At 52.9% G+C, this 115343-nt stretch carries 108 protein-coding genes, 3 tRNA genes, 1 pseudogene and 1 other annotated feature (2 of these 113 running past the window's edge); of the genes and pseudogenes, 69 read left to right on the top strand and 43 right to left on the bottom strand.

What is annotated here, in order from left to right; translation table 11 throughout:
• Positions 1-244, top strand: the final stretch of a protein-coding gene (locus GFB57_RS01300) for an Rpn family recombination-promoting nuclease/putative transposase (protein WP_290366925.1). 719 nt of this gene lie to the left of the window's left edge; only the last 244 of its 963 coding nucleotides appear in the window; its start codon lies off the left edge, out of view; it ends in the stop codon at positions 242-244.
• Positions 245-295: 51 nt separating this feature from the next.
• Here GFB57_RS01300 and GFB57_RS01295 read toward each other — a convergent pair whose 3' ends face one another.
• Complete coding sequence (locus GFB57_RS01295) at positions 296-1708, bottom strand: PLP-dependent aminotransferase family protein (RefSeq protein ID WP_003019183.1); 1413 nt, start codon at positions 1706-1708, stop codon at positions 296-298.
• Positions 1709-1885: 177 nt separating this feature from the next.
• On the opposite strand from GFB57_RS01295, the gene GFB57_RS01290 reads away from it, so the two are divergent.
• The 6 genes from GFB57_RS01290 to GFB57_RS01265 all read left to right on the top strand — a co-directional run bounded on the left by GFB57_RS01290 (position 1886) and on the right by GFB57_RS01265 (position 5517).
• Positions 1886-2050, top strand: coding sequence for a DUF1127 domain-containing protein (locus GFB57_RS01290; RefSeq protein WP_003019180.1), 165 nt, complete (start codon positions 1886-1888; stop codon positions 2048-2050).
• A 145-nt stretch (positions 2051-2195) separates the two neighbouring features.
• Positions 2196-2660, top strand: coding sequence for a MarR family transcriptional regulator (locus GFB57_RS01285; RefSeq protein WP_003019178.1), 465 nt, complete (start codon positions 2196-2198; stop codon positions 2658-2660).
• A 6-nt stretch (positions 2661-2666) separates the two neighbouring features.
• Complete coding sequence (locus tag GFB57_RS01280; protein WP_003019175.1) at positions 2667-3734, top strand: HlyD family secretion protein; 1068 nt, start codon at positions 2667-2669, stop codon at positions 3732-3734.
• On the top strand, positions 3724-4788 hold the full coding sequence (locus GFB57_RS01275) for a DUF2955 domain-containing protein (RefSeq protein ID WP_003019172.1): 1065 nt from the start codon (positions 3724-3726) through the stop codon (positions 4786-4788). Before GFB57_RS01280 ends, GFB57_RS01275 begins: the two co-directional genes overlap by 11 nt.
• 152 nt (positions 4789-4940) lie before the next feature.
• Positions 4941-5228, top strand: a complete 288-nt coding sequence (locus GFB57_RS01270) for a BrnT family toxin (protein WP_003019170.1) — start codon at positions 4941-4943, stop codon at positions 5226-5228.
• A complete protein-coding gene (locus GFB57_RS01265; RefSeq protein WP_003019167.1) occupies positions 5215-5517 on the top strand; it encodes a BrnA antitoxin family protein in 303 nt (100 codons plus the stop codon). The genes GFB57_RS01270 and GFB57_RS01265 overlap by 14 nt, the downstream gene beginning before the upstream one ends.
• 63 nt (positions 5518-5580) lie before the next feature.
• Here GFB57_RS01265 and yjiA read toward each other — a convergent pair whose 3' ends face one another.
• The 3 genes from yjiA to btsT all read right to left on the bottom strand — a co-directional run bounded on the left by yjiA (position 5581) and on the right by btsT (position 9005).
• Positions 5581-6537 (bottom strand): GTPase, encoded by a 957-nt coding sequence (yjiA, locus tag GFB57_RS01260; protein WP_003019163.1) that lies wholly within the window; start codon positions 6535-6537, stop codon positions 5581-5583.
• 12 nt (positions 6538-6549) lie between these two features.
• Positions 6550-6744 carry a YbdD/YjiX family protein gene (locus GFB57_RS01255; RefSeq protein WP_003019160.1) on the bottom strand — a complete coding sequence of 65 codons (195 nt, stop codon included), beginning with the start codon at positions 6742-6744 and terminating at the stop codon, positions 6550-6552.
• A gap of 110 nt (positions 6745-6854) precedes the next feature.
• The gene (gene btsT, locus GFB57_RS01250; RefSeq protein WP_003019158.1) at positions 6855-9005 is read right to left on the bottom strand and encodes a pyruvate/proton symporter BtsT; all 2151 of its coding nucleotides are present in this window, start codon (positions 9003-9005) and stop codon (positions 6855-6857) included.
• A 365-nt stretch (positions 9006-9370) separates the two neighbouring features.
• On the opposite strand from btsT, the gene tsr reads away from it, so the two are divergent.
• Positions 9371-11032, top strand: coding sequence for a methyl-accepting chemotaxis protein (tsr, locus tag GFB57_RS01245; RefSeq protein WP_003019155.1), 1662 nt, complete (start codon positions 9371-9373; stop codon positions 11030-11032).
• Here tsr and GFB57_RS01240 read toward each other — a convergent pair.
• The 3 genes from GFB57_RS01240 to GFB57_RS01230 form a co-directional block, all read right to left on the bottom strand.
• Positions 11029-11544 carry a GNAT family N-acetyltransferase gene (locus tag GFB57_RS01240; protein ID WP_003019154.1) on the bottom strand — a complete coding sequence of 172 codons (516 nt, stop codon included), beginning with the start codon at positions 11542-11544 and terminating at the stop codon, positions 11029-11031. The two genes, tsr and GFB57_RS01240, sit on opposite strands and share 4 nt — an antisense overlap.
• A 52-nt stretch (positions 11545-11596) precedes the next feature.
• A complete protein-coding gene (locus GFB57_RS01235; RefSeq protein WP_003019150.1) occupies positions 11597-12958 on the bottom strand; it encodes an MFS transporter in 1362 nt (453 codons plus the stop codon).
• A 212-nt stretch (positions 12959-13170) separates the two neighbouring features.
• Positions 13171-14085, bottom strand: coding sequence for a GntR family transcriptional regulator (locus tag GFB57_RS01230; RefSeq protein WP_290366924.1), 915 nt, complete (start codon positions 14083-14085; stop codon positions 13171-13173).
• A gap of 136 nt (positions 14086-14221) precedes the next feature.
• Between GFB57_RS01230 and GFB57_RS01225 the strand changes: the two genes are divergently transcribed.
• Positions 14222-15244 carry a zinc-binding alcohol dehydrogenase family protein gene (locus tag GFB57_RS01225; protein ID WP_003019144.1) on the top strand — a complete coding sequence of 341 codons (1023 nt, stop codon included), beginning with the start codon at positions 14222-14224 and terminating at the stop codon, positions 15242-15244.
• A gap of 13 nt (positions 15245-15257) precedes the next feature.
• Positions 15258-16703, top strand: coding sequence for a tagaturonate reductase (locus GFB57_RS01220; protein WP_008322146.1), 1446 nt, complete (start codon positions 15258-15260; stop codon positions 16701-16703).
• 42 nt (positions 16704-16745) lie between these two features.
• On the opposite strand, the gene opgB is transcribed toward GFB57_RS01220, so the two are convergent.
• The 6 genes from opgB to GFB57_RS01190 all read right to left on the bottom strand — a co-directional run bounded on the left by opgB (position 16746) and on the right by GFB57_RS01190 (position 22474).
• Positions 16746-19037 carry a phosphatidylglycerol--membrane-oligosaccharide glycerophosphotransferase gene (gene opgB, locus GFB57_RS01215; protein ID WP_003019139.1) on the bottom strand — a complete coding sequence of 764 codons (2292 nt, stop codon included), beginning with the start codon at positions 19035-19037 and terminating at the stop codon, positions 16746-16748.
• A gap of 231 nt (positions 19038-19268) precedes the next feature.
• Complete coding sequence (locus GFB57_RS01210; RefSeq protein ID WP_003830016.1) at positions 19269-19760, bottom strand: DUF2501 domain-containing protein; 492 nt, start codon at positions 19758-19760, stop codon at positions 19269-19271.
• Between the two features lie 70 nt (positions 19761-19830).
• Positions 19831-20568, bottom strand: coding sequence for a DNA replication protein DnaC (gene dnaC, locus GFB57_RS01205; RefSeq protein ID WP_003019133.1), 738 nt, complete (start codon positions 20566-20568; stop codon positions 19831-19833).
• 2 nt (positions 20569-20570) lie between these two features.
• Positions 20571-21110 (bottom strand): primosomal protein DnaT, encoded by a 540-nt coding sequence (dnaT, locus tag GFB57_RS01200; protein ID WP_003019130.1) that lies wholly within the window; start codon positions 21108-21110, stop codon positions 20571-20573.
• A gap of 123 nt (positions 21111-21233) precedes the next feature.
• Positions 21234-21707: a threonine/serine exporter gene (locus tag GFB57_RS01195; RefSeq protein ID WP_003019127.1), complete on the bottom strand. Its 474-nt coding sequence runs from the start codon at positions 21705-21707 to the stop codon at positions 21234-21236.
• Positions 21698-22474 (bottom strand): threonine/serine exporter ThrE family protein, encoded by a 777-nt coding sequence (locus GFB57_RS01190; RefSeq protein ID WP_003019122.1) that lies wholly within the window; start codon positions 22472-22474, stop codon positions 21698-21700. Before GFB57_RS01190 ends, GFB57_RS01195 begins: the two co-directional genes overlap by 10 nt.
• A 462-nt stretch (positions 22475-22936) precedes the next feature.
• On the opposite strand from GFB57_RS01190, the gene GFB57_RS01185 reads away from it, so the two are divergent.
• Together GFB57_RS01185 and bglJ are read left to right on the top strand one after the other, a co-directional pair.
• Positions 22937-23662: a response regulator transcription factor gene (locus GFB57_RS01185; RefSeq protein WP_003019119.1), complete on the top strand. Its 726-nt coding sequence runs from the start codon at positions 22937-22939 to the stop codon at positions 23660-23662.
• Positions 23623-24300 carry a DNA-binding transcriptional activator BglJ gene (gene bglJ / locus GFB57_RS01180; RefSeq protein ID WP_008322137.1) on the top strand — a complete coding sequence of 226 codons (678 nt, stop codon included), beginning with the start codon at positions 23623-23625 and terminating at the stop codon, positions 24298-24300. Before GFB57_RS01185 ends, bglJ begins: the two co-directional genes overlap by 40 nt.
• Before the next feature lie 58 nt (positions 24301-24358).
• Here bglJ and GFB57_RS01175 read toward each other — a convergent pair whose 3' ends face one another.
• A complete protein-coding gene (locus GFB57_RS01175; RefSeq protein ID WP_003019114.1) occupies positions 24359-24817 on the bottom strand; it encodes a YbaK/EbsC family protein in 459 nt (152 codons plus the stop codon).
• Positions 24818-25183: 366 nt separating this feature from the next.
• Here GFB57_RS01175 and GFB57_RS01170 point away from each other — a divergent pair, with 366 nt between their 5' ends.
• Positions 25184-26527: a PTS cellobiose transporter subunit IIC gene (locus tag GFB57_RS01170; protein ID WP_003019111.1), complete on the top strand. Its 1344-nt coding sequence runs from the start codon at positions 25184-25186 to the stop codon at positions 26525-26527.
• Positions 26528-26556: 29 nt separating this feature from the next.
• Here GFB57_RS01170 and fhuF read toward each other — a convergent pair whose 3' ends face one another.
• Together fhuF and GFB57_RS01160 are read right to left on the bottom strand one after the other, a co-directional pair.
• Entirely contained in the window at positions 26557-27345 is a 789-nt protein-coding gene (gene fhuF, locus GFB57_RS01165) for a siderophore-iron reductase FhuF (protein WP_008322135.1), read from the bottom strand.
• 108 nt (positions 27346-27453) lie between these two features.
• Positions 27454-28530, bottom strand: a complete 1077-nt coding sequence (locus tag GFB57_RS01160; RefSeq protein ID WP_003019105.1) for a diguanylate cyclase — start codon at positions 28528-28530, stop codon at positions 27454-27456.
• Between the two features lie 255 nt (positions 28531-28785).
• Between GFB57_RS01160 and GFB57_RS01155 the strand changes: the two genes are divergently transcribed.
• Positions 28786-29022, top strand: coding sequence for a DUF1435 domain-containing protein (locus tag GFB57_RS01155; RefSeq protein ID WP_003019100.1), 237 nt, complete (start codon positions 28786-28788; stop codon positions 29020-29022).
• A 40-nt stretch (positions 29023-29062) separates the two neighbouring features.
• On the opposite strand, the gene GFB57_RS01150 is transcribed toward GFB57_RS01155, so the two are convergent.
• The 4 genes from GFB57_RS01150 to rsmC form a co-directional block, all read right to left on the bottom strand.
• Positions 29063-29148: transfer RNA gene (locus GFB57_RS01150), tRNA-Leu, on the bottom strand.
• Positions 29149-29180: 32 nt separating this feature from the next.
• Positions 29181-29266 (bottom strand) — tRNA-Leu (locus GFB57_RS01145).
• A gap of 28 nt (positions 29267-29294) precedes the next feature.
• Positions 29295-29381 (bottom strand) — tRNA-Leu (locus GFB57_RS01140).
• Positions 29382-29602: 221 nt separating this feature from the next.
• Positions 29603-30634, bottom strand: coding sequence for a 16S rRNA (guanine(1207)-N(2))-methyltransferase RsmC (rsmC, locus tag GFB57_RS01135; RefSeq protein ID WP_003019097.1), 1032 nt, complete (start codon positions 30632-30634; stop codon positions 29603-29605).
• 103 nt (positions 30635-30737) lie between these two features.
• On the opposite strand from rsmC, the gene holD reads away from it, so the two are divergent.
• The 8 genes from holD (at position 30738) to GFB57_RS01095 (ending at position 37126) form a co-directional block, all read left to right on the top strand.
• Positions 30738-31151 (top strand): DNA polymerase III subunit psi, encoded by a 414-nt coding sequence (holD, locus tag GFB57_RS01130; protein WP_003019094.1) that lies wholly within the window; start codon positions 30738-30740, stop codon positions 31149-31151.
• Positions 31120-31566 carry a ribosomal protein S18-alanine N-acetyltransferase gene (gene rimI, locus GFB57_RS01125; protein WP_003019092.1) on the top strand — a complete coding sequence of 149 codons (447 nt, stop codon included), beginning with the start codon at positions 31120-31122 and terminating at the stop codon, positions 31564-31566. The genes holD and rimI overlap by 32 nt, the downstream gene beginning before the upstream one ends.
• Before the next feature lie 14 nt (positions 31567-31580).
• Positions 31581-32261, top strand: coding sequence for a pyrimidine 5'-nucleotidase (yjjG, locus tag GFB57_RS01120; protein WP_003019088.1), 681 nt, complete (start codon positions 31581-31583; stop codon positions 32259-32261).
• A 92-nt stretch (positions 32262-32353) separates the two neighbouring features.
• Entirely contained in the window at positions 32354-33943 is a 1590-nt protein-coding gene (gene prfC, locus GFB57_RS01115; protein WP_003019086.1) for a peptide chain release factor 3, read from the top strand.
• Positions 33944-34251: 308 nt separating this feature from the next.
• On the top strand, positions 34252-34869 hold the full coding sequence (osmY, locus tag GFB57_RS01110) for a molecular chaperone OsmY (RefSeq protein ID WP_003019084.1): 618 nt from the start codon (positions 34252-34254) through the stop codon (positions 34867-34869).
• Between the two features lie 127 nt (positions 34870-34996).
• Positions 34997-35158 carry a DUF1328 family protein gene (locus GFB57_RS01105; protein WP_003019081.1) on the top strand — a complete coding sequence of 54 codons (162 nt, stop codon included), beginning with the start codon at positions 34997-34999 and terminating at the stop codon, positions 35156-35158.
• A 121-nt stretch (positions 35159-35279) separates the two neighbouring features.
• A complete protein-coding gene (locus GFB57_RS01100; RefSeq protein WP_003019052.1) occupies positions 35280-36353 on the top strand; it encodes a patatin family protein in 1074 nt (357 codons plus the stop codon).
• A complete protein-coding gene (locus tag GFB57_RS01095; RefSeq protein ID WP_003019050.1) occupies positions 36350-37126 on the top strand; it encodes a metal-dependent hydrolase in 777 nt (258 codons plus the stop codon). The genes GFB57_RS01100 and GFB57_RS01095 overlap by 4 nt, the downstream gene beginning before the upstream one ends.
• A gap of 36 nt (positions 37127-37162) precedes the next feature.
• On the opposite strand, the gene GFB57_RS01090 is transcribed toward GFB57_RS01095, so the two are convergent.
• Both GFB57_RS01090 and GFB57_RS01085 read right to left on the bottom strand, forming a co-directional pair.
• Positions 37163-38026, bottom strand: coding sequence for a YjjW family glycine radical enzyme activase (locus GFB57_RS01090; RefSeq protein WP_003019049.1), 864 nt, complete (start codon positions 38024-38026; stop codon positions 37163-37165).
• Positions 37998-39548 carry a YjjI family glycine radical enzyme gene (locus GFB57_RS01085; protein WP_003019044.1) on the bottom strand — a complete coding sequence of 517 codons (1551 nt, stop codon included), beginning with the start codon at positions 39546-39548 and terminating at the stop codon, positions 37998-38000. The genes GFB57_RS01090 and GFB57_RS01085 overlap by 29 nt, the downstream gene beginning before the upstream one ends.
• A gap of 261 nt (positions 39549-39809) precedes the next feature.
• On the opposite strand from GFB57_RS01085, the gene deoC reads away from it, so the two are divergent.
• The 4 genes from deoC (at position 39810) to deoD (ending at position 44122) form a co-directional block, all read left to right on the top strand.
• Positions 39810-40589, top strand: a complete 780-nt coding sequence (deoC, locus tag GFB57_RS01080; RefSeq protein ID WP_003019042.1) for a deoxyribose-phosphate aldolase — start codon at positions 39810-39812, stop codon at positions 40587-40589.
• 112 nt (positions 40590-40701) lie between these two features.
• On the top strand, positions 40702-42024 hold the full coding sequence (deoA, locus tag GFB57_RS01075) for a thymidine phosphorylase (protein ID WP_003019040.1): 1323 nt from the start codon (positions 40702-40704) through the stop codon (positions 42022-42024).
• Positions 42025-42075: 51 nt separating this feature from the next.
• Positions 42076-43299 (top strand): phosphopentomutase, encoded by a 1224-nt coding sequence (gene deoB / locus GFB57_RS01070; protein ID WP_003019037.1) that lies wholly within the window; start codon positions 42076-42078, stop codon positions 43297-43299.
• 103 nt (positions 43300-43402) lie between these two features.
• On the top strand, positions 43403-44122 hold the full coding sequence (gene deoD / locus GFB57_RS01065; protein ID WP_000224864.1) for a purine-nucleoside phosphorylase: 720 nt from the start codon (positions 43403-43405) through the stop codon (positions 44120-44122).
• A gap of 198 nt (positions 44123-44320) precedes the next feature.
• On the opposite strand, the gene lplA is transcribed toward deoD, so the two are convergent.
• Positions 44321-45337 carry a lipoate--protein ligase LplA gene (lplA, locus tag GFB57_RS01060; RefSeq protein WP_003019035.1) on the bottom strand — a complete coding sequence of 339 codons (1017 nt, stop codon included), beginning with the start codon at positions 45335-45337 and terminating at the stop codon, positions 44321-44323.
• Between the two features lie 37 nt (positions 45338-45374).
• Positions 45375-46016: a YtjB family periplasmic protein gene (locus tag GFB57_RS01055; protein ID WP_003019032.1), complete on the bottom strand. Its 642-nt coding sequence runs from the start codon at positions 46014-46016 to the stop codon at positions 45375-45377.
• 115 nt (positions 46017-46131) lie between these two features.
• Between GFB57_RS01055 and serB the strand changes: the two genes are divergently transcribed.
• The 3 genes from serB to nadR are packed head-to-tail and all read left to right on the top strand — an operon-like array spanning position 46132 to position 49812.
• A complete protein-coding gene (gene serB, locus GFB57_RS01050; RefSeq protein WP_003019027.1) occupies positions 46132-47100 on the top strand; it encodes a phosphoserine phosphatase in 969 nt (322 codons plus the stop codon).
• Between the two features lie 11 nt (positions 47101-47111).
• Positions 47112-48494 (top strand): DNA repair protein RadA, encoded by a 1383-nt coding sequence (gene radA / locus GFB57_RS01045; RefSeq protein ID WP_001728171.1) that lies wholly within the window; start codon positions 47112-47114, stop codon positions 48492-48494.
• Positions 48495-48528: 34 nt separating this feature from the next.
• The gene (nadR, locus tag GFB57_RS01040; protein ID WP_171847549.1) at positions 48529-49812 is read left to right on the top strand and encodes a multifunctional transcriptional regulator/nicotinamide-nucleotide adenylyltransferase/ribosylnicotinamide kinase NadR; all 1284 of its coding nucleotides are present in this window, start codon (positions 48529-48531) and stop codon (positions 49810-49812) included.
• A 99-nt stretch (positions 49813-49911) separates the two neighbouring features.
• Here nadR and ettA read toward each other — a convergent pair whose 3' ends face one another.
• Positions 49912-51579, bottom strand: a complete 1668-nt coding sequence (gene ettA / locus GFB57_RS01035; protein WP_003019019.1) for an energy-dependent translational throttle protein EttA — start codon at positions 51577-51579, stop codon at positions 49912-49914.
• Between the two features lie 331 nt (positions 51580-51910).
• Here ettA and sltY point away from each other — a divergent pair, with 331 nt between their 5' ends.
• A complete protein-coding gene (sltY, locus tag GFB57_RS01030) occupies positions 51911-53848 on the top strand; it encodes a murein transglycosylase (RefSeq protein ID WP_003019016.1) in 1938 nt (645 codons plus the stop codon).
• 89 nt (positions 53849-53937) lie between these two features.
• Positions 53938-54264, top strand: coding sequence for a trp operon repressor (gene trpR, locus GFB57_RS01025; protein WP_003019012.1), 327 nt, complete (start codon positions 53938-53940; stop codon positions 54262-54264).
• 55 nt (positions 54265-54319) lie between these two features.
• On the opposite strand, the gene yjjX is transcribed toward trpR, so the two are convergent.
• Complete coding sequence (gene yjjX / locus GFB57_RS01020; RefSeq protein WP_003019009.1) at positions 54320-54835, bottom strand: inosine/xanthosine triphosphatase; 516 nt, start codon at positions 54833-54835, stop codon at positions 54320-54322.
• A gap of 52 nt (positions 54836-54887) precedes the next feature.
• Here yjjX and gpmB point away from each other — a divergent pair, with 52 nt between their 5' ends.
• Positions 54888-55535 (top strand): 2,3-diphosphoglycerate-dependent phosphoglycerate mutase GpmB, encoded by a 648-nt coding sequence (gene gpmB, locus GFB57_RS01015; protein ID WP_003019006.1) that lies wholly within the window; start codon positions 54888-54890, stop codon positions 55533-55535.
• On the opposite strand, the gene robA is transcribed toward gpmB, so the two are convergent.
• Positions 55532-56401, bottom strand: coding sequence for an MDR efflux pump AcrAB transcriptional activator RobA (gene robA / locus GFB57_RS01010; protein ID WP_003019001.1), 870 nt, complete (start codon positions 56399-56401; stop codon positions 55532-55534). The two genes, gpmB and robA, sit on opposite strands and share 4 nt — an antisense overlap.
• Before the next feature lie 211 nt (positions 56402-56612).
• Here robA and creA point away from each other — a divergent pair, with 211 nt between their 5' ends.
• From creA to creD, 4 genes are read left to right on the top strand one after another with little or no spacing between them, the layout of a single operon-like run.
• The gene (gene creA / locus GFB57_RS01005) at positions 56613-57086 is read left to right on the top strand and encodes a protein CreA (RefSeq protein ID WP_003018998.1); all 474 of its coding nucleotides are present in this window, start codon (positions 56613-56615) and stop codon (positions 57084-57086) included.
• A gap of 12 nt (positions 57087-57098) precedes the next feature.
• Entirely contained in the window at positions 57099-57788 is a 690-nt protein-coding gene (gene creB, locus GFB57_RS01000) for a two-component system response regulator CreB (RefSeq protein WP_003018994.1), read from the top strand.
• Positions 57788-59212 carry a two-component system sensor histidine kinase CreC gene (creC, locus tag GFB57_RS00995; protein ID WP_003018993.1) on the top strand — a complete coding sequence of 475 codons (1425 nt, stop codon included), beginning with the start codon at positions 57788-57790 and terminating at the stop codon, positions 59210-59212. The genes creB and creC overlap by 1 nt, the downstream gene beginning before the upstream one ends.
• Before the next feature lie 57 nt (positions 59213-59269).
• Entirely contained in the window at positions 59270-60631 is a 1362-nt protein-coding gene (gene creD, locus GFB57_RS00990; protein WP_003018990.1) for a cell envelope integrity protein CreD, read from the top strand.
• 60 nt (positions 60632-60691) lie between these two features.
• On the opposite strand, the gene arcA is transcribed toward creD, so the two are convergent.
• Entirely contained in the window at positions 60692-61408 is a 717-nt protein-coding gene (gene arcA / locus GFB57_RS00985) for a two-component system response regulator ArcA (protein WP_001194359.1), read from the bottom strand.
• A 95-nt stretch (positions 61409-61503) separates the two neighbouring features.
• On the opposite strand from arcA, the gene yjjY reads away from it, so the two are divergent.
• The 6 genes from yjjY to thrC all read left to right on the top strand — a co-directional run bounded on the left by yjjY (position 61504) and on the right by thrC (position 67769).
• The gene (gene yjjY, locus GFB57_RS00980; protein ID WP_042998021.1) at positions 61504-61644 is read left to right on the top strand and encodes a protein YjjY; all 141 of its coding nucleotides are present in this window, start codon (positions 61504-61506) and stop codon (positions 61642-61644) included.
• Between the two features lie 398 nt (positions 61645-62042).
• Positions 62043-62729 carry a tRNA/rRNA methyltransferase gene (locus tag GFB57_RS00975; RefSeq protein ID WP_003018988.1) on the top strand — a complete coding sequence of 229 codons (687 nt, stop codon included), beginning with the start codon at positions 62043-62045 and terminating at the stop codon, positions 62727-62729.
• Positions 62730-62935: 206 nt separating this feature from the next.
• Positions 62936-63062 (top strand) — a sequence feature (Thr leader region).
• A complete protein-coding gene (gene thrL / locus GFB57_RS00970) occupies positions 62941-63006 on the top strand; it encodes a thr operon leader peptide (protein ID WP_032337689.1) in 66 nt (21 codons plus the stop codon). It overlaps the preceding feature by 66 nt.
• Before the next feature lie 23 nt (positions 63063-63085).
• A complete protein-coding gene (gene thrA / locus GFB57_RS00965; RefSeq protein WP_003018985.1) occupies positions 63086-65548 on the top strand; it encodes a bifunctional aspartate kinase/homoserine dehydrogenase I in 2463 nt (820 codons plus the stop codon).
• Between the two features lies 1 nt (position 65549).
• Positions 65550-66479 (top strand): homoserine kinase, encoded by a 930-nt coding sequence (gene thrB, locus GFB57_RS00960; RefSeq protein WP_003018982.1) that lies wholly within the window; start codon positions 65550-65552, stop codon positions 66477-66479.
• Between the two features lie 3 nt (positions 66480-66482).
• Positions 66483-67769 (top strand): threonine synthase, encoded by a 1287-nt coding sequence (gene thrC / locus GFB57_RS00955; RefSeq protein ID WP_003018980.1) that lies wholly within the window; start codon positions 66483-66485, stop codon positions 67767-67769.
• Between the two features lie 84 nt (positions 67770-67853).
• Here the strand turns inward: thrC and yaaA are convergent, their stop codons facing one another.
• Together yaaA and GFB57_RS00945 are read right to left on the bottom strand one after the other, a co-directional pair.
• The gene (gene yaaA, locus GFB57_RS00950) at positions 67854-68627 is read right to left on the bottom strand and encodes a peroxide stress protein YaaA (protein ID WP_003018978.1); all 774 of its coding nucleotides are present in this window, start codon (positions 68625-68627) and stop codon (positions 67854-67856) included.
• A gap of 77 nt (positions 68628-68704) precedes the next feature.
• A complete protein-coding gene (locus GFB57_RS00945) occupies positions 68705-70135 on the bottom strand; it encodes a sodium:alanine symporter family protein (RefSeq protein WP_003018976.1) in 1431 nt (476 codons plus the stop codon).
• A 274-nt stretch (positions 70136-70409) separates the two neighbouring features.
• On the opposite strand from GFB57_RS00945, the gene tal reads away from it, so the two are divergent.
• The 3 genes from tal to GFB57_RS00930 all read left to right on the top strand — a co-directional run bounded on the left by tal (position 70410) and on the right by GFB57_RS00930 (position 73493).
• Entirely contained in the window at positions 70410-71363 is a 954-nt protein-coding gene (tal, locus tag GFB57_RS00940) for a transaldolase (protein ID WP_003018974.1), read from the top strand.
• Between the two features lie 110 nt (positions 71364-71473).
• Positions 71474-72061, top strand: coding sequence for a molybdopterin adenylyltransferase (mog, locus tag GFB57_RS00935; protein ID WP_290366923.1), 588 nt, complete (start codon positions 71474-71476; stop codon positions 72059-72061).
• 124 nt (positions 72062-72185) lie between these two features.
• Positions 72186-73493, top strand: a complete 1308-nt coding sequence (locus tag GFB57_RS00930) for an MFS transporter (RefSeq protein ID WP_003018971.1) — start codon at positions 72186-72188, stop codon at positions 73491-73493.
• 34 nt (positions 73494-73527) lie between these two features.
• Here the strand turns inward: GFB57_RS00930 and satP are convergent, their stop codons facing one another.
• The 3 genes from satP to GFB57_RS00915 form a co-directional block, all read right to left on the bottom strand.
• Positions 73528-74094 (bottom strand): acetate uptake transporter, encoded by a 567-nt coding sequence (gene satP / locus GFB57_RS00925; RefSeq protein WP_003018969.1) that lies wholly within the window; start codon positions 74092-74094, stop codon positions 73528-73530.
• A gap of 148 nt (positions 74095-74242) precedes the next feature.
• Entirely contained in the window at positions 74243-74956 is a 714-nt protein-coding gene (gene msyB, locus GFB57_RS00920) for an acidic protein MsyB (protein WP_290366922.1), read from the bottom strand.
• 33 nt (positions 74957-74989) lie between these two features.
• Positions 74990-75394 (bottom strand): DUF2541 family protein, encoded by a 405-nt coding sequence (locus tag GFB57_RS00915; RefSeq protein WP_003018965.1) that lies wholly within the window; start codon positions 75392-75394, stop codon positions 74990-74992.
• Between the two features lie 383 nt (positions 75395-75777).
• Between GFB57_RS00915 and dnaK the strand changes: the two genes are divergently transcribed.
• The 4 genes from dnaK to nhaR all read left to right on the top strand — a co-directional run bounded on the left by dnaK (position 75778) and on the right by nhaR (position 81230).
• On the top strand, positions 75778-77700 hold the full coding sequence (dnaK, locus tag GFB57_RS00910; protein ID WP_003018959.1) for a molecular chaperone DnaK: 1923 nt from the start codon (positions 75778-75780) through the stop codon (positions 77698-77700).
• An 85-nt stretch (positions 77701-77785) separates the two neighbouring features.
• Positions 77786-78919 (top strand): molecular chaperone DnaJ, encoded by a 1134-nt coding sequence (gene dnaJ / locus GFB57_RS00905; protein ID WP_003018956.1) that lies wholly within the window; start codon positions 77786-77788, stop codon positions 78917-78919.
• 206 nt (positions 78920-79125) lie between these two features.
• Entirely contained in the window at positions 79126-80292 is a 1167-nt protein-coding gene (gene nhaA / locus GFB57_RS00900; RefSeq protein ID WP_003018952.1) for a Na+/H+ antiporter NhaA, read from the top strand.
• A gap of 38 nt (positions 80293-80330) precedes the next feature.
• The gene (nhaR, locus tag GFB57_RS00895) at positions 80331-81230 is read left to right on the top strand and encodes a transcriptional activator NhaR (RefSeq protein ID WP_003018949.1); all 900 of its coding nucleotides are present in this window, start codon (positions 80331-80333) and stop codon (positions 81228-81230) included.
• Positions 81231-81279: 49 nt separating this feature from the next.
• Here the strand turns inward: nhaR and GFB57_RS00890 are convergent, their stop codons facing one another.
• The 3 genes from GFB57_RS00890 to rpsT all read right to left on the bottom strand — a co-directional run bounded on the left by GFB57_RS00890 (position 81280) and on the right by rpsT (position 85460).
• Positions 81280-83319, bottom strand: a complete 2040-nt coding sequence (locus GFB57_RS00890) for a glycoside hydrolase family 31 protein (protein WP_003018947.1) — start codon at positions 83317-83319, stop codon at positions 81280-81282.
• Between the two features lie 40 nt (positions 83320-83359).
• On the bottom strand, positions 83360-84733 hold the full coding sequence (locus GFB57_RS00885) for an MFS transporter (RefSeq protein ID WP_290366921.1): 1374 nt from the start codon (positions 84731-84733) through the stop codon (positions 83360-83362).
• A 463-nt stretch (positions 84734-85196) separates the two neighbouring features.
• On the bottom strand, positions 85197-85460 hold the full coding sequence (rpsT, locus tag GFB57_RS00880; protein WP_003018940.1) for a 30S ribosomal protein S20: 264 nt from the start codon (positions 85458-85460) through the stop codon (positions 85197-85199).
• Between the two features lie 117 nt (positions 85461-85577).
• Here rpsT and GFB57_RS00875 point away from each other — a divergent pair.
• The 11 genes and pseudogenes from GFB57_RS00875 (at position 85578) to caiF (ending at position 99092) form a co-directional block, all read left to right on the top strand.
• Positions 85578-85781, top strand: a pseudogene (locus GFB57_RS00875) (DUF2575 domain-containing protein).
• 7 nt (positions 85782-85788) lie between these two features.
• Positions 85789-86727 carry a bifunctional riboflavin kinase/FAD synthetase gene (gene ribF / locus GFB57_RS00870; RefSeq protein ID WP_003018937.1) on the top strand — a complete coding sequence of 313 codons (939 nt, stop codon included), beginning with the start codon at positions 85789-85791 and terminating at the stop codon, positions 86725-86727.
• 37 nt (positions 86728-86764) lie between these two features.
• Positions 86765-89581 (top strand): isoleucine--tRNA ligase, encoded by a 2817-nt coding sequence (gene ileS, locus GFB57_RS00865; RefSeq protein WP_003018934.1) that lies wholly within the window; start codon positions 86765-86767, stop codon positions 89579-89581.
• Complete coding sequence (gene lspA, locus GFB57_RS00860) at positions 89581-90078, top strand: signal peptidase II (protein WP_003018932.1); 498 nt, start codon at positions 89581-89583, stop codon at positions 90076-90078. Before ileS ends, lspA begins: the two co-directional genes overlap by 1 nt.
• A gap of 117 nt (positions 90079-90195) precedes the next feature.
• Positions 90196-90645, top strand: a complete 450-nt coding sequence (gene fkpB, locus GFB57_RS00855) for an FKBP-type peptidyl-prolyl cis-trans isomerase (protein WP_003018929.1) — start codon at positions 90196-90198, stop codon at positions 90643-90645.
• 1 nt (position 90646) lies between these two features.
• Positions 90647-91597: a 4-hydroxy-3-methylbut-2-enyl diphosphate reductase gene (gene ispH, locus GFB57_RS00850; RefSeq protein ID WP_003018925.1), complete on the top strand. Its 951-nt coding sequence runs from the start codon at positions 90647-90649 to the stop codon at positions 91595-91597.
• A 66-nt stretch (positions 91598-91663) separates the two neighbouring features.
• Positions 91664-92578, top strand: coding sequence for a ribonucleoside hydrolase RihC (gene rihC / locus GFB57_RS00845; protein ID WP_003018923.1), 915 nt, complete (start codon positions 91664-91666; stop codon positions 92576-92578).
• A gap of 173 nt (positions 92579-92751) precedes the next feature.
• Entirely contained in the window at positions 92752-93573 is an 822-nt protein-coding gene (dapB, locus tag GFB57_RS00840; protein ID WP_003018920.1) for a 4-hydroxy-tetrahydrodipicolinate reductase, read from the top strand.
• Between the two features lie 456 nt (positions 93574-94029).
• Positions 94030-95178: a glutamine-hydrolyzing carbamoyl-phosphate synthase small subunit gene (carA, locus tag GFB57_RS00835; RefSeq protein WP_003018918.1), complete on the top strand. Its 1149-nt coding sequence runs from the start codon at positions 94030-94032 to the stop codon at positions 95176-95178.
• Positions 95179-95195: 17 nt separating this feature from the next.
• Positions 95196-98423, top strand: a complete 3228-nt coding sequence (gene carB, locus GFB57_RS00830) for a carbamoyl-phosphate synthase large subunit (protein ID WP_003018915.1) — start codon at positions 95196-95198, stop codon at positions 98421-98423.
• Positions 98424-98696: 273 nt separating this feature from the next.
• On the top strand, positions 98697-99092 hold the full coding sequence (gene caiF, locus GFB57_RS00825; protein WP_003018912.1) for a carnitine metabolism transcriptional regulator CaiF: 396 nt from the start codon (positions 98697-98699) through the stop codon (positions 99090-99092).
• A 75-nt stretch (positions 99093-99167) separates the two neighbouring features.
• Here caiF and caiE read toward each other — a convergent pair whose 3' ends face one another.
• The 6 genes from caiE to caiT all read right to left on the bottom strand — a co-directional run bounded on the left by caiE (position 99168) and on the right by caiT (position 106243).
• A complete protein-coding gene (gene caiE / locus GFB57_RS00820; RefSeq protein WP_003018909.1) occupies positions 99168-99764 on the bottom strand; it encodes a carnitine operon protein CaiE in 597 nt (198 codons plus the stop codon).
• Positions 99765-99770: 6 nt separating this feature from the next.
• On the bottom strand, positions 99771-100556 hold the full coding sequence (gene caiD / locus GFB57_RS00815; RefSeq protein WP_003018906.1) for a crotonobetainyl-CoA hydratase: 786 nt from the start codon (positions 100554-100556) through the stop codon (positions 99771-99773).
• Between the two features lie 54 nt (positions 100557-100610).
• The gene (gene caiC / locus GFB57_RS00810; protein ID WP_003018904.1) at positions 100611-102164 is read right to left on the bottom strand and encodes a crotonobetaine/carnitine-CoA ligase; all 1554 of its coding nucleotides are present in this window, start codon (positions 102162-102164) and stop codon (positions 100611-100613) included.
• Between the two features lie 61 nt (positions 102165-102225).
• A complete protein-coding gene (caiB, locus tag GFB57_RS00805; RefSeq protein ID WP_003018901.1) occupies positions 102226-103443 on the bottom strand; it encodes an L-carnitine CoA-transferase in 1218 nt (405 codons plus the stop codon).
• Between the two features lie 105 nt (positions 103444-103548).
• The gene (caiA, locus tag GFB57_RS00800) at positions 103549-104691 is read right to left on the bottom strand and encodes a crotonobetainyl-CoA dehydrogenase (RefSeq protein WP_003018898.1); all 1143 of its coding nucleotides are present in this window, start codon (positions 104689-104691) and stop codon (positions 103549-103551) included.
• A 34-nt stretch (positions 104692-104725) separates the two neighbouring features.
• The gene (gene caiT, locus GFB57_RS00795; protein ID WP_003018896.1) at positions 104726-106243 is read right to left on the bottom strand and encodes an L-carnitine/gamma-butyrobetaine antiporter; all 1518 of its coding nucleotides are present in this window, start codon (positions 106241-106243) and stop codon (positions 104726-104728) included.
• Between the two features lie 480 nt (positions 106244-106723).
• Here caiT and GFB57_RS00790 point away from each other — a divergent pair, with 480 nt between their 5' ends.
• The 9 genes from GFB57_RS00790 to folA all read left to right on the top strand — a co-directional run bounded on the left by GFB57_RS00790 (position 106724) and on the right by folA (position 115053).
• Complete coding sequence (locus tag GFB57_RS00790) at positions 106724-107494, top strand: electron transfer flavoprotein FixA (RefSeq protein WP_003018893.1); 771 nt, start codon at positions 106724-106726, stop codon at positions 107492-107494.
• Between the two features lie 15 nt (positions 107495-107509).
• The gene (locus GFB57_RS00785) at positions 107510-108451 is read left to right on the top strand and encodes an electron transfer flavoprotein subunit alpha/FixB family protein (protein ID WP_003018890.1); all 942 of its coding nucleotides are present in this window, start codon (positions 107510-107512) and stop codon (positions 108449-108451) included.
• A 48-nt stretch (positions 108452-108499) separates the two neighbouring features.
• Entirely contained in the window at positions 108500-109786 is a 1287-nt protein-coding gene (locus tag GFB57_RS00780) for an FAD-dependent oxidoreductase (RefSeq protein ID WP_003018887.1), read from the top strand.
• Entirely contained in the window at positions 109783-110070 is a 288-nt protein-coding gene (gene fixX, locus GFB57_RS00775) for a ferredoxin-like protein FixX (protein WP_000203736.1), read from the top strand. The genes GFB57_RS00780 and fixX overlap by 4 nt, the downstream gene beginning before the upstream one ends.
• Before the next feature lie 147 nt (positions 110071-110217).
• Entirely contained in the window at positions 110218-111561 is a 1344-nt protein-coding gene (locus tag GFB57_RS00770) for an MFS transporter (protein WP_003018882.1), read from the top strand.
• A gap of 91 nt (positions 111562-111652) precedes the next feature.
• Positions 111653-111886: a YgdI/YgdR family lipoprotein gene (locus GFB57_RS00765; RefSeq protein WP_003018880.1), complete on the top strand. Its 234-nt coding sequence runs from the start codon at positions 111653-111655 to the stop codon at positions 111884-111886.
• A 103-nt stretch (positions 111887-111989) separates the two neighbouring features.
• A complete protein-coding gene (kefF, locus tag GFB57_RS00760) occupies positions 111990-112520 on the top strand; it encodes a glutathione-regulated potassium-efflux system oxidoreductase KefF (RefSeq protein WP_003018878.1) in 531 nt (176 codons plus the stop codon).
• Positions 112513-114375 carry a glutathione-regulated potassium-efflux system protein KefC gene (gene kefC, locus GFB57_RS00755; RefSeq protein ID WP_003018875.1) on the top strand — a complete coding sequence of 621 codons (1863 nt, stop codon included), beginning with the start codon at positions 112513-112515 and terminating at the stop codon, positions 114373-114375. The genes kefF and kefC overlap by 8 nt, the downstream gene beginning before the upstream one ends.
• A gap of 198 nt (positions 114376-114573) precedes the next feature.
• Entirely contained in the window at positions 114574-115053 is a 480-nt protein-coding gene (folA, locus tag GFB57_RS00750) for a type 3 dihydrofolate reductase (RefSeq protein ID WP_003018873.1), read from the top strand.
• 96 nt (positions 115054-115149) lie between these two features.
• Here the strand turns inward: folA and apaH are convergent, their stop codons facing one another.
• A protein-coding gene (gene apaH, locus GFB57_RS00745) for a bis(5'-nucleosyl)-tetraphosphatase (symmetrical) ApaH (protein WP_003018869.1) crosses the window boundary here: on the bottom strand, positions 115150-115343 show its 3' end. It continues 655 nt past the right edge of the window; the window shows 194 of its 849 coding nt (coding positions 656-849); the start codon falls outside the window, past its right edge — the gene reads right to left on this strand; the stop codon is at positions 115150-115152.

The raw sequence follows: 115343 nt of genomic DNA, 5'->3' as shown, positions 1-115343 counted from the left end.
GGAGCATTTAATGACGATCGCAGACAGATTGCATGAGGCTGGATTTCAAAAAGGGTGGCTTGAGGGTCTGCAAGAGGGCCAGCAAAAAGGTAAGCAGGAAGGTAAACAAGAAGGTTTAATTGAGGGGCAACGCACCGAGGCGCTGCGTATTGCCCGCACCATGCTGGCCGACGGTACTGATCTCAGCACGGTGCAAAAAATTACCCGACTTTCCGTTGAAGATATTCAGGGCGTAAGCCATTAGAAATAACTTAATCCGTACAATCGCCAGCCCGGTAGCACCGGGTGGTCTGATTTACTCTATCGCCACCTTTACTGCTTCCCCGAGTTTTTGCATCACTTCCCGATGCTTCTCGTTTGGCGGCAACGCGCAGTTGATGCGTACGCAGTTGCGATACTTTCCTGATGCGGAGAACAGCGAACCCGGCGCAACCTGGATTTTGAGGCGACAGAGCTGCTTAGCGACACAGACCATATCGACCTGGTGCGGCAGCTCGACCCACAGCATAAAGCCGCCTTTCGGTCGGGTGACGCAGATCCCGCAGGGGAAGTATTCCCGTACCCAACAGGTGTAGATCTCCATATTCCGCTGGTAGATCTGACGCATACGGCGAACATGCCGATGATAATGCCCCTCGCGCACGAAAGCGGCGGCCGCCAGCTGCGTAGCAGGAACGTTAGTGCCGATGACGGCATATTTCATATGCAGAAATTTATCGTGATAACGACCGGGAATAACCCAACCGACGCGCAACCCCGGCGCCACGGATTTGGTAAATGAACTGCACAGTAGCACCCGACCATCGCTGTCCCAGGAGTGTATTGTGCGCGGACGGGGATATTCCGTGGCAAGCTCTCCGTACACATCATCTTCAAAAATAACAATATCGTGCTGCTGGGCGAGGGCGAGGACCGCCCGCTTACGTGCATCCGGCATAATAAATCCGAGGGGATTATTGCAGTTAGGAACCAGAATCACCCCTTTAATCGGCCACTGATCCAGCGCCAGTTCCAGCGCTTCAATGCTGATCCCTGTATCCGGATCGGTTGGGATCTCTATAACTTTGATCCCTAATCCGCGTAGCAGCTGCATCGTGCCGTAATAGGCTGGCGATTCTACGGCGACGATATCTCCTGGCTGGCAGACTGCCAGCAGCGCCAGTGACATCCCGCTCTGACTCCCGCTGGTGATCACAATATCATCCGCATTGATGACCGAACCTCCGTCCAGCATGAGCCGGGCAATCTGTTGACGCAATTCGCGACAGCCTGGTAATTCATCGTAGCCCAGAACCGCCTTGAGATTATGCTGCGCCACGCGACTTAGCTCGCGCCAGAGCGGCTTCAGGCTGGGTTGATTGATATCGGGCACGCCACTGCTAAAAGGGATTATCGATTTGTCTGCATGACCTGCAAGCATGTCCAGCACCTGATCCCACTGGGTGATCTCAACTGGACGCTGGACCGGGCGCGACATCAGCGGCACCGGCGGCTGTGCTTTTTGTGGTGCGACAAAATAACCGGAACGCGGCTGCGGCGTGATCAGCCGTAATTGTTCCAGCGTCTGATACGCCTGCTGGACGGTGCTGATGCTGACCCCGTGCTCCTGGCTCAGGCTGCGTACCGAAGGCAGTTTTTCGCCATGGCGATACAGACCTTGCTCAATGCGTTCGGCCAGCAGATTGGCCAGATGTTGGTAACGCGTCATGCTGTATCCCTCATGGGTACCATACAGATTAATAAACCAGTACAGATTGGCGTGAAAAAAGCGATGCAGAACTCTTTTTAACCAATCTGTATGTTAAATAAAAGTACTTTGTGAGTCTGTATTGTTTTGGGCCAAATCCGTGAAGATAAAGCCTCTGGCAAGGCGGGGAGGCAAGGTATGGAATTTCACGAGAATAAAGCAAAACAGCCGTTTATTGGGTTTGTACTGATCTGGCGGGCATACAAGGCGTGGCGGCTGCGAGCGCAAACGCGGCGCCTATTGCAACAGATGAGCGACGAGCGGCTGCGGGACGTCGGGCTGCGACGCGATCAGGTGGAGTGATTTTCTTTCATCGGCAGAGGCTGGGGTTATCTCCCGGCCTCTTTTGTATTCATGGTATTTATCAATTAATGCTTCTGAACGCTGCGTTTCTTGATACTTACCCTGATAAGTATTATTTTCTTCTCAGCGATGAGGGGAAGGAAACATGACTGAAGATGAACTGTTTGCCCGCCGCCCGATGGGGATGCGCATGGCAATGGTGGTGCGTCAGTGGCGGGCCATTATTGATGCAGCCATTACCGACACTGGTCTGACGCAGTCAAGCTGGACGGTACTGATGCAGCTGTATCAACTGGGAGACAACGTCTCGGTCAGTGAACTGGCGGAAGTGCAGGGTATTGAACTGCCGCCGCTGATGCGCACCCTCTCACAGCTGGAAAAGCACGGCTATCTGCTGCGTTCCACATCGCCTTATGACAAACGCATTCGCCTGCTCACGCTGACCGAGCAAGGCCGCGCAAGGCTGGAAGAACTAAACCGGGTGATTGAGAACTACCAACATCGCGTCACGTGTACCATCCCCGAAGCGGAGCTTGCCGCCTTCAGCTCGACCTTAAATCAACTCGCCTGCAATTTGCGGACAATCCGCGAAGAAGACAATCAACACTAAAAAACTATGATGACCCCAGAACAAAAATTTGCCCGTTGGGTAAGGGGGAGTATTGCCGCTTTCCTGGTTATATTCGCCTGGTTTATCGTTGCCGATATCTGGATCCCGCTAACACCGGACTCCACGGTGATGCGTGTGGTAACGCCTGTTTCCTCACGCGTATCCGGCTACGTCTCGCAGGTGCATGTACATAACAATAGCCAGGTGAAAAAGGGCGATTTGCTGTACGAACTGGATCCGACGCCGTTTATCAATAAGGTCGAGGCTGCGCAAATCGCCCTTGAGCAAGCAAAGCTGAGCAACCAACAGCTGGATGCGCAGATCGCCTCTGAGCGTGCCAACCTGCGTACCGCGCAATTTAACACCCGGAACGACAAGACCACCTTTGACCGCTATCAGCGCCTGAGTGCCATGCAGAACGTGTCGCAAGCCGATCTCGACAAGGTGCGCACCGCCTGGCAAACCAGCGAGCAGTCGGTGTCGGCGCTCAATGCCAGTATTCAGAACCTGCTGATCCAACGGGGCGAGCGCGATGATAAGCGTAACGTGACGCTACAAAAATACCGTAACGCGCTGGAAGAGGCGCAACTGAACCTCGGCTGGAGCAAAGTGTATGCCCAGACCGACGGTACGGTGAGCAATCTCCAGCTTAGTCCCGGACTTTACGCCACTGCCGCCACGCCATTGCTGGCGCTGGTCAGCCACCAGACCGATATCGTGGCCGACTTTCGCGAGAAAAGCCTGCGTCACACTAAAGTGGATACCGATGCCGCGGTGGTGTTCGACGCCATGCCGGGCAAGGTTTTCTCTGCTCGCGTCACCAGCAGCGATGCCGGTATTTTGGCAGGACAGGAGCAGGTTAACGGCCAGCTGTCGCAACCGGAACAGTCTACCCGCTGGGTGCGCGACGCCCAACGTATGCGTATTCACGTCGCGCTGAACGAACCGCTCGACACGCCGTTGCCGACCGGGGCGCGCGCCACGGTACAGCTGTACAACAGCGAGGGGATGTTCGCCCGCACCTTTGCCGGGGCGCAGATCCATCTCGTTAGCTGGCTGCATTATGTCTATTAACACTCTGGCCCACGTCTTTACGCCGCACGGGAATATTGTCTACACCGCCAATGATTTTCGCCAGACCCTGCGTATCTCGGTTGCCGGCACAATCGCGCTGAGTATTTCGACCTTCTACAACGTGCAGTACGGCGTGTTTTTCGTGGTTTATCCGCTGATGCTGCTGTCGCTGGTACCGGTGTTCAACCGCCATGTGGCCAAACAGTTTGTGTTCAGCGCGGCGGTGAACTGCGTCGAAATGGTACTGATTGTCGGCTATCTCTCACAATGGCCGCTGATTATGACGCTGGTGGTATTTGGCCTGTACGTGATGCGTTTTCGGTTGATGAGCAAAGGACCGCTGTTTCTGTTCGGCTCAATGGGCGTGGTGTGCCAGAGCACGATGCTCAATTTTATGAGCTATCCCACCACCAACTGGCATACGCTGATGTTCTCCAATATGGAAGCCTGCGTCATGGCGGTGGCGCTGAGTGCGCTGCTGCATTATCTGATCCCGGACGTGGAACCCCGACAGCCGCCGCCGCGCATTGAGAAAGATGACGCCCGGGTTCGCCACGAGTCGCTGCTCTCCGGTTCGGTGGCGACAATGATTTTTGTGGTCTTTCAGATTTGTGACTTGAGCGATTCGCTGTCGGCGCTGATGGCGGGTATTTTGATCCTGTTTCCGATGCATTATCGTGGCGCGGTGTTGAGCTCTCTCTGGCGCGTGGTCGGCGTGGTACTGGCTTGTCTGTACATTCTGCTGGTGCAACTGCTGGTGTATGATTTCAGCAACCATATGCTGTTGATGATGCCGCTGATTGGCCTTGGTCTGGCGTTCAGCGCCCGCCTGCATGTAATGGAAAAAGTCGGTGCGGGCGTGGGTTTTGCCAGTATCACCACCATCGGCATTATGTTCGGCCAGAACCTGCATCCGGATCAGGACCTGGTATTCAGCGATCTCTACCGCATCACTTCCGTTACCGTCGCGCTGCTGGCCACGTTAACGATGGTATTTCTGGTGCACCGGATATTGAACTGCTTTGCGGCGACACGATTTGTGATCACCGAGTGAGTGGCTGGAATGCCGGATGGCGGCTGCGCCTTATCCGGCCTACTAAAGTTCATCCTATCAACAGCAAAATGTGATGTTATTTCCAACAATTTCGCTATAATCATAAGATAATTGTAGATACATTTTTGTATATACAATTAGGGATGAAATACATGCCAATGGAGTTTGAATGGGATGCAAACAAGGCACAAAGTAACCTGAGAAAACACGGTGTCCGGTTTGAGGATGCGGTGCTGGTGTTTGACGATCCCCAACATCTTTCGCGGCAGGATCGGCATGAGAACGGTGAGTATCGCTGGCAGACCATCGGTCTCGTTCATGGCATTGTGGTTATTCTGGTTGCCCATAGCGTTAGGTTTGAAAGTGGCTTTGAAGTCATTCGTATCATCAGTGCCAGAAAGGCAGACAGTAAGGAGAGGAATCGTTATGAGCATGGTTAAGCATAAACGCGGCAGCGTATCCGCGCTGAGTGCTCAGCATGAGGCTGAACTGAAAGCGCTGGCGAATAAATCGGATGATGATATCGATTACAGTGACATTCCCGTGACCGAAGATAAGCAGTGGTCAGAGGCCACACGCGGTAAGTTTTTCCGTCCCTTAAAAACGCAGGCCTCGGTGCGTATTGATGCCGATGTGATGGAGTGGCTGAAACGTCCAGGAAAAGGATATCAGACGCGCCTTAATGCCATTTTGCGCGAAGCGATGCTGCGCGAGCAAAATAAGAAATAGTCAGAATATACTGGGGCAGTGAGTGCCGGATGGCGGCTGCGCCTTATCCGGCCTACAAAAAATCTACTTCTTCAATCCCGCAAACGCGGCTCTGATCTCGTCTTCCGGCAGATTAATACCAATAAACACCAGTTGGCTGTACGGTTGTTCGTCGCCCCACGGGCGGTCCCAGTCGGCGCTGTATAGGCGCTGGACGCCCTGGAACAGCAGGCGGTTTGGTTCGCCTTCAATCCACAGCATGCCTTTGTAGCGCAGCAGCTTCTCGGCGGATTCCAGCAGCAGGTTTTCCATCACTCGCGACACGTCGCTGATGTTGACCGGGTAATCCAGTTCGACGACGATCGAGGAGATATCGTTTTGCTTATCGGCGATAAAGTGGAAGCGCGGTTTGGCGCTGACCACGTTCTCTTCCAGCATAAAACCGTTGGTGTCGAACAATTGCGCGAGGTCGATATCGCCATGCGTCACGGTGTAAATCGGCGCACGGGCGTTGATGCGCGCCAGGCGCTCACGCAGTTTTTCGCTTTCACCTGCTACGTCGGTTTTGGTCAGCAGGATGCGGTCGGCGTAGCCCACCTGAGACTGGGCAATGGTGAACTGGTTCATCTGCTCGTCGGCATGCACCGCGTCAACCAGCGCAATCACACCGTCCAGCAGGTAGCGTTCGCAAATTACTTCATGGGAGAAAAAGGTCTGAATAATCGGGCCGGGATCGGCCATGCCGGTGCATTCGATCACCAGACGGTCGAAATTGATGGTGCCTTTGTCGAGGTTGTCGAGCAGATCGAGCAGCGCGTCTTCCAGTTCGCTCGAACGGGTGCAGCAGATGCAGCCGTTGGTCAGGGTTTTGATCTGTGTTGCGCGATCGCCAATCAGCTGATCGTCCACCGAGACTTCGCCGAATTCGTTTTCGATAACGGCAATCTTGTAACCGTGCTGCTCGTTGAGAATATGGCGCAGCAGGGTGGTTTTACCCGCGCCAAGAAAACCGGTGAGTAGGGTAACTGCAATCGGGGTCATTCACTTCTCCTTCTAACAGCAACTGCTTCCGCTGCTACCGTAGCGGGCTTCCTGGCGCTCGCGGAAGAATTCTTCGTAGGTCATGTACGGCTTATCGGGATGGTTGGTCTTCATGTGCTCGACGTAGTTGTCGTAGTCCGGAATGCCAATCAGCATTTTCGCCGCCTGACCGAGATATTTTTTTGCCTGACCTAAAGTACCAAACATTCTGCCGTCCTGTTAATGAATAAAGCCGGATGGCGGCTTGCGCCTTATCCGGCCTACATACTGCACATTTTGTAGGCCGGATGAGCGCAGCGCCATCCGGCAATTACGGCTTAATGATGTGAAGAGGTTTTCACGCCGCCTTCCGGCACCGGTACATACGGTGTCTCTTTATCAGATCGACCGTCGATGGCGCGGGCTTTCTGCCAGGTACGGAACCCGTAGAAAATGATGCTGTACACCACCACCAGGAACAGAATACTCAAGCCTGCGTTGGTGTAGTTGTTGACGACGATGTGGTTCATGTTGGCAATCTGTTGAGCGGTCAGTTCGCCGCCGTTAGCAATCTTCTCTTTGTACTGATTCGCCATGAAGAAGAAGCCTTCCATCTGCGGGTTGGTGCTGAACAGTTTCAGACCCAGCGCCCAGGTGGTGCAGATAAGCAGCCATACTGCCGGAACCACGGTAACCCAGATGTATTTGGTGCGTTGCATTTTTACCAGCACCACGGTGCCGAGAACCAGCGCCACGGCAGCCAGCATCTGGTTAGAGATACCGAACAGCGGCCACAGGCTCTTAACGCCGCCCAGCGGGTCAACAACACCTTGATACAGCAGGTAACCCCACAGGCCTACGCAGCCCGCAGTACCAATGATACCCGCAACCAGAGAGTCGGTTTTCTTCAGGAACGGAACGAAGTTACCCAGTAAATCTTGCAGCATAAAGCGGCCAGAACGGGTACCGGCGTCCAGTGCGGTCAGGATGAACAGCGCTTCGAACAGGATACCGAAGTGGTACCAGAAGCCCATGTCAGCCATCGGCAGCACTTTGTGGAACACGTGGGCGATACCAACGGCCAGCGTCGGTGCACCACCTGCGCGGTTCAGAACGGACGGCTCGCCGATGTCTTTCGCGGTTTGCAGGATCTGCTCAGGTGAAATCACAAAGCCCCAGGAGCTGACGGTTGCCGCTGCGTGTGCGGTAACGTCTTTCAACTGAGCCATAATAAGTGGGGCGTTCTCACCGCTCATTTCATGCAGGTTCGGCATGGTGATGCCAAGGCCAGCAGGCGGGGTGTTCATTGCGAAGTACAGACCCGGTTCGATGATGGATGCAGCAACCAGCGCCATAATCGCCACGAAGGATTCCATCAGCATCGCGCCGTAACCAATGAAACGCGCGTCGGTTTCACAGGCCAGCAGCTTCGGTGTAGTACCGGAAGCGATCAGCGCGTGGAAGCCAGATACCGCACCACACGCGATGGTGATGAACAGGAACGGGAACAGAGCGCCTTTCCACAGCGGGCCAGTACCATCAACGTACTGGGTCATCGCCGGCATTTTCAGTTCCGGGTTGAGAATAACAATCCCCACCGCCAGACCGACGATAACGCCGATTTTCAGGAAAGTAGCCAGATAGTCGCGCGGGGCGAGGATCAGCCATACTGGCAGCAGCGCAGAGATAAACGCGTAACCGATCAGGGTAAAGGTAATGGTGGTGTCTTTAAAGGTCAGCGCCGGGCCCCAGTACGGGTCGTGCGCAATCACGCCGCCGAAGTAGATGGAGGCAACCAGCAACACAATACCAATCACCGACACTTCGCCCACGCGTCCTGGGCGCAGGAATCGCATGTAGATCCCCATGAACAGCGCGATAGGTACGGTTGAGCAGACGGTGAACACACCCCACGGGCTTTCAGCCAGTGCTTTCACCACGATCAACGCCAGTACCGCGAGGATGATGATCATGATTAAGAAGCAGCCGAACAGCGCAATGGTTCCCGGCACCGGGCCCATCTCTTCTTTGATCATCTCACCCAGAGATGCGCCGTTACGGCGAGAAGAGATAAACAGCACCATGAAGTCCTGCACCGCACCGGCCAACACTACGCCCGCCAGCAACCACAGCGTACCAGGCAGGTAACCCATCTGCGCGGCCAGTACCGGCCCAACCAGCGGACCTGCACCTGCGATAGCAGCAAAGTGGTGACCAAACAACACGTTACGGTTGGTTGGAACGTAGTTCAGACCATCATTGTTGATGACCGCCGGCGTGGCGCGCGTCGGGTCAAGTTTCATCACCTTTTGGGCGATGTACAAACTGTAGTAACGATAAGCCACCAGATAAACAGAAACTGAGGCGACTACGATCCACAGGGCACTAATGTGTTCACCCCGACGTAATGCCACTACCGAGAGGCAGAATGCACCGATGATTCCGAGAATCACCCAGGGTATGTGCTTGAATATCTTTTTCGTATCCATAGTAAAACCTGGTATCTAATTAATAATTGGCCGAAGCCGCGTGGGTTAGATCTTGTGTTTGAGGAGGTTATTTGACTGCTATGTTGGGGGGATCTTGCCAGAGAATTACGCGCGTAAAGTAAGGTAAATAAGTGAGCGGTTGTATGTCAGCTTAAGCGGTCCCAAGTGTCAGCGAGCGGTAAGCGGTGGGGACTAACGGGTATATTTATGTGATTGAGATCACTAATAAACCCGCTTAGCGCTTTGGCAGACGGCGTAGATCGACGAATCGTCGATGCTGAGATCGATTCAACTAGCACAAATTTCATAAAGTTTTCCCTTTCCAGGCCGAAAATTCTGACATCTGTCTAGCGGAAAGAGAAAACATGTTAAAACGTATGAAGATTGTTACCAGCTTACTGCTGGTATTGGCGCTATTTGGCCTTTTACAGCTCGCCTCGGGCGGCTTGTTTTTTAACTCACTTAAGAATGACAAAGAGAACTTTACCGTTCTGCAAACCATTCGCCAGCAACAGTCTGCGCTGAACGCCACCTGGGTTGAGCTGCTGCAAACGCGTAACACCCTGAACCGGGCAGGCATTCGCTACATGATGGATCAGAGCAATATCGGCAGCGGCGCGACCGTTGCCGAGCTGATGCAGGTGGCGAGTACGGCGCTGAAGCTGACGGAAAAAAACTGGGCGATTTACGAGTCGCTCCCGCGCGATCCGCGCCAAAGCGAAGCCGCTTTCCAGGAGATCAACCGCACCTATGACATCTATCACGGTGCGCTGGCGGAGCTGATCCAGTTACTGGGTGACGGGAAGATCAACGCGTTCTTTGATCAACCGACGCAGAGTTATCAGGATGGTTTTGAGAAGCAATATATCAATTACATGCAGCAGAACGATCGCCTGTATGACATCGCGGTGGAAGATAACAACAGCTCTTACAGCCAGGCGATGTGGGTGCTGGTTTGTGTGCTGATCACCGTTCTGGCGGCGATTATTGCGGTGTGGTTTGGTATCAAACTGACTCTTATTTCCCCAATGAACCGTCTGATTGACAGCATTCGTCATATCGCCAGCGGCGATCTGGTGAAGCGTATTGAAGTGGAAGGTTCCAACGAGATTGGGCAACTGGCGGAAAGCCTGCGTCACATGCAGGGTGAGCTGATGAACACCGTGGGTGACGTGCGTAACGGCGCCAACGCGATTTACAGCGGGGCCAGCGAGATTGCGATGGGCAATAACGATCTCTCCTCGCGTACCGAACAGCAGGCTGCATCTCTGGAAGAAACCGCAGCCAGCATGGAACAGCTGACGGCAACTGTGAAGCAGAACGCCGAAAACGCGCGTCAGGCCAGCCATCTGGCGCTGAGTGCGTCGGAAACCGCGCAGAAAGGCGGCAAAGTGGTGGACAACGTGGTGCAAACCATGCGTGATATCGCTTCCAGTTCGCAGAAGATCGCCGACATTATTAGCGTCATCGACGGCATTGCCTTCCAGACCAATATTCTGGCACTCAACGCCGCAGTAGAAGCCGCACGTGCGGGCGAGCAGGGCCGTGGATTTGCGGTGGTTGCGGGTGAAGTGCGTAACCTGGCCCAGCGTAGTGCGCAGGCCGCGCGCGAGATTAAGAGCCTTATTGAAGACTCGGTCAGCCGTGTGGATGTCGGTTCAACGCTGGTTGAAAGCGCCGGTGAAACCATGGATGAGATCGTCAATGCGGTAACCCGCGTGACCGATATCATGGGTGAAATCGCCTCTGCTTCTGATGAACAGAGCCGCGGTATTGATCAGGTTGGTCTGGCCGTTGCCGAGATGGATCGTGTGACGCAGCAGAACGCCTCGCTGGTGGAAGAATCCGCCGCTGCCGCTGCCGCGCTGGAAGAGCAGGCCAGCCGCCTGACTCAGGCCGTTGCCGTGTTCCGTATTCAGCATGACCAACAGCGCGCGCGTGACGTTGCGGCCGCTAAACCGGTTTCAACGGTCCAGCCGCGTAAAGCCGCGGTAGCGGATGCCGGGGATAACTGGGAAACGTTCTAAGTAAGCATCAGGCGCATGGCGCAGCGTGATTCATACGCCAGTCCATGCGCTGCTTCCTCTTCTCTTTTCTGGCGCAACTTTGCAGGCAGCGTCTCTTCAGCCAACATTTCAAATCCCAGACGCGCGTACCATGGCGCATTCCACGGCACATCGCGGAAGGTGGTCAGCGTGAGCGATGTGTAACCTTTCTCGCCCGCCTGTTCGGCAACATAGCAAATTAATCGGCGGCCAATTCCCTTTCCCTGCCACTCCTGATGCAGCGACAGTTCTGCAATAAACAGCGATGAATCCAGCGTTTCGGCGACTAAAAAGCCGACCGGATGCTCATCGGCCTGCGCCAGCCAGCTCAAGCCAGTGGCGGCAAATGCCTGATGCTGAGCAGCCGATATAATCTGGTTATCAGCAATCCACGCCAGTTCCGGGATCTGTAAAAAACGTTGCCCCGCAGATCGTTCGATGGCGGGAAGAGCGGCTGTGTCTGCCAGAGTAGTAGCGCGTAAGGTGATGTTCATACGAGGAGCATAACATGCCCGATAAGAACGGTGTTATCGGGCATCTGGAGGATTAATCTTTACGTGGATCGCTAATGGGCTGGCGAACCAGGAAGATGTAGGCAAGGGCCCCCACCATGGTGACGCAGCCACAGATGATCAGCGCCAGGCGGAAAGAGTTGGTGGTATCAACAATAAATCCGGTGACGATCGGCGCAAACGACGCGCAGATAAAGCTGGCAAAGTTCTGGATACTGCCCACGGAAGCGGTCATGCGTGAGGCGACGGCGACGTGGATCAGGCCCCAGCACGAGGTACCGGCGAAGTGGATACAGAACAGCGCCATACCGATCAGTAACACGGCGGCCATCGACGTTGTGGCCTGCGGCACAACGAAGGTGAAGGCTGCAGAGCAGAACATCCCGGCGATTATACAAATCTTACGGCTCTTAATCGGCGCCATACCGCCTTTTACCAGCCAGTCGGTGACAAAACCGTTAATCAACATGCCGGCTGCGCCAAACAGGAACGGGATCGCCGCCATTAATCCGGTGCTTTTTAAATCCAGGTTGTAGGAGGTTTGCAGGTAGCCCGGCAGCCAGGCCAGGTATAACCATGCGGTATAGTTGATGCCGCTAAAGCCCAGCATCATTCCCCACATGGTACGGTTGCGAAACAGGCTGCGCCATTCGGCAAAGCTCAGCGGATCGCGGCGGGCATTGACGCTACCAGCGTTCAGGTACGCTTGTTCCGTGGCGCTCAGCTCAATTTGCTCGCGGTTGCGATACAGCATGTACCAGCCGATGGCGAGGAAAATACCCAGCACGCCAATGGTGATGAACATCCAGCGCCAGCCCATTACCAGCATCATGGCAGCCAGAATCGGCGGGCTAATGGCAACCCCGATGGTGGAGGCGGCGTTGAATAATCCCATCGGGCGGCCGCGCTCTTTGATGTTAAACCAGTCGTTGATGACCTTTACGCCGCACGGGTTCATTGGCGCTTCGCCGATCCCCATCCCGATACGTACCAGCACAAACTGAGTGAAGGTATGCACCATGCCGGACATCGCCTGAAACAGCGACCAGAAGAACATCCCCAGCCCCAGCATAATGCGCGGACCTTTGCGATCCAGCAGCGGGCCGCAGGGCAATTGCGCAATACCATAAGCGAGAGAAAATACCGACAGCAGCACGCCGATTTGCGTGGCGCTCAGCCCCAGTTCTTCACGAATCGTTAAGTTGGCGACCGACAGAGAACTGCGGTCGAGGTAATTAATAACCGCAGCAAAAAATAATAAAATCATTGCCGTGGTTTGAATGCGTTTTATTCGGCTACTGCGTTGCACCATGCCCTCAGGCGGAACATTAATATCCGCAGATGATGACGTGCCAAACGAAGAACTCGGGTCGAGGGTAATATTATTTTTTTCCACGCCGGACTCCTGAACCTCAATAATTTATTTTTCACACAGCAGGACTGTGCAGTATTGAAAAAATACCGGTGATGAATCAATTTGCTCATCACCGCTCACAAAAGTTTTAATGCAGTCGACTTAGCGTGAGCATAGGCAAGAGGTATTTTTCAGGCGTTTTTATTTTTATAAAATCGTGCTCCCGGTAATGATTTGCTGTTTTTTATCGGTACTTAATGGGCGGCGCTATGACTCTGGTTGATGGAACGAATCATTGATTGTTTGGCTGAATTCAAATGGTTACAAAGCGCCAGGGTGGCATCCAGGTCGCTGCGGCAGATCAGCGCGCTGAGGATGGTCATATGCTCATCGATGGCAATGATGTTGCGTTGTTTGAGGTCGCTCTCATCCCACTGATAGTGGAAGTGGAAAATCACGGAGATGATTTCAAGTGATTGATTGAAAAATATATTATAGGCAGCAGAGAGCAGCAAGGCATGAAACTCACGGTCTAACTGCGAGAACATACGAAAGCTGCTGCCGATGCTGTCGCGCAGGATCCGGTGGCGTTCCAGCAGCGTTTTCGCCTGCAGCCAGCGTGGGTCATCGTCGGGCAGATTGAGAAAATGTTGCAGGGAATGGGTTTCCAGCATTTCTCTGAGTTCAAACAGCTGCTCCGCATAGGCCTGATCGAACTGCTTCATGCTCCACTGACCGCGTTTTTCGTTTTTGATCAGGTTGTAACGTTCGAATTTTAAAAGATATTCCCGTACGACTACCGGACTGACGCCCGCGGCTCTGGCAAGCTGCAGTTCGGAGAAGCTCTCGCCTGCACGCAGCTGGCGCTGGTTGATCATGGTGAAAAAAGCCTGCTCAAAAATCCGGTTTTGCTCGGTCATGGAGGCGGTGGTGCAGGCAAAACCGTCGTCATGGTCGGGTTTACGCACGATAACATAGTGGCTGCCGACCTGGGTCAGCACGCCGCACTCGCCTAAGTGGCTCAGCATATGGCGCACGGTGGTGCGGCTGATGTTGTACATCTCTGCCAGTGCACTTTGTGAGGGGAGCGGGGAAGGGATATGACCACGCGCCATATCATCGATAATCTGGTTAATCACATTGTGGCGTAAGTTCTGCGAACGGCTCATGGCTTCTCCTTTTTATCTATTAAAACCCGATTTAAAACATTTTTATGCGCTGGGATTCACAGATTGTGTTTCTGCTTTCTCCGTCTTTTTTATTTTCGTTGATATCTGAGGCAACAAAAAACAGGAGAGCAGAATCATGTCTACGATGAATACGTTGATTTGCCAGGAACCTAAAAAATTAGTCTGGAAAGAACGCGAAATACCTATTCCGGGTGAGAGTGAAGCATTAATAAAAATTAAATCGGTAGGGATTTGTGGTACCGATATTCATGCCTGGGGTGGCAATCAACCTTTTTTCAGCTACCCACGTGTATTAGGGCATGAAATATGTGGGGAAATTGTCGGGCTGGGTAAGAATATACAGAATCTGAAAAATGGTCAGCAGGTGGCGGTTATTCCTTACGTGGCCTGCCAGCAGTGTCCGGCATGCCTGAGCGGACGCACCAACTGCTGCGAGAAGATTTCAGTAATTGGCGTGCACCAGGATGGCGGTTTCAGTGAATATTTGTCCGTTCCGGTGACCAACCTGCTGGATGCGCAGGGGATTGACCCGCAGGCGGCGGCGCTGATTGAGCCTTATGCCATCAGCGCACATGCGGTGCGCCGGGCTGCCGTACTGCCTGGCGAGCAGGTGCTGGTGGTGGGGGCGGGTCCGATTGGTCTTGGCGCGGCGGCGATTGCCAAAGCCGACGGTGCTCAGGTGGTGGTGGCGGATACCAGCCCTGCGCGCCGGGAGCATGTGGTTTCCCGCCTGGGACTCCCGGTTATCGACCCATCCGCTGAAGATTTTGATGCGCAGCTGCGCGCTCAGTTTGGCGGTTCGCTGGCGCAAAAGGTGATTGATGCCACGGGGAATCAGCATGCGATGAATAACACGGTGAATTTGATTCGTCATGGTGGCAGCATCGTTTTCGTTGGGTTGTTTAAAGGCGATTTGCAGTTCTCTGACCCTGAGTTCCACAAGAAAGAGACCACCATGATGGGCAGTCGCAACGCCACGCCGGAAGATTTCGCCAAAGTGGGCCGCCTGATGTCGGAAGGCAAATTGACCGCCGACATGATGCTTACGCACCGTTATGCGTTTGCCACACTGGCTGAAATCTACGAGCGGGATGTAATCAATAACCGTGAACTGATTAAAGGCGTGATCACGTTCTGAGAGGGAAAACAGGATGAAAACATTGAATCGACGTGATTTTCCGGGAGCCAGCTACCCAACGCGTGTGATCCAGTTTGGAGAAGGTAACTTTCTGCGGGCGTTTGTCGACTGGCAACTGGATATCCTTAACGAGCATACCGATCTGAACGCTGGCGTGACCATCGTTCGGCCAATTAATACCGATTTCCCGCCGTCGCTGAATACCCAGGACGGGCTGTATACCACGCTTATTCGCGGGCTAAACGAGCAGGGTGAGGCGGTGAGTGAGGCGCGGCTTATCCGTTCGGTGAATAACGAAATCAACCCGTACCAGGATTTCGCGGCGTATCTGGCGCTGGCGCACAATGCAGATATCCGTTTTGTGTTTTCAAATACTACCGAAGCCGGAATTAGCTATCACGCGGCAGACTGTGTGGATGATGCGCCGCCAGTGAGCTTTCCGGCCAAACTGACGCGCCTGCTGCTGGAGCGCTTTAACCACTTTGAGGGCGCGGTGGATAAGGGCTGGGTAATTATCCCGTGCGAGCTTATCGACTATAACGGTGAGGCGCTCAAAACCCTGGTGCTGCGGTATGCGCAGGAGTGGCAGCTTCCTCCGGCATTTGCCGACTGGGTGGAGACGGCAAACACGTTCTGTTCCACGCTGGTTGACCGTATTGTCACCGGCTACCCGCGCGAAGAAGCCGCTGCGCTGGAGGCTACACTTGGCTATCACGATGCGTTTCTCGATACCGCGGAGCATTTTTACCTGTTTGTGATCCAGGGGCCGCAGTGGCTGGCAGAGGAGCTGAAGCTGGCGCAGTGTCCGCTGAATATCCGTGTAGTGAGCGATATCAAACCGTACAAAGAGCGCAAAGTCGCTATTCTCAATGGCGCGCATACGGCGCTGGTGCCGGTGGCGTGGCTGTGCGGGTTGGAGACCGTTGGCGAGGCGATGCAGGATGCTGATATCCGCCGCTTTGTCGAGCGGGCGATTAGTGAGGAGATTATTCCGGTGTTGGATCTCCCGGCGGACGAACTGCGAGAATTTGCCGACGCGGTGAGCGGGCGTTTTCAGAACCCCTACATTCGCCACCAGTTGCTTTCCATTGCGCTTAACGGAATGACTAAATTCCGCACCCGAATTTTGCCGCAACTGTTGGCGGGTGAGCAAAATGGACGCTGGCCAGTGCGGTTAACGTTTGCCCTCGCTGCGCTGCTGGCGTTTTATCGCGCAGAGCGTAACGGGGAACGCTATCCGATACAGGATGATGAGCAGTGGGTAAGCCTCTATGCCAGCCTGTGGCCGCGAGTTGGCAATGATTTAACGCTGCGTGAACTGGTGGATTCAGTGCTTGGCGATGCGGCGCACTGGGGAGAGGATTTGACGTTGTTACCTGGGCTTGCCGGGCAGGTGACGGCCAACCTGGAGATGATTCTGGTGCAGGGTATGCGCCAGGCGGTGAACAGTCTGGAATAAGGTTGCCATGCAGCGCCCGGTGTGGTGTTGGGCGCTGTTTTTTTATCCCTGAGCAGCCACTATTTTGATTTCAACCATCCCGATCCCCAGCTTACGCGGTGAGTGACCGAGAATATTGCCCTCGTTGGTGGCGACCGGATCGGGTGGAACAATAACCAGCGTATCGGCATTCGCCGGGTTATCAAAATGTAAGGTAGTGGTGCTGACGTCATGGCCTAACACCAGCGTCTGTTCCTCGTTGCCAACGCGCACGGGGATCGGACGATTGGCATTGTCACCGAAGGCTTTCGCGGTAATGACCAGATCGAATTTCTTCGGTAGCGGGGCTTTGTACTCAATCGTTACTTCTTCGCTGAGCTGCGCATTGGACCAGCGTCCCCAGGATTCGGGGCGTGAAATACCGCTAAATTGTTTCACCTCTTCCGGCGCGCCCGCCACGTTGAAAACGAAGCTATCTGCTTTGTAGCGAATGTCGTTATCGACAATTTTCAGCGTATCGACGTTACCTTTGTAGCGCTCCATGTCGATCACCGTATCTTTAAATACGGTTTTACTTTTCCATTTGGCTTTGTCGACGTGCTGCACAATTTGCTGCCCGCCTAACTGACCCTGTGAAACGCACCAGTCGGTAGAAAGCGCCAGCTCCGGCGCCCACAGTTGCGCCATTTTGTAGCAGCGATCGACCCAGACAAAGTTATCGCGCGGGGCAAAATCAGCCAGCTGGAAGCGCAGCGGGGCCGAGTATTCGCTTTCCGGCAGCGGCTCGACGCGTTTGTCCGATACACGCAGCAGCAACGGCAAGCGGAAATGGCTGCCGGAGAAGGAGATCATATTTTTGTCCTGGTCGACGGTGAACTCTTTCATCTCTTTCGGGAAATTCCACAGGCGAATGATATCGGGCTTCCACGCCAGCATTTTTTCTTTAATGTTCAGGAATACTTCCGACACGGATTCGCTCGACAAGCTGCTACGGCCAAGACCGATAAAGTTATCGCCGCCGAGAATATCCAGTACCGTTGCGCCGTTATCCATCGTATTACGTTTTACCGCCAGCGTGTCCTGTTGCGGTTGGTCGCCGCGCAGCACGAAGAACAGGTTGTTACGATCCTGCTTGTTCAGATACTTCCATGCGGTGTTGTTCATCGCCAGATGATCGGAAGAAACAACGATAACGGTATCTTTAAACCACGGCGATGCTTTGATTTTATTGATAAATTCGGCAATGTTTTCCTGGCTGCAACTGACCGCGCTGAACGACTGGTTGGCCTTCCCGTCGATGTCATAACGTTTACGGTTGCAGCTACGTGAGATAAATCCATCCGGATGATGGGTATCCACGGTCAGGGTAAACAGTGAAAAACGCTGGCCCGAGCGCGAAAGCTCTTCGAATTTTTTCCAAGCTGCGTCCAGCACGGTATCGTCGTAGAAGCCCCAGTCGTTACGATAGGCCGGGTCCGCCACCACGCTTTTTAACTCTTCCGCACCGTACAGATGGTCAAAGCCGTGAGATTTCAGGAACACGTCTTTGCCGGCAAAGCGCAGGTTGGCACCCTGCACAAAGTAGTTCTGATAGCCGGAGTTTTTCAGGATATCGCCCAGACAGATATTGTTAGGGAAGAAACTTGAGACCGACGCCGAGGCGTTGCCTTCAAATGGCGCAAACAGCGGAATACCGCACTGGGAGGCGACCATGCCAGCGATGGTGTAATCGGTACCCGGCAGTTGCATGGTATTGCTGAAATCCAGACCTTCATTTTTTAACGCGCCGAGTTCCGGGGTCAGATCCGGGAACGCGTCGTTATTAAAATAGGTGCGCTCGAGGCTCTCACCGTAGATATACACCAGGTTCAGCTTCGGGTTGGGAATGGTTTTCGACGGCTCTTTATAATACGTCGTGAAATCCGGATCGCCATCGCGCGACTGCGACTTCACCAGTTCGGTTATCTGGTGAAACGCCGGGCTGGCGTCAACGGAGGCCAGCGCCAGCAGCAGGGCCAGCAGACTGTAACCCACATGATGCGGGTGATGGCGACGGCGGCGCAGGATCCAACCGAGCGCGACAAAAACCGTCGTCAGCGCCAGCGCGATGCCGACCCCCGGCAAAATATATTTTCCAATCCCCGCGCCGGTCAGGCTGTTGGTCAGCGTGTAGAGTACCGCGTCATTGATCCCGTCGCCGGTGAAATAGTCACTGGCGTACAGCGTGATATTCAGGACAATAAAAATCCCCAGCACCGTTAACGTGGCGGCAAACCACCAGGTGTTGCGACCCGCTTTCCAGGCGTAAATCAGCACTGAAGCGAGAAACAGAGTGATGGAGATTAATTCTGACAACGGTCGATCCTCAATAAACCGGGCACATGCCTGGCAGGCTAATCATTAGGGGAAAGCACAATGTAATAGCGATGTTATATTGCTGCAATTGTAGTGACATTAAATTACGTTGTTATTCAGAATTGGTTTAGATATGTGTGTTTTTTGCAGGGGATTTACTGGTTATTTAACGTGTGAATGTAATGGGGTAAAAAATAGATGCCGCGCAGGTTATACGCGGCATGTCGTGCGTCAGGAAATGAAGTTCATGCCCTGTTTTAACACCAGATCGCAGGCCTTGGTTTTAACCTGCTTCGCCAGCGAGCTGTTGCCAATCGTGTTCAGGTCCAGCTGTTGACCATCTTTGGCGTTGAGCAGACCCTGAATCCCGTCCATATAGTTGGTGTCTTGCTTCTGCTCAGGAGCACTGAGCCCCAGTTTATCCAGTACCTGGTTTTTGACGTTTTGCGTGTCGGTGACCGAGGCCAGCTTCTGTTTCGCGCAATATTCCAGGATCCCGGCGGCGTTATTCATGCTGCTGGAGGTCAACGACTGATTACTGCCATTCAGCAGGCTGGTCAGGGAAGAGAGCGACGAGCTGCTTTGCGAGCCGGAGCTTTGTTTGCTCAGCTCACTGGCCGCGCTGGAGAGCGAGTCCTGCCAGGAGGCAGCGAAAACGCTGGTGGAGATGAGCGTGCTGGCGGCAAGCGCACAGCACAGCAGACGTTTGGTAGTTTTCATCATTATATGCAACTCGTGTTATGCCTTTTCAGCGCAGTATAGCGCTGGCAGTCTTAGGAGTGGTCCTAATACGTTAATACTCTTTACCGGTGACCCGACTACGGTAGCTTTCCCAGTTAAAAATGACCCACAGGCTGTTGCCAAGGCGCATACGATCCATCACGCGCTCGCCCAGCAGCTTGTTCATTTCATCCATATTGCTGTTAGTTAACATGCCGGTCGGACGTTTTGAGGATGAACGGCGATCGACAATCTGATTAATAATCACTTTTTCATAGCGGGATTCGGTCTGCATGCCGATCTCGTCGATCACCAGCAGATCCACATTGCTCAGATCGTTGAGCAGCTGTTCTTCGCTGGTTTCACGATTGCTGAACGTCTCTTTCATCGCCGACATGATATCGGCCACGGTAATGATCAGTACCGACTTGCCGCGCAATAGCAGTTCGTTGCAGATGGCGGCGGCCAGATGGTTTTTGCCGGTGCCGGGTTTGCCGGAAAAGATAAAGCTGGCGATGTTGCCGTCAAACTCTTCAACGTATTGGCGGGCTTTGCTCAGGGCGTTCATCTGACCTTCGCACTCAACCCGATAGTTTTCGAACGAACAGTTCTGATGCAGCGGACGGATACCGGAACGGTTGAATGTGCGCTGCATTTTCATGGCCCGGTTTTCGCGGGCCAGCGCTGCGGCACGAATTTCACCTTGCTCTTTTTGCCATGCCAGCAGCTCCTCGCCCGTTTTAAAGGCGGGCTCGACATTAGGTGGCATCATTTTTTGCAGACGTTTCATCAGGTCGCCAACGTTTTTCATCGTTATCCTCTAAAACCCGGTGGAATGTGGCTGTCAGGTTCACTGACGCTGTTCACATCGCGCTTTGGCATTCCGCCATTGCTGGCCCGTCCAATCTGAATGCTGCGCGCCAGTTTTTGCTGCCACTGAATATGGTGAAAGACTTTGCCTTCAGCCTGCCAGTAGGCAACAAATGAGGCCAGTTCTTCAGCAGTAACCGGCTCTCGCAACGCTACGCCCCATAAAGCGGCCTGACGCTGAAAATCGGCATCAGGCTGCCAGGCAGCGTACATCGCAAATTTCCCCATTGGCACGGCAACGGGAGCGGTTTGCGGCTCTTCATAAAATTGATCATCCAATGTCACATCGCTTCCCGGGCGTGACAGTTTCTCCTCAAGCGCCAACAGCTCAGCCAGTCTCGCAGGCGTCACCGCGTAAAACGCTGGTGCATTGTTAGCGAATACGGCTACGGCGCCACCCGCAGACTTGGCCAGCACAGCGTGGTGATCGTGTAGTAAGGCGTCAATGCTCGTGACGTCTGGCGTCAAAATTTTGCAGGGCATAATGTTTCTCAATACTGAACAACAACCGAGAAGGGGACTGCTTTTATAGTAACACAGAGAAGAAGGAGAGCAGCAGGTGAGGGGAGATTCCCCTCTCTGCACGGCATTAAAGAAAGTGTACCGTCAAACGCGTGGACGTTTGCGATACAGCCATAATCCTGGCACGGACAGACCGATGGAGAGCGCACCGACAATCGATGAGGCTTTCAGGAAGTTGGTCAGCAGGGTAATCATCAGCACTTCGCTGTAACCAAAATGGCCGATTTTTACCGCTGAGATCATGGCTGTGTAGGCGGAGATCCCCGGAAACATAGGGATCACTGCCGCGACGGTGAAGACTTTCGGATGCGCCAGATACCAGCGCGACCACTGGATCCCAATGCAGCCGACCAGCAGCGACGCCATAAATGTTGACCATTCAATATTAAACCCTGCGGTCATCATCACCATTCGTGAGCCGTGACCGAGTGCACCGAGTAATGCGCACCATGGGAGCGCCCGATGGGGGACATTGAATACCATGGCAAAGCCAAGCGCTGGGATCGCCGACAGGATCATATCCTGCATCAGCGCCAGTATGAAATCGATCACGCCCATCCGCGCAGCCCCCATAAGGTCATCGACACGATCACGCCAATACAGGTCGCCAACGTAAGCAGACTGGCAATAGCCCAGCGAGCGAGTCCGGTATTAATGTGTCCCTTAAACATATCCGCGACGGAGTTGATCAACGGAAAACCCGGAACCAGCAGTAGCACGCTGGCGGCCATAGCGATAGTCGGAGTATTGCTAAAGGTCGGCAACGTCAGCAGCAAACCTGAAATGGTGGTCGCCACAAAGGCGGTGATGCAAAAATTGATTTGCGGATGCAAATGCCGGGATGCCAGTATCTGGCGGATATACATCGCCACCATGCTGGCGAAAAAGGTGATCACCGCACCATCCCATCCGCCGTTATTGAGTTTACAAAAACAGGCGCAGGATAAACCGACCATCAGGGCGACCAGCCATCTTGGATAGCGCAGTGGTTTAATCTGGCTAAAGCGTTTCTCTACGCCTTTAACATCCAGCAGTTTATGTTCCGCCAAAATGACAATGTGCTGCACTTCTGTCACGACGTGCATATTAATGCCGCGATCTTGATTTTTTCGCGTTGATGTCAGGCATTGCCCGTCTTTAATGGTGGTCAGGACGATAGCGTTAGAGGAGATAGCGCTTTCTACACTATCCATGCCAAGCGCCAGCCCGAGGCGGGTGGAAAGCTCGTCAACCAGCGCGCTTTCTGCCCCATGCTGAAGTAAAAAAAGACCGCATTGAATACATAACCGTGTAACCGTTCGCTGTGACGACTGCTCTGTTTGCATGGTTCGCTCTGACTGAAAAGGATCTCTTTGAGTGACGAATGTTTACTTTTATCATGAAGCATGAGCCCGCTGGCTCTGGCTAAGATCAATCTTTGTGTCGAAAAAAGACACCGACGATACGGTTATGGCATATTAACACTCCCCACCCGCCGAGGTATGAGAGGGCGCATGACTGTAATGTAGCGTTATTTATCCGGATGGCAAATACATAAGCCATGCTAACGACCTATTGTAGTTATTTTAATTTTACAAATAACGTATTTATGCGTAATCATGTAATAATAGCTTGACAGTTTGGCTTTATCTGGATTGTAGTGCCAATACTTTTATTTTAATAAACGCCAAGGATAAGCAATTCACCCCGTTTATTGTTCGGAGTATTTTCTCGTGAATTAATGGCTATTAATTTATTCGGGAAAACTGAATTAAGTACGATTACGGACTGGTGAGTGTGGAGGGGATATGTTGCAAGGACGCTGCAAAAACGCAATTATTATTAGTAAATCACCGATTATACAGACCGGGCTTAAAGGTATAATACAGGCGCAGTTTGCCGATTACGAACTCACATACTGTCGTTCTGTTGAAGAGCTAACATTATTACAATTACGGTATGCTGATTTGGTTATTGCTGATTTAACTGGAGACTGCAATTATCCTCGTTCAGTCTGCGAACAATATTATTCTTTATTATCTCAATACCGTGATATTCACTGGGTCTTTCTCGTCTCTCGTATTTTTTATCCTTTGGCTATTGAGCTACTGATGTGTCCTGTCAGTTCGCTACTCTCTGATGCAGAGCCGATAGAAAGTTTAGTGAGCGTCATTCACGCAGGAAATGCGCGAGCAGAAAGAATAAGTAAGACACTACTTTCTCCACCTGCCATGCCGCAATTGTTAGATCATAGCGCGCGCTCAATAGTCCTCACTCTCTCTGAAAGGAAAGTGCTGCGCCTCCTTGGGAAAGGCTGGGGAATTAATCAGATTGCGATGTTGCTGAAGAAAAGCAATAAAACAATCAGTGCCCAAAAGAATAGCGCTATGCGTCGCTTGTCGATAAATAGCAATGCAGAAATGTATGCCTGGATAAATAGTTCTCAAGGATCGCGAGAACTTAATTTACCTTCAGTTTATGGAGAAACCACGGAATGGAAAGCAGAATCATCAAAAGAAACGTTGCACTGGTAGAAAAGTGTACAATGAGCAGTGTAGGTATTAATAGTTTATTTAATACCATGCCAGATGACCAATATAAACTTCATCTCTTTTCTAGCCAGCCCACTTTTAGTCAGGCAATGTTAAAGATGTCGTTTTCGGCGGTTATTTTCTCCCTCTCTGCAATCAGAACCGATCGCCGGGCTGGGTTGGCTTATCTGACTGAACTGGCGGTAAATTTCCCGCGGATTCGCCGGGTGGTAATTGCCGATGATGACGCTGAAGCGCGCTTGATTGGCTCTTTGTCGCCGTTGCCGTTAGATGGTGTTGTAAGCAAATCATCTTCGTTAACCGTGCTGCAGAACGCATTATTTACGGCATTGAACGGTCCCAGCCGGGGAACCGAAGGTTCTAAAAATCACTGGTATATCAATCAATGCCGCATGCTCAGTCCAACAGAACGAGAAATTCTGCGCTTTATGTCGAATGGATATTCAATGCCGCAGATAGCCGTTCAGTTGGAGCGGAATATTAAAACCATTCGGGCACATAAATTTAATGTGATGTCTAAACTGGGCGTGAGCTCAGATGCCGGACTGCTTGATGCGGCAGATATCCTGCTGTACCTGCGCGCAGGTGAACCCGCTCCATTTCTACAGGCGGTTTCTTAACGGCAATGCTAATCGTAACGTGCTGGTGTGAGCAACCGGCACGGGGCGTATTATAACCTTACTGACAGACATCCACCCAGGTGGCAGAAGTTAGTTCAGCCATTCTCTCAGGCGTAATGCGAACAGCGCTGTGGATGGCACCTGCGGCAGGCAACACTTCAGCGTAGTGCTTCAGAGAAACATCACAGTACACTGAAATCGGTGTTTCTAATCCGAAGGGGCAAACGCCGCCAACGGGATGCCCCGTCGCGCTCACGACCTCATCACTACTCAACATACGGGCTTTGGCACCGAACGTACTCTTTAGCTTTTTATTATCCAGTCGGGCATCACCTTTTGCCACGACCAGGATGATGTCGTTCTTCACCTTTAGCGAAAGTGTTTTCGCTATCTGGCCAGGTTCAACGTTATGGGCTTTTGCTGCCAGATCAACGGTTGCTGTGCTCTGATCTAATTCGATAATCTCAATATCTGGTGCATGTTGCGCCAGGAATTGACGTACTGATTGCAAACTCATTCTTCTCTCCCTATCGCTTACAGATAACCCTGCACAGCAGAAAACATGCAGGATGTAATTTGTCATAGGGGCAACCGCACTGTAAATATTTTATTGTAACAACATAGCAACATTAGCAGTTTTTCGATCGTCTTCACAATCAAAGAAACCGGTTACAGTAACCGGTTGCAGAATGCTGAAATGACGATTAATACTGAAGTTGTCACTTCCTCTGTATCACATAATAAGAGCCATCTATGAAACTTAACTCGAATAGCGGTAGTGCTGGTGTTCCTCCCGGCACGGTTGCGAAAAGTGGTAATGGGCTTTACGTGGTGGTGTTGATGCCAACACGGTTGCAGGATTTTGCACAACGGGAGAACGGCTATGTCTACTAACCATGCTGTGTTTAACGTGATTTTCCGCTTTGTTGAAAACTATGTTAGCCCTGTTGCCGGGCGCATCTCTTCACAACGTCATGTCATGGCTATTCGTGACGGTTTTATTTCGGCGATGCCTTTTATGATTGTAGGCTCTTTTCTGCTGGTTTTTGCCTATCCGCCATTTTCTCCGGATACCACCTGGGGATTCGCCCGTGCGTGGCTGGATTTGGCAAAACAGTTTGAAGGCCAAATCCTCACACCGTTTGATATGACGATGGGGATCATGTCGGTCTACATATGTGCGGCTATTGCTTATAACCTGGGCAAGCACTATGTGAAGTCGCATCAGTTAGATCCGTTTATGTGTGCGATGCTATCAATCATGGCTTTTTTGCTGATTGCCGCGCCAAAAACCAAAGGCACGATGCCGATTGATAGTCTGGGAGGAACGGGGATTTTCACCGCCATCCTGGTAGCCATTTACTGCGTTGAAATGATGCGCTTCCTGAAGGCGCACAACATTGGCATCCGTTTACCCGATCAGGTGCCGCCGATGATCAAAAACTCTTTCGATCTGCTGATCCCGGTGCTGGTGGTGGTGCTAACGTTGTACCCGCTAAGCCTGGTGATACAGTCGCAGTTTGACATGCTGATCCCGCAGGCCATTATGGCCATTTTCAAACCACTGGTGTCGGCTGCAGATTCTCTCCCAGCGATCCTGCTGGCGGTATTGATCGGCCATCTGCTGTGGTTTGCCGGTATTCACGGCGCGGCTATTGTGTCGGGAATGCTGCAAATGTTCTGGCTCACCAATCTCGGGATGAACCAGTCGGCGCTGGCGCAGGGTGCGCCGTTGCCGCATATCTTTATGGAAGCGTTCTGGACATTCTTCATTGTGGTTGGTGGTTCCGGCGCGACGATGGGGTTGGTGATTTGCTATCTGCGGAGTCGTTCCGCTCATCTACGCTCGATTGGGCGTCTGAGCGTGGTCCCCAGCATTTTTAATATTAACGAACCGGTGATATTCGGTACGCCGATTGTCATGAACCCGGTGTTTTTTATCCCCTTCCTGCTGGCTCCGATGGTGAATGCGGTACTGGCGTGGGCGGCGATGAAACTGGATTTAATTGGGCGGGTAATTTCAGTAGTTCCCTGGACGGCCCCAGCACCGGTTGGCGCCGCATGGGCGTTAGGTTGGGATTATCGTGCGGCTATCCTGGTGGTGCTGTTGGCGCTGGTATCGGCCGTTATCTACTTCCCGTTCTTTAAGGTCTACGAAAAGCAGCTATTAGCGCAGGAAAAAGAAGAAGCGCAGCGTATGGAAGAGGAAAACCAGCAGGTTGCATAAATATCTGGCGAGGGGCTACGGCTCCTCGCTTACTTCAGCGTGCAGTCTCCGCATTGCTGAACGTCAGGCAGGCGATAGCGTTGGCAGCAGGTTCTGCGCACTAACAGCCCTTCACGCGGAACAACGGTACGCCATAGAGGATTATCCTGACCGCAGGAAAGTTGTTTCTCAAAAAAGCAGGTCTGGCGCAGCGTGGTCAGCAGTTCTTCACCTAACAACGGCTTCATTTCCGTTAAATACCAGTGAATTAAGTATCCGGTGTTGCTCCAGATAAGCTTTGCGTTGATCTCACCCGTCGCTTCCAGCGCCTGCACAACCGGCGTTAGCGCTGAGATAATCAGCGTTTCCATGCGTTGTTGAGGAGACAGGGCTGTAGCCAGATGATCCTGATGGACATCGATCCAGAAGCAGGCTGCTCGGCCCGTTTCGTGGAATTCTACGTGCATGTGTTCAGGAGAGACGTCTATAGCCTCTTTTTGCGTCAGCAGGGCCACCATTAACGGGGGCATCATCAGACCGATATACCATTGCGCCCAAAGAGATATCAGGGGCTTATTTTCGCGGGGCAGCGTGGGCTGGTTGCGATAGATATGGTCTGAATAAACAGCGAGCAATGAACTTAGCGTCGTCGGTTGCGTCCATTCATGCAGCGTCATTGCACCTGGCACAGGCGTTTCGTCAAGACGAATGAAGTCCAGCAAGTGCTCGCGAGTTTTGGCTATCGTTGCGCGTACGGCAGCAGCCAGCGAGGGCATCTCTGAGGGGAGATGGCTACGCCAGATGACATCTTCAACGATCGGTGCGGAACGATAAGCCATGTCGATATAAGGATGTTAATCTTAATGATAATGATTGCTAATCCTATAATTGGTGTTAAGCGATAGCAAGATCTTTGTCGCCATCTCCGGTGGCAGCGCACAGAAAACTCAGGTAGAAGGGCAGTTTACCCGTAGCTCATCGCTGACCAGAGTATTGTTACGCCCAAGATTCTTCGCCTCGTAAAGGGCTTTATCCGCTTTGGCAATAGCAGCATCAATATCCTGTTCGACCAGAGGTGCAATGCCGATACTGACGGTTACGTTGGTTGCCACGCTCTCATTAAACATGTGAGGGATTTTAAGGTCGTACACTTTCTGGCGGATACGTTCGGCGGCTGCCTGGGCCTGCTGTGGATCGACCGCGGTCAGCAAAATCATAAACTCTTCACCGCCAAAACGCGCCACCACATCCCTGGAGCGGACGGAGTCTCGGATGGCGGCAGAAACACGGATCAACGCCTGGTCGCCCATCATATGTCCGTAATGATCGTTATAGGATTTGAAATGGTCGATATCCAGCAGCAGAACGAAGTGTCTCGAATTACTTAAGGCTAACAGCGTATCGAGCCGGTGTTGCAGCCCCCGGCGATTATACAAACCGGTTAGCGGGTCGAGCATGCTGAGCCCGTTCAGGGTTTCTCGTTCCTCCAGCAGTTTGTACATCAGTTGCTGAGCGAACCCATCGTAGCGCTTTTGTATCACATGCTGGATGGCGATACCGGCCATAGGCAGCGCCATAAAATAGAAAATCCGCAAACCATGCTCGCTGCCGTTAAGCCATAAACAAACTGCGACGGAGGGAAGTGAGTGGAGCGTAAACGCGATGATATTATTGGCAAAAGCGATAGAGCCAATAAACAGTACGCTGAGAAGCGCTATTAACAGGAAATAATAATCATTCTGACCTAGAGCATTATATTTCAATAATATGTGTAACGCCCATAACAAGCCAAAAACGATTGAAATAAAAGGGAGATTAATTCTTTTATCCACGTATTTCCCATGCCATACCAGCAGCAGTGTACTCATCACCAGCATCAGCAACGCCGGTACTGATAAGGCTTTGACCGCAAACAGTGGGAAAAAAAGCGTAAACAGCGCGGAGACTGCGTTGAGCAGCAGAAACAGTCGTAAAGAGAGTTGGTATTTTTTGGTGCGCAGAGTTCGCCAGGATTGTACTGTCATAGGTAAATATTGTTAGTTATCTGCAATGTACGAAGGTGTGTTGGTAAATAAAACAAATAACGAACGGGGTATCATTCGCAGAGGTTTTTATTGTTTTTAGTTGAAGAGCTAACCGGTGAGCAATTTATCACCTTGGATTATTCGTGTCATCAATCGTTAAGTAAAACTCATATAATTGATAGTGTTTCACGGCTGACAAATGAGAAATTTTATCATATGATATTGGTTATCATTATCAATGTCGTAGGTGGAATCATGTTGCAACGTACGCTGGGCAGTGGATGGGGTGTTTTGCTGCCGGGAATGCTGATTGCCGGGATGGCATATAGCGACCTGTCGGTCTACGTATGGAAGGTGATGATTGTATTAGGATTACTACTGACTTCGCTCATGTTGTACCACAAGCGTTTACGGCACTTTGTTTTGTTACCTTCTTGCGCGGCGCTGATAGGTGGCATTGTTCTGGTAATGATGAACTGGAATCAGGGATGAACAAAACTAGAGAAGGAAATCGAGAGGGAAATAAGATAATTGGTGCGAGGGGGGGGACTCGAACCCCCACATCCTAAGGACACTAACACCTGAAGCTAGCGCGTCTACCAATTCCGCCACCTTCGCACAGTCATCTTATTTTTTTGATATCGCCTCGTTGGTGCGAGGGGGGGGACTCGAACCCCCACATCCTAAGGACACTAACACCTGAAGCTAGCGCGTCTACCAATTCCGCCACCTTCGCCCAGTGCGAGCAATATCAACGTGGATTATGGTGCGAGGGGGGGGACTTGAACCCCCACGTCCGAAAGGACACTAACACCTGAAGCTAGCGCGTCTACCAATTCCGCCACCTTCGCATACCATCGACACTCAAAAAGTATCGTTACCACGGAGGCGAATTCTAGAGATTTTATGCAGGGCGTCAACTGTTAATTATCGAACTTAACGTGATTGCCGAAAAAAAAGGCGTTTCTTCGGCTTTGGCGTTTTATGCAGGCCGGATAAGCGATAGCGCCATCCGGCGTTGCTCGATGTCATGCCGGATGTCGGCGTAAACGCCTTATCTGGCCTACAGCGGTTAGGCTTTTTTCGCCTGGCGCGTCATGATGGTGCGATAGACCTTGAAGCGCCCGGTCTGCGCGATAACTTCGTGGAAGCCAAACACTTCATCCAGAATCTTCGGATAAGGCAGGAAGGCGTTTGCCACGATACGCAGTTCACCGCCACTGTTCAGATGACGCACGGCGCCGCGAATCAGCGTTTGCGCGGCATCAAGGCTGGTCTGCATTCCGTCGTGGAACGGTGGGTTGGAGATGATCATATCAAATCGGCCCGTTACGTCAGAAAAGACGTTACTGGCGATGACGTCACCTTCAATGCCATTGGCTGCAAGCGTTGCACGGCTGGCTTCAACGGCGGCGGCGCTAACATCGCACAGGGTTAAGCGCACTTTCGGCGAGTGGCTGGCTAAGGCGACGGAGAGAACGCCTGCGCCACAGCCGACATCCAGCACTTTGCCTTTGGTGTGCGGCGTCAGCGTGGAGAGCAGCAGTTGGCTGCCAACATCCAGGCCGTCACGGCTGAAGACGCCCGGCAGCGTTTTGATGGTCAGATTTTCTGTCTGGTATTCATCCCAGTATTTTTCTGCATCAAAGACCGGCTGTTTTTCCAGACGACCGTGGTACAGGCCACAGCGACGTGCGCTGTCGACTTTGTTTAACGGTGCGTATTCGGCCAGCATCTGCTCTGCGCTACGTACGCCGCTGCGATTCTCACCGACAACAAAAATATCGGTGCCAACCGGTAACAGCGACAGAATGTTCATCAACTGGAACTGGGCTTCTGGCTTATTCTTTGGCCAGTAGTAGATCAGCGTATCGCTATCGGCAACGTCATCGGCCTGCGCGACGAGGCTGAAGCGGACGTTGTCGCCCATCTGGCGGTTAAGCACCTGCCAGTGGTGAAGTTGCTGAGTGTGCGCTCGGCTGGCGGCACTTTCAAAATGGGCAGGCAGGTCATCCTGCAAATCACCGGCAAACAGAATACGGCTTTGTTCGAAATCATCACTGTGGCGCAGCAAGACTTCACTTGCCGGGGTAAAAGCAGACATGGAATGCTCCTTAAATTGTACAGCGGGGGATTATAGTTGTTTGATGGCACGGATTCGACAAATTTGCTATATTTGCGCCCCTGATAGACAGGAGTGTTTCGCTATGACATCCCGACGAGACTGGCAGTTACAGCAACTGGGCATTACGCAGTGGTCGTTGCGTCGTCCTGGCGCACTGCAGGGCGAGATCGCGATTTCCATTCCTGCGCATGTCCGTTTGGTGATGGTTGCTGCACAGTTACCCGAGCTAACCGAACCATTGATGAGCGATATTTTACGCGCATTAACCGTCAGCCCGGATCAGGTTTTACAACTGACGCCTGACCGTGTCGCCATGCTGCCGCAAGGCAGTCGCTGTAATAGCTGGCGGCTGGGAACTGAAGAGCCGCTGCTGCTGGAGGGCGCTCAGGTCGAGAGTCCTGCGTTTAATGAATTACGGGAAAACCCAGCGGCACGCGCCGCGTTATGGCAACAAATCTGCGCATATGAACACGATTTCTTCCCTCGAACCGACTGATTTACCCGCAGCATTTCATATTGAAAAACGCGCCCACGCTTTTCCGTGGAGTGAAAAAACATTTGCCAGCAACCAGGGCGATCGCTATCTCAATTTTCAGTTGAGGGTTGATGACGTGATGGCGGCTTTTGCGATTACGCAGGTCGTGCTGGATGAAGCTACGCTGTTCAATATTGCCGTCGATCCTGACTTTCAGCGCCGTGGGCTGGGGCGTGAGCTGTTGGAGCATTTGATCGATGAGCTGGAAAAGCGTGGCATTTTGACGCTGTGGCTTGAAGTGCGCGCTTCGAATGCGGCCGCTATCGCGCTGTACGAAAGCTTAGGCTTTAACGAGGCGACGATCCGTCGCAATTACTATCCAACGGCCGATGGTCACGAAGACGCCATCATCATGGCGTTGCCAATCAGCATGTAAGACAAGGTGTAATGATGAAGAAGTGGGACTGGATTTTCTTTGATGCCGACGAAACGCTGTTTACATTTGACTCGTTTACCGGCTTACAGCGGATGTTTCTCGACTATAGCATTACCTTTACCGCTGAAGATTTTCAGGACTACCAGGCCGTGAATAAACCGCTGTGGGTGGATTACCAAAACGGCGCGATTACCTCATTACAACTGCAGCATGCCCGTTTTCAGAGCTGGGCCGAACGACTGAAGGTTGAACCGGGCCAGCTTAATGATGCATTCATCAATGCGATGGCGGAGATCTGCTCGCCGTTGCCGGGGGCGGTTTCTCTGCTCAATGCGATTCGTGATAAAGCGAAAATCGGCATCATTACTAACGGCTTTACCGCGTTGCAGCAAATCCGCCTTGAGCGGACGGGGCTGCGCGATTATTTCGACCTGCTGGTGATTTCTGAGCAGGTTGGGGTGGCAAAACCTGATTCCCGTATTTTTGACCATGCGCTGGAGCAGGCGGGCAATCCTGACCGTTCTCGCGTGCTAATGGTGGGTGACACCGCAGAGTCCGATATTCTTGGCGGCATTAACGCCGGGCTATCCACCTGCTGGCTAAATACGCACCACCGCGAGCAGCCAGCGGGCATTCAGCCGACCTGGACCGTAGCGTCATTAAGCGAACTGGAGCAGCTCCTGTGTAAACACTGATTGCCTCCCCCCCGTTGATGGGTAAAATAGCCGCAATTTTTCGTATTCAACTTGCCCGGCCCGTTGCCGTGCTTACCTAAGAAGATTTGACTATGACGTTGTCTCCTTATTTGCAAGAGGTGGCCAAACGCCGCACTTTTGCCATTATTTCTCACCCGGATGCCGGTAAAACGACAATTACTGAGAAGGTACTGTTATTCGGACAGGCCATTCAGACCGCCGGTACGGTAAAAGGCCGTGGCTCCAGCCAGCATGCAAAATCTGACTGGATGGAAATGGAAAAGCAACGTGGTATCTCCATTACCACCTCTGTGATGCAGTTTCCGTATCATGACTGCCTGGTGAACCTGCTGGACACCCCGGGGCACGAAGACTTCTCCGAAGATACCTATCGTACTCTGACGGCGGTGGACTGCTGCCTGATGGTTATCGATGCTGCAAAAGGCGTTGAAGATCGTACCCGTAAGCTGATGGAAGTTACCCGTCTGCGCGATACGCCGATCCTGACCTTTATGAACAAACTCGACCGTGACATCCGCGATCCGATGGAGCTGCTGGATGAAGTTGAGAACGAACTGAAAATCGGCTGTGCGCCGATCACCTGGCCGATTGGCTGCGGTAAGTTGTTCAAAGGTGTCTATCACCTTTATAAAGATGAAACTTACCTGTATCAGACCGGTAAAGGCCACACCATTCAGGAAGTGCGTGTTGTTAAAGGTCTTAACAACCCGGAACTTGATACTGCCGTGGGTGAAGACCTGGCGCAGCAGCTGCGTGACGAGCTGGAGCTGGTGCAGGGCGCGTCCAACGAGTTCGACCATGAGTTGTTCCTTGCGGGCGAAATCACCCCGGTCTTCTTCGGTACCGCGTTGGGTAACTTCGGCGTTGACCATATGCTGGATGGCTTAGTGGAGTGGGCGCCTGCGCCGATGCCGCGTAAAACCGACACCCGCGTCGTCGAAGCCTCAGAAGAGAAGTTCACCGGTTTCGTGTTTAAAATTCAGGCCAACATGGACCCGAAACACCGTGACCGTGTGGCGTTCATGCGTGTGGTATCCGGCAAGTATGAGAAAGGCATGAAAATGCGCCAGGTGCGCATTGGTAAAGACGTGGTGATCTCCGACGCACTCACCTTTATGGCCGGTGACCGTTCTCATGTGGAAGAAGCGTATCCGGGCGATATTCTCGGCCTGCATAACCACGGCACTATCCAGATCGGCGATACCTTTACCCAGGGCGAAATGATGAAGTTCACCGGTATTCCGAACTTCGCGCCGGAGCTGTTCCGTCGTATTCGCCTGAAGGATCCATTGAAGCAGAAACAGCTGCTGAAAGGGCTGGTTCAGCTGTCAGAAGAGGGTGCCGTGCAGGTATTCCGCCCGATCGCCAACAACGATCTGATCGTCGGTGCGGTGGGTGTGCTGCAGTTTGACGTGGTGGTTTCACGTCTGAAGAGTGAGTACAACGTTGAAGCGATTTATGAATCCGTCAACGTGGCGACTGCGCGCTGGGTAGAATGTTCTGACGTGAAGAAATTCGAAGAATTTAAGCGTAAGAACGAAATTCAGCTGGCGCTGGATGGCGGCGATAACCTCACCTATATCGCGCCAACCATGGTTAACCTGAATCTCACCCAGGAACGTTACCCGGACGTTCAGTTCCGTAAAACACGCGAACACTAATCGACCTTCCAGGGCACGGTATCCGCCGTGCCCTGCAACTTTTCCTGTCTTTAAAATCCCTTGCGGAATGTTCTTAAAACCTTGCGTTTTTCTTTTGTTTGCCTGTTTTTTAGTCAACTCGGGCAGCGATCACGAAATCCTGAACTATATTTAACAATGTGATGACATAAATATCGGCGTTAAATGCTTTTTAGGCTGCCTGTTGCAGCTTCTATTGCTGATATTTATTCCACTTACAAAATTAGTTGCTGGTTCAGGCCGTGTAACGGCAGAGCCTGGCTTTTAGCAAAACATACAGGAATACATCGATGACAATGACAGGACTTAAGATTTCTAAAACGCTGCTGGCCGTGATGCTGACCTCCGCTGTTGCAACGGGTTCTGCTTATGCAGAAAACGCCACGATGGATAAAGCGCAATCCGGCGTCGAAAGTGCGGGGCAGAAAGTCGATAGCTCTATGAACAAAGTCGGTAATTTCATGGATGACAGCACCATCACCGCGAAAGTAAAAGCCGCGCTGGTGGACCACGATAGCATTAAGAGCACCGATATTTCCGTCAAGACCGATCAGAAAGTAGTAACGCTAAGCGGCTTTGTTGAAAGCCAGGCGCAGGCTGAAGAAGCGGTGAAAGTGGCGAAAGGCGTTGAGGGTGTGACCTCCGTTAGCGACAAACTGCACGTGCGTGATAGTAAAGAAACCTCCGTTAAAGGCTATGCGGGCGATACGGCAATCACTAGTGAAGTAAAAGCCAAGCTGCTGGCCGATGATATTGTCCCATCCCGCAAAGTGAAAGTTGAAACCACCGATGGTGTGGTACAGCTTTCAGGAACCGTTGAATCACAAGCTCAAAGCGATCGCGCTGAGAGCATCGCCAAAGCGATTGATGGCGTGAAAAGCGTTAAAAACGATCTCAAAACTCACTAATTAGACTTAATTCGCCCTCCTGACGTTTGTCGGGAGGCGTATTGTGCACCACACTGAAAATATCGCCGATGGGTAGCCTGAGCGCTCATATCAAGCGGTGAAATTAACTATGGTAAAGGAGAAGCATATGTTTCGATGGGGCATCATATTTCTGGTTATCGCGTTAATTGCCGCTGCACTGGGTTTTGGTGGACTGGCGGGTACCGCTGCAGGCGCAGCGAAAATTGTTTTTGTGGTGGGTATCATTCTGTTTCTGGTCAGCCTGTTTACCGGGCGTAAACGACCCTAGTACGTAAACCGTAAAGATAACTTGCTACTGAGCCAGTCCAGCGGACTGGCTTTTACGGTTTTAGCTGCAGGCAATTTGCGTTACTTTGTTGTCCTATTACAAAAACAACAGGAAGGCAGAGGTGGGGCAGAGAATACCCGTCACGCTCGGTAATATCGCGCCGTTATCGTTACGTCCGTTTCAACCAGGCAGTATGGCGCTGGTGTGCGAGGGCGGGGGACAAAGAGGCATCTTCACCGCAGGCGTACTGGATGAATTCATGCGCGCGCAGTTCAATCCCTTTGATCTCTTCTACGGGACGTCCGCTGGTGCGCAAAACCTTTCAGCTTATCTCTGTAACCAGCCCGGTTACGGTCGTAAAGTCATCATGCGTTACACTACCCGACGTGAGTTTTTTGACCCGGTGCGCTTTGTGCGCGGGGGAAACTTAATCGATCTCGACTGGCTGGTGGATTCGACCTCGTCCCAAATGCCGCTGGCGATGGACAACGCTGAGCGCTTGTTTGCCGCGGGGAAAGCGTTTTATATGTGCGCCTGTCGGGGTGATGACTACACGCCGGGCTATTTTTCGCCGAACCGGCAAAACTGGCTCGATCTTATTCGTGCCTCCAGCGCGATTCCCGGGTTCTACCGCACAGGGGTTGCGCTGGACGGCGTGAATTACCTGGATGGGGGCGTCAGCGACGCCATTCCCGTGCAGGAAGCGGCGAAGCAGGGGGCGAAAACGCTGGTGGTTATCCGCACTGTGCCTTCGCAAATGTACTACACCCCGCAGTGGTTCAAGCGTATGGAACGCTGGCTGGGTGAAAGCAGCCTGCAACCACTGTTGAATCTGGTGCAGCACCATGAAGCCACCTATCGCGCGATTCAGAGCTTTATTGAGAAACCGCCGGGCAAGCTGCGTATCTTTGAGATCTACCCGCCCAAACCGCTCCACAGCATGGCGTTGGGAAGCCGTATTCCGGCCTTGCGGGAAGACTACAAAACCGGACGTCTGTGCGGTCGTTACTTCCTCGCTACCGTCGGCAAACTGCTGGGGAAAAACGTGCCGCTGCCTCGTCAGACGCCGAAGATTGTGGTGCCGGGACCGGTGGTGGTTCCTCCCGCGCCGGTGGCCAACGATGCCCACGCGCCGGTGGTGGCCAATGCGCCTCAGGCCAACGATACAACGTTTAATAATGAGGATTTGGCGTGAGTTATCGTTTTATCGATACGCACTGTCACTTTGATTTCCCGCCGTTTACCGGCGATGAACCTGCCAGCATTCAGCGCGCGGCGGAGGTTGGTGTACAGAGCATTATCGTTCCGGCCACCCAGGCGGCGAATTTTTCCCGTGTACTGGCGTTAGCGGAAAATTATCCTCCGTTATTTGCCGCGCTTGGTCTACATCCCATTGTTATTGAACAACATAGTGATGACTGCCTGGACCAGTTGCAACAGGTGCTGGATAAGCGCCCACAAAAGCTGGTGGCGGTAGGTGAGATTGGATTGGATCTGTATCGCGACGATCCGCAATTCGACAAGCAAGAGCGAGTGCTGGAAGCGCAACTTAAGCTGGCGAAGCGGTACGAACTGCCGGTGATCCTGCATTCGCGACGCACGCATGACAAGCTGGCGATGTACCTTAAACGCCATGCTTTGCCACGAACAGGCGTGGTGCATGGGTTTTCCGGGAGCGTGCAGCAGGCCGAACGCTTTGTGCAACTGGGATACAAAATTGGCGTGGGTGGCACCATTACCTATCCGCGCGCCAGTAAAACCCGCGAGGTAATGGCGCAGTTGCCGCTGGAGTCGCTGTTGCTGGAAACCGACGCGCCGGATATGCCGCTCAACGGCTTTCAGGGGCAGCCTAATCGTCCGGAGCAGGTAGTCAGAGTCTTTGACGTCTTATGCGAACTGCGCCCGGAACCTGCGGACGTGATCGCTGACGCGCTGTATCGTAATACCACGGCGTTGTTTGATTTTTGAATTCCGGATGCGGCGCTATTGCATCGCATCCGGCTATCACAGGTACAGCGCCGGAAAAATCAAATTATCCACCCCGCGTTCGCGCAATCTTTGCGCCAGGTGTTCCACATCCTCCGGCGTGGCGCTCGGCCAGTCCTTCGCTTCGCCATACACCCCGTGCGCATGAAAGGCATTCAGCCGTACCGGCACGTCACCTGAACCTCTGATAAACGCCGCCAGCGCATCAATATGCTGTAGATAATCCACCTGACCAGGGATAACCAGCAGGCGCAGTTCCGCAAGTTTCCCTTGCCCGGACAGAAAGGTAATGCTTTGTTTAATCAGCGTGTTATCGCGACCGGTCAACTGACGATGACACGTGCTGTCCCAGGCTTTTAAATCCAGCATTACGCCGTCGCACACCGACAGCAGCTTCTGCCAGCCGGTTTCGCTCAGCATGCCATTGCTGTCGACCATACAGGTCAGGTGTTGCAGTTGCGGATCGGTTTTGATCGCACGAAACAGCGCCACAATAAACGGTAGCTGGGTTGTCGCTTCGCCGCCGCTGACCGTAATTCCCTCAATAAACAGTGCTGCCTTGCGAATATGCTGCAGCACCTCATCAACGCTCATGGTCTGCGCCATCGGCGTGGCCTGCTGGGGGCACATATGAAGGCAGGTGTCACATTGCTGACACAAATCGGACTGCCACCACACTTTCCCCGCGCTCAGGCTCAGCGCCTCATGCGGGCAATGCAGCACACACTCCCCGCAGTCGTTGCAGCGTCCCATCGTCCACGGATTGTGGCAGTTTTTACAGCGCAGATTACATCCCTGCAGAAACAGAGCCAGGCGACTGCCCGGCCCGTCGACGCAGGAGAAAGGGATAATCTTACTTACCGAAGCGCATCTGCTGTTCATGGCTAATCACGCGAGGTTGTCGTTCCAGAATGCGCGTATTACGCGCGGCTTCTTCGCCAAGCCAGGTGGTGTTGGTGCGAGAACCTTCGGCGCGATATTTTTCCAGATCCGACAGACGCACCATATAGCCGGTAACGCGAACCAGATCGTTGCCGCTCACGTTGGCGGTAAACTCACGCATCCCGGCTTTAAATGCGCCGAGGCACAGCTGCACCAGCGCCTGAGGATTGCGCTTGATGGTTTCATCCAGCGTGAGAATGTCGCTGATCCCCGCGTGATAAAACGCGTGATGCGGCGCGACGGTTTGCAGATGAGTAATCGGGTCTGGTTCATCGCCGTAAGGCAGGCGTGCACCCGGCGTGGTGCCGATGTCAGAACTGATCCCCGACTGTGCATGCAGCATCGCGCGCTGCTTCCAGCCATATTTCACTGGGGTGCTTTCGACAAACTCCGCCAGTTGGGCGCTGATGCGATAGCCAAGCTGATTGGCGAACTCATCTTTTCCGTAGCGCGCATTTTGTCCCGCCTTATCGCACAGTAGATTCACCGCCTCCGCCAGACCATACATGCCGAACATAGGCACAAAACGTTCGGGATCAATCAACCCTTCCTGCACGAGGAAGCTATTCTCAAAGAAATGTGATTTTTCATAGAGGAATTCACATCGTGAATCAATGATGGCGATTTGCTGTTGGCAATAGTGCGGTAGGGTGCGCGTAAAGAAGTCATCGACAGAGGCGCTGCGCTCTGCGATGGCTTTCAGATTAAGCCTGACCAGCGTGCTACCACCCCCGGCGAGCGGCAAAGAGTTGTAACAGCTGACGACTCCATACTGACCTTTTGTGAAAATTTTATCATTTTCAGGGCCGTTGGAAATATGTGGCTTACTGCACTCGCAGATATTTTTCGCCACGCTGAGCAGCAGATCGTCAGGTGTGATTTGCGGGTCATAAATGAAAGTCAGATTAGGCGAAACCTGCTTTAACTCTGCATCCGCGCGTAAAATTGCACGGGTAACTGGAGTATCGGCGGGGCCGATATTGGCATGCATAAACGCGTCTGGCAGGGTTCTGTCGAGATAACGCCAGAAACGTTTTATTCGAATATCGATCTCTTCTTGTGTTAGAATTCTAACATACGGTTGCAGCAGAGCATCGAGCTGGCCGAGATAAACCGGCATCGACGTCACTGACGGAACGTGGTGGTACAGGATGGTGAGTAAGGATAACGCGTCATCAAGATCCTTTGCCCCTTCCAGCTCTAGCCACGATGAACCATTGGCCAGAAAACGCGCGTAATCGGGTAAAACGTAGCGCGGTTTGAACGGGGCATGACCTTCGTACATATCGCAGATTACCCCATCATCCAGCGCCTGACGTGCCTGTGCAGGTAGTTGCGGATAAGGCAGCGCGTTTTCAGCTTCCAGCGCCAGAAAGTGGCGTTTCTGCTCAGGGCTGAGCACCGGGCTGGTCACGATTTGTTGGCAACGCTGTTGCAGCGCGAGTTCGCTTGAAGTGGGCATCGTTGATTCCTTTTTGTCCCGAAGGTGTAACGCCATTGTAGAAAGCAACGCCGCCACAACCTTTGATCCGGATGCGCCTGATGCCAACGCATCCCTTTAGAAAAGGTAATTTATTTGAAGTAGATCTCATTAGAGTAATGCAAATCTGTATGTGGTTTTCATTAACTGTGATGTATATCGAAGTGTAATAGCGAGCGGATGTTAGAATACTAACAAACTCGCAAGGTGAAATTTTATACGGCGATGCCGTTGGAGAATGTTATGACCGATTTAACAGCAAGCAGCCTGCGTGCACTGAAACTGATGGACCTGACCACTCTGAATGACGACGACACCAATGAAAAAGTGATCGCGCTGTGTCATCAGGCGAAGACCCCGGTTGGCAACACTGCCGCAATCTGTATCTATCCGCGTTTCATCCCTATTGCGCGTAAGACTCTGAAAGAGCAGGGTACGCCGGACATCCGCATTGCAACCGTCACCAACTTCCCGCACGGCAACGACGACATCGAGATTGCGCTGGCGGAAACTCGCGCGGCGATCGCCTACGGTGCCGATGAAGTTGACGTGGTGTTCCCGTACCGTGCGCTGATCGCCGGTAACGAGCAGATTGGTTTTGATCTGGTTAAAGCTTGCAAAGACGCGTGTGCGGCGGCAAACGTGCTGCTGAAAGTGATCATCGAAACCGGTGAGCTGAAAGAAGAAGCACTGATTCGCAAAGCATCTGAAATCTCCATCAAAGCCGGTGCTGATTTCATCAAAACGTCTACCGGTAAAGTGCCGGTCAATGCGACGCCGGAAAGCGCACGCATCATGATGGAAGTGATCCGCGACATGGGTGTTTCTAAAACTGTAGGTTTCAAACCGGCTGGCGGCGTGCGTACTGCAGAAGATGCACAGCAGTTCCTGGCGATTGCCGATGAACTGTTTGGCGCTGACTGGGCTGATTCTCGTCACTACCGTTTTGGCGCATCCAGCCTGCTGGCTAGCTTGCTGAAAGCGCTGGGTCACGGCGACGGCAAGAGCGCAAGCAGCTACTAAGCCCGTAGGCCGGATAAGGCGCAGCCGCCATCCGGCATTAAGACGACTGCCGGGTGGCGCGTTGCTTACCCGGCTTACAACGGCCTTCTACTCTTTTCCCCTGGGGGTTACCGTGTTTCTCGCACAAGAAATTATTCGTAAAAAACGTGATGGTCATACGCTGAGCGATGAAGAAATTCGTTTCTTTATCAATGGCATTCGCGACAATACCATTTCTGAAGGGCAAATCGCCGCCCTGGCGATGACCATTTTTTTCCACGATATGACAATGCCTGAGCGTGTTTCGCTGACCATGGCAATGCGTGATTCAGGAACCGTGCTGGACTGGAAAAGCCTGCAGTTGAACGGCCCGATTGTGGATAAACACTCTACCGGCGGCGTAGGTGACGTAACGTCACTGATGTTAGGCCCGATGGTTGCTGCGTGCGGCGGCTATATTCCGATGATCTCCGGGCGTGGCCTGGGGCATACCGGCGGTACGCTCGATAAACTGGAAGCGATTCCTGGATTTGACATCTTCCCGGACGACGCGCGTTTCCGTGAAATTATTAAAGACGTGGGTGTGGCGATTATTGGGCAAACCAGCTCGCTCGCACCGGCGGATAAACGTTTTTATGCCACCCGCGATATTACCGCGACGGTGGATTCCATCCCGCTGATTACCGGTTCCATTCTGGCGAAAAAACTGGCGGAAGGGCTGGATGCGCTGGTGATGGATGTGAAAGTGGGCAGCGGTGCTTTTATGCCGACCTACGAGCTTTCTGAAGCCCTTGCTGAAGCGATTGTCGGCGTGGCAAACGGTGCGGGTGTACGTACCACCGCGCTGTTAACTGATATGAACCAGGTGTTGGCCTCCAGCGCAGGTAACGCGGTCGAAGTCCGCGAAGCGGTGCAGTTCCTGACCGGTGAATACCGCAATCCACGTCTGTTAGACGTCACCATGGCGCTGTGCGTGGAAATGCTGATCTCCGGCAACCTGGCGAAAGATGACGCCGAAGCCCGTGCGAAATTGCAGACGGTGCTGGATAACGGCAAAGCAGCAGAGATTTTTGGTCGCATGGTGGCGGCGCAAAAAGGCCCGACCGATTTCGTCGAAAATTATGCGAAGTACCTGCCGACGGCAATGCTCAGCAAAGCGGTATATGCTGATACTGAAGGCTTTGTCAGCGCGATGGATACCCGTGCGCTGGGAATGGCGGTTGTTTCCATGGGTGGCGGTCGTCGTCAGGCATCGGACACCATTGATTACAGCGTTGGCTTTAGCGATATGGCGCGTCTGGGCGACAGCGTAGACGGACAGCGCCCACTGGCGGTGATCCACGCCAAAGACGAAGCCAGCTGGCAGGAAGCGGCGAAAGCGGTCAAAGCGGCAATTAGCCTTGACGATAAAGCGCCAGAAATTACACCGACAGTCTATCGTCGTATTACCGAATAACTGTATACTGATCTGATCGCTTTTTTGCGGCGCAGATGTATGGAGAACAAGATGAAACGTGCATTTATTATGGTGCTGGACTCCTTTGGTATTGGTGCGACTGAAGATGCGGATCGCTTTGGCGACGTAGGTTCAGACACTATGGGACACATTGCAGAAGCCTGTGCGAAAGGTGAAGCTGACAATGGTCGCAAAGGACCACTGAATCTGCCTAACCTGACCCGTCTGGGCCTGGTGAAAGCTCACGAAGGTTCTACTGGTAAAATTGCTGCAGGCATGGACGGCAACGCGGAAGTGATTGGTGCCTACGCATGGGCGCATGAACTTTCTTCCGGGAAAGACACGCCGTCTGGCCACTGGGAAATCGCGGGTGTTCCGGTTCTGTTTGACTGGGGTTACTTCTCCGATCATGAAAACAGCTTCCCGCAAGAACTGCTGGATAAACTGGTAAAACGTGCCAACCTGCCGGGCTACCTCGGCAACTGCCACTCTTCCGGTACCGTGATCCTGGATCAACTGGGTGAAGAGCATATGAAAACCGGCAAGCCGATTTTCTATACCTCCGCTGACTCCGTGTTCCAGATTGCCTGCCACGAAGAGACTTTTGGCCTGGATAAGCTCTATGAGCTGTGCGAAATCGCCCGTGAAGAGCTGACCGAAGGTGGTTACAACATCGGTCGTGTTATCGCCCGTCCGTTTATCGGCGATAAAGCCGGTAACTTCCAGCGTACCGGTAACCGTCACGACCTGGCCGTTGAGCCGCCAGCACCGACCGTGTTGCAGAAACTGGTCGACGAGAAAGACGGTCACGTGGTTTCCGTCGGTAAAATCGCGGATATCTACGCTAACTGCGGCATCACCAAAAAAGTGAAAGCCACCGGTCTGGACGCGTTGTTCGACGCCACCATCAAAGAGATGAAAGAAGCCGGTGATAAGACCATCGTCTTCACCAACTTCGTTGATTTCGACTCTTCCTGGGGACATCGTCGCGATATCGCCGGTTATGCTGCGGGCCTGGAACTGTTCGACCGCCGTCTGCCTGAGCTGATGGAGCTGGTGGGTGAAGATGACATTCTGATCCTGACCGCTGACCACGGCTGCGACCCAAGCTGGACCGGCACTGACCATACCCGTGAACACATTCCGGTACTGGTTTACGGCCCGAAAGTGAAACCTGGTTCTTTAGGTCACCGTGAAACCTTCGCGGATATCGGTCAGACGCTGGCGAGCTACTTTGGTACGTCGCCGATGGACTACGGTAAAAATATGCTCTGATGCAATTGCCCGGTGGCGCTTCGCTTACCGGGCCTACGGTTTTGTAGGCCGGGTAAGGCGCAGCCGCCACCCGGCAAAAACAACAATATAAAAGGAACTGAAGATGGCAACTCCACATATTAATGCAGAAATGGGTGATTTCGCTGACGTCGTATTGATGCCGGGCGACCCGCTGCGTGCAAAGCATATTGCTGAAACTTTCCTCGAAGATGTTCGTGAAGTGAACAACGTTCGCGGCATGTTAGGCTTCACCGGTACTTACAAAGGCCGTAAGATCTCCGTAATGGGCCACGGTATGGGTATCCCGTCCTGCTCCATCTACACCAAAGAGCTGATCACCGACTTCGGCGTGAAGAAAATCATTCGCGTAGGCTCTTGCGGCGCTGTGCGTATGGACGTTAAACTGCGTGACGTGGTTATCGGTATGGGCGCTTGCACCGACTCCAAAGTTAACCGTATCCGTTTTAAAGATCATGACTTTGCAGCTATCGCTGACTTCGACATGGTGCGTAACGCAGTTGATGCGGCAAAAGCGCTGGGTGTAGACGCTCGTGTGGGCAACTTGTTCTCCGCTGACCTATTCTACTCTCCGGACGGTGAAATGTTCGACGTGATGGAAAAATACGGCGTGCTGGGCGTGGAAATGGAAGCGGCGGGTATCTACGGCGTGGCGGCGGAATTCGGTGCGAAAGCGCTGACCATCTGCACCGTATCCGACCATATCCGTACCCACGAGCAGACCACTGCCGCTGAGCGTCAGACGACCTTCAACGACATGATCAAAATCGCACTGGAATCCGTTCTGCTAGGCGATAAAGAGTAAGTTTTGTTGTGGCCCGGAGGCGCTGCGCTTACCGGGCCTACGGGAATGCCGCTATTAATGCTTGATGGCGCTGCGCTTACCGGGCCTACGGGAATGCCGCTATTAATGCTTGATGGCGCTTCGCTTATCAGGCCTACGGGAGCGGTCTTGTAGGCCGGATAAGGCGCAGCCGCCATCCGGTAATTCGCCACTAATCGCTTAACGCACGGCCTTCGCTACCCAAGCAGCCAGCTCACGCAACTCGCTTTCCTGATCTGGATACTCCGCAAGCAGCGCTTCACAAGTCTGCTGTAAAATATCGGCGCGATACTGGCAGCCCTGTAGTCGTTCTGCCAGTACTTCCAGCGGCGCAGGATTGAGGCTATCGGTGTAGACTTGGGTGCGGGTAATCACGCCTTTTTCGACGTCGAAATGCAGCTCAACGCCACCCCAGGTGAAACGTTCGTCCAGTAAATGTGAAAAAGCAGGCGCCTGACCAAAATTCCACTCCCAACTGCTCTGGCGGGCAAAGGTTTCGGCGAAGTTCGGCAGATCCGGCGCTTTGTCTGGGGAGATGATCTCGGCTTCTACGCGTTCGCCGTAGTGGGCAAAAAAGGCTTCCGTGATGGCCTGACAGACCTGTTGATGAGTGATGCCCGGTAACAGCTCGGTCAAATTCGCTACGCGCGAGCGAACCGAAGTGATGCCTTTGGCGGCAAGTTTCTTTTTATCGGGATTGAGATAGTTTGCCAGGCGGCTGAGATCGGCATTCAACAGCAGCGTGCCGTGGTGGAATCCGCGATCTTTCGTTTCCCGATAAGCAGAGCCGGAAACTTTGCGATCGCCGTCCGGCGTTTTCACCACCAGATCGTTACGCCCGGAGGCATCAGCTTCTACGCCCAGCGAATTCAGCGCATTGAGGACGATCGCGGTGGAGATGGTTTTGTCGTATTCCGGTTTACCAGCCATAAAGGTAAAGCAGGTATTGCCTAAGTCATGGAACACCGCGCCGCCACCGCTGCTGCGCCTGGCGAGCCGCACGTTGTCTTCTTCCATGCGGCGTGTATTACACTCTTTCCACGGGTTTTGCGCCCGGCCAATTACCACCGTATCGGCGTTACGCCACAAGAACAGAACGCGCTGCGTGGCGGGCATCTGGCGAAAAATGCACTCTTCGACCGCGAGGTTAAACCACGGATCGTAAGAGTCTGAGATAAGCAGGCGTAGTGTTGTCATGGTTGATTTCCCTTCTGTTTTACAGTTTTTACAGCTTTTACTCTATCTTCTCGTTGTCTTCTTCCTGCACCGGTTTGTTGGCAGTGAGAAGGAAAGGAGATTGCTGCCAGCGGGTACGCTTACCTTGCAATAAGGTACGGGTCAGCACTACACCGATTGCCAGTGACAGTAGCAGCATCAGGCGTAAGATGTTGGTGGTGTTATCCACCTGCTTGGCTTCAGTGGCAAGAGTGTGGGTATCCAGCGTCAGGCGCAGATAGCCCAGCGGACCATTTTTTCCCTGAATGGGTTCGACGATCTGCTGGTTAAAATAGCCTCCGGCTTTTTTGCCGTCGAGCGCCAGACGATCACGAACATTGACGCTCTCACCGGTGCGCGTAATCAGGTCTCCCTGTTCGTCGTACACGCCTGCGTCCAGAATACGGCTACTCTCCGTCAACTGTGTGAGCACCGCCTTAATACGCTTTTCATCCGGCGTTTCGGTACGCATCAGCGGGGCGACGTTCAGCGCGACCTGACGGGCCAGCGTGCGGGCCAGCTCTTCGAGCTGCGGATTACGCTGCTGCTGGTGGCTTTGACTAAACCAGGAAGCCCCCTGCATCAGCGCGACGAGCAGCGCAAGGCAGGACAATACAATCACTGCACGATGAAGTCGGAATTTCAGTTTTGTGCGAGCCATATTCCACCTGCTGAAAATTTGAGACTTAATGTTGCCAGAAGCGCTGGTTACAGGGTAGCCTCATGCGTTATTTTCCCCTGATGATTCCGACCCGAACGATTTTACAGGAGCTTTAATGCCTAACATTACCTGGTGCGATCTACCTGAAGATGTCTCTCTGTGGCCAGGTCTGCCCCTCTCTTTAAGCGGTGATGAAGTGATGCCGCTAGATTACCACGCGGGCCGCAGTGGCTGGCTGCTGTACGGTCGTGGGCTGGATAAACAACGGTTAACGCAATACCAGAGTAAACTGGGCGCGGCGATGGTGATCGTGGCGGCGTGGTGCGTTGAGGATTATCAGGTAATTCGTCTGGCGGGCTCGTTAACGCCGCGTGCGGCAAAACTGGCGCATGACGCCAAACTGGATGTTGCGCCGTTGGGTAAAATTCCGCATCTGCGCACGCCGGGTTTGCTGGTGATGGACATGGATTCAACGGCTATCCAGATCGAATGCATTGATGAAATTGCTAAACTGGCCGGAACCGGCGAGATGGTTGCCGAAGTCACCGAACGTGCAATGCGCGGCGAGCTGGACTTTACCGCCAGCCTGCGCAGCCGCGTGGCGACGCTGAAGGGCGCTGATGCCAATATTTTGCACCAGGTGCGCGAAACATTGCCGCTAATGCCAGGCCTGACTCAGTTGGTGTTAAAACTGGAAACGCTTGGCTGGAAAGTGGCTATCGCTTCCGGCGGGTTTACTTTCTTTGCCGATTATCTGCGCAACAAGCTGCGCCTGACGGCAGCTGTGGCGAATGAGCTGGAGATCATGGACGGTAAATTTACTGGCAACGTGATCGGCGATATCGTCGATGCTCAGTACAAAGCCAGTACTCTGACCCGCCTGGCGCAAGAATATGAGATCCCGATGGCGCAGACGGTGGCGATCGGCGACGGTGCCAACGATCTGCCGATGATCAAAACGGCCGGGCTGGGGATTGCGTATCATGCGAAACCCAAAGTGAATGAAAAGACGGAGATTACTATCCGTCACGCTGACCTGATGGGCGTGTTCTGCATTCTCTCTGGCAGTATGAATCAGAAATAATGAGGTAAAACGTGGCAAAAGCTCCTAAACGCGCCTTTGTTTGTAATGAATGCGGGGCCGATTACCCGCGCTGGCAGGGGCAATGCAGCGCCTGTCAGGCCTGGAATACCATTACCGAGGTGCGCCTTGCCGCATCGCCAACGGTGGCGCGCAACGAGCGACTCAGCGGCTACGCCGGAAATGCGGGCGTTGCAAAAGTGCAGAAGCTCTCTGACATCAGCCTTGAGGAACTGCCGCGTTTTTCTACCGGATTTAAAGAGTTTGACCGCGTGCTCGGCGGTGGTGTGGTGCCCGGCAGCGCCATACTGATTGGCGGTAACCCTGGCGCGGGCAAATCAACGCTGCTGTTGCAAACGCTGTGCAGGCTCGCCGAGCAGATGAAAACCCTGTACGTCACCGGCGAAGAGTCGCTGCAACAGGTGGCGATGCGCGCGCATCGGCTTGGCCTGCCGACGGCGAACCTGAACATGCTGTCGGAAACCAGTATCGAACAAATTTGCCTGATTGCTGAAGAAGAACAGCCGAAGCTGATGGTGATCGACTCCATTCAGGTGATGCACATGGCGGATATTCAGTCTTCGCCGGGCAGCGTGGCGCAGGTGCGTGAAACCGCTGCTTACCTGACGCGCTTTGCTAAAACGCGCGGCGTGGCGATTGTGATGGTCGGCCACGTCACCAAAGATGGCTCGCTGGCCGGGCCGAAGGTACTGGAGCACTGTATTGACTGCTCGGTGTTGCTCGACGGCGACGCCGATTCCCGCTTCCGTACACTGCGTAGCCATAAAAACCGCTTTGGCGCGGTGAATGAGCTGGGCGTCTTTGCCATGACGGAACAGGGGCTGCGTGAAGTCAGCAACCCTTCTGCAATTTTCTTAAGCCGTGGCGATGAAGTTACCTCCGGCAGTTCGGTGATGGTAGTCTGGGAAGGCACGCGCCCGCTGCTGGTCGAGATTCAGGCGCTGGTCGATCACTCAATGATGGCGAACCCGCGTCGTGTGGCGGTCGGTCTGGAACAGAACCGTCTGGCGATTCTGCTGGCAGTGTTACATCGTCATGGCGGCTTGCAGATGGCGGATCAGGACGTGTTCGTTAACGTAGTTGGCGGCGTAAAAGTCACCGAAACCAGCGCCGACCTGGCGTTGCTGCTGGCAATGGTCTCCAGCCTGCGCGACAGGCCGCTGCCACAGGATTTAGTGGTCTTTGGCGAAGTGGGGTTGGCGGGAGAAATCCGTCCGGTACCCAGCGGGCAGGAGCGTATTTCGGAGGCGGCGAAACACGGTTTTCGCCGGGCGATTGTTCCTGCCGCTAACGTACCGAAAAAAGTACCGGAAGGGATGCAGGTCTTTGGCGTTAAGAAGCTTGCGGATGCGTTAAGCGTGTTTGACGACCTATAATCAAATATCCGTACGTACTGAATTTGTAGGCCTGATAAGCGATGCGTCATCAGGCAGTGTTACGCGATTTTTCCAGCAGGAGGCTCTTGTGTCATTTGATTATCTGAAAACCGCCATTAAGAAAAAGGGTTGTACCCTGCAACAGGTGGCAGATGCCAGTGGCATGACCAAGGGATATCTAAGCCAGCTTCTGAATGCCAAAATTAAAAGCCCCAGCGCGCAAAAGCTGGAGGCGTTGCACCGTTTTCTCGGACTGGAGTTTCCGCGCCAGCAGAAAAATATCGGTGTGGTATTTGGTAAGTTTTATCCGCTGCATACCGGCCATATCTATCTTATCCAGCGCGCCTGTAGTCAGGTTGATGAACTGCATATCATCATGGGCTATGACGACACGCGCGATCGCAGCCTGTTTGAAGACAGTGCCATGTCGCAACAGCCTACGGTGCCCGATCGTCTACGCTGGCTGCTGCAAACCTTTAAGTATCAGAAAAATATCCGTATTCATGCCTTCAACGAAGAGGGCATGGAGCCGTATCCACACGGTTGGGACGTGTGGAGCAACGGGATCAAAACGTTTATGCAGGAGAAAGGGATCCAGCCAAACTGGATCTACACCTCTGAAGAATCAGATGCCCCGCAGTATCTCGAACATCTGGGGATCGAAACCGTGCTGGTGGATCCCAAGCGGACGTTTATGAGCATCAGCGGCGGGCAAATCCGTGAAAACCCGTTTCGCTACTGGGAGTATATTCCGACCGAAGTGAAGCCGTTTTTCGTGCGCACCGTGGCGATCCTCGGCGGGGAGTCGAGCGGTAAATCGACGCTGGTGAACAAGCTCGCCAACATCTTTAACACCACCAGTGCGTGGGAATATGGGCGTGATTACGTCTTCTCCCATTTGGGCGGCGATGAGATGGCGTTACAGTATTCTGATTACGATAAAATTGCCCTGGGACAAGCGCAATACATTGATTTTGCTGTTAAGTACGCCAATAAAGTGGCGTTCATCGACACCGATTTCGTGACCACTCAGGCTTTCTGCAAAAAGTATGAAGGGCGTGAACACCCGTTTGTGCAAGCGCTGATTGACGAGTATCGCTTCGACCTGGTTATCCTGCTGGAAAACAACACCCCGTGGGTAGCGGATGGCTTGCGCAGCCTTGGAAGTTCGGTTGACAGAAAAGCGTTTCAGACGCTGTTGGTCGAGATGCTGCAGGAAAACAATATCAATTTTGTGCACGTTCAGGAGCCTGACTACGACGGTCGCTTCCTGCGCTGCGTGGAGTTGGTGAAAGAGTTGATGGGCGAGCAGAGGTAGGTTTTAATGCCGGATGCGCTGCGCTTATCCGGCCTACAAGTCGCACTAACCTCGTAGGCCGGATGTGGCATCACGCCGCCATCCGGCGCTTAACGCTAATTACTTAGAAATACGCTTGTACTTAATACGCTTCGGCTCCAGCGCATCGGCGCCCAGCGTGCGTTTCTTGTACTCTTCGTATTCGGTAAAGTTACCTTCGAAGAACTCAACCTTACCCTCATCCTGGTAATCCAGAATGTGGGTCGCGATACGGTCAAGGAACCAACGGTCGTGCGAGATAACCATCGCGCAGCCCGGGAACTCCAGCAGGGCGTTTTCCAGCGCGCGCAGGGTTTCGATATCCAGGTCGTTGGTTGGTTCATCGAGCAGCAGCATGTTGCCGCCAACTTGCAGCAGCTTCGCCAGGTGCAGACGACCACGCTCACCGCCGGACAACTCGCCAACGCGTTTACCCTGATCCACACCTTTGAAGTTGAAGCGGCCCACGTAGGCACGGCTTGGCATTTCGGTGTTGCCGATCTTCATGATATCCAGCCCGCCGGACACTTCTTCCCACACGGTTTTGCTGTTGTCCATGGCGTCACGGAACTGGTCAACGGAGGCCAGTTTGACGGTTTCACCCAGCGTGATGGTACCGCTGTCAGGCTGTTCCTGGCCGGACATCATACGGAACAGGGTTGATTTACCCGCGCCGTTCGGACCGATGATGCCGACGATAGCGCCTTTCGGTACCGAGAAGCTCAGGTCGTCAATCAGCACGCGATCGCCGTAGGATTTACGCAGATTGGTGACTTCAACAACTTTATCGCCCAGACGTGCTCCAGGTGGGATAAACAATTCGTTGGTTTCGTTACGTTTCTGGTATTCAGTGTTGTTCAGCTCTTCAAAGCGTGCCAGACGGGCTTTACCCTTAGACTGACGGCCTTTAGCGCCCTGACGTACCCACTCCAGCTCTTTCTCAATGGATTTACGGCGAGCCGCTTCCTGAGAGGCTTCCTGGGCCAGACGCTGATCTTTCTGCTCCAGCCAGGAAGAGTAGTTACCTTCCCATGGAATACCTTCACCACGGTCCAGCTCCAGGATCCAGCCGGCAACGTTGTCGAGGAAGTAACGGTCGTGGGTAATCGCCACCACGGTACCTTCGAAGTCGTGCAGGAAGCGTTCCAGCCACGCGACGGATTCGGCGTCCAGGTGGTTAGTCGGTTCGTCGAGCAGCAGCATGTCTGGTTTTTCCAGCAGCAGGCGGCACAGCGCGACGCGGCGGCGTTCACCACCGGAGAGATTCTCAATTTTAGCGTCCCAGTCCGGCAGACGCAGGGCGTCAGCGGCACGCTCAAGCTGCACGTTCAGGTTATGACCGTCGTGCGCCTGAATGATCTCTTCAAACTTGCCCTGCTGCGCGGCCAGCTTATCGAAGTCAGCGTCCGGTTCGGCGTACTTGGCGTACACTTCATCCAGACCTTTCAGCGCGTTAACCACTTCGGCAACCGCTTCTTCCACGGATTCACGAACGGTATGTTCCGGGTTCAGTTTTGGTTCCTGTGGCAGGTAACCGATTTTAATGCCAGGCTGTGGGCGAGCTTCACCTTCGATATCAGTATCAATACCGGCCATGATGCGCAGCAGGGTAGATTTACCCGCACCGTTCAGACCGAGAACACCGATTTTGGCGCCAGGGAAGAAGCTCAGTGAGATGTTTTTAAGAATATGACGTTTCGGCGGAACGACCTTGCCGACACGATGCATGGTATAAACGAATTGGGCCACGTTGGACTCGCCTCTATGTTTATCCCGTCATACTTCAAGCCGCAGATGCGTTGGCTGTGTCGTTCACCCCAGTCACGTACTTTTGTACGCTCAGGGGATTCACTTCCTCGCCGCCTTGCTGCAACTTGAATTATTTAGGGCTAATTATTGGTAAATAGTTATCAAAGGCGAAGTGTAGCCTTTTTCATTGTCCAATCCCAGCCAGCAGATCCCACTCGCAACAAAAGTAAAAAAGTGTCCGTGACGTGGCGCATTCTGCAATGTCTGGTTAGCATGAATGAATTAAGCGGCATGATGCTGCACAGACGTAACATGAGAAGAGGAAGAGCTTGTGGACAAAGCCAAACAATTTACCTGGCGCCTGCTGGCTGCCAGCGTATGTCTGCTGACGGTCAGTCAAGTAGCGCGAGCGGATTCCCTGGATGAGCAGCGCAATCGCTATGCGCAAATTAAGCAGGCCTGGGATAACCGACAGATGGATGTCGTAGAGCAGATGATGCCTGGCCTGAAGAACTATCCTCTGTATCCTTATCTGGAATATCGCCAGATCACTGACGATCTGATGAATCAGCCCACCATTACCGTCACCAATTTTGTGCGCGCCAACCCGACGCTGCCCCCGGCGCGTACTCTGCAATCTCGTTTCGTGAATGAACTGGCGCGCCGCGAAGACTGGCGTGGGCTGCTGGCGTTCAGTCCGGAAAAACCGGGCACCACCGAAGCGCAATGTAACTATTACTTCGCGAAATGGAGTACCGGACAAACTGAAGAAGCCTGGCAGGGGGCGAAAGAACTGTGGCTGAGCGGAAAAAGTCAGCCGAACGCCTGTGACAAATTATTCGGCGTATGGCGTGCCTCAGGCACCCAGGATCCGCTGGCGTATCTGGAGCGTATTCGTCTGGCGATGAAAGCCGGGAATACCGGACTGGTCACGGCGTTGGCCGGACAGATGCCCGCGCAATACCAAACCATTGCTTCAGCGATCATCGCGCTGGCCAACGATCCGAATTCGGTAATGACCTTTGCTCGCACCACCGGCGCAACGGATTTCACCCGACAGATGGCGGCGGTCGCCTTTGCCAGCGTGGCGCGTCAGGATGTGGAGAATGCCCGCCTGATGATCCCTTCCCTGGTGCAGGCGCAACAGCTGAATGACGAGCAAACCCAGGAGCTGCGCGACATTGTCGCCTGGCGTCTGATGGGCAATGACGTTACCGACGAGCAGGCCAAATGGCGTGATGATGCGATTATGCGCTCCAACTCCACCTCGCTTGTGGAACGCCGGGTGCGCATGGCGTTGGGAACCGGCGATCGTCGTGGCCTGAATACCTGGCTGGCGCGTCTGCCAATGGAAGCCAAAGAAAAAGATGAGTGGCGCTACTGGCAAGCGGATCTGCTGCTGGAGCGCGGACGCGATGCGGAAGCCAAAGAGATCCTGCACCAACTCATGCAGCAGCGCGGTTTCTATCCGATGGTGGCGGCACAGCGCCTGGGCGAAGAGTACGAGCTGAAAGTGGATAAAGCACCAGCGAACGTTGATTCTGCGCTGACTCAGGGCCCGGAAATGGCACGCGTCCGCGAGCTAATGTACTGGAACATGGATAATACCGCGCGCAGTGAATGGGCGAATCTGGTCACCAGCCGTACCAAGTCCGAGCAGGCTCAGTTGGCGCGTTACGCGTTCAACAATCACTGGTGGGATCTAAGCGTTCAGGCGACGATCGCCGGAAAGTTGTGGGATCATCTGGAAGAGCGATTCCCGTTGGCCTATAAAGATCTTTTTACCCGTTACACCAGCGGCAAGGATATTCAGCCAAGCTATGCGATGGCGATAGCGCGTCAGGAAAGCGCCTGGAACCCGAAAGTGAAATCACCGGTTGGCGCAAGCGGGCTGATGCAGATTATGCCGGGTACGGCGACGCATACGGTGAAAATGTTCTCGATTCCAGGTTACAGCAGTCCGAGCCAGCTATTGGATCCTGATACCAACATCAACATCGGAACCAGCTATTTGCAGTACGTGTATCAGCAATTTGGCAATAACCGCATCTTTGCGTCAGCAGCCTATAACGCCGGTCCGGGACGCGTTCGCACCTGGCTTGGCAATAGCGCTGGCCGCATTGATGCCGTCGCGTTTGTCGAGAGTATTCCGTTCTCAGAAACGCGGGGTTATGTGAAGAACGTGCTGGCTTACGATGCGTACTATCGCTATTTCCTCGGCGATAAACCGGAGTTGATGAGCGACGCAGAATGGCAACGTCGTTACTGATCGTGTCGATTGTGTTATGCTATCGTACTCGTTAAAGAGTACAAAAGGGGGAGGCAAGCACGCTTCCCCCGCAACGATGGCGATATCTTATGACTCAGCAATCACCCTATTCAGCAGCGATGGCAGAACAACGTCACCAGGAGTGGTTACGTTTTGTCGATCTGCTTAAACACGCCTACGAACAAGATTTACACCTGCCACTGCTCAATTTGATGTTAACGCCGGATGAGCGTGAAGCGTTGGGCACGCGTGTGCGTATCATTGAAGAGCTGCTGCGCGGTGAGATGAGCCAGCGTGAGCTTAAAAACGAGCTCGGGGCTGGGATTGCTACTATTACGCGAGGGTCGAACAGCCTCAAATCCGCACCGGTGGATCTGCGTCAGTGGCTGGAACAGGTGTTGCTCGGGAAAAATTGATCCGCCGGATGTGGCTTTGCCTTATCCGGCCTACGATTGAACATCCGGCACAATGCTATAAATACACCGCGTTATGAAACGGGCTGAGCGCCAGAATCACCGCCTGGTGGTAGACGCTCGAACGCGTCAGCTTACCAGCGGTAAAGACGCCGATTGCGCCCTCTTTACGGCCAATCTCATCAATACCTGTATAGTCCGACATCACCGGGCCGAGTGCTTCACCTTTGCGGACTCTGTCGAGAATGACAGTAGGCAATGGCAGCGTGGCTGAACGGGCTTCACCGCGCTGGATGCCGTTATCAATTACTACCCAACTGAAGGTGGCATCGTCGTCAATTCCTGCTTCAATGGCGACCCAGAAATCAGCCTGCGGGTGCTGGCGGCGAGCGTTATCAACGCGATTTCGTGCGCCAGTGCGCGTTTCCTGGTTTCCGAAAGGTTGTTCCGGCACGCCACTCTCGACGGCGACGGGTTCAATATGGCAGGATCCTTCCCCGAAAATCTCTTCAAATGCCCGCAGAATTGCCTGAATTTTGGCAGGATTGGTGGTCGCAGAGATAACCTTGTGCATAATTAAGCTCAGTTTGAAAATTCATCGCATCGCAGTATAACGGAAAAAAAGCATGTTACAGGTATACCTTGTTCGCCATGGCGAAACGCAGTGGAACGCCGAGCGACGTATTCAAGGCCAGTCAGACAGCCCACTAACCGCTAAAGGTGAACAGCAAGCCATGCAGGTGGGTGAACGCGCTCGCTCGTTTGGTATTACGCATGTCATCAGTAGCGATCTTGGTCGTACACGACGCACCGCAGAAATCATCGCCCAGGCCTGTGGCTGTGATATCACCTATGACTCCCGTCTGCGCGAGCTAAATATGGGTGTGCTGGAAAAACGTCACATCGATACGCTGACGCCGGAGGAAGAGGGCTGGCGTCGCCAGTTGGTGAACGGTACGGTGGATGGTCGTATCCCGGAAGGGGAATCGATGCAGGAATTGAGCGATCGCGTCAACGCAGCGCTGGCATCCTGTCTGGAATTGCCGCCGGGAAGTCGTCCGCTGCTGGTCAGTCACGGTATCGCGCTGGGTTGCCTGGTGAGTACAATTCTTGGATTACCGGCATGGGCTGAACGTCGCTTGCGTCTGCGCAACTGTTCTATTTCTCGCGTTGATTACCAGGAAAGCTTATGGCTGGCGCCGGGATGGGTCGTTGAAACGGCAGGGGACATCTCACATCTGGACGCCCCTGCGTTGGATGAACTACAGCGCTAGCGGCGAATCGGAATCAGGAATTCGCAGCGCAGGTTGATCGGGCGATCTCCCGCTTTGGCATCTTCTGCCGGGTAATATCGCTCGATATCCTGTCCTTTACGGCGCGTCAGGTTCAGCATTGGCATGCATGTGCCGTAAACCGTCAGGATAAACTCTTGCACGCCGGTTCCCAGCCCTTCGTAGGTAAACATCACGTACTCGCCACCCTGTAACAGGATAGGCTGCGCCGCCGGCACATAGCCATTGGCCTGTTCCGGCGTCAGTGCAGTGGTGTAAAACACTTCCTGCTCGTCATCTTTTTCAATGCTCGGACGCGTTTCGTTAAGCCCGTACAGGACTGGCGGGATCGCAGGAGCCTGACTGAGGAAGTCGCGCCAGAACTGAATACGCATTTCATGACGGAAATCTGAAATCTGTTCCAGCGAGCAGGAATAGCTTTGCGTGGTGCCGAGTAGTTGCGTATCTTCCAGGGTGACAAACTCGTGCGCAGGCATCGCAAATTCACCCAGGCGCATTGGCGGGCGAATACCAAACGCACTCCATTCCGGGGAGCGACGATACAGCGCAGGCGTTTGGGAAAACTGTTTCTTGAACGCGCGAGTAAAGGTTTGTTGAGAGTCGAAGCGATATTGCAGCGCAATATCCAAAATTGGGCGCGCAGTCAGGCGCAGCGCCACTGCAGATTTCGATAAACGACGGGCGCGGATATAGGCGCCAATAGCATGGCCCGTCACGTCCTTAAACATTCTCTGCAGGTGCCACTTGGAATAGCCCGCTTTTGCCGCCACATTGTCAAGCGACAAAGGCTGATCCAGATGACCTTCCAGCCAGATTAATAGGTCGCGAATAATGCCAGCCTGATCCATAAAATATCCTCATCCTTTCAACAACGAGTACCTGACGTCAGGTATGAGGATAATAGCATTTTTTGCTGTTTTAGCATTCAGTGTTTTTTTTGCTCATAAATGCTTTTTTCGGACATACGAAAGCGTGATTATTGTAATCCTGTGATCTGTATACGTTTTATCTTAGAATGTCGAATAATTGCACAGAGTAACTTTTAAAAATGGTAACAATATGAAATATAAGAGCTTAGTCATTTCCTCAATTCTGCTGATGTTGGCGCAGGTTGCCCATGCGGAGCAGATTGGATCTGTCGATACGGTGTTCAAAATGTTCGGCCCGGATCATAAAATTGTGGTCGAAGCGTTTGACGATCCGGATGTTACCAACGTGACCTGCTACGTGAGTCGGGCGAAGACTGGCGGCATCAAAGGTGGTCTGGGGCTGGCGGAAGATACCTCCGATGCCGCCATTTCCTGCCAGCAGGTTGGGCCGGTAGAACTGAGCGACAGAATCAAGAACGGTAAAGCTCAGGGCGAAGTGGTATTTAAAAAACGTACCTCGCTGGTGTTTAAATCTTTACAGGTCGTGCGTTTTTACGATGCGAAACGTAATGCGCTGGCCTATCTGGCTTATTCAGATAAAGTCGTCGATGGATCGCCCAAAAATGCCATTAGCGCGGTACCCATCATGCCGTGGCGGCAATAATAAGGAAGCACAATGCAACAGCCGTTGATCTGGTTGGTTGAGGATGAGCAGGGAATCGCTGATACGCTTATCTACATGCTGCAGCAAGAGGGGTTTAGCGTAGAGGCGTTTGAGCGCGGATTTCCCGTGCTGGAGAAATCTCGCCAGCAATGCCCTGATGCCATCATTCTGGATGTCGGGCTACCGGATATAAGCGGTTTTGAACTGTGCCGACGTTTACTTGAACGCCACCCGGCGTTGCCGATCCTGTTTCTGACCGCACGCAGCGATGAAGTGGATCGCCTGTTGGGGCTGGAAATTGGCGCGGATGACTATGTTGCCAAGCCTTTCTCGCCGCGTGAAGTGTGCGCTCGTGTGCGTACGCTGCTGCGGCGGGTGCAAAAATTCTCCACGCCTTCATTGACAACGCGCTGTGGGGATTTTGAACTTAATGAGCTGGCCGCGCAGATTACCTGGTTCGGCATGCCGTTGAACCTGACGCGCTATGAATTCCTGCTGCTGAAAACATTGCTGATGGCGCCGGGACGTATTTACTCCCGCCAACAATTGATGGATTTAGTCTGGGCCGATGCGCAGGATACCTTTGACAGAACGGTCGATACCCACATCAAAACGCTGCGCGCCAAGCTGCGGGCCATCAACCCCGAGCTTTCCCCCATCAATACGCATCGCGGTATGGGATACAGCCTGAGGAGCGTCTGATGCGCATTGGCATGCGTTTGCTGCTCGGCTATTTTCTGATTGTTGCCGTCGCTGCCTGGTTCGTTCTGTCTATCTTTGTGCAGGAAATTAAGCCAGGCGTCCGTCGAGCGACTGAAGGCACATTGATTGATACCGCCACGCTGCTGGCTGCGCTGGCGCGTGATGACTTACTCTCTGACACCCCCGCCAACGGCAAGCTTGCGCAGGCCTTTTCGCAACTGCATAACCGCCCATTCCGCGCCAATATCAGCGGCATTAACAAAGTACGTAATGAATACCATGTCTACATGACGGACGCACAGGGCAAGGTGGTGTTTGATTCAGCTAATCAGGCCGTCGGTCAGGACTACTCCCGCTGGAACGACGTGTGGTTAACATTACGTGGGCAGTATGGCGCTCGTAGTACGCCGCAAAATCCGGATGATCCGGAAAGCTCGGTGATGTACGTTGCCGCGCCGATTGTAGACGGTAGTCGTATTATCGGTGTGCTCAGTGTCGGCAAACCAAATGCAGCGATGGCGCCGGTGATTAAACGCAGTGAACGGCGAATGCTGTGGGCCAGCGCCGTATTGCTGGGTATTGCCCTGGTGATTGGCTTCGGGATGGTATGGTGGATAAACCGCTCCATTGCCCGGCTGGCGCGTTATGCCGACTCCGTTACTGAGAATCGCCCCGTCCCACTGCCTGATTTAGGCAGTAGCGAGTTACGCAAACTGGCGCAGGCGCTGGAAAGTATGCGTCTGAAGCTCGAAGGCAAGAACTACATTGAGCAGTATGTCTACGCGTTAACGCATGAGCTGAAAAGCCCGCTGGCGGCCATTCGTGGCGCGGCAGAGATACTGCGCGAAGGTCCGCCGCCAAACGTGGTAGCGCGCTTTACCGATAATATTCTGACGCAAAATGCGCGCATGCAGGCGCTGGTTGAAACCTTGTTACGTCAGGCGCGACTGGAGAATCGGCAGGACATTACGTTGACGCCAGTGGCGGTAGATGCACTGTTTGCTCAGCTCAAAGAGGCGCGTAGCGTGCAGCTGGCGGCAAAAAACATCACGCTGACCATTTTGCCTTCATCGCTTAGCGTCGCAGCCGATCCCGCGTTACTGGAGCAGGCATTGGGGAATTTACTCGACAACGCTATCGACTTTACGCCACAGGACGGGACGATTGTGCTGAGTGCACATCAGCACGAGGATCGGCTCACGTTGCAGGTTACCGACAGCGGTAGCGGGATCCCTGACTTTGCGTTGCCGCGTATTTTTGAGCGCTTCTACTCGCTGCCCCGCGAGAATGGACACAAGAGCAGCGGTTTGGGGCTGGCGTTTGTCAGTGAAGTTGCACGACTGCATGAAGGCGCGGTGACATTATCTAACCGACCAGAGGGCGGCGCACAAGCTTCGTTTACGCTTCACCGTCACTTCACATAACTTCAAATTCTCCGCACATAGCTGTTCTACCTTGCTGATATTGCAAAGGAGAACGCTATGTTGAAATCACCCCTGTTCTGGAAAATCGTCACTCTGGGTGGCGCCATGCTGCTGCTGTTAATTCCCCTGACAATGGTCAGGCAGATAATCGTAGAGCGATCGGATTATCGCAATGACGTTGAAGATGCAATCCGCCAGAGCACCAGCGGACCGCAAAAGATGGTCGGCCCGTTGATAGCCATTCCGGTGACAGAGCTTTATACCTCGCTGGAGGATGGCAAAGAGATCCAGCGTAAGCGAAGCTATATCCATTTCTGGCTGCCGGAGTCGTTGGTGGTTGAGGGGAGTCAGAACGTTGAAGCGCGTAAAATCGGTATTTATGAGGGCCAGGTCTGGCACAACGATATCTCGGTGAAGGCCGAGTTTAACGCTGAACGTTTGCGTGATTTAAACCATCCCAACGTCAGCGTCGGCAAACCGTTTATCGTGGTTGGCGTGGGGGATGCGCGCGGGATTGGTGTGGTGCAAGCGCCGCAGGTCAATGGAACGTCGCTGGCGGTTGAGCCGGGGACGGGGCTGGATGGACGTGCGCAGGGGATCCACATTCCGTTACCCGACGCGAGCTGGGCGGAGCAAAACCTGAGCATGACGCTGTCGCTGAATTTGAGCGGAACAGGAGATTTCTCCGTTGTTCCGGTTGGCCGTAACAGTGAAATGACCTTAACCAGCAATTGGTCGCATCCCAACTTTCTTGGGGATTTTCTTCCGGCTAAGCGCGAAATCAGTAAGTCTGGATTCAATGCCCAGTGGCAAAGCAGTTGGTTTGCCAATAACCTCGGCGAACGCTTTGATGGCGAAAAGATTGGCTGGGAGGGAATGCCTGCATTTAGCGTCGCTGTCGCCACGCCTGCGGATCAATACCAACTGACGGACAGGGCGACAAAATATGCCATTTTGCTGATTGTGCTGACCTTTATGTCTTTCTTTGTTCTTGAAAGCATGACCAGCCTTCGACTGCACCCAATGCAGTACCTGCTGGTGGGATTATCGCTGGTGATGTTTTATCTGTTGCTGCTGGCGTTGTCAGAACATATTGGTTTTACCGCCGCGTGGATTACGGCGAGTCTAGTGGGGGCGTTGATGAACGGTGTGTATCTGCAGGCGATATTACAGGGTTGGCGTAAGAGTATTTTGTTCACCGTAGCGCTGCTGGGGCTGGATGGTGTGATGTGGGTGTTGCTCCGTTCACAGGATAGCTCTTTACTGCTGGGAACCGGCGTGCTGTTGGTCGCGTTGTGTGGCGTGATGTTCCTGACGCGTCATCTTGACTGGCACTCGCTGGCACAGCCAAAACCAAAGCCGACAGAAATTCCGGAGTCTCAGCCTGCGCAGAGTGACGAGTTTCGCTTATGGAAATAGGGCTGTGGTGAAATGAAAAACGGCGCATATTGCGCCGTTTTTTTACCTGTGAGGATCGAATTAATCCTGCAGGTCGCCGCAGAAACGGTAGCCTTCACCGTGAATGGTGGCGATGATTTCTGGCGTATCCGGCGTTGATTCGAAATGTTTACGAATGCGGCGGATAGTCACGTCAACGGTACGGTCATGCGGCTTCAGTTCGCGACCGGTCATTTTTTTCAGCAGTTCTGCGCGAGACTGGATTTTGCCCGGATTCTCACAGAAGTGAAGCATGGCGCGGAATTCGCTGCGTGGCAGTTTATACTGCTCGCCATCAGGACCAATCAGAGAGCGGCTGTTGATGTCCAGCTCCCAGCCATTGAATTTGTAGCTCTCGACGCTACGGCGTTCTTCGCTGACGGTACCCAGGTTCATGGTACGCGACAGCAGGTTACGAGCACGGATAGTCAGTTCGCGCGGGTTAAACGGCTTGGTGATGTAATCGTCTGCGCCGATTTCGAGGCCGAGAATTTTATCGACTTCGTTATCACGGCCCGTCAGGAACATCAGCGCAACGTTAGCTTGTTCGCGGAGTTCGCGCGCTAACAGGAGGCCATTTTTCCCAGGCAGATTGATATCCATAATCACAAGGTTGATGTCATATTCAGAGAGAATCTGATGCATTTCCGCGCCATCTGTCGCTTCGAATACATCATAGCCTTCTGCTTCGAAAATGCTTTTCAACGTGTTGCGTGTTACTAACTCGTCTTCAACGATAAGAATGTGCGGGGTCTGCATGTTTGCTACCTAAATTGCCAACTAAATCGAAACAGGAAGTACAAAAGTCCCTGACCTGCCTGATGCATGCCGTAAATTAACATGATCGGCGTAACATGACTAAAGTACGTAATTGCGTTCTTGATGCACTTTCCATCAACGTCAACAACATCATTAGCTTGGTCGTGGGTAGTTTCCCTCTGGACCCGACAGTGTCAAAAACGGCTGTCATCCTAACCATTTTAACAGCAACATAACAGGCTAAGACATGCCGGACACCCAATAAAACTACGCTTCGTTGACATATATCAAGTTCAATTGTAGCACGTTAACAGTTTGATGAAATCAACGTATCCAAATGTTTGCTTTCATCACAAAATTGCAATATTACAACTAGTTGCACGCGCTAATTAATAAATGTAATGAATCCAACCAATGCGATCCATTTTAAATTAAATTATCATGGATAAACAGAAGGATATGCAACTTTTGTTAACATAAAGGGCAATAGTTCAGTCTGGAAATAGTTTAGCATTTTTTACCGGATGCGAAATGCTTTTTCAGTGATTCCTGTTAAAAATATGTAAATTCGCGCTGCGTAATATGTTGATGCATGTCACATTATTACCTGCACACAGGCCAAAAGAGTATCGAAATGCGTTTAACAATTATTCTGGTTGCCCCCGCCAGAGCGGAAAATATTGGTGCGGCAGCCCGTGCGATGAAGACCATGGGATTTACCCAGTTGCGGATCGTTGACAGCGAGGCCCACCTGGAACCCGCCACGCGATGGGTTGCGCATGGCTCGGGTGATATTATTGATAATATTAACGTTTTTCCAACGTTAGCCGAGGCGCTTCACGACGTGGATTTTACCGTCGCGACCACGGCGCGCAGCCGCGCGAAGTTTCATTATTACGCTACGCCGGTCGAACTGGTTCCCCTGCTGCAGGAAAAATCAACATGGATGGATCACGCCGCGCTGGTTTTTGGTCGTGAAGATTCGGGGCTGACCAACGAAGAATTGGCTCTGGCGGATGTCCTCACCGGGGTACCTATGGTAGCTGACTATCCATCACTCAATTTGGGGCAGGCGGTGATGGTGTATTGCTATCAATTAGCAGGTTTAATACAACAACCGGCCAGAAACATTGAGATGACGGATGAGCATCAGCTACAGGCATTGCGCGAACGTGTTTTGCGTTTATTAGCCACGCTGAACGTTTCTGACGACATTAAGTTGACGGACTGGCTGCAACAGCGAATGGGTCTGTTAGAGCAGCGAGACACGGCAATGTTGCACCGTTTTTTACATGATATAGAAAAAAATCTAACAAAATAAAGTATTGATAAATGCTTGTTGTGTGGTGTTTTACTCTGGTTTCAAGTGGGCGAGACATACTGTATTGGTTGAAAGTAAAAGGGCAAGCAGTCGCTCATGAACAAGTGTCGGAATGTGATCAATTTAAAAATTTATTGACTTAGGTCAGCAGATACTTTAACCCTAAAAGAATACAAGACAGACAGATAATAATTACAGAGCACACAACATCATGAAACGCATCAGCATCACTATTACCACAACCATCACCATTACCACAGGTAACGGTGCGGGCTGACGCGTACAGGAAACACAAGAAAAAGCCCGCACCTAAACAGTGCGGGCTTTTTTTTCGACCAAAGGCAATGAGGTAAACCATGCGAGTGTTGAAGTTCGGCGGTACATCAGTGGCAAATGCAGAGCGCTTTCTGCGGGTTGCCGATATTCTGGAAAGCAATGCCAGACAGGGGCAGGTCGCGACCGTGCTCTCTGCCCCCGCAAAAATTACCAACCATCTGGTGGCGATGATTGAGAAGACCATCGGTGGTCAGGATGCTTTAGCCAATATCAGCGACGCCGAACGTATTTTCTCTGAGCTGTTGGTGGGTTTGGCCGCTGCGCAGCCGGGTTTTCCGCTGGCTCCGCTCAAAGCCTTTGTTGAACAAGAGTTTGCCCAGATTAAACACGTCCTGCATGGCATCAGCCTGTTGGGACAGTGCCCGGACAGCATCAATGCCGCGCTTATCTGCCGTGGCGAAAAAATGTCGATCGCCATCATGGCTGGCCTGCTGGAAGCGCGCGGGCACAACGTGACGGTCATCGACCCGGTGGAGAAATTGCTGGCAGTCGGCCATTACCTCGAATCTACTGTTGATATCGCCGAATCTACGCGCCGCATTGCCGCCAGCCGTATTCCTGCGGACCACATGATTTTGATGGCCGGATTTACCGCCGGGAATGAGAAAGGTGAGTTAGTGGTGCTGGGGCGTAATGGCTCCGACTACTCTGCCGCCGTACTGGCCGCCTGTTTGCGCGCGGATTGTTGTGAGATCTGGACCGATGTTGACGGCGTATATACTTGCGATCCGCGTCAGGTACCCGACGCCCGACTGCTGAAGTCGATGTCTTATCAGGAAGCGATGGAGCTTTCTTACTTCGGCGCCAAAGTGCTGCACCCGCGCACCATTACCCCTATTGCCCAGTTCCAGATCCCTTGCCTGATTAAAAATACCGGCAATCCACAAGCGCCTGGCACGTTGATTGGCGCCAGCAGTGATGATGACGATTTGCCGGTAAAAGGTATTTCTAATCTCAATAACATGGCTATGTTTAGCGTTTCCGGCCCAGGAATGAAAGGCATGGTGGGTATGGCGGCACGCGTTTTTGCCGCAATGTCGCGTGCGGGCATCTCGGTAGTGCTGATCACCCAATCCTCTTCCGAATACAGCATCAGCTTCTGCGTCCCGCAGGGCGACTGCGCGCGTGCGCAACGCGCGATGCAGGATGAATTCTACCTCGAACTGAAAGAAGGCCTGCTGGAGCCGCTGGCGGTGACTGAGCGTCTGGCTATCATCTCTGTTGTTGGCGATGGTATGCGTACTCTGCGTGGCATTTCGGCGAAATTCTTTGCCGCGCTGGCTCGTGCGAACATCAATATCGTGGCGATCGCCCAGGGTTCGTCTGAGCGTTCTATTTCAGTGGTGGTGAACAACGACGACGCGACCACCGGCGTTCGCGTGACCCATCAAATGCTGTTCAACACCGACCAGGTGATTGAAGTGTTTGTGATTGGCGTAGGCGGCGTGGGCGGTGCGCTACTGGAGCAGCTTAAACGTCAGCAAACCTGGCTCAAAAAGAAGCATATCGATCTGCGCGTGTGCGGCGTGGCGAACTCGAAGGCCCTGTTGACCAACGTCCACGGACTGAATCTGGAGAACTGGCAGTCGGAGCTGGAAAGTGCGAAAGAGCCTTTCAACCTTGGGCGCTTAATTCGTCTGGTGAAAGAATATCATCTGCTTAATCCGGTGATTGTCGACTGTACGTCAAGCCAGGCGGTGGCGGATCAGTATGCTGATTTCCTGCGCGAAGGCTTCCATGTGGTTACGCCGAACAAAAAGGCCAACACCTCGTCGATGGATTACTACCATCAGCTGCGTTTTGCCGCCGCGAAGTCCAGGCGTAAATTCCTCTACGACACCAACGTGGGAGCAGGCTTGCCGGTAATTGAGAATCTGCAAAACTTGCTCAGCGCAGGTGATGAATTGCAGCGTTTCTCCGGTATTCTTTCCGGCTCGCTGTCGTTTATTTTCGGCAAGCTGGATGAAGGCATGAGCTTCTCGCAAGCCACCACCATGGCGCGTGAGATGGGCTATACCGAGCCCGATCCGCGTGACGATCTTTCCGGTATGGATGTGGCACGTAAGCTGTTGATCCTCGCCCGTGAGACCGGTCGTGAGCTGGAGCTTTCAGACGTGGTCATTGAACCAGTTCTGCCAAAAGAATTTGATGATTCCGGTGATGTATCCGCGTTTATGGCGAAATTACCGCAGCTGGATGACGTGTTTGCCGCGCGCGTGGCGAAAGCCCGTGATGAGGGAAAAGTATTGCGTTATGTTGGCAATATCGAAGAGGACGGCGTTTGTCGCGTGAAAATTGATGCAGTAGACGGCAACGATCCGCTGTTTAAAGTGAAAAACGGTGAGAACGCGCTGGCATTCTATAGCCACTACTATCAGCCGTTACCGTTGGTTCTGCGCGGATATGGCGCGGGTAACGACGTGACGGCAGCGGGCGTCTTTGCCGACCTGCTACGCACCCTTTCATGGAAGTTAGGAGTCTGACATGGTGAGAGTTTATGCCCCGGCCTCCAGTGCCAATATGAGCGTCGGGTTTGATGTGCTCGGTGCGGCGGTAACTCCGGTGGACGGTTCGCTGTTGGGCGATGTGGTGTCCGTTGAGGCGGCTGATCAGTTCAGCCTGAACAACCTTGGCCGCTTTGCCAACAAGCTGCCGTCAGAGCCGCGCGAAAATATTGTCTATCAGTGTTGGGAGCGATTCTGCCAGGAGCTGGGTAAAACGGTTCCGGTGGCGATGACGCTGGAAAAAAATATGCCGATTGGCTCCGGGTTAGGCTCCAGCGCCTGTTCCGTCGTGGCGGCGTTAGTCGCTATGAACGAACACTGCGGTAAGCCGCTCAACGATACGCGCCTGTTGGCGATAATGGGCGAGCTGGAAGGGCGTATCTCCGGCAGTATTCATTACGATAACGTTGCCCCGTGCTTTTTGGGCGGCATGCAGTTAATGATCGAAGAAAACGGCATTATCAGCCAGCAGGTGCCAGGCTTTGATGAGTGGCTATGGGTACTGGCGTATCCGGGGATTAAAGTGTCGACGGCAGAAGCGCGGGCGATTCTACCTGCGCAGTATCGCCGTCAGGACTGTATCGCCCACGGGCGACATCTGGCTGGATTTATCCATGCCTGCTATTCCCGTCAGCCTGGGCTTGCCGCGAAGCTGATGAAGGACGTCATTGCTGAGCCGTATCGTACCCGCTTGCTGCCAGGCTTTAGTCAGGCGCGTCAGGCGGTAACAGAAATTGGCGCGCTGGCCAGCGGGATCTCCGGGTCAGGGCCGACGCTGTTCGCCTTGTGCGATAAGCCGGATACGGCGCAGCGCGTAGCAGATTGGCTGAGTAAAAATTACCTGCAAAATCAGGAAGGCTTTGTTCATATTTGCCGGCTGGACACGGCGGGCGCACGGGTACTGGGATAATCAATGAAACTGTATAATCTGAAAGATCATAACGAGCAGGTCAGCTTTGCGCAGGCCGTCACGCAAGGGCTTGGCAAGAATCAGGGATTGTTTTTTCCGCACGATCTACCGGAATTCAATCTGACAGAAGTGGATGAGATGCTGAACCAGGACTTCGTCAGCCGCAGCGCGAAGATCCTGTCCGCATTTATTGGTGATGAGATCCCTCAGGAAATTCTGGAAAAACGCGTGCGTGCTGCATTTGCTTTTCCGGCACCGGTTGCTCAGGTTGCCGCAGATGTCGGCTGTCTGGAACTGTTCCACGGCCCTACGCTTGCATTTAAAGACTTTGGCGGGCGCTTTATGGCGCAAATGCTGACGCACATCAGCGGCGACAAGCCGGTAACCATTCTGACGGCGACCTCAGGTGATACCGGCGCGGCGGTTGCACATGCCTTTTATGGCCTGAAAAATGTGCGCGTGGTGATCCTCTACCCGAACGGCAAGATCAGCCCATTACAGGAAAAACTGTTCTGTACGCTGGGCGGTAACATTGAAACTGTAGCGATTGATGGCGATTTTGATGCCTGCCAGGCGCTGGTGAAACAGGCGTTTGATGACGAAGAGCTGAAGGTGGCTCTGGGACTGAACTCGGCTAATTCAATTAACATCAGCCGTCTGCTGGCGCAAATCTGTTACTACTTTGAGGCTGTGGCTCAGCTACCGCAAGAGGCGCGGAATCAGCTGGTGATTTCTGTTCCCAGCGGTAACTTTGGCGATCTGACCGCCGGGCTGCTGGCGAAATCACTGGGCTTGCCGGTGAAGCGTTTTATCGCGGCGACTAACGTTAACGATACGGTTCCGCGTTTCCTTGCTGAAGGTGAGTGGGCGCCGAAAGCGACTCAGGCGACGTTATCGAATGCGATGGATGTCAGCCAGCCGAACAACTGGCCGCGCGTGGAAGAACTGTTCCGCCGTAAAATCTGGCGTCTGAATGAGCTGGGTTATGCCGCCGTTGATGATGCCACGACTCAGGACACCATGCGTGAGTTACATGAGATAGGCTACACCTCAGAACCGCATGCGGCGGTGGCTTACCGTGCGCTGCGTGACCAACTGAACCCTGGCGAGTACGGCCTGTTCCTTGGTACTGCGCATCCGGCGAAGTTTAAAGAAAGCGTTGAAGAGATTCTTGATCTGACGCTGGCGTTGCCAAAAGAGCTGGCGGAACGCGCGGACTTGCCGCTGCTTTCTCATCACCTGCCTGCTGATTTTGCGCAACTGCGTAAGCTGATGATGACCCGCAGTTAACGGTGGTGCCCGCTGGCGCTTTGCTTAGCGGGCCTACAAAACCTGTAGGCCGGATAAGGCGTTAGCCGTCATCCGGCATATAAATTATTGCTCGTGGCGTTTAAACACCAGTTCGCCGTTTCCTGACGCTTCTTCATCAAAGAAATAGCCTTCGCTGTTAAATGCGGTCAGCTGTTCCGGCTGCGTTAAGCGGTTCTCAATGATGTAGCGGCTCATCAGGCCGCGCGCTTTCTTGGCATAAAAGCTGATGACTTTGAACTTGCCGTTTTTCTCGTCGAGGAAGACTGGTTTAATCAGCTCGGCATTGAGCTTTTTCGGCTTCACGGATTTAAAATACTCATCCGAAGCGAGATTAATCACCACGCTGTCGCCTTGTGCTTCAAGTGCTTCATTAAGTTTATCGGTGATGATATCTCCCCAGAACTGGTAGAGATCTTTACCCTTCGCATTGGCCAAACGAATGCCCATCTCCAGACGATAAGGCTGCATCAAATCCAGTGGACGTAGAACGCCGTACAGTCCGGACAACATCCGTAAATGCTGCTGAGCGAAGTCGAAATCCGCCTCGCTGAAGGTTTCAGCCTGCAGCCCGGTATACACGTCGCCCTTAAATGCCAGAATGGCCTGGCGCGCATTGTCCGGCGTGAAGTCAGGCTGCCAGTCATGGAAACGCGTGGCATTCAAATCCGCCAGTTTGTCGCTAATTCCCATCAGCTTGCCAATCTGCGGCGCAGAGAGCTGGCGCGCCACATGGATAAGCTGCTGAGAGTGATCCAGCAGTTCGGGTAGCGTATGGCGTGTTGTTGCCAGCGGACTTTGGTAGTCGAGCGTTTTTGCAGGTGAAATCAGAATCAGCATATCCAGTCCTTGCAGGAAATTTACTGCGACTTTAGCAAAAAAAACGACAGATTTGATCGATGGTTGTGATTGCCGCGCTATCCGCGCGGCGTTTCATCCCAGCTTTCGGGGGCAAGCTGTTGTCTGATATCAGGATAACGGTGCGGATCGAATTCCGGGCGCACCCCGAGTTTACGCTGGCGCAGATAGTCGCTGGCGATGGTATGGACAACCGGAGAAAGCAGCAGAATCGCTGTCAGGTTAGTAATGGCCATACAAGCCATAATGATATCGGCCAACTGCCAGACCAGCGGGAAGCTGACAAACGTTCCGCCGATAATGGTGCTAATGGTAGCGATTCGCAATAGCCAGATGACGCGCATATTGTCCAGTTTCAGAAAGACGAGATTGTTCTCCGCATAGATGTAGTTGGCGACGATCGAGCTAAAGGCAAACAGAATCACAATAAAAGCCACGAATCCGGCTCCCCATTCTCCCGTCAGCGTTACCATTGCTTTTTGAAGTAACTGGATGCCTTCCATTGGCACATAGCTGGTGCCATTGCCTGCCAACAGAATAATCATCGCGCTAGCCGTACAGACCACGAGAGTGTCGCCTAATACCCCAATCATTTGCACAATGCCTTGTGCCGCAGGATGCGGTGGCCAGGAGGCGGCCGATGCGGCTGCATTCGGCGTAGATCCCATTCCGGCTTCGTTAGAAAACATGCCGCGCTGAAAACCGTTGGCAATAGCCTGGCTTAGCGTATATCCGGCCGCACCCGCTGCTGCTTCCTGCCAGCCAAAGGCGCTTTTTATAATGGTGACGATAATGTCGGGAAGCTGCCCGATATGCCACAGACAGATGATGATGCTACTTCCAACCCACAGCAGTGCCATCATCGGAACGAACCATTGCATCAGGCGTGCGACGCCTTTAATACCGCCGACGATGACCAGTAATGACACTATTGCCAGTGCGATACCGGAGAAGAGGGGAGGGATGTCAAAAGCAAAGGTCAACGCACGAGAGACCGAGTTCGCCTGAACGCTGTTAAAAATCAGTCCATAGGCAATCAGTAAAAAGATGGCAAAAAGGACGCCCATCCAGCGCATGCCCAGACCACGTGCCATATACCACGCAGGACCACCGCGGAACTGTCCTTTGCTATCGCGTTCTTTATACAGTTGGGCAAGTGAGCACTCGGCGAATGACGTTGCCATACCAATGACCGCTGAGACCCACATCCAGAAAATGGCTCCAGGGCCGCCAGCGGCGATCGCCAACGCTACGCCGGCCAGGTTCCCGCTACCGATACGCGCGGCAAGGCTGGTGCACAGAGCCTGAAAGGAAGTTAAACCGCCCGGCTGCGGGCTAATGCTGTTTTTAAGACTTGTGCCAAACTGGCGAATGTAGCGGAACTGCACGAACCCTGTACGCCAGGTGAACCAACATCCTGCGCCAAGCAGGAGGTAGATCATCACCGATCCCCAGAGTATTTCATTAATAAATGAGAAAAAATCAGGCATTAACATCCCTCTTGTTGATGCCGGTAAGCGCGAAGATTTCCGTGTAAGCGCTACCAATAATCGACCAGTATATACCTTGTCATGAGAGTGATTGCGGGAGTTTATCATAACAATCGTTATATCCCGCAATTGCGCATCACAGGCTTTGAGATGCGTAATCAGGGCTGAGCAGCGGGTCGGACAATCCAGGCGGTTGCGCTGAGAGTGCGTCGTGCTATCATCAGGGAAGATCGGTTACATCCCCCTAACAAGCTGTTTAAAGAGAATCGCTATCATGACGGACAAATTGACCTCCCTTCGTCAGTTCACCACAGTAGTGGCCGACACCGGAGACATCGCGGCAATGAAGCTGTATCAGCCTCAGGATGCCACAACTAACCCTTCTCTCATTCTTAACGCAGCGCAGATCCCAGAATACCGCAAGCTGATTGATGACGCTGTAGCCTGGGCTAAGCAGCAGAGCAACGACCGCGCACAGCAGATCGTCGACGCGACCGACAAACTGGCAGTAAATATCGGTCTGGAGATCCTGAAACTGGTCCCGGGTCGTATCTCTACTGAAGTTGACGCTCGTCTGTCTTACGACACCGACGCGTCCATCGCGAAAGCAAAACGTCTGATCAAGATGTACAACGACGCTGGCATCAGCAACGATCGCATTCTGATTAAACTGGCTTCAACCTGGCAGGGCATCCGTGCCGCTGAGCAGCTGGAAAAAGAAGGCATCAACTGTAACCTGACTCTGCTGTTCTCCTTCGCGCAGGCACGTGCATGTGCAGAAGCTGGCGTATACCTGATTTCTCCGTTCGTTGGTCGTATTCTTGACTGGTACAAAGCCAACACCGACAAGAAAGAGTATGCACCGGCAGAAGATCCGGGTGTGGTTTCCGTAACGGAAATCTACGAGTACTACAAACAGCACGGTTACGAAACCGTGGTGATGGGTGCGAGCTTCCGTAACATCGGCGAAATCATTGAGCTGGCAGGCTGCGATCGTCTGACGATTGCTCCGGCACTGCTGAAAGAGCTGGCGGAAAGCGAAGGCGCTATCGAACGTAAACTGTCCTTCTCCGGCGAAGTGAAAGCGCGTCCTGCACGCATCACCGAAGCTGAGTTCCTGTGGCAGCACAACCAGGATCCGATGGCTGTAGATAAACTGGCGGACGGTATCCGTAAGTTTGCTGTAGACCAGGGTAAACTGGAAAAAATGATCGGCGATCTGCTGTAATCATTTAAGCGTGGCCCTGATATGGGTCACGCTACCTCTTCTGAAACCTGTCTGTCCTTCCTTTCGCAGTGTATCATTCTGTTTAACGAGACTGTTTAAACGGAATAATCATGAATACTTTACGCATTGGCCTGGTTTCCATTTCTGACCGTGCTTCCAGCGGCGTTTACCAGGATAAAGGTATCCCGGCCCTTGAAGAGTGGCTGGCATCTGCCCTTACCACCCCTTTTGAGCTGCAAACGCGACTGATCCCGGATGAACAGGCGATCATCGAACAGACCTTATGCGAGCTGGTGGATGAAATGAGCTGTCATCTGGTGCTGACTACCGGCGGAACGGGTCCGGCACGTCGCGACGTGACCCCCGATGCTACGCTTGCCGTCGCTGACCGCCAGATGCCAGGCTTTGGCGAACAGATGCGCCAGATAAGTCTGCACTTTGTGCCAACGGCTATTCTCTCCCGCCAGGTCGGTGTGATTCGCAAACAGGCGTTGATCCTGAATCTGCCTGGGCAGCCGAAATCGATCAAAGAAACGCTGGAAGGCGTGAAAGATGCCGACGGTAAGGTTATCGTACCGGGTATTTTTGCAAGTGTACCGTATTGTATACAGTTGCTGGATGGGCCGTATGTGGAAACCGCACCGGCTGTTGTAGCATCTTTTCGTCCTAAAAGCGCAATTCGCGATACAATCGCCTGAAAGTAGCCCGATCGTGACATAAGTGCCAATCACAGTGGAGTATTGAATTGTTTACGATATAGTAATTTTTGCTTTACATATATCGACAGACAGATTCAATAACTCCACTGACTGATGGTTTGCTATGTCACAACACACTCGACCGCTGAATCGCCAGGATTATAAAACTCTTACGCTTGCTGCCCTCGGCGGTGCGCTTGAGTTTTATGATTTCATTATCTTCGTCTTCTTTGCCGCTGTTGTTGGTGAACTCTTCTTTCCGGCAGACATTCCTGAGTGGCTACGTCAGGTGCAAACCTTCGGCATTTTTGCCGCCGGATATCTGGCGCGTCCGCTGGGTGGCATCATCATGGCGCACTTTGGCGATCTGGTCGGGCGTAAGAAAATGTTCACCCTGAGCATTTTGCTGATGGCGATACCGACGCTGGCGATTGGTCTTTTGCCTACCTACGCCTCAATGGGGATCCTCGCACCGCTGCTGTTACTGCTGATGCGCATTTTGCAAGGCGCTGCCATCGGCGGAGAAGTGCCGGGCGCGTGGGTGTTCGTGGCGGAGCATGTACCGGAGCGCCGCATCGGCATTGCCTGTGGCACGCTGACCGCCGGGCTGACGGTGGGGATTCTGTTGGGATCGGTGGTTGCGACGCTGGTGAATACCAACCTGACGCAACAGGCGGTGCATGACTACGGCTGGCGTATCCCGTTCCTGTTGGGGGGCGTTTTTGGGCTGGTGGCGATGTACCTGCGTCGCTGGTTGCAGGAAACGCCCATCTTCCTAGAAATGCAGCAGCGTAAAGCACTTGCGCAAGAGCTACCGGTGAAGTCGGTGGTGAGTAAGCATAAAAAAGCGGTGGTTATTTCAATGCTGCTGACCTGGTTGTTATCGGCCGGGATTGTGGTGGTGATCCTGATGTCACCAGTCTGGTTGCAGAAGCAGTATGGCTTTGCACCCGCGCTAACGCTACAGGCCAACAGTGTCGCTACCATTATGCTGTGCGTCGGCTGTCTGCTGGCCGGATTTATTGTCGACCGGGTCGGCGCCAGCAAAACCTTTATTGTCGGCAGCCTGCTGCTGGCCTGTTCGAGCTGGTTTTTCTATCACCTGACCGGCAGCCATCCTCAGCACTTGTTCCTGTTATACGGGCTGGTGGGATTATGCGTTGGCGTGGTCGGCGCAGTGCCTTATGTCATGGTGCGGGCGTTTCCGGCGGAAGTCCGTTTTACCGGTATTTCCTTTTCCTATAACGTCTCATATGCCATTTTTGGTGGTCTGACGCCAATCGCCGTGACGATGTTAATGGGCGTGTCGCCAATGGCTCCGGCCTGGTATGTGCTGGCGTTATCGCTGGTGGGGTTAGGTCTGGGGATTTGGCTGCGACAGGATATTTATCATCGCGATACGAGCGTACAGGGAGAGTTACAGCGTTTGTAAGGAATATCCCCCCTTCAGGGGGGATATTGTCAGATTAGTGCGCTTCACCAATCGGCAGGATGGTACGGCCAAACTGTTCGTTCAGCACTTCACCCATCGCCAGGTAAATGGCGCTTGCACCACACACTAAGCCAACCCAACCCGCTACGTGAATGATTGCTTCGTTACCTGCAATGTTGCCAACGGCCAGCAGGGCGAACAGCACTGTCAGGCTCAGGAACACGAACTGCAGCATGCGCGCGGCTTTCAGCGTACCGAAGAACATGAACAGAGTGAACACGCCCCACAGACCCAGGTAAGCGCCCAGGAACTGACCATTGGTTGCATCCGCGAGGCCCATTTTCGGCATCAGCAGAATTGCAACCAGCGTCAGCCAGAACGAACCGTAGGAGGTAAAGGCGGTTAAACCGAAGGTGTTGCCTTTTTTATATTCCAGAAGACCGGCAAAAATTTGCGCGATACCGCCGTAGAAAATGCCCATCGCCAGAATAATAACGTCTAAAGCGAAGAAACCCGCGTTATGCAGGTTAAGCAGAATGGTGGTCATGCCAAAGCCCATCAGGCCCAGCGGTGCCGGATTAGCCAACTTAGTGTTGCCCATAATTCCTCAAAATCATCATTGATTGAATGGTGAAATAGTTTCCCCGAATAACGATCGCTGTCTTCGGGGCGCGGCATAATAATCAGGGGAGAGGGCACTGTCTATGATCTAACGAAGGGAAAACGAATTATTTTCCCTGTGATGGGTATCACGCTTGTGTGTGGTTGGGCATTCTGCGCAGGCAGGCAATGTGGAGTACAACCGGGATCGTCACGCGATAAGCGCTGCCGCTCACCGCTTTAACCCCGTTTAAAGCCGCACCTACCGGGCCGCCAAGTCCGGCTCCGCGCAGTAATCCGTGCCCGATTACGCTGACGGCGGCGTGGGTTCGCAGAATTTTGGTTAACTGGCCGGAGAGCAGGTGAGAGACGCCTTTTGCCAGGTGACGATCCTTCAATAATAACGGTAGCAGTTCTTCCAGTTCAGAAACTTTTGCATCGACAGCCTGCAGAAATTCCTGCTTTTGTCCGGCATCCATTTTTTGCCAGGCATTGCGTAAAAAGTGCTCCAGCAGAGACTGTTCAATTTCGAACGTGGACATCTCTTTATCAGCTTTAATCTTCAGACGCTTCGAAACGTCCAGCAAAATCGCCCGATACAGTTTTCCATGTCCACGGAGTTTATTGGCAATGCTGTCGCCCCCATAATGCTGCAGTTCGCCAGCAATCAGTTGCCAGTTGCGGCGGTGCTGTTCCGGATGTCCTTCCATCGATTTAAATAAATCGTTGTGGTTGAGAACGCTCGACAGACGGGCTTTCCCCTTTTCATTATGTGTAAGCAGGCGGGTAATATTGGCGAGCTGCTCCTCACTGCAATGCTGAAGAAAATCGAGATCGTCGTCATTCAAATAGGTGACATTCATGTTTCTATGGCTTTTGAATAAAAGTATGGGGAATTAGTCGTCGCCGATGATTTTCAGCGTCGCCATATCAGAAGAGTTCACCGTATGGCCGGAGAAGGTAATTTTTTTCACGCAGCGCTTATTGTCGTTGTCGCTATTGATGTTGATCCAATTGGTCGTTTGCCCTTCTTTGATGGAGGAAGGCACGTTCAGACTCTGGCTGGACATGCGGGCAGCTTTGAAATAAACCGATGCACCACTGAGCTGTAAATCACCATGATCGGCCGTAAGTTGAATGCGTTTCACCACGCGGCAAACGGGAAGTTTCAGCGTCAGATCGTTGGTTTCATTACGGGGCATGGCGATCACGCCGAGGACTTTATGATCGTTAGCGTGTGCGGCGCTGCTCAGCAGCAGGCCCATAAGCAGGCTGGCGGAAAGGGTTAATACGGATTTCATGGAATTTCTCTTTGACGGCTGTAAAAGTGTGTCGTTTCAGACCATCTTACCGCTGTCAGAATCATGATTCATGCTTGTAATCTTTTCTTTTTATTACAATTTTTATGTGAATGGCTGTTCTGAATCTATCTGTTTTATGAATTAATTTTGATTTGAGACTATTCATTTTTTAATCTTTTAGCCTTTTTTCTGCGATTTTATTGCCACAAGGCTAAAAAAAATTTTCATGCCCCCCTTGATGACGTGGGTTACGACCCCATCTTGTAAGCAACCGCAGTGGTGAGTCTGAAAAAAAACGATTCAGGGTAGTTGAAACCGCACGTTTCGCCCTTATTACAGATTCACAACCACATGATGACCGAATTTTTAGTGGAGACGTTTAGATGGGTAAAATTATTGGTATCGACCTGGGTACTACCAACTCTTGTGTAGCGATTATGGATGGCACTACTGCACGTGTGCTGGAGAACGCCGAGGGCGATCGCACCACGCCTTCTATCATTGCTTATACCCAGGATGGTGAAACTCTGGTTGGTCAGCCGGCTAAACGTCAGGCAGTGACAAACCCGCAAAACACCCTGTTTGCGATTAAACGCCTGATTGGCCGCCGCTTCCAGGACGAAGAAGTACAGCGTGATGAAGCCATCATGCCGTACAAAATCATCGGTGCTGACAACGGTGATGCATGGATTGACGTAAAAGGTCAGAAACTGGCACCGCCGCAGATTTCTGCTGAAGTGCTGAAAAAAATGAAGAAAACGGCTGAAGATTACCTGGGTGAGCCGGTAACTGAAGCAGTTATCACCGTACCTGCATACTTTAACGATGCTCAGCGTCAGGCAACTAAAGACGCCGGTCGTATCGCAGGTCTGGAAGTAAAACGTATCATCAACGAACCAACCGCAGCTGCGCTGGCTTACGGTCTGGATAAAGAAGTTGGCAACCGTACTATCGCGGTATATGACCTCGGTGGTGGTACTTTCGATATCTCTATTATCGAAATCGACGAAGTTGACGGCGAAAAAACCTTCGAAGTTCTGGCAACCAACGGTGATACCCACCTGGGTGGTGAAGACTTCGACAGCCGTATGATCAACTACCTGGTTGACGAGTTTAAGAAAGATCAGGGTATCGACCTGCGTAATGACCCGCTGGCGATGCAGCGTCTGAAAGAAGCCGCTGAGAAAGCGAAGATCGAGCTGTCTTCCGCTCAGCAGACCGACGTGAACCTGCCGTACATCACTGCAGACGCGACCGGTCCGAAACACATGAACATCAAAGTGACCCGTGCGAAACTGGAAAGCCTGGTTGAAGACCTGGTTAACCGTTCTATCGAGCCGCTGAAAGTTGCTCTGCAGGATGCTGGCCTGTCCGTATCTGATATCAACGACGTTATCCTCGTTGGTGGTCAGACGCGTATGCCGATGGTGCAGAAGAAAGTCGCTGAGTTCTTCGGTAAAGAACCGCGTAAAGACGTTAACCCGGACGAAGCCGTAGCAATCGGTGCTGCTGTTCAGGGTGGTGTATTGACCGGTGATGTTAAAGACGTGCTGCTGCTGGACGTTACCCCGCTGTCTCTGGGTATCGAAACCATGGGTGGCGTAATGACTCCGCTGATCGCGAAAAACACCACTATCCCGACCAAGCACAGCCAGGTGTTCTCTACCGCTGAAGACAACCAGTCTGCGGTAACCATCCATGTGCTGCAGGGTGAACGTAAACGTGCTGCTGATAACAAAGATCTGGGTCAGTTTAACCTGGATGGTATCAGCCCGGCTCCGCGCGGTATGCCGCAGATCGAAGTTACTTTTGACATCGATGCCGACGGTATCCTGCACGTTTCCGCGAAAGACAAAAACAGCGGTAAAGAGCAGAAGATCACCATCAAGGCTTCTTCTGGTCTGAACGAAGAAGAAATTCAGAAAATGGTTCGCGAAGCAGAAGCGAACGCAGAATCTGACCGTAAGTTTGAAGAGCTGGTTCAGACCCGTAACCAGGGTGACCATCTGCTGCACAGCACTCGCAAGCAGGTTGAAGAAGCAGGCGACAAACTGCCGGCTGACGACAAAACTGCCATCGAGTCTGCACTGACCGCGCTGGAAACTTCTCTGAAAGGTGAAGACAAAGCGGATATCGAAGCAAAAATGCAGGCGCTGGCACAGGTTTCCCAGAAACTGATGGAAATCGCTCAGCAGCAGCACGCACAGCAACAGGCTGGTGCAGCAGGCGCTGATGCTTCTGCAAATAACGCGAAAGATGACGACGTTGTCGACGCCGAGTTTGAAGAAGTGAAAGACAAAAAATAATCGCCCTTTGAACGGGTAATTACTGGCACGGGCGAAGAGGTTTCCTCTCCGCCCGTGCACGCATGTTAGGGGCAGATAAAAAGAGATGGCTAAGCAAGACTATTACGAGATTTTAGGCGTTTCCAAATCAGCGGAAGAGCGTGAAATCAAAAAGGCCTACAAGCGCCTGGCCATGAAATATCACCCGGACCGCAACCAGGGTGATAAAGAGGCCGAAGCCAAGTTTAAAGAGATCAAAGAAGCGTACGAGATCCTGACCGATGCGCAAAAACGTGCGGCCTACGATCAGTACGGTCATGCTGCGTTTGAGCAAGGCGGCATGGGCGGCGGCGGCGGTTTTGGCGGCGGGGCTGACTTCAGCGATATCTTTGGTGACGTGTTTGGCGATATCTTTGGCGGCGGTCGTGGTCGTCAGCGCGCCTCACGTGGTGCTGATTTACGTTACAACATGGATCTCACTCTGGAAGAAGCCGTGCGTGGCGTCACCAAAGAGATCCGTATTCCGACTCTGGAAGAGTGTGACGTCTGCCACGGTAGCGGCGCGAAGGCGGGCACTCAGCCGCAGACCTGTCCAACCTGTCACGGTTCTGGTCAGGTACAGATGCGTCAGGGCTTTTTTGCCGTACAGCAGACCTGTCCACACTGTCAGGGCCGCGGTACACTGATCAAAGATCCGTGCAACAAATGCCACGGGCATGGTCGCGTTGAGAAGAGCAAAACGCTGTCTGTTAAAATCCCGGCAGGGGTTGATACCGGCGACCGTATCCGTTTGTCTGGTGAAGGCGAAGCCGGTGAGCATGGCGCGCCAGCAGGTGATTTGTACGTTCAGGTGCAGGTAAAACAACACCCAATTTTCGAACGTGAAGGCAATAACCTCTACTGCGAAGTGCCGATTAACTTTGCGATGGCTGCTCTGGGCGGCGAGATTGAAGTCCCGACGCTGGATGGTCGCGTGAAGCTAAAAATTCCGGGCGAAACGCAAACTGGCAAACTTTTCCGCATGCGTGGAAAGGGCGTCAAGTCTGTACGCGGTGGCGCTCAGGGCGATCTGCTGTGCCGTGTAGTTGTTGAAACCCCGGTTGGTTTGAACGACAAGCAGAAGCAGTTGCTGAAAGATCTGCAGGAAAGCTTCGGCGGTCCTACCGGCGAAAACAACAGCCCGCGTTCCAAAAGCTTCTTCGACGGTGTGAAGAAGTTCTTTGACGATCTGACTCGCTAATTCGCCGTTTTATCTTGAATAAAAAGCCTGGGACTGAAAAGCCTCAGGCTTTTTTATTTCTGTTTTCCGCTCGGAAAATCTTTATCGACTTTATCTGAATAGGTCGTAAAAACCGATCTATCAATCACAAATAATCTAATTTTAACGAGCTTTTTGAGGGTGTAAGATAGTATTTACGAAGTATTCACCCAATAGAGAGAATAAAAGTGAAACATCTGCATCGTTTTTTTAGTAGTGACGCCTCGGGGGGCATCATTCTGATCATCGCTGCCGTGGTCGCTATGCTGATGGCAAACATCGGGGTAACCAGTGGATGGTACCACGCCTTTTTGGAAACGCCCGTTCAACTGCGGGTTGGCGCGCTTGAGATCAACAAAAATATGCTGCTGTGGATCAACGACGCATTGATGGCGGTGTTCTTCCTGTTGATTGGTCTGGAGGTGAAGCGTGAGTTGATGCAAGGCTCGCTGGCTAGCCTGCGTCAGGCAGCGTTTCCGATCATTGCCGCTATCGGGGGCATGATTGTCCCGGCGCTGCTGTACCTGGCATTCAACTATGCCGATCCCATCACCCGTGAAGGGTGGGCGATCCCGGCGGCAACGGATATCGCTTTTGCATTAGGCGTGCTGGCGCTGTTGGGCAGCCGTGTACCGCTGGCGTTGAAAATATTCCTGATGGCGCTGGCGATTATCGACGACCTCGGTGCTATCGTAATTATCGCGCTGTTCTATACCAGCGATCTCTCGCTGTTGTCGCTGGGGGTTGCCGCGTGCGCGATCCTCGTTCTGGCGGCATTGAATCTGTGCGGAGTGAGACGTACCGGGATTTATATTCTGGTTGGCGTGGTGCTGTGGACTGCCGTACTGAAGTCGGGCGTGCATGCAACTTTGGCGGGTGTGATCGTGGGCTTCTTTATTCCGTTGAAGGAAAAACACGGGCGTTCGCCGGCGAAGCGACTGGAGCATGTTCTGCATCCATGGGTGGCATACCTGATCCTGCCACTGTTTGCCTTCGCCAACGCGGGCGTTTCACTGCAGGGCGTCACTATTGATGGACTGACCTCGGTATTACCGCTGGGGATCATTGCTGGTTTGTTGATCGGTAAACCGTTGGGTATCAGTCTGTTTTGCTGGCTGGCGTTACGCCTCAAGGTGGCGCAATTGCCAGAGGGAACGAATTTCCAGCAGATTATGGCGGTCGGCATTCTGTGCGGCATTGGCTTTACGATGTCGATTTTTATCGCCAGCCTGGCGTTTGGGAACGTCGATCCTGAGCTGATTAACTGGGCGAAACTGGGGATCCTGATTGGCTCCTTACTGTCGGCGGTAATTGGTTACTGCTGGTTACGCACCCGGTTGAACGCGTCAGCCTGACGGGATAGCCCTTTCGTGACAATTTTCAGGGAGAGAGTATGTCTCATATAAACTACAACCACCTGTACTACTTTTGGCATGTCTATAAAGAAGGTTCGGTGGTTGGCGCAGCAGAAGCGCTTTATCTGACACCGCAGACCATTACCGGGCAGATTAAAGCGCTTGAGGAACGCTTGCAGGGAAAGCTGTTCAAGCGCAAGGGGCGTGGGCTGGAGCCCAGTGAGTTAGGCGAATTGGTTTTTCGTTATGCGGATAAGATGTTCACCTTAAGCCAGGAAATGCTGGATATCGTGAACTACCGCAAAGAGTCTAATTTACTGTTTGATGTCGGCGTGGCGGATGCGCTATCGAAGCAGCTGGTCAGTAGCGTGCTGGATGCCGCTGTGGTTGAAGATGAACAAATCCATCTGCGTTGTTTTGAGTCAACACACGAGATGCTGTTGGATCAACTCAGCCAGCATAAGCTGGATATGATTATCTCCGATTGTCCGATCGATTCTACACAGCAGGAAGGGCTGTTCTCGGTGCGGATAGGCGAATGCAGCGTGAGTTTTTGGTGTACCAAGCCGCTGCCTGAAAAACCCTTCCCGGCCTGCCTTGAGGAGCGTCGATTACTGATTCCTGGACGTCGTTCAATGCTCGGTCGTAAGCTGCTGAATTGGATCAACTCACAAGGATTGAATGTCGAAATCCTCGGCGAGTTTGATGATGCTGCGCTGATGAAAGCGTTTGGCGCAACGCATAATGCCATTTTCGTTGCGCCTACGCTGTATTCACACAATTTCTATGCCGATGATTCTATTGTTGAAATTGGACGCGTAGAGAATGTGATGGAGGAGTATCACGCCATATTTGCGGAAAGGATGATCCAGCATCCGGCGGTGCAGCGTATTTGCAATGCGGACTACTCAGCACTGTTCAAGTCGCCACAGGTCTAAACGCCTTCATGTTGCCGGCTGCGGTGTACTAACCGCAGCCGGACTTTGACTACAGTTTCAACATATTACGATACTGCCCGCCTTCGCGGATAAATACCGGAATTCTGTTCAGGGGAGCGTCATAGCACAGCGTTTGTCCTCCCTGATAGCTCTCGCCGGTTGCAAGATCCGTCCATGTTTCCCCTTCCGGTAGCCAAACGTCACGCTCGCGCATGCCTTCATGCATCACCGGAGCAATCAGCAGATCGGGACCAAAACAGTACTGATCGGCGATCTCCCAGCTTTTTGTCTGCTCAGGAAATTCAAAAAACAGGGTGCGCATAACCGGGGCATTGCGTTCGTGTGTTTCCGCCATCACCGCTTTGATGTACGGCTTTAACTTTTCTCGCAACGTCAGACAGCCGGTCAACACTTCGCACACCTCTTCACCATAGCTCCACACTTCGTTTGCCGCACCGGTCGGACACTGGGCAATACCATCACGGTAAGGATGTTCTGGTAAAATTTGCGGATCGCGGTTGCCGTGCAGGCGCATCACTGGGCTAAACACGCCCCACTGGAACCAGCGAATCAGCAACTCATGAAAGTGTGGGTCGTGAATATTGCCGCCATGAAAGCCGCCAATATCTGTTGTCCACCACGGGATACCTGCAATCCCCATATTCATCCCGGCGGCAAACTGATTGCGCAGAGAACGAAACGATGAGTGGATATCACCTGACCAGACCAGCGCGCCGTATTTCTGACTTCCGGCCCAGGCGCAGCGCAGCAGGTTGATCACCTGGTCTTCGCCATCGGCTTTCATGCCGTCAAAAAAGGTTTTGGCATACATTCGCGGGTAGATATTGCCCACTTCCAGCACCGGTCCGGCGTGGTAGCGATAATTATCGTAGTCGTAAACGCTGAACTCCGGCTCGGCTTCGTCTAGCCAGAAGAGCTTCACGCCTTTATCGTAATAGTTGCGTTTTGCTTTACCCCAGACGTAGTCGCGAGCGCCGGGATGGGTGGCATCAAAGAAAGTGGTATTGCCGAGGAAATCCATATTAATCGGCAATCCGCGTTCCGTTTGCACCAGCCAGCCGTTTTCACGCATCTCCCGATAGCTTTCGGTTCGGCTATCCACGGTTGGCCACACGGAGACCATTAGCTCAATACCTAGCGATTTTAGCTCGGCGATCATGGCATCGGGATCGGGCCAGTCCCGCGAGTCGAACATCCAGTCCCCCTGATTTGGCCAGTGGAAGAAATCGATCACGATGACCGAGATGGGGAGGTTGCGCCGTTTGTACTCGCGGGCGACGGCGAGCAACTCCTCCTGAGTGCGATAACGTAACTTGCACTGCCAGAAGCCCATGGCGTAATCCGGCATCATTGGTGGCGTGCCCGTGGCGAGCGCATACGCCCGGCTAATTTCTGCCGGGGTATCGCCAGCGGTGATCCAGTAGTCCAGCTGCTCGCTGATTTGAGCTTCCCACTCGGTCACGTTGTGGGCGAACGTCACGCGGCCGACCGCAGGGTTATTCCATAAAAATCCGTAGCCCAGGCTTGAGAGCATAAAGGGCACCGAGGCCTGAGAGTTGCGCTGGGCTAGTTCGAGCACGCATCCTTTGAGATCCAGATTGGCCTGCTGATATTGGCCCATGCCGTAAATTTTTTCCCCTTCGGTGGCTTCGAAGCGGGCTTTAAGTGAATATTTCCCACCCTGAATAGGGCGGAATTCGCGTCCCTCAAGGTTGAGTGCGCTGACGTACTGGCCGTGAGAAGATTCATCCTCGCCAATTTCGCCCCGCAGGCGCCAGAACTCCTGCAACAGGGGTTTGTGTGGATGACGGTAAAAGGTAACTTGTCCTTTTTGATTGACGATAGCGATAATTTTGCCGTTGGTCAGTGTCGCCTGGTGGTGCTCATAATCGATGTGGCAGTGGCTTTCTGCGACTGGCTCAGTCAATGCCCAGTCTTCATTTCTCATTACCGGCAGATGACGACCACTGCGTACGCGCAGGCTGTTCTCGCCCCAGGGTTCAATCCACAAATAGCGATCGTTTTGCTGCCAGACCAGACGACGCGGGTCATGTTGCACAAATGGCATGGTGGTGCCTCCCATATTTTGAGGGTAAAGATTAAGAAAGTTATTGGGTGATGGTTTCCAGATCGTGGCGAATCGTCTCTTCCATTGCTTCGTACTTACGGAAGAAAAGTAGCGGGATCGCCGCGAGTGCGAAGAGTAGGGCGGGCGCCCAGATAAAAGCCCAGGTAATGCCTTCCAGGCCCGCAGCGCTTTGGGCATGGTTCGGGACATAGCCAAAACTGTTCATGATCCAGGCGGCGAAAGCGGTACCCAGACCACTGCCCATCTTGATGCAGAAAGTACTGCCGAAGGCGATAAGAATGCCCGTGGCCTTAATGCCCGTTTTCCAGGCACCGAAGTCGACGGCAAAGCCCAACATGGCAAACGGCATTGAGCAGGCGATTCCGCTACCGATATTGCCGAGCACCCAGGCCGCGATGAGGAAAGGTATGTTGTCCGCCGCCAGCCACATCAAGACGCCGCCGAACGTGGCGACCAGCAAGCCACCTACCCATATCCAGGTTTTAGCCAGGAATTTGCTAAAGAAAGGGATGGCGATGATGAACAGGATCTGAATCGTCGCCAGACTGTTAATCAGCGGAACCAGGTCTTTGCGATCGAGGTTGTAGGTCAGATAATAAACAATGGTTGTGGACCGCTGTTGCAGGGCAATCCAGAAGATCAGATTGGCCAGCACCATCAGGATCCATGGCCAGTTACCTTTCATTGCCGTGAAACTTTTTTTCATCGGCAGTTTTGGTTCTTGCTGTATTTTATCCGCATCCATTTCGCGGATATTTTTAAAGGCGAAAAGCGTTAGCGAACAGGATATTGCAGCAAACAGAATCGCCGTGTAAATAAATCCGGCATGATCATTTCCGTTACCTAAAAATGCAACCAGGGGTAATGCTGTGGCATTCATTAATAAAACCCCAATTTGTCCCCCGGTCATTCTCCAGGAATTTAATACTAGCCGTTCCTTAGGGGACAGAGTCATTAGAGGTAATATTGCGCTGAGCGGTGTATTGAGTCCGGTAAATAAAATGCTGGCAATCATGTAGGATATTGCTGCATATATGGCTTTTCCTATCATGCTGATATCTGGAGACCAAAATGACAGCGCGCTGAATACACCAAAAGGCAGCGGTAGCCATAAGAACCAGGGACGACATTTACCATAACGTGAACGTGTTTTATCGATAATGATCCCCCAGATTGGGGCATCTATACCATCTACGATACGCGCCAACAGCAGGATGACACCTGCTACGGCGAGACTAATACCCGCAACGTCAGTGTAGAAATATAAGATGTAGGTTGAGCCGAAACAGTACAGTAGATTACCTGCCACATCCAAAGAGCCGTAGCTAATACGCTGTAGTAAAGATAATGATGCTGACCCGCAAGACTGGGTATCCTCAATAACAGAACTCATAATAATAACTCCGATATTGGTGCGATACGCCCAGAAAAACAACTTTTACTTTCCAAGCAAGTTTTAAATATTATTTTTTATGTCGTTACTGAATTTAACCTCAGATTAAAATGAGTGAGTAAGGTGTACATGGAAAGTAGTTGACCCTACCGCAGCAATCAATTATCAAATCTTACATCAGGATTGCGTTTATTCGTTTTTGAATGAGAGATGTTTCTATTTGCTAAGGTGGTCACAGTTTTTTTAATAATGAAATAAAAAAAGGAAAACAGTGAAAGAAAATAACTTTCAAGTATTACGCGACGCGACTAACTAAGGGAGGGATAGCTGAAAAAACAGGCTGGTCAGGAAGAGCGTGGGCGAGTGAGAACAACATCAGTGGTTGAAGAGAAAAACGCCAGATAGCAAGCATAAAAAAACCCGCTTTCGCGGGTTTTTTCACAAAGCGTCAACAAGCAGGCGATTAAGCCAGTTTGTTGATCTGTGCAGTCAGGTTTGCTTTATGACGTGCAGCTTTGTTTTTGTGGATCAGACCTTTAGCAGCCTGACGGTCCACGATTGGTTGCATTTCGTTAAATGCTTTCAGTGCAGTAGCTTTGTCGCCAGCTTCGATAGCTGCGTATACTTTCTTGATGAAAGTACGCATCATAGAGCGACGGCTAGCGTTGTGCTTGCGGGCCTTTTCAGACTGAACGGCGCGCTTCTTAGCTGATTTGATATTAGCCAAGGTCCAACTCCCAAATGTGTTCTATATGGACAATTCAAAGGCCGAGGAATATGCCCTTTTAGCCTTCTTTTGTCAATGGATTTGTGCAAATAAGCGCCGTTTAAATTCCAGCACTCGTTGCGTAGTGATGGCGCAGGATTCTACCAGCTTGCGTGGCGTGAATACAGCTTTTCGACGAGAAAAATTGTATTGGTGTACCCGTGAAGGGCGTCAATTTGTTTCATAACAATGAAAACCATCCTCTTTCTGTTTCGTAGAAACAATCGCCGGTTAACCTTGACCGCGGTACAGGGTATACTTTCACGATTTTCACTGTTTTGAGCCAGACATGAAGCTGATACGAGGCATACATAATCTCAGCCAGGCCCCGCATGGGTGTGTGCTGACTATTGGTAATTTCGACGGTGTGCACCGTGGCCACCTTGCGTTGCTGCAAGGCTTACGGGAAGAAGGGCGCAAACGCAATTTACCGGTGGTGGTAATGATTTTCGAGCCACAGCCGCTGGAACTTTTTGCGACGGACAAGTCACCTGCGCGCCTTACCCGCCTGCGGGAAAAACTGCGTTATCTGGCCGAATGCGGTGTGGACTACGTGCTGTGTGTGCGTTTTGACAGGCGTTTCGCCGCATTAACGGCGCAGACCTTCATCAGCGACCTGCTGGTGAAGCGCCTTGGTGTACAATTTCTTGCCGTTGGCGATGATTTCCGCTTTGGCGCTAGCCGTGCGGGCGATTTCTTGTTATTACAGGAAGCGGGCGCTGAGTATGGTTTTGATATCACCAGCACCCAAACCTTCTGTGAAGGCGGTGTGCGTATCAGCAGCACCGCAGTACGTCAGGCGCTGGCCGAAGATAACCTGCAACTGGCCGAAAGCCTGCTTGGGCATCCTTTTACTATCTCAGGACGCGTCGTTCACGGTGATGAGTTAGGGCGCACCATCGGTTTTCCGACGGCAAACTTACCGCTTCGTCGTCAGGTTTCTCCGGTGAAAGGTGTTTATGCGGTTGAAGTGATGGGACTGGGTGACAAACCGTTGCCCGGCGTCGCCAACATCGGCACCCGCCCGACGGTAGCAGGCGTACGCCAGCAGTTGGAAGTGCATCTATTGGACGTTGTAATGGACCTGTATGGTCGCCATATAGATGTAGTACTGCGTAAAAAAATACGCAGCGAACAGCGATTTGCCTCGCTGGATGAACTAAAAGCGCAGATTGCGCGTGATGAGTTGACTGCCCGTGAATTTTTTGGGCTAACAAAACCGGCTTAATGCCTATACGAGTTTTAAATACGGAACCGAGAATCTGATGAGTGACTATAAATCAACCCTGAATTTGCCGGAAACAGGGTTCCCGATGCGCGGCGATCTCGCCAAGCGCGAACCGGGAATGCTGGCGCGTTGGACTGATGATGACCTGTACGGCATCATTCGTGCGGCCAAAAAAGGCAAAAAAACCTTCATTCTGCATGATGGCCCTCCTTATGCGAATGGCAGCATTCATATTGGTCACTCGGTTAACAAGATTCTGAAAGACATTATCGTGAAGTCCAAAGGACTCACGGGCTATGACTCGCCGTACGTTCCGGGCTGGGACTGTCACGGTCTGCCGATCGAGCTGAAAGTAGAGCAGGAATACGGCAAGCCGGGCGAGAAGTTCACCGCTGCTGAGTTCCGCGCCAAGTGCCGTGAATACGCAGCGACCCAGGTTGATGGTCAGCGTAAAGACTTTATCCGTCTTGGCGTACTGGGCGACTGGTCGCATCCGTACCTGACCATGGACTTCAAAACTGAAGCCAACATCATTCGTGCGCTGGGTAAAATCATCGGCAACGGTCACCTGCACAAAGGTGCGAAGCCGGTACACTGGTGCGTTGACTGCCGTTCCGCGCTGGCGGAAGCGGAAGTTGAGTATTATGACAAAACCTCCCCGTCCATCGACGTGGCGTTCCACGCTGCCGATCAGGATGCGGTGAAAGCGAAATTTGGCGTTTCTGACGTCAACGGCCCGATCTCTCTGGTTATCTGGACCACTACCCCGTGGACGTTACCGGCGAACCGCGCAATCTCTCTGGCACCTGATTTTGACTATGCGCTGGTGCAGATTGAAGGCCAGGCTGTGATTCTGGCGAAAGATCTGGTTGAAAGCGTCATGCAGCGTATTGGCGCGGCTGAATACACCATTCTCGGCACCGTGAAAGGCGCTGAGCTGGAACTGCTGCGCTTTACCCATCCGTTTATGGGCTTTGACGTGCCGGCTATCCTTGGCGATCACGTTACGCTGGACGCGGGTACCGGTGCGGTCCATACCGCTGGCGGTCACGGTCCGGATGACTACGTCATCAGCCAGAAATACGGTCTGGAAATCGCTAACCCGGTTGGCCCGGACGGCGCATACCTGGCGGGTACCTATCCGGATCTGGACGGTGTAAACGTTTTTAAAGCCAACGACAAAATCGTTGCGCTGCTGAGCGAAAAAGGCGCGCTGCTGCACGTTGAGAAGATGCAGCACAGCTACCCATGCTGCTGGCGTCACAAGTCACCGATCATCTTCCGTGCGACCCCGCAGTGGTTCGTCAGCATGGATCAGAAAGGCCTGCGCGCGCAGTCGCTGAAAGAGATCAAAGGCGTACAGTGGATCCCGGACTGGGGCCAGGCGCGTATTGAATCGATGGTTGCCAACCGTCCTGACTGGTGTATCTCCCGTCAGCGTACGTGGGGTGTGCCGATGTCTCTGTTTGTTCACAAAGACACCGAAGAGCTGCATCCGCGCGCTATCGAACTGATGGAAGAAGTGGCTAAACGCGTTGAAGTTGACGGCATCCAGGCGTGGTGGGATCTCGATCCGAAAGATATCCTCGGCGACGAAGCTGACCAGTATGTCAAAGTCCCGGATACGCTGGACGTGTGGTTCGACTCCGGTTCAACCCACTCATCCGTCGTGGATGTGCGTCCTGAGTTTGCGGGCCATGCGGCAGATATGTATCTGGAAGGTTCTGACCAGCACCGTGGCTGGTTCATGTCTTCCTTGATGATCTCCACCGCCATGAAAGGCAAAGCACCTTATCGCCAGGTACTGACCCACGGTTTCACCGTTGATGGTCAGGGCCGTAAGATGTCCAAATCTATCGGTAACACCGTTTCTCCGCAGGACGTGATGAACAAACTGGGCGCGGATATTCTGCGTCTGTGGGTTGCTTCTACCGATTACACCGGTGAAATGGCCGTTTCTGACGAAATCCTGAAACGTGCTGCCGACAGCTATCGTCGTATCCGTAACACCGCGCGCTTCCTGCTGGCGAACCTGAACGGGTTCGATCCGGTTAAAGACATGGTGAAACCGGAAGAGATGGTGGTGCTGGATCGTTGGGCGGTAGGTTGTGCGCAAGCGGCGCAGGACGAAATCCTGAAAGCCTATGAAGCCTATGACTTCCACGAAGTGGTACAGCGCCTGATGCGCTTCTGCTCCGTAGAAATGGGTTCGTTCTACCTCGACATCATCAAAGACCGTCAGTATACCGCGAAAGCGGACAGTGTGGCGCGTCGTAGCTGCCAGACTGCGCTGTTCCATATTGCAGAAGCGCTGGTTCGTTGGATGGCGCCGATCATGTCCTTCACCGCCGATGAAATCTGGGGCTACCTGCCGGGCGATCGTGAGAAGTACGTCTTTACCGGTGAATGGTACGAAGGTCTGTTTGGCTTAGGCGAAACCGAAGCGATGAACGATGCCTACTGGGACGAGCTGCTGAAAGTGCGCGGCGAAGTGAACAAGGTTATCGAGCAGGCGCGTGCGGATAAGAAAGTCGGCGGTTCTCTGGAAGCGGCAGTGACCCTGTACGCTGAACCTGAGCTGGCGGCGAAACTGACCGCGCTGGGTGAAGAGTTGCGTTTTGTACTGCTGACCTCTGGTGCGACGGTTGCGGATTATGCGGCTGCTCCTGCTGATGCTCAGCAGAGCGAACTGCTCAAAGGTCTGAAAATCGTACTGAGCAAAGCCGAAGGTGAGAAATGCCCGCGCTGCTGGCATTACACTACCGACGTCGGCCAGGTGGCGGAACATGCAGATATCTGCGGACGCTGTGTCAGCAACATCGCCGGTGATGGCGAACAACGTAAGTTTGCCTGATGAGTAAGCCTCTTTGTTCAACAGGACTACGCTGGCTGTGGCTGGTGGTAGTCGTGCTGATTATCGATTTAGGCAGCAAATACCTGATCCTCCAGAACTTTGCTCTGGGGGATACGGTGTCGCTGTTTCCGTCGCTTAATCTGCACTACGCGCGTAACTATGGTGCGGCGTTTAGCTTCTTAGCTGACAGCGGCGGCTGGCAACGTTGGTTCTTTGCCGGTATCGCTATCGGTATTTGCGTCATCCTGATGGTGATGATGTATCGCTCGAAGGCGACGCAGAAGCTGAACAACATCGCGTATGCGTTAATCATTGGCGGTGCGCTGGGCAACTTGTTCGATCGCCTGTGGCACGGCTTCGTGGTTGATATGATTGACTTTTACGTCGGCGACTGGCATTTCGCGACCTTCAATCTGGCCGATACAGCTATTTGTATCGGGGCGGCATTGATTGTTCTCGAAGGCTTCCTGCCGTCGAAAGAGAAAAAAGCCGCATAAAAAAATGCCGGATGGCGCTATGCTAATCCGGCCTACAATTTACTGCGATCCTTGTAGGCCCGGTAAGCGTAGCGCCACCGGGCAGACAGGCGGCAGCAATTTTAAAGAGCAACCTGCATGTCTAAATCAGTACAGAGTAACAGTGCGGTGCTGGTGCACTTCACCCTTAAGCTCGACGATGGCTCCACCGCAGAGTCAACCCGCAATAACGGCAAGCCTGCGCTGTTTCGCCTGGGCGACGGTTCTCTGTCTGAAGGACTGGAGCAACACCTGCTGGGGCTAAAAGAAGGCGATAAAACCACCTTTGCTCTGGAGCCGGATGCCGCCTTTGGCGTATCAAGTCCGGACTTAATTCAGTATTTCTCGCGTCGGGAATTTATGGACGCGGGCGAGCCAGAAATTGGCGCTATCATGCTCTTTACCGCAATGGACGGCAGTGAGATGCCTGGCGTGATCCGTGAAATCAACGGTGACTCGATCACGGTTGATTTCAACCATCCGCTGGCTGGGCATACCGTTCATTTTGATATTGAAGTGCTGGAAGTCGAACCGGCACTGGAGGCGTAAAATGCAGATCCTGTTGGCCAACCCGCGCGGTTTTTGCGCTGGCGTAGACCGCGCTATCAGCATTGTCGAAAACGCGTTGGCTATTTACGGCGCGCCGATTTATGTCCGTCATGAAGTGGTACATAACCGTTATGTGGTGGATAGCCTGCGCGAGCGCGGCGCTATTTTTATCGAGCAAATCAGCGAAGTGCCGGATGGCGCGATCCTGATTTTCTCCGCTCATGGCGTGTCTCAGGCGGTGCGTAACGAAGCCAAAGGCCGCGACCTCACGGTTTTTGATGCAACCTGTCCGCTAGTCACGAAAGTGCATATGGAAGTTGCCCGCGCCAGCCGTCGTGGCGAAGAATCCATTCTGATTGGTCACGCCGGACACCCGGAAGTTGAAGGCACGATGGGCCAGTACAGCAACCCGCAAGGCGGAATGTATCTGGTTGAATCACCAGATGATGTGCTGAAACTGAATGTGAAAAATGAAGGCAAATTATCCTTCATGACGCAGACCACGCTCTCCGTTGACGATACTTCTGACGTTATTGATGCTCTGCGTCAACGCTTCCCGAAAATTGTCGGACCGCGCAAAGACGATATCTGTTATGCCACCACCAACCGTCAGGAAGCGGTTCGCGCGCTGGCGGAACAGGCTGATGTTGTGCTGGTGGTCGGCTCGAAGAACTCCTCTAACTCCAACCGTCTGGCTGAACTGGCACAGCGAATGGGGAAAGCGGCGTATTTGATTGACGATGCGACCGACATCCAGGAAGCGTGGGTGAAAGAGGCGAAGTGCGTAGGTGTGACGGCCGGAGCCTCGGCGCCGGATATCCTGGTGCAAAATGTGATTGCTCGCCTGCAGGAGCTTGGCGGTGGGGAAGCTATTCCGCTGGAAGGCCGCGAAGAGAACATCGTTTTCGAAGTGCCGAAAGAGCTGCGTGTGGATGTTCGTGAAGTAGAGTAAGTCTTTCCGGTTACAATTATGAGAAGATGCCAGACTTAACGTCTGGCATTTTTTTATGGAGAAACCATGCGCTTACCGATCATTCTTGATACCGATCCCGGCATTGATGATGCCGCCGCCATTGCCGCCGCGCTGTTTGCCCCTGAGCTGGATCTGCAACTGATGACCACGGTAGCAGGCAATGTGTCGGTGGAAAAAACCACCCGTAATGCGTTGCAACTGCTGCACTTCTGGAATGCGGATGTTCCACTGGCGCAGGGAGCATCGATGCCGCTGGTGCGGCCACTGCGTGATGCCGCTTCCGTGCACGGCGAGTCCGGTATGGAAGGGTATGAATTTGTTGAACATGATCGCCAGGCGATGGCAAAACCCGCCTTCCAGGCGATTCGCGATGCGCTGATGCATGCCCCGCAGCCCGTGACGCTGGTGGCAATTGGCCCGCTGACCAACATTGCGCTGCTGCTGACCCATTATCCTGAATGCGTATTCAACATTCACCGTCTGGTGATTATGGGCGGCTCTGCCGGGCGCGGGAACTTCACACCCAACGCCGAGTTTAATATTGCTATCGATCCCGAGGCCGCCGCGAAAGTCTTCCAGAGCGGGCTGGATATTGTGATGTGTGGGCTGGATGTTACTAACCAGGCCATGCTCGCCCCGGACTATCTGGCGACGCTCCCCCAGCTTAACCAGACGGGAAAAATGCTGCACGCGCTGTTTAGCCATTACCGTAGCGGCAGTATGAATACGGGGCTGCGAATGCACGATCTGTGTGCCATTGCCTGGCTGGTGCGTCCGGAACTGTTTACCCTGCAGTCGTGTTTCGTGGCGGTTGAAACCCAGGGCGAATATACCTCGGGTACGACGGTGGTGGACATCGAAGGACGTCTGGGGCATCCAGCAAATGCGCAGGTTGCGTTGGGCCTGAACGTTGAAGGTTTCCAGCAGTGGGTGGCAGAGGTACTGGCGCTGGCCCCTTGATCTCCACGCTTTATAACCCGATGACGCTGCTTATTCCGTGGCGTCATGCCTTTTACTGATATCTCTGCCTGTTTATCATTAAATTCTAATTATCGACGTTTTCGGCTGGCGGCACAGCGTTGCGCTGGTTAATCTGAAAACGATTTACGTAAAATTAACAAAAGAGAATAGCTATGCATGATGCACAAATCCGCGTTGCCATCGCGGGAGCCGGAGGACGCATGGGGCGTCAGTTGATTCAGGCCACTCTCGGCATGGAAGGCGTACAGCTGGGCGCGGCGCTGGAGCGCGAAGGTTCCTCCTTATTAGGAAGCGATGCCGGAGAGTTAGCGGGAGCCGGGAAAACGGGCGTTACCGTACAAAGTAGCCTTGAAGCGGTGAAAGATGATTTCGATGTTTTCATCGATTTTACCCGCCCGGAAGGCACGCTGACGCATCTGGCGTTTTGCCGCCAACACGGTAAAGGGATGGTGATTGGCACCACCGGCTTTGATGACGCGGGTAAACAGGCTATTCGTGATGCCGCGCAGGAGATTGCTATCGTTTTCGCCGCGAACTTTAGCGTCGGCGTGAACGTTATGCTTAAGCTGCTGGAGAAAGCGGCGAAAGTGATGGGCGATTACACCGATATTGAGATTATTGAAGCCCACCACCGCCATAAAGTTGATGCGCCGTCAGGCACTGCGCTGGCGATGGGCGAGGCGATTGCCGGGGCGCTGGATAAAGATCTGAAAGACTGCGCAGTCTATTCGCGTGAAGGTTACACCGGCGAGCGCGTACCGGGCACGATCGGCTTTGCCACGGTGCGGGCGGGGGATATCGTTGGTGAGCATACCGCGATGTTTGCTGATATTGGCGAGCGTATTGAGATCACGCATAAAGCGTCCAGCCGCATGACTTTTGCTAACGGTGCGGTGAGATCGGCAATTTGGCTAAAATCAAAGTCAAATGGTCTTTTTGATATGAAAGATGTGCTTGATTTACGTAATTTATAGCTTTTGCTACCCTTCGTGATGTGGTTGTTGTAATCATAATTAATTGATTACATGGGGCAATATTTTATTGCCCTTTCATTTTTTCGCTTTTTAATGTGTTTTTTCTTTTAAATGAGTGTTTGTATATATTTTGTTGGGTGTTTATGTTATCTCAATGTAAATTTTGACCAAATGGTCCACTTTTTTCTCTCCCGTATTCTGTTTTTACACTCTTTGCCTACCGCAAGCGTTTTCCACCCCGAGTTAGCTGATCTTTTTGCCTGTTAAATCGTGTGATTTATCCCAGTGGCGCAAAATAATAATAAAAATTACCCTTTTGGGTAGACTTTTACGTGGGCTATCTCTAGAATGCCGCCGTTTGCCAGAAATCCATAGGTAAGCAAATTTGCATTGATTCATGAAGTGTTAATGAATTAATATGCAAATAAAGTGAGTGAATATTCTCTGGAGGGTGTTTTGATTAAGTCAGCGCTATTGGTTCTGGAAGACGGAACCCAGTTTCACGGTCGGGCCATAGGGGCAACAGGTTCGGCGGTTGGGGAAGTCGTTTTCAATACTTCAATGACCGGTTATCAAGAAATCCTCACTGATCCTTCCTATTCCCGCCAAATCGTCACTCTTACTTATCCTCATATCGGTAATGTCGGCACCAATGAAGCCGATGCAGAATCTTCACAGGTACATGCGCAAGGCCTGGTCATCCGCGACCTGCCGCTGATTGCCAGCAACTTCCGCGATACCGAAGACCTCTCTTCTTACCTGAAGCGCCATAACATTGTGGCGATTGCTGATATCGATACCCGTAAGCTGACGCGTTTGCTGCGTGAAAAGGGCGCACAGAACGGCTGCATCATCGCGGGCGATAACCCGGATGCGGCGCTGGCACTGGAGAAGGCAAAAGCTTTCCCTGGCCTGAACGGTATGGATCTGGCGAAAGAAGTGACCACCGCGGAGCCTTATAGCTGGACGCAGGGGAGCTGGACGCTGGCGGGTGACCTGCCGGAAGCAAAATCTGCCGATGAACTGCCGTTCCACGTTGTGGCTTACGATTTCGGCGCTAAACGTAACATTCTGCGTATGTTAGCGGACCGCGGCTGCCGCCTGACGGTTGTACCGGCGAAAACCTCAGCAGAAGACGTTCTGAAGATGAATCCGGACGGTATCTTCCTGTCCAACGGCCCTGGCGACCCGGCGCCGTGCGACTATGCGATTACCGCGATTCAGAAATTCCTCGAAACCGATATTCCGGTATTTGGCATCTGCCTCGGCCATCAGCTGTTGGCGCTGGCGAGCGGTGCGAAGACCATTAAGATGAAGTTTGGCCACCACGGCGGTAACCATCCGGTAAAAGATATTGATAACAATACCGTGATGATCACCGCGCAGAACCACGGTTTTGCTGTAGATGAAGCCTCCATGCCTGCCAACCTGCGCGTGACCCACAAGTCACTGTTCGACGGCACCTTGCAGGGGATTCATCGTACCGACAAACCGGCATTCAGCTTCCAGGGGCACCCTGAAGCGAGTCCGGGTCCGCACGACGCTGCACCGCTGTTCGACCACTTTATCGAGTTAATTGAGCAATACCGTCAGTCCGCGAAATAATCAGGAGTAAAAGAGCCATGCCAAAACGTACAGACATAAAAAGTATCCTGATTCTGGGCGCGGGTCCGATTGTTATCGGTCAGGCGTGTGAGTTTGACTATTCCGGTGCACAGGCGTGTAAAGCCCTGCGTGAAGAGGGTTACCGCGTTATTCTGGTGAACTCCAACCCGGCAACCATCATGACCGACCCGGAAATGGCCGATGCCACCTACATCGAGCCAATTCACTGGGAAGTAGTACGCAAAATTATTGAGAAAGAACGTCCGGACGCGGTGCTGCCAACCATGGGCGGTCAGACGGCGCTGAACTGTGCGCTGGAGCTGGAGCGCCAGGGCGTACTGGCTGAATTCGGCGTGACCATGATTGGCGCAACGGCGGATGCCATTGATAAAGCGGAAGACCGTCGTCGCTTCGATATCGCGATGAAGAAGATTGGTCTCGACACCGCGCGTTCAGGTATCGCTCACACCATGGAAGAAGCGCTGGCGGTTGCCGCTGACGTTGGCTTCCCGTGCATTATCCGCCCTAGCTTCACCATGGGTGGCACCGGCGGCGGTATCGCCTACAACCGCGAAGAGTTCGAAGAAATCTGCGAACGCGGTCTGGACCTTTCCCCAACCAACGAGCTGCTGATTGATGAATCGCTGATTGGTTGGAAAGAGTACGAGATGGAAGTGGTGCGTGATAAAAACGACAACTGCATCATCGTCTGCTCCATCGAAAACTTCGACGCGATGGGCATCCATACCGGTGATTCCATCACCGTAGCACCTGCCCAGACGCTGACCGACAAAGAATATCAAATCATGCGTAACGCCTCGATGGCGGTACTGCGTGAAATCGGCGTGGAAACCGGCGGTTCTAACGTCCAGTTTGCGGTAAACCCGAAAAACGGTCGCCTGATTGTCATCGAGATGAACCCGCGCGTATCCCGCTCCTCGGCGCTGGCGTCCAAAGCTACCGGCTTCCCGATTGCGAAAGTCGCCGCCAAGCTAGCCGTAGGTTACACCCTCGACGAACTGATGAACGACATCACCGGCGGCCGTACTCCGGCCTCGTTTGAGCCGTCCATCGACTACGTTGTGACGAAAATTCCACGCTTCAACTTCGAGAAATTCGTAGGTGCTAATGACCGTCTGACCACGCAGATGAAATCTGTTGGTGAAGTGATGGCGATTGGCCGCACCCAGCAGGAATCGCTGCAGAAAGCGCTGCGCGGTCTGGAAGTGGGCGCGACCGGCTTCGACCCGAAAGTCAGCCTGGACGACCCGGAAGCGCTGACCAAAATCCGTCGCGAACTGAAAGACGCTGGCGCTGAGCGTATCTGGTACATCGCCGATGCCTTCCGTGCTGGCCTGTCCGTCGATGGCGTGTTCAACCTGACCAACATCGACCGCTGGTTCCTGGTGCAGATTGAAGAGCTGGTGCGCCTGGAAGAAAAAGTCATTGACCTTGGCATCAACGGCCTCGACGCTGACTTCCTGCGCGTACTGAAGCGCAAAGGCTTCGCTGATGCGCGTCTGGCAAAACTGGCCGGCGTTCGCGAAGCGGAAATCCGCAAACTGCGTGACCAATATAACCTTCACCCGGTCTACAAGCGCGTGGATACCTGTGCGGCGGAATTCGCGACCGACACCGCTTATATGTACTCCACTTATGAAGATGAGTGTGAAGCGAATCCGTCCGTCGACCGCGATAAAATCATGGTGCTGGGTGGTGGTCCAAACCGTATCGGTCAGGGCATTGAGTTCGACTACTGCTGCGTACACGCCTCTCTGGCGCTGCGCGAAGACGGTTACGAGACCATCATGGTCAACTGTAACCCGGAGACTGTCTCTACTGATTACGACACTTCCGACCGCCTGTACTTCGAGCCGGTCACGCTGGAAGACGTACTGGAAATCGTGCGCATTGAGAAGCCGAAAGGCGTCATCGTACAGTACGGCGGCCAGACCCCGCTGAAGCTGGCGCGTGCGCTGGAAGCGGCAGGTGTACCGGTAATCGGCACCAGCCCGGATGCCATCGACCGCGCGGAAGACCGTGAGCGTTTCCAGCAGGCGGTTGACCGTCTGAAGCTGAAGCAACCGGCGAACGCTACCGTAACGGCTATCGAACAGGCTGTTGAGAAGGCGAAAGAGATTGGCTACCCGCTGGTGGTGCGTCCGTCATATGTTCTCGGCGGCCGCGCGATGGAAATTGTCTACGACGAAGCCGACCTGCGTCGCTACTTCCAGACTGCGGTCAGCGTTTCTAACGATGCGCCGGTACTGCTGGACCGTTTCCTTGACGATGCGGTTGAAGTGGACGTGGACGCTATCTGCGACGGCGAAATGGTGCTGATTGGTGGCATCATGGAGCACATCGAACAGGCGGGTGTACACTCCGGTGACTCCGCATGTTCACTGCCAGCGTACACCCTGAGCCAGGAAATTCAGGATGTGATGCGTCAGCAGGTGCAGAAACTGGCCTTCGAACTGCAGGTTCGCGGTCTGATGAACGTTCAGTTTGCGGTGAAGAATAACGAAGTTTACCTGATTGAAGTGAACCCGCGTGCGGCGCGTACCGTTCCGTTCGTCTCCAAGGCAACTGGCGTACCGCTGGCGAAAGTTGCGGCGCGCGTGATGGCCGGGAAAACACTGGCACAGCAGGGCGTAACCAAAGAAGTTATCCCGCCGTACTACTCAGTAAAAGAAGTGGTGCTGCCGTTCAACAAATTCCCGGGCGTTGACCCGCTGTTAGGGCCAGAAATGCGCTCTACCGGGGAAGTGATGGGCGTGGGCCGTACCTTCGCGGAAGCGTTCGCCAAGGCACAGCTGGGCAGCAGCTCCACCATGAAAAAACAGGGGCGTGCGCTGCTCTCCGTTCGCGAAGGCGATAAAGAGCGTGTGGTTGACTTGGCGGCGAAACTGCTGAAGTTTGGTTTTGAGCTGGATGCAACGCACGGCACGGCGATTGTGCTGGGCGAAGCGGGTATCAATCCACGTCTGGTGAACAAGGTGCATGAAGGGCGTCCGCACATTCAGGACCGTATCAAGAATGGCGAGTACACTTACATCATCAACACCACCGAAGGTCGTCAGGCGATTGAAGACTCTAAGCTGATTCGCCGTAGCGCCCTGCAGTACAAAGTGCATTATGACACTACCCTGAACGGCGGTTTCGCGACGGCGATGGCGCTGAATGCCGATGCCACTGAGAAGGTGACCTCGGTGCAGGAAATGCACGCGCAGATCAAAAAGTCATAAACAAAGAGTCCGGTGATAATTGCGTTAACCGGACCTGCAATATAATCTTGAAAGGGTTTCTGTAAAGAAACCCTTTTTTTATCTCTCGTAAGGTCATTCCTGGCCAAATGCAGTTTCATAACCACATTTTCAATGTAATAAGCACGATATTGCTCACACTAATCAACATTCAAGTCGCATACTATCTTTTATATCCACAGTTTTAATATGGCTTAGTTTTTATTAATTTGGACAGGCCGTAGCCAGATTTTTAATTTGTGAAATGGTGTGCTTATGTGTGAAAAATATGTTGAAAGACCGCTTTATTTGTTAATTGCTGACTGGATGATGGCTGAAGATCGTTGGATCACCGCAAAAGAAATTTCCCGCCATTTTGATATTGAACACTGCAAAGCAATTAATACGCTCTCTTATATTCTGTCGGAAGTGGGAGAAATTGTTTGTGAAGTTAAGATGATCCCTAATCAGATTGCAGGCCGGGGCTGCCAGTGCCAGCGTCTGGTAAAAGTCATCAGTATTGATTCTCACCTCTACAACCGATTGAGCCACAATTTGCAGGAAAAAAAGGTGAGTGTGGCGAAAACGCCGCGGCTGTCTGCCGTTCCCCCAACAGAGCTCAACCGTGAGCAGAAATGGCAGATGATGCTCTCCAAGAGTATGCGTCGCTAATTGTCAGTTGCCTGATGGCGGCATAAACGGTGGTTGACGCGTAGGCCGGATAAGCGTGAGCGAATCCGGCATCAATTACTGTGCTGATTTGGGTTTTACGTCCGTCGTGCCTTTCAGGCGCGGCCGGTGTTCTTCGACCCGCGTTAATGGCTGCGTTTCGCGTAAACCTGCCCGGCAGCGGACCGCAAGATCCTGATACTCTTTGGTGTTTAACCGTTTCCAGTGCAGTTCCTGGTCCGTGACTTCACGCAATACGCGAGCGGGTGAGCCCACCAGCATCTGCCTTGCCTCCCCCTGAAATCCGGCTTTGACAAAGCTCATGGCGGCGACAATGCTCTCTTCACCAATCGCTGCGCCGTCCATAATGACGCTGTTCATGCCGATCAGCGCATCTCTGCCCACCACGCAACCGTGCAGGATTGCGCCATGGCCGATATGCCCATTCTCATGCACGATGGTGTCAGTGTCGCAATAACCGTGCATGATGCAGCCATCCTGCAAGTTTGAACCTGCCTCCAGAATCAGGCGACCATAGTCACCACGCAGTGAGGCATGCGGGCCGACGTAGACGCCAGCCCCCACGATTACATCACCAATCAACACGGCGCTGGGATGAACATACGCCTCTGGATGCACTACCGGAATCAGGCCTTCAAAGGCGTAATAGCTCATCGGTTATCAGCGTCCTTTCCACACCGGATCGCGTTTTTCTGCAAACGCCTGCGGTCCTTCAAGCGCATCTTCGGAGTGCAGCACTGACGGATAGTGCTTCAGCACGCCGCTGCGGATGTAGCGGTAGCCTTCTTCCACCGGCATTTCGCTGGTCGCACGATAAATCTCTTTCAGCGCGGCGATCGCCAGCGGGGCGCTATTCACCAGCTGCTGCGCCAGTTCGCGCGCGCTATCCATCAGTTCGCTCTGGCTGACAACGCGGTTGACGATACCCCAACGCAGTGCTTCTTCGGCACTCATTCGTCTGCCGGTCATCACCATTTCGTTGACGATAGCCGGTGGCAGTAGCTTCGGCAGACGCAGAACGCCGCCGCTGTCAGGCACGATCCCGAGCTTGGCTTCCGGTAGCGCGAAGCTGGCATTTTCCGCGCAGACGATAAAATCCGCCGCCAGCGCCAATTCAAAACCACCGCCAAACGCATAGCCGTTTACCGCAGCGATGACCGGTTTATTGAGGTCGAAAATTTCGGTTAAACCGGCAAAGCCGCCTGGGCCAAAATCGGCATCCGGCGCTTCACCTTCAGCTGCCGCTTTTAAGTCCCAGCCCGCAGAAAAGAATTTCTCACCGCCGCCGGTGATTATCGCTACGCGTAATTCCGGGTCATCACGAAAATTAAGAAACGCTTCACCCATGGCAAAACTGGTTTTTGCATCAATGGCATTGGCTTTAGGCCGATCGAGGGTAATTTCCAGAATCGGGCCGTTACGGGTCAGATGTAATGATTCACTCATAGTTCATCTCCAGATAAATAGATTTCCCGGCAGGAGGAATTCCTACCGGGAGGGTTATTTCAGATTTTTTTTGATTATTTTTCCTGAACAATTGCGCGGCAGGTCGGTTCTTATCTCCATAAACGAGGGAACCTTGAATTTCGCCATATTGTTTTCGCAGAAGCTGAAGAACTCGGCTTCGCTTAATGTTTCACCTTCATTAAGGACGATAAACGCTTTAATGGCTTCATCACGGATTGAATCTTTAATACCGACAACCACAATGTCCTGAATTTTCGGATGCGCAGAAATAATATTTTCCAGCTCGACGCAGGAGACATTTTCTCCGCCGCGTTTAATCATGTTGCAGCGTCTGTCGACGAAATAAAAATAGCCATCCGCATCCTGATAGCCCGAATCTCCGGTATGTAACCAGCCTTCAGGTTCCAGCGCTTTGGCGGTAGCCTCCGGCTGGGCATAGTACTCTTTGAAGATTGTTTTGCCCGGCACGCCTTTAATACAGATTTCGCCAATTTCTCCGGCGGGCAGGGGACGGTTGTGATCGTCACGGATTTCGGCTTCATAGCTAAATCCCACGCGGCCAATGGAGGGCCAGCGTCGTTTGTCACCGGGACGGTCGCCGATAATACCGACGATGGTTTCAGTCATACCGTAGGAGGTCAGCAGCCTGACGCCAAAGCGTTCGGTAAAGGCGTCTTTTTCCTGTGCGGATAAATTGAGATAGAACATCACTTCGCGCAGGTGATGCTGTCTGTCGGTTGGCGCGGCAGGTTGTACCATCAGCGTTCTGATCATCATCGGAATGCATTCGGTAACCGTCGCCTTATATCTATGCACCTGATTCCAGAACGCCCTGGCACTGTACTTCTCTAGCAGCACAAAGGTGCTGCCAGCGGAGAATGCGGGCATTGCGGCGGTACACTGACAGTCGATATGAAAAGCGGGCATCACCGTCATGTAGACGTCATCATCGCGCAGAGCGATTTGCCAGGAAGTGTAGTAGCCTGCAAAACGCAGGTTGTAGTGGGTAATCACCACCCCTTTAGGCCGTGAAGTGGTGCCTGAGGTAAACAGAATTTCCGCCGTATCGTCAGTGGATAACGCGGGCGTATAACACAGCGTGGCGGACTGGCGGGATTGCAGTTGGGTAAAGTGGCTCACGCCGTCGTCAACCGGAAGCTGTTCGCCAATCAGACAGATATGATTAAGCGGTGTGGTATTTTCCAGCCGTATCTGGCGGTACATAGGATAAAACTGGGCGCTGGTGACCAGCAGGCTTACCTGGCTGTTTTGCAGGATCCAGGCACTTTCTTCGCCCAGTAAGCGGGCATTAATCGGTACCATAATGGCGCCAATTTTTGCCAGCCCAAACCAGCAAAAAATGAATTCCGGACAGTTATCCAGATGCAATGCGACCTTATCGCCCTTGCGGATCCCTAAGGAATGGAACAGGTTTGCCGTGCGGTTAATCTCTTCATTGAGCGAGGCATAGCTAAACTGCCGAACGACTCCTTCGCAGGATTCGAAAATTAACGCCGTTTTATCTCCGTACACCCCGGCCAGGTCGTCCCACATCTGACGTAAGTTTTGTCCGCCAACGATATCCATATTGCTTTATCCACTGAAATCAGGCGTGAGCGCTAACCAATGAGCGGTCAGCGCGTCGCGTTTATTCCTCAACTCTGGCCAGGCCTTTGCCGACCAGCTCATTTATGTCTGCTTCGCTATAACCAATGTTTTTCAGAATGGCGGCAGTATCCATGCCATGTGACGGCATGCCACGCCAGATTTTCCCCGGGTTGTTTTTAAATTTCGGCATGATGTTTGGCCCTTTGCAGGTGCGGCCATCCATTGTTTGCCACTGAGTAATGGATTCACGGGCAACGTACTGCGGGTTGCCTTCCAGTTCCGGAATGGTCAGCACCTTCGCGCAGGCGATATTCAGCTCAGCAAAACGCGCCTGGACTTCGGCGATGGTGTGTGTTGCCAGCCACGCGTCCAGTTTCTCTTCCACGAGCGGGCCGTAAGGGCATTCCACGCGATGGATAAGCTGGGTGCCTTCCGGGACTTCCGGTGTGCCAAGAATGTGGGCGAGGCCAATATCTTTGAAGCACTCGTTGATTTGCGTGATGCCGACCAGCTCCATGACGATATAGCCATCGGCGCATTTATACAGGCCGCAGCCAGCGTAATACGGGTCTTTGCCTTTGGTCATACGTGGGCAAATTTCGCCGCCGTTGAAGTAATCCATCATGAAATACTGACCCATGCGCAGCATCACCTCGTACATGGCGATATCGATGCTTTCACCTTTACCCGTTTCGCGGACTTTGTGCAGAGCCGCCAGCGCCGCTGTCGTCGCGGTCATCCCGGAGAAGTAATCGGCGGTGTACGGGAAGGCTGGCATTGGCTGATCCACGTCACCGTTTTGGATCAGATAGCCACTGAACGCCTGTGCGATGGTGTTATACGCCGGAAGATTGGTGTACTCCTCGGTACCAAACTGGCCGAAGCCGGAAAGGTGGGCGATAACCAGTTTCGGGTTATGTTCCCACAGCACTTCATCGGTAATACCGCGGCGGGCAAAGGCCGGGCCTTTACTGGCTTCAATGAAAATATCGGTGGTTTCCATCAGCTTCAGAAACGCTTCCCGGCCTTCATCTTTGAAAATATTCAGCGACAGGGCATGCAGATTACGGCGTGAGAGCTGCGGATAGTTAGGTTGCACGCGGATGGTATCGGCCCACGCAACGTTTTCAATCCAGATAACCTCAGCACCCCATTCGGCGAACATCTGTCCGGCGAACGGACCGGCAATTTCGATCCCTGAAAAGACAACGCGTACCCCGGAAAGCGGGCCGAAGGCTGGCATTGGTAAATGATTCATCATTTTTCTCCTGGCATTTTTTTGTAGGCCCGGTAAGCGCAGCGCCACCGGGCATATTGCCGGATGGTGGCGTAAACGCCTTATCCGGCCTACGAAACGAACAAATCAACGGTATTGCTTCAATACCGCACGACCCAACGTCAGGATCTGCATTTCGTCAGAACCACCAGAAACACGGTCAACGCGCAGGTCACGCCAGAAGCGCGTGATGCGATGGTTACCCGCGATACCCACGCCACCCAGCACCTGCATGGCGGTGTCTACCACTTCAAATGCCGCGTTGGCGCAGAAGTATTTGCACATGGCCGCGTCGCCCGAGGTAATAGTGCCGTTATCCGCTTTCCATGCGGCTTCCAGCAGCATGTTTTTCATGGAGTTCAGTTTGATCGCCATGTGCGCGAACTTCTCCTGAATCAGCTGGAAACGGCCGATCGTTTCGCCAAACTGTACGCGTTGGTTGGCATAACGCGCTGCGTCTTCAAAAGCGCACATTGCCGTACCGTAGTTGGTCAGTGCGACGAGGAAGCGTTCATGGTCAAACTCTTCTTTCACACGATTGAAGCCATTACCTTCCCGACCGAACATGTCTTTCTCGTCCAGTTCAACGTCATCAAAGGTGATTTCACAGCAGCTATCCATGCGCAGACCGAGTTTCTCCAGTTTGTTGACCTTGATACCCGCCTTGCTCATGTCAACAAACCACTCGGTATAAACAGGTTTATCCGGCGATGCACCATCTCTCGCCATCACTACGATGTACGGGGTATAGGCGCTACTGGTGATAAAGCACTTACTGCCATTAAGATAAACCTTACCATTTTTGCGTGTATAAGTGGTTTTCAGACTGCCAACATCCGATCCCGCTCCCGGTTCGGTAATTGCAGAGTTCCACATCTGCTTACCTGTTCCCTGGAACGCCATGATTTTATCGATTTGTTCCTGAGTCCCTTCACGCAGGAAGGTGTTAAAACCCCCCGGTAACTGGTACAGCACATAGGTTGGCGCGCCCAGGCGGCCGAGTTCCATCCAGACGGCGGCAACGGTGACAAAACCGGCTTCCAGCCCGCCGTGTTCTTCCGGGATCAACAGGCTATCGATGCCCATATCTGCCAGTGCTTTTACAAAACGCTCAGGGTAGACGCTGTCGCGATCGCACTCGGCAAAATAAGCTTCCCAGTTCTCACTGGCCATCAGTTCACGAATACCGGCGACAAACAGTTCCTGCTCGTCATTTAAGTTGAAATCCATCTTTCAGCCTCTTGATCAATTGGGTTAATAAGAATTACTTGTCTTTCCAGTGCACTTTGGCGTCTTTAATAAAGGACAGCGTCACCATGATGTTGACGAAGAACAGCGGACATCCTCCGGCGATAATTGCGGTCTGAATGGGCTTCAGCCCACCCAGCGCCAGCAGAACGATGCCGATGACGCCGACCAGAACGGACCAACCGATACGCACCAACAGCGGCGGTTCTTCACCATCGCGAACTTCGCGACAGGTGGACATCGCCAGGGTGTAGGAGCAGGCGTTAATTAGCGTGACGGTGGCAATAAAGCAGAGGATAAAGAAGCCCCACATGGTGGCGGTGCTGAATGGCAAGGCGGCCCAGGTTTCGATAATGGCGCGCGCCACGCCGTGTTGTTCAATCAGCTGCGGGATGTTGAGAATGTTTTTATCCATCAGCAGCAGCGTGTTGCTGCCAAGGACTGTCCACAGGATCCAGGTGGAAGCGGTCAGGCCCAGCACCATCCCAAAGCACAGTTCACGTACGGTACGACCACGAGAAATACGCGCCAGGAAGATACTCATCTGGATGGCGTAAATGACCCACCACGCCCAGTAGAAAACAGTCCAGCCCTGCGGGAATCCGCCTTTGCCGATGGCATCGGTATAGAACAGCATGCGCGGCAGATACATCAGCAGCATGCCGACCGAGTCGGTGAAGTAGTTCATGATGAAGCTGGCGCCGCTGACGATAAACACCCAGCCCAGCATCAGGAAGCTCAGGTAGCTACGCACGTCGCTGGCGATTCTGACTCCTTTTTGCAGGCCACAGGCTACGCAAATGGCGTTCAGAATGATCCAGCAGGTAATGATGATGGCGTCGAGTTGCAGCGTATGCGGAATACCGAACAGCCATTGCATACACTCGGTTACCAGCGGCGTCGCCAGACCGAGGCTGGTACCCATCGCGAAGATCAGCGCCACCAGGTAGAAGTTATCAACGATGGTGCCGAACAGCCCTTTCGCATGCTTTTCGCCCACTAACGGTACCAGCGTGGAGCTGGGACGGATGACGTCCATCTTGCGCACAAAGAAGAAATAGGCGAAGGCCACAGAAAGGAAGCTGTAGGTTGCCCACGGCAACGGCCCCCAGTGGAACAGGCTGTACGCCAGACCGATCTCTTTCGCACCCGTGGAATTGGGCTCCAAAGCGAACGGCGGAGTAGAGATATAGTAGTAGATCTCGATGGAACCCCAGAACAGCACCGCGGCGGATGTACAGGAGGCGAACATCATAAAAATCCAGCTGGCGGTACTAAACTCGGGTTTTTCGTCGCCTAATTTCTTTTTGGCATACGGGCCAAAGACTAACCAGAACCATCCGAAGAGCATGACGACCATATACCATTCGAATGCCCAACCCCAGACGTTGGTGACATAACTGAATACCGCATTAATAACGACGTTAGCGGCATCAAGATCTCTTACTGTTAGCCAACAAAGTATCCCAACAATTATTAATGGCGGAAAAAAAACCTTCGGTTCAATTCCCGATTTTCTCTTTTCATTTTTCATAAGTGAATTCCAGTGTGAAAACGAAATTTATTTAGCGTGCCCGTATGTGATCGTTTGTTTATTTATTATTAATGATTTGTTGATGACTTTTTAACCTCTGGGGCGCCTCAGTGAGTAACTCATAATGGGTATTCATTTCCGGCTATTCTGTTATCTTTGTCACACTTTTTTATGCTGGTTATTTTGTCTGGAAATCTAGATAATTTCTTTATTAATCATGATGTTGGCATTGGTTTTTTAACTTTTTTAAGTGACTGGCGTTCAATATTGTTGAACCAGCAGACAATATTGAAAATTTTCATATTTGACGTGATTCTTTCAATATTGGTGAGGCATGTAACACTATTGAAAGTTACGAATTTCAATGTGTGACATTTTCAATATTGGTGATTAAGGTTTTATTTCCGAATTAAAGAGCGTGATATCTGTATTTAACACCGCCGATATAAATACGTTTCCTTCATGATTTCTGGAGATGCAATGAAGATAATTACTTGCTACAAATGCGTACCTGATGAGCAGGATATTGCGATTAATAATGCTGATGGAACACTCGATTTCAGCAAAGCAGATGGCAAAATCAGCCAATATGATCTGAATGCGATCGAAGCGGCTTGCCAGTTAAAACAGCAGGTGGGAGAGGCTCAGGTTGTGGCCATGAGCGTCGGAGGCAAAGCGCTGACCAATGCAAAAGGGCGCAAAGATGTGCTTTCCCGTGGCCCTGATGAACTGATTGTTGTCATTGACGATCAATTTGAACAGGCGCTGCCGCAACAAACTGCCACTGCGCTGGCTGCCGCCGTGCAAAAATCCGGTTTTGATCTGCTTATTTGCGGCGACGGTTCTTCCGATCTTTATGCTCAGCAGGTTGGTCTGCTGGTGGGCGAAATGCTGGACGTGCCGGCGATAAACGGCGTGAGCAAAATCCTCTCTCTTACCGACAGCACTCTGACGGTAGAGCGTGAACTGGAAGATGAAGTTGAAACCCTGAGTATCCCGCTTCCGGCGGTTATCGCGGTCTCTACTGACATCAACACCCCTCAAATCCCTTCCATGAAAGCCATTCTTGGTGCGGCGAAAAAACCGGTTCAGGTTTGGTCACCTGCAGACATTGGGCTGAACAGCGTGCAGGCGTATTCCGCACAACAGGTTGCTGCGCCGAAACAGCGCGAGCGTCAGCGCGTTGTAATTGAAGGTGACGGTGAAGAACAGATTGCCGCGTTTGTCGAGAATCTTCGCAAAATCATTTAATTATCAGGGGATGTTATGAACAAATTTTCCAGTATCTGGGTATTCAGCGATACCCCTTCTCGTCTGCCGGAACTGATGAATGGTGCGCAGGCTTTAGGTGAAAAAGTTAACACGTTTGTGCTCAGCGATGCGGACAGCGCAACGGCATGTCATTTAGGCGCGGATCATGTCTGGCTGCTCAGCGGCAAACCAGAAGACCGTATGGTTGAAGACTACGCCGATGTGATGGCTCAGACCATTCGTCAGCACAGCGAGGGCGGCGCGGTGCTGCTGCCGAATACACGTCGGGGCAAGCTGTTAGCGGCAAAGCTGGGCTTTCGCTTGTCGGCTGCAGTCTCAAATGATGCCAGCGCAGTCGCGGTGCAGGATGGAAAAGCGGTGGTCAAACATATGGTCTACGGTGGCCTGGCGATGGGAGCAGAAACAATCGCTTCACCGTTTGCCGTGATCACTCTCAGTAGCGGAACGTTTGACGCGCAGCAACCGGATACCACCCGCAGCGGCGAGATGCATACCGTACAGTGGCAGGATCCGGCCATTGTCGTGACCCGTACGGCAACTCAGGCGCGTCAGAGCAACAGCGTCGATCTCGACAAAGCCCGTCTGGTGGTCAGCGTGGGACGCGGTATTGGTAGCAAAGAAAATATCTCGCTGGCAGAAGCGCTGTGCCAGACGATTGGCGCTGAGTTGGCCTGTTCCCGTCCGGTGGCGGAAAACGAGAAGTGGATGGAGCATGAACGCTACGTCGGCATCTCCAACCTGATGCTTAAGCCTGAACTGTATCTGGCCGTGGGGATCTCCGGGCAGATCCAACATATGGTCGGTGCCAACGGCGCACAGACGATTTTCGCCATCAACAAAGACAAAAATGCGCCGATTTTCCAGTATGCAGATTATGGCATTGTTGGCGATGCGCTGAAGATCCTGCCTGCGCTGACGGCTGCCTTAGCGCGTTAAACCATTCGGGCAGGATGCGAAGGTATCCTGCCGCTGACAGGAGTACGTATGTCCGAAGATATCTTTGATGCCATCATCGTGGGTGCAGGTCTGGCTGGTTCGGTTGCGGCGCTGGTGCTGGCTCGGGAAGGTGCACAGGTGCTGGTTATCGAGCGCGGCAATTCTGCTGGCGCGAAGAATGTCACCGGTGGGCGCATGTATGCGCATAGCCTGGAGCGCATCATTCCCGGTTTTGCTGAGCAGGCCCCCATTGAACGCATAATCACCCACGAAAAGCTCGCCTTTATGACCGACAAAGGGGCGATGACCATCGACTATTGCAATGGTGAAGAGGCCGCATCGTCGCAGGTTTCTTATTCCGTCTTACGTAGCAAATTTGACGCCTGGCTGATGGAGCAGGCCGAGGAGGCGGGCGCCCAGCTTATCACTGGTATTCGTGTGGATAACGTTGTGCAGCGCGAGGGTAAAGTCGTGGGCGTGGAAGCCGACGGCGATATTCTGGAAGCCAAAGTGGTGATCCTCGCCGACGGGGTGAATTCTCTGCTGGCTGAAAAGCTGGGTATGGCAAAGCGCGTCGAGGCATCGCATGTTGCCGTCGGCGTAAAGGAGCTGATCGAACTGCCAAAATCGGTAATTGAAGATCGTTTCCAGTTACAGGGGAACGAAGGTGCAGCTTGCCTGTTTGCCGGTTCGCCAACTGATGGATTGATGGGTGGTGGCTTTCTCTATACGAATGAAACGACCCTTTCTCTGGGGCTGGTCTGCGGCCTTCATCACCTGAAAGACGCGAAAAAATCGGTCCCGCAAATGCTGGAAGATTTCAAACAGCATCCGGCGGTTGCCCCACTGATCGCCGGTGGCAAGCTGGTGGAATATGCCGCGCACGTGGTACCTGAAGCCGGTATGAATATGCAGCCAGAACTGGTGGGGGACGGTGTGCTGATCGCCGGTGACGCTGCCGGAATGTGTATGAACCTCGGCTTTACCATTCGCGGTATGGATCTCGCCATTTCCGCAGGCGAAGCGGCGGCGAAAACGGTGCTTTCAGCGATGAAGCGCGACGACTTTAGCAAGCAGTCGCTGGGTGAATACCGTCAGCATCTGGACGATGGCCCGATGCGCGATATGCGTATGTACCAGAAGCTTCCTGCTTTTCTTGATAACCCGCGCATGTTTACCGCCTATCCCGAAATGGCGGTCAGTATCGCACGCGACCTGTTCACCGTAGATGGTTCCGCCCCAGTGCCAATGCGTAAAAAAATCCTGCGTCATGCGAAGAAAGTGGGCTTCATCAACCTGATGAAAGATGGCCTGAAAGGAGTGACCGTATTATGACATCTCCCGTCAATGTGGACGTCAAACTGGGCGTCAATAAGTTCAATGTCGATGAAGACAGCCCACATATCATTCTCAAAACCGATCCTGATAAACAGGCGCTGGAAGTGCTGATTAAGGCCTGTCCAGCGGGGCTGTATAAAAAGCAGGACGACGGCAGCGTACGGTTTGATTACGCCGGATGTCTGGAGTGCGGAACGTGCCGTATTCTCGGGCTCGATACAGCGCTGGAAAAGTGGGAATACCCGCGTGGGACATTTGGCGTGGAGTTTCGCTACGGTTAATAAGTACGAGGTTGTGCACCCGTAGGCCGGATAAGACGCGCTAGCGTCGCCATCCGGCAATCATGTGACGCCAGTGCCGGATGGGGGCGTAAACGCCTTATCCGGCCTATAGATGACGCTTTGCCCGTGTTGAAACAGGAAGTCGCTATGCAGCAGCCCAGGAACTTTGATGACATCAAATTTACCTCTATTCACCGCCGGATAATGCTGTGGGGAAGCGGTGGGCCATTTCTGGATGGTTATGTGCTGGTGATGATTGGCGTAGCGCTGGAACAGCTCACGCCAGCATTGAAACTGGACGCACAGTGGATTGGTCTGCTGGGTGCCGGCACGCTCGCTGGTCTGTTTGTGGGGACGTCGCTGTTTGGCTACATTTCCGATAAGGTCGGGCGGCGCAAAATGTTCATCATCGATATTATCGCCATTGGCGTGATATCGGCAGCAACCATGTTTGTTTCCTCGCCCGTTGAGCTGTTGGTGATGCGCGTGCTGATCGGCATTGTGATTGGTGCCGATTATCCGATTGCTACCTCGATGATTACCGAGTTCTCCAATACCCGCCAGCGCGCTTTCTCCATCGGTTTTATCGCCGCGATGTGGTATGTCGGCGCCACCTGTGCCGATCTGGTCGGTTACTGGCTTTATGATGTTGAGGGAGGATGGCGCTGGATGCTGGGCAGCGCGGTGATCCCCTGTATTTTGATCCTGATTGGGCGCTTCGATCTTCCTGAATCGCCGCGCTGGCTGCTGCGTAAAGGTCGGGTGAAAGAGTGTGAAGCGATGATGATCAAACTGTTCGGCGAACCGGTGGTGTTCGACGAAGAAGCACCGCAGGAGACGCGTTTCCTACAGCTGTTTAACCGCCGTCATTTCCCGTTTGTCCTGTTTGTCGCCGCTATCTGGACCTGCCAGGTGATTCCGATGTTCGCCATTTATACCTTTGGTCCGCAGATTGTTGGAATGTTGGGGCTTGGTGCCGGGAAAAGCGCGGCGTTGGGCAATGTGGTGATAAGTCTGTGCTTTATGCTGGGGTGCATTCCGCCCATGTTCTGGCTCAATAGCGCGGGCCGCCGACCGCTATTGATTGGCAGCTTTATTATGATGACGCTGGCGTTGGCTGTGCTGGGGTTAATTCCTGATATGGGGGCGTGGCTGGTGGTGCTGGCGTTTGCCGTGTACGCGTTTTTCTCGGGGGGACCGGGAAACCTGCAGTGGCTATACCCAAACGAACTGTTCCCTACCGACATTCGCGCGTCTGCCGTCGGGGTGATTATGTCCTTAAGCCGCATCGGTACTATTGTTTCAACCTGGGCGCTGCCGGTATTCATCACCAAATACGGTATCAGCAATGTCATGCTGATGGGCGCAGGAATTTCGCTGATTGGCCTGCTTGTGTCCATCGCTTTCGCCCCGGAAACGCGAGGTCTGACGCTGGCGCAAACCAGTCAAATGACGATTCGCAGTAAGCCCGTGACCAGGGCAGGCTATTAGGAGTGTTCTGTATTTTCCCTGCAACTCAGTCAGTTAGCCTACAGTTAACTGGGTATATCACTGAAAACAACTGAAAAGCAGGGAGAACACCATGCAAAAACATATCCTGATCACCTCAATTTTTACCGCAGCAGCACTGTTTACCGTGGCCGGTTGTTCCTCAAACCAGGCGGTTAAAACCACCGATGGCAAAACAATCGTCACTGACGGCAAACCGCAGGTTGATGATGATACTGGTCTGGTGTCGTACAAAAATGCCCAGACGGGTAAGACGGAACAGATTAACCGCGATCAGGTTAAGGATATGAGCGAACTGGACAACTAGTTCAGTTTTCTCCATTCAGCCACTCAATAATATTGACTGTTAGCCTGTGGATTAAGTGACTAAACTCACTGTTATTACAATAATGCAGTGACACAGGCTAATCATGATTCTCATCATTTATGCGCATCCCTATCCGCAACATTCGCATGCGAATAAGCGGATGCTTGAACAGGCAAGGACGCTGGAGGGCGTGGAGATACGCTCGCTATACCAGCTCTACCCCGACTTCAATATCGATATTGCCGCTGAACAGGATGCGCTGGCGCGCGCTGATTTGATCATCTGGCAGCATCCGATGCAGTGGTACAGCACACCTCCATTACTCAAGCTGTGGATGGATAAAGTCCTTTCGCACGGCTGGGCGTATGGCCATGGCGGTACTGCGCTGCACGGTAAACAACTGCTGTGGGCGGTGACGACCGGCGGCGGTGAAAACCACTTCGATATTGGCTCCCATCCCGGATTTGATGTGCTTTCTCAGCCTTTACAGGCAACAGCGCTCTATTGCGGCCTCAAATGGCTGCCGCCGTTTGCGATGCACTGTACGTTTATCTGTGATGATGAAACGCTGCAAGCGCAGGCGCGTCACTACAAACAGCGTCTGATGGAATGGCAGGAGGCACACCATGGATAGCCATACGCTGATACAGGCGCTGATTTATCTCGGATCGGCGGCGCTGATTGTACCCATCGCCGTACGGCTGGGATTAGGGTCGGTACTGGGGTATCTCATCGCCGGATGCATTATCGGACCCTGGGGTCTGAGGCTGGTGACGGACGCCGAATCCATCCTGCATTTTGCGGAGATCGGTGTGGTACTGATGCTGTTTGTCATCGGTCTGGAGCTGGATCCGCAACGTTTGTGGAAATTGCGGGCATCGGTGTTCGGCGGCGGTGCGCTACAGATGGTGGTTTGCGGCGGCTTAATTGGTTTGTTCTGTATGTTCCTTGGCCTGCGCTGGCAGGTAGCGGAACTGATCGGCATGACGCTGGCGCTTTCCTCAACGGCTATCGCTATGCAGGCAATGAATGAACGCAACCTGATGGTTTCGCAAATGGGCCGCAGCGCGTTTGCCGTGCTGCTGTTCCAGGATATCGCCGCTATTCCATTGGTGGCGATGATCCCGTTACTGGCGGCGAGCGGCGCATCGACTACGCTTGGGGCGTTTGCATTGTCAGCCCTGAAGGTAGCGGGCGCACTGGTATTAGTGGTGGTATTGGGGCGTTATGTCACACGTCCGGCCTTGCGTTTTGTTGCGCGTTCGGGCCTGCGGGAAGTATTCAGTGCCGTTGCGCTGTTCCTCGTGTTTGGCTTCGGTCTGCTCCTGGAAGAGGTTGGCCTGTCGATGGCGATGGGGGCCTTTCTGGCTGGGGTGCTGCTGGCAAGCTCTGAGTATCGCCACGCGCTGGAAAGCGACATTGAGCCATTTAAAGGATTGCTGCTGGGACTGTTTTTCATTGGCGTGGGGATGTCTATCGACTTTGGTACGCTGATTGATAATCCCTTGCGCATTATCATTTTGCTGGTCGGTTTCCTGGTTATCAAAACCGTCATGCTGTGGTTGATAGCGAAACCGTTGCAGGTGCCGAACAAGCAGCGTCGCTGGTTTGCCGTATTGTTAGGGCAGGGCAGTGAGTTTGCCTTTGTGGTGTTTGGTGCGGCGCAAATGGCAAATGTGCTCGATCCTGACTGGGCGAAATCGCTGACGCTGGCGGTGGCGTTGTCGATGGCGGCTACGCCGATTTTGCTGGTGATTTTGACGCGTCTGGAAAAATCGGCGACTTCGGAAGAGCGGGAAGCCGATGAAATCGATGAGGAGCAACCGCGGGTGATCATCGCTGGATTTGGGCGATTTGGCCAGATAACCGGTCGTCTGTTGTTGTCGAGTGGGGTCAAAATGGTGGTTCTTGATCATGACCCGGACCATATCGAAACGCTGCGTAAATTCGGGATGAAGGTTTTCTATGGCGATGCGACCCGGATGGATCTGCTGGAGTCTGCCGGGGCGGCGAAAGCTGAAGTCATTATTAATGCCATTGACGATCCGCAAACCAGCCTGCAGTTAACCGAAATGGTGAAAGAGCATTTCCCGCATCTGCAAATTATTGCTCGTGCGCGCGATGTGGATCATTACATCCGCCTGCGCCAGGCGGGCGTGGATATGCCGGAACGTGAAACCTTTGAAGGTGCACTGAAGACCGGACGTCTGGCGTTGGAAGGTCTTGGGCTTGGGCGCTATGAGGCACGTGAGCGGGCCGACGTATTCCGCCGATTCAATACCATGATGGTAGAGGAGATGGTGAAAGGGGAAAATGACGCGACTTCCCGCGCAGCCGTTTATAAACGCACCAGCGCAATGCTGAGTGAAATTATTGCGGAAGATCGTCAGCACTTATCGTTAATTCAACGCCATGGCTGGCAAGGCACGGATGAAGGTAAGCATACGGGCGACGTCGCCGATGAGCCGGAAGTGAAACCGTCAGCATAGGGTAAAAAATGTGATGTTCTGCAAACTTTACTGCTAATTGGCTGTTTTTGAACTACTGTAATGCTGGCGTACCACCTTAAATAGGTCGGTTCGCCAGCAGAACGGAAAATTTTCCTGTTCATCCTCTTTCCGCCAGTCGACGAAAGATTGCGCTTTCCGTATAGTGGCGACAATTTTTTTGTATCCGGGAAATATTCAATGATCAGTCTGATTGCGGCGTTAGCGGTAGATCGCGTCATCGGTATGGAGAACGCCATGCCGTGGAACCTCCCTGCCGATCTCGCCTGGTTTAAACGTAATACCTTAAACAAGCCGGTTGTCATGGGACGCCACACCTGGGAATCCATCGGGCGACCGTTACCTGGGCGTAAAAATATCGTCATCAGCAGCAAGCCTGGCACTGACGATCGTGTGCAGTGGGTGAAGTCTGTTGATGAAGCCATTGCGGCCTGCGGTGATGAACCAGAGATTATGGTGATTGGCGGTGGGCGCGTGTATGAGCAGTTCCTGCCAAAAGCGCAGAAGCTGTATCTGACGCACATTGATGCTGAAGTCGAAGGGGATACGCATTTCCCGGACTACGAACCGGATGACTGGGAGTCGGTGTTCAGTGAATTCCACGATGCCGACGCGCAAAACTCTCACAGCTACTGCTTCGAGATTCTGGAGCGTCGTTAATCCTGTAAGTGCCGGATGGCGGCGAAACGCCTTATCCGGCCTACTCTTGTGCCAGATGTAGGCCTGATAAGCGTAGCGCCATCAGGCATAAATCTCTCAGGCGTTGACCGCTTCGCCAGGATCCAGATTCAGATGGCGATTTGATGGCTGCACAAAGTACTGTTTGTCTTCCCAGCGCAGACAGGTGAGATCGCCTCCCCAGCAACACCCCGTATCCAGCGCGTAAATACCTTCTGGTGTGCCTTTGCCTTCCAGCGATGCCCAGTGCCCGAATGCAATGCTGTACGCTT

The sequence above is a fragment of the Citrobacter sp. S39 genome (genome assembly GCF_009495675.1).
GTDB classification, from domain to species: domain Bacteria; phylum Pseudomonadota; class Gammaproteobacteria; order Enterobacterales; family Enterobacteriaceae; genus Citrobacter; species Citrobacter freundii.
Note: the sequence above shows the minus strand (reverse complement) of the source record. Positions and strands in the feature narration are given on the sequence as shown.

Excerpts from the sequence above, each read along its gene's own strand:
- GFB57_RS01295 (WP_003019183.1), bottom strand. The coding sequence starts at position 1,708 with ATGACGCGTTACCAACATCTGGCCAATCTGCTGGCCGAACGCATTGAG.
- GFB57_RS01290 (WP_003019180.1), top strand. The coding sequence starts at position 1,886 with ATGGAATTTCACGAGAATAAAGCAAAACAGCCGTTTATTGGGTTTGTA.
- GFB57_RS01285 (WP_003019178.1), top strand. The coding sequence starts at position 2,196 with ATGACTGAAGATGAACTGTTTGCCCGCCGCCCGATGGGGATGCGCATG.
- GFB57_RS01280 (WP_003019175.1), top strand. The coding sequence starts at position 2,667 with ATGATGACCCCAGAACAAAAATTTGCCCGTTGGGTAAGGGGGAGTATT.
- GFB57_RS01275 (WP_003019172.1), top strand. The coding sequence starts at position 3,724 with ATGTCTATTAACACTCTGGCCCACGTCTTTACGCCGCACGGGAATATT.
- GFB57_RS01270 (WP_003019170.1), top strand. The coding sequence starts at position 4,941 with ATGCCAATGGAGTTTGAATGGGATGCAAACAAGGCACAAAGTAACCTG.
- GFB57_RS01265 (WP_003019167.1), top strand. The coding sequence starts at position 5,215 with ATGAGCATGGTTAAGCATAAACGCGGCAGCGTATCCGCGCTGAGTGCT.
- yjiA (WP_003019163.1), bottom strand. The coding sequence starts at position 6,537 with ATGACCCCGATTGCAGTTACCCTACTCACCGGTTTTCTTGGCGCGGGT.
- GFB57_RS01255 (WP_003019160.1), bottom strand. The coding sequence starts at position 6,744 with ATGTTTGGTACTTTAGGTCAGGCAAAAAAATATCTCGGTCAGGCGGCG.
- btsT (WP_003019158.1), bottom strand. The coding sequence starts at position 9,005 with ATGGATACGAAAAAGATATTCAAGCACATACCCTGGGTGATTCTCGGA.
- tsr (WP_003019155.1), top strand. The coding sequence starts at position 9,371 with ATGTTAAAACGTATGAAGATTGTTACCAGCTTACTGCTGGTATTGGCG.
- GFB57_RS01240 (WP_003019154.1), bottom strand. The coding sequence starts at position 11,544 with ATGAACATCACCTTACGCGCTACTACTCTGGCAGACACAGCCGCTCTT.
- GFB57_RS01230 (WP_290366924.1), bottom strand. The coding sequence starts at position 14,085 with ATGAGCCGTTCGCAGAACTTACGCCACAATGTGATTAACCAGATTATC.
- GFB57_RS01225 (WP_003019144.1), top strand. The coding sequence starts at position 14,222 with ATGTCTACGATGAATACGTTGATTTGCCAGGAACCTAAAAAATTAGTC.
- GFB57_RS01220 (WP_008322146.1), top strand. The coding sequence starts at position 15,258 with ATGAAAACATTGAATCGACGTGATTTTCCGGGAGCCAGCTACCCAACG.
- GFB57_RS01210 (WP_003830016.1), bottom strand. The coding sequence starts at position 19,760 with ATGATGAAAACTACCAAACGTCTGCTGTGCTGTGCGCTTGCCGCCAGC.
- dnaC (WP_003019133.1), bottom strand. The coding sequence starts at position 20,568 with ATGAAAAACGTTGGCGACCTGATGAAACGTCTGCAAAAAATGATGCCA.
- dnaT (WP_003019130.1), bottom strand. The coding sequence starts at position 21,110 with ATGCCCTGCAAAATTTTGACGCCAGACGTCACGAGCATTGACGCCTTA.
- GFB57_RS01195 (WP_003019127.1), bottom strand. The coding sequence starts at position 21,707 with ATGGGCGTGATCGATTTCATACTGGCGCTGATGCAGGATATGATCCTG.
- GFB57_RS01190 (WP_003019122.1), bottom strand. The coding sequence starts at position 22,474 with ATGCAAACAGAGCAGTCGTCACAGCGAACGGTTACACGGTTATGTATT.
- GFB57_RS01185 (WP_003019119.1), top strand. The coding sequence starts at position 22,937 with ATGTTGCAAGGACGCTGCAAAAACGCAATTATTATTAGTAAATCACCG.
- bglJ (WP_008322137.1), top strand. The coding sequence starts at position 23,623 with ATGGAAAGCAGAATCATCAAAAGAAACGTTGCACTGGTAGAAAAGTGT.
- GFB57_RS01175 (WP_003019114.1), bottom strand. The coding sequence starts at position 24,817 with ATGAGTTTGCAATCAGTACGTCAATTCCTGGCGCAACATGCACCAGAT.
- GFB57_RS01170 (WP_003019111.1), top strand. The coding sequence starts at position 25,184 with ATGTCTACTAACCATGCTGTGTTTAACGTGATTTTCCGCTTTGTTGAA.
- fhuF (WP_008322135.1), bottom strand. The coding sequence starts at position 27,345 with ATGGCTTATCGTTCCGCACCGATCGTTGAAGATGTCATCTGGCGTAGC.
- GFB57_RS01160 (WP_003019105.1), bottom strand. The coding sequence starts at position 28,530 with ATGACAGTACAATCCTGGCGAACTCTGCGCACCAAAAAATACCAACTC.
- GFB57_RS01155 (WP_003019100.1), top strand. The coding sequence starts at position 28,786 with ATGTTGCAACGTACGCTGGGCAGTGGATGGGGTGTTTTGCTGCCGGGA.
- rsmC (WP_003019097.1), bottom strand. The coding sequence starts at position 30,634 with ATGTCTGCTTTTACCCCGGCAAGTGAAGTCTTGCTGCGCCACAGTGAT.
- holD (WP_003019094.1), top strand. The coding sequence starts at position 30,738 with ATGACATCCCGACGAGACTGGCAGTTACAGCAACTGGGCATTACGCAG.
- rimI (WP_003019092.1), top strand. The coding sequence starts at position 31,120 with ATGAACACGATTTCTTCCCTCGAACCGACTGATTTACCCGCAGCATTT.
- yjjG (WP_003019088.1), top strand. The coding sequence starts at position 31,581 with ATGAAGAAGTGGGACTGGATTTTCTTTGATGCCGACGAAACGCTGTTT.
- prfC (WP_003019086.1), top strand. The coding sequence starts at position 32,354 with ATGACGTTGTCTCCTTATTTGCAAGAGGTGGCCAAACGCCGCACTTTT.
- osmY (WP_003019084.1), top strand. The coding sequence starts at position 34,252 with ATGACAATGACAGGACTTAAGATTTCTAAAACGCTGCTGGCCGTGATG.
- GFB57_RS01105 (WP_003019081.1), top strand. The coding sequence starts at position 34,997 with ATGTTTCGATGGGGCATCATATTTCTGGTTATCGCGTTAATTGCCGCT.
- GFB57_RS01090 (WP_003019049.1), bottom strand. The coding sequence starts at position 38,026 with ATGAACAGCAGATGCGCTTCGGTAAGTAAGATTATCCCTTTCTCCTGC.
- GFB57_RS01085 (WP_003019044.1), bottom strand. The coding sequence starts at position 39,548 with ATGCCCACTTCAAGCGAACTCGCGCTGCAACAGCGTTGCCAACAAATC.
- deoC (WP_003019042.1), top strand. The coding sequence starts at position 39,810 with ATGACCGATTTAACAGCAAGCAGCCTGCGTGCACTGAAACTGATGGAC.
- deoB (WP_003019037.1), top strand. The coding sequence starts at position 42,076 with ATGAAACGTGCATTTATTATGGTGCTGGACTCCTTTGGTATTGGTGCG.
- deoD (WP_000224864.1), top strand. The coding sequence starts at position 43,403 with ATGGCAACTCCACATATTAATGCAGAAATGGGTGATTTCGCTGACGTC.
- lplA (WP_003019035.1), bottom strand. The coding sequence starts at position 45,337 with ATGACAACACTACGCCTGCTTATCTCAGACTCTTACGATCCGTGGTTT.
- GFB57_RS01055 (WP_003019032.1), bottom strand. The coding sequence starts at position 46,016 with ATGGCTCGCACAAAACTGAAATTCCGACTTCATCGTGCAGTGATTGTA.
- serB (WP_003019027.1), top strand. The coding sequence starts at position 46,132 with ATGCCTAACATTACCTGGTGCGATCTACCTGAAGATGTCTCTCTGTGG.
- trpR (WP_003019012.1), top strand. The coding sequence starts at position 53,938 with ATGACTCAGCAATCACCCTATTCAGCAGCGATGGCAGAACAACGTCAC.
- yjjX (WP_003019009.1), bottom strand. The coding sequence starts at position 54,835 with ATGCACAAGGTTATCTCTGCGACCACCAATCCTGCCAAAATTCAGGCA.
- gpmB (WP_003019006.1), top strand. The coding sequence starts at position 54,888 with ATGTTACAGGTATACCTTGTTCGCCATGGCGAAACGCAGTGGAACGCC.
- robA (WP_003019001.1), bottom strand. The coding sequence starts at position 56,401 with ATGGATCAGGCTGGCATTATTCGCGACCTATTAATCTGGCTGGAAGGT.
- creA (WP_003018998.1), top strand. The coding sequence starts at position 56,613 with ATGAAATATAAGAGCTTAGTCATTTCCTCAATTCTGCTGATGTTGGCG.
- creB (WP_003018994.1), top strand. The coding sequence starts at position 57,099 with ATGCAACAGCCGTTGATCTGGTTGGTTGAGGATGAGCAGGGAATCGCT.
- creC (WP_003018993.1), top strand. The coding sequence starts at position 57,788 with ATGCGCATTGGCATGCGTTTGCTGCTCGGCTATTTTCTGATTGTTGCC.
- creD (WP_003018990.1), top strand. The coding sequence starts at position 59,270 with ATGTTGAAATCACCCCTGTTCTGGAAAATCGTCACTCTGGGTGGCGCC.
- arcA (WP_001194359.1), bottom strand. The coding sequence starts at position 61,408 with ATGCAGACCCCGCACATTCTTATCGTTGAAGACGAGTTAGTAACACGC.
- yjjY (WP_042998021.1), top strand. The coding sequence starts at position 61,504 with ATGACTAAAGTACGTAATTGCGTTCTTGATGCACTTTCCATCAACGTC.
- GFB57_RS00975 (WP_003018988.1), top strand. The coding sequence starts at position 62,043 with ATGCGTTTAACAATTATTCTGGTTGCCCCCGCCAGAGCGGAAAATATT.
- thrA (WP_003018985.1), top strand. The coding sequence starts at position 63,086 with ATGCGAGTGTTGAAGTTCGGCGGTACATCAGTGGCAAATGCAGAGCGC.
- thrB (WP_003018982.1), top strand. The coding sequence starts at position 65,550 with ATGGTGAGAGTTTATGCCCCGGCCTCCAGTGCCAATATGAGCGTCGGG.
- thrC (WP_003018980.1), top strand. The coding sequence starts at position 66,483 with ATGAAACTGTATAATCTGAAAGATCATAACGAGCAGGTCAGCTTTGCG.
- yaaA (WP_003018978.1), bottom strand. The coding sequence starts at position 68,627 with ATGCTGATTCTGATTTCACCTGCAAAAACGCTCGACTACCAAAGTCCG.
- GFB57_RS00945 (WP_003018976.1), bottom strand. The coding sequence starts at position 70,135 with ATGCCTGATTTTTTCTCATTTATTAATGAAATACTCTGGGGATCGGTG.
- tal (WP_003018974.1), top strand. The coding sequence starts at position 70,410 with ATGACGGACAAATTGACCTCCCTTCGTCAGTTCACCACAGTAGTGGCC.
- mog (WP_290366923.1), top strand. The coding sequence starts at position 71,474 with ATGAATACTTTACGCATTGGCCTGGTTTCCATTTCTGACCGTGCTTCC.
- GFB57_RS00930 (WP_003018971.1), top strand. The coding sequence starts at position 72,186 with ATGTCACAACACACTCGACCGCTGAATCGCCAGGATTATAAAACTCTT.
- satP (WP_003018969.1), bottom strand. The coding sequence starts at position 74,094 with ATGGGCAACACTAAGTTGGCTAATCCGGCACCGCTGGGCCTGATGGGC.
- msyB (WP_290366922.1), bottom strand. The coding sequence starts at position 74,956 with ATGAATGTCACCTATTTGAATGACGACGATCTCGATTTTCTTCAGCAT.
- GFB57_RS00915 (WP_003018965.1), bottom strand. The coding sequence starts at position 75,394 with ATGAAATCCGTATTAACCCTTTCCGCCAGCCTGCTTATGGGCCTGCTG.
- dnaK (WP_003018959.1), top strand. The coding sequence starts at position 75,778 with ATGGGTAAAATTATTGGTATCGACCTGGGTACTACCAACTCTTGTGTA.
- dnaJ (WP_003018956.1), top strand. The coding sequence starts at position 77,786 with ATGGCTAAGCAAGACTATTACGAGATTTTAGGCGTTTCCAAATCAGCG.
- nhaR (WP_003018949.1), top strand. The coding sequence starts at position 80,331 with ATGTCTCATATAAACTACAACCACCTGTACTACTTTTGGCATGTCTAT.
- GFB57_RS00890 (WP_003018947.1), bottom strand. The coding sequence starts at position 83,319 with ATGCCATTTGTGCAACATGACCCGCGTCGTCTGGTCTGGCAGCAAAAC.
- GFB57_RS00885 (WP_290366921.1), bottom strand. The coding sequence starts at position 84,733 with ATGAGTTCTGTTATTGAGGATACCCAGTCTTGCGGGTCAGCATCATTA.
- ribF (WP_003018937.1), top strand. The coding sequence starts at position 85,789 with ATGAAGCTGATACGAGGCATACATAATCTCAGCCAGGCCCCGCATGGG.
- ileS (WP_003018934.1), top strand. The coding sequence starts at position 86,765 with ATGAGTGACTATAAATCAACCCTGAATTTGCCGGAAACAGGGTTCCCG.
- lspA (WP_003018932.1), top strand. The coding sequence starts at position 89,581 with ATGAGTAAGCCTCTTTGTTCAACAGGACTACGCTGGCTGTGGCTGGTG.
- fkpB (WP_003018929.1), top strand. The coding sequence starts at position 90,196 with ATGTCTAAATCAGTACAGAGTAACAGTGCGGTGCTGGTGCACTTCACC.
- ispH (WP_003018925.1), top strand. The coding sequence starts at position 90,647 with ATGCAGATCCTGTTGGCCAACCCGCGCGGTTTTTGCGCTGGCGTAGAC.
- rihC (WP_003018923.1), top strand. The coding sequence starts at position 91,664 with ATGCGCTTACCGATCATTCTTGATACCGATCCCGGCATTGATGATGCC.
- dapB (WP_003018920.1), top strand. The coding sequence starts at position 92,752 with ATGCATGATGCACAAATCCGCGTTGCCATCGCGGGAGCCGGAGGACGC.
- carB (WP_003018915.1), top strand. The coding sequence starts at position 95,196 with ATGCCAAAACGTACAGACATAAAAAGTATCCTGATTCTGGGCGCGGGT.
- caiF (WP_003018912.1), top strand. The coding sequence starts at position 98,697 with ATGTGTGAAAAATATGTTGAAAGACCGCTTTATTTGTTAATTGCTGAC.
- caiE (WP_003018909.1), bottom strand. The coding sequence starts at position 99,764 with ATGAGCTATTACGCCTTTGAAGGCCTGATTCCGGTAGTGCATCCAGAG.
- caiD (WP_003018906.1), bottom strand. The coding sequence starts at position 100,556 with ATGAGTGAATCATTACATCTGACCCGTAACGGCCCGATTCTGGAAATT.
- caiC (WP_003018904.1), bottom strand. The coding sequence starts at position 102,164 with ATGGATATCGTTGGCGGACAAAACTTACGTCAGATGTGGGACGACCTG.
- caiB (WP_003018901.1), bottom strand. The coding sequence starts at position 103,443 with ATGAATCATTTACCAATGCCAGCCTTCGGCCCGCTTTCCGGGGTACGC.
- caiA (WP_003018898.1), bottom strand. The coding sequence starts at position 104,691 with ATGGATTTCAACTTAAATGACGAGCAGGAACTGTTTGTCGCCGGTATT.
- caiT (WP_003018896.1), bottom strand. The coding sequence starts at position 106,243 with ATGAAAAATGAAAAGAGAAAATCGGGAATTGAACCGAAGGTTTTTTTT.
- GFB57_RS00790 (WP_003018893.1), top strand. The coding sequence starts at position 106,724 with ATGAAGATAATTACTTGCTACAAATGCGTACCTGATGAGCAGGATATT.
- GFB57_RS00785 (WP_003018890.1), top strand. The coding sequence starts at position 107,510 with ATGAACAAATTTTCCAGTATCTGGGTATTCAGCGATACCCCTTCTCGT.
- GFB57_RS00780 (WP_003018887.1), top strand. The coding sequence starts at position 108,500 with ATGTCCGAAGATATCTTTGATGCCATCATCGTGGGTGCAGGTCTGGCT.
- fixX (WP_000203736.1), top strand. The coding sequence starts at position 109,783 with ATGACATCTCCCGTCAATGTGGACGTCAAACTGGGCGTCAATAAGTTC.
- GFB57_RS00770 (WP_003018882.1), top strand. The coding sequence starts at position 110,218 with ATGCAGCAGCCCAGGAACTTTGATGACATCAAATTTACCTCTATTCAC.
- GFB57_RS00765 (WP_003018880.1), top strand. The coding sequence starts at position 111,653 with ATGCAAAAACATATCCTGATCACCTCAATTTTTACCGCAGCAGCACTG.
- kefF (WP_003018878.1), top strand. The coding sequence starts at position 111,990 with ATGATTCTCATCATTTATGCGCATCCCTATCCGCAACATTCGCATGCG.
- kefC (WP_003018875.1), top strand. The coding sequence starts at position 112,513 with ATGGATAGCCATACGCTGATACAGGCGCTGATTTATCTCGGATCGGCG.
- folA (WP_003018873.1), top strand. The coding sequence starts at position 114,574 with ATGATCAGTCTGATTGCGGCGTTAGCGGTAGATCGCGTCATCGGTATG.